Annotated in this window: 83 protein-coding genes and 2 tRNA genes (1 of these 85 cut by a window edge); 32 read left to right on the top strand and 53 right to left on the bottom strand. The window is 60.3% G+C overall.

Going from position 1 to position 95,768, the window contains the following annotated elements; genetic code table 11:
- The 6 genes from BMH52_RS14150 to BMH52_RS14175 form a co-directional block, all read left to right on the top strand.
- Positions 1-472 carry the 3' portion of a sigma 54-interacting transcriptional regulator gene (locus tag BMH52_RS14150; RefSeq protein ID WP_014716443.1) on the top strand. Its footprint begins 455 nt before the window's first position, so 472 of the gene's 927 nt are visible here — the last part of the coding sequence; its start codon lies off the left edge, out of view; the stop codon is at positions 470-472.
- A gap of 106 nt (positions 473-578) precedes the next feature.
- Positions 579-1,361 carry a MetQ/NlpA family ABC transporter substrate-binding protein gene (locus BMH52_RS14155; RefSeq protein WP_003187613.1) on the top strand — a complete coding sequence of 261 codons (783 nt, stop codon included), beginning with the start codon at positions 579-581 and terminating at the stop codon, positions 1,359-1,361.
- 369 nt (positions 1,362-1,730) lie between these two features.
- Positions 1,731-2,396, top strand: coding sequence for an amino acid ABC transporter permease (locus tag BMH52_RS14160; RefSeq protein ID WP_014716444.1), 666 nt, complete (start codon positions 1,731-1,733; stop codon positions 2,394-2,396).
- Positions 2,377-3,036: an amino acid ABC transporter permease gene (locus BMH52_RS14165; RefSeq protein ID WP_072434706.1), complete on the top strand. Its 660-nt coding sequence runs from the start codon at positions 2,377-2,379 to the stop codon at positions 3,034-3,036. Before BMH52_RS14160 ends, BMH52_RS14165 begins: the two co-directional genes overlap by 20 nt.
- The gene (locus BMH52_RS14170; protein ID WP_034125472.1) at positions 3,033-3,809 is read left to right on the top strand and encodes an amino acid ABC transporter ATP-binding protein; all 777 of its coding nucleotides are present in this window, start codon (positions 3,033-3,035) and stop codon (positions 3,807-3,809) included. Before BMH52_RS14165 ends, BMH52_RS14170 begins: the two co-directional genes overlap by 4 nt.
- A complete protein-coding gene (locus BMH52_RS14175) occupies positions 3,806-4,654 on the top strand; it encodes a transporter substrate-binding domain-containing protein (protein WP_020302225.1) in 849 nt (282 codons plus the stop codon). The genes BMH52_RS14170 and BMH52_RS14175 overlap by 4 nt, the downstream gene beginning before the upstream one ends.
- 99 nt (positions 4,655-4,753) lie before the next feature.
- Here the strand turns inward: BMH52_RS14175 and BMH52_RS14180 are convergent, their stop codons facing one another.
- The gene (locus BMH52_RS14180) at positions 4,754-5,914 is read right to left on the bottom strand and encodes an AAA family ATPase (protein ID WP_032901767.1); all 1,161 of its coding nucleotides are present in this window, start codon (positions 5,912-5,914) and stop codon (positions 4,754-4,756) included.
- 121 nt (positions 5,915-6,035) lie between these two features.
- Between BMH52_RS14180 and BMH52_RS14185 the strand changes: the two genes are divergently transcribed.
- The 4 genes from BMH52_RS14185 to BMH52_RS14200 all read left to right on the top strand — a co-directional run bounded on the left by BMH52_RS14185 (position 6,036) and on the right by BMH52_RS14200 (position 13,681).
- Entirely contained in the window at positions 6,036-7,118 is a 1,083-nt protein-coding gene (locus BMH52_RS14185) for an efflux RND transporter periplasmic adaptor subunit (protein WP_038448469.1), read from the top strand.
- A complete protein-coding gene (locus tag BMH52_RS14190; protein WP_072434707.1) occupies positions 7,115-8,185 on the top strand; it encodes an efflux RND transporter periplasmic adaptor subunit in 1,071 nt (356 codons plus the stop codon). Before BMH52_RS14185 ends, BMH52_RS14190 begins: the two co-directional genes overlap by 4 nt.
- Positions 8,182-11,247, top strand: a complete 3,066-nt coding sequence (locus BMH52_RS14195; protein ID WP_073844023.1) for an efflux RND transporter permease subunit — start codon at positions 8,182-8,184, stop codon at positions 11,245-11,247. Before BMH52_RS14190 ends, BMH52_RS14195 begins: the two co-directional genes overlap by 4 nt.
- 244 nt (positions 11,248-11,491) lie before the next feature.
- Entirely contained in the window at positions 11,492-13,681 is a 2,190-nt protein-coding gene (locus tag BMH52_RS14200; protein WP_073844025.1) for a glycoside hydrolase, read from the top strand.
- 109 nt (positions 13,682-13,790) lie between these two features.
- Here the strand turns inward: BMH52_RS14200 and BMH52_RS14205 are convergent, their stop codons facing one another.
- On the bottom strand, positions 13,791-14,417 hold the full coding sequence (locus BMH52_RS14205) for a bifunctional 2-polyprenyl-6-hydroxyphenol methylase/3-demethylubiquinol 3-O-methyltransferase UbiG (protein WP_073844027.1): 627 nt from the start codon (positions 14,415-14,417) through the stop codon (positions 13,791-13,793).
- 398 nt (positions 14,418-14,815) lie between these two features.
- A complete protein-coding gene (locus tag BMH52_RS14210) occupies positions 14,816-16,087 on the bottom strand; it encodes a hypothetical protein (protein ID WP_073844029.1) in 1,272 nt (423 codons plus the stop codon).
- A gap of 263 nt (positions 16,088-16,350) precedes the next feature.
- On the opposite strand from BMH52_RS14210, the gene BMH52_RS14215 reads away from it, so the two are divergent.
- Positions 16,351-17,454: a hypothetical protein gene (locus BMH52_RS14215; RefSeq protein ID WP_072434711.1), complete on the top strand. Its 1,104-nt coding sequence runs from the start codon at positions 16,351-16,353 to the stop codon at positions 17,452-17,454.
- A 2-nt stretch (positions 17,455-17,456) separates the two neighbouring features.
- Here the strand turns inward: BMH52_RS14215 and BMH52_RS14220 are convergent, their stop codons facing one another.
- From BMH52_RS14220 to BMH52_RS14270, 11 genes are all read right to left on the bottom strand, one after another.
- Positions 17,457-18,101, bottom strand: a complete 645-nt coding sequence (locus BMH52_RS14220) for a methionine ABC transporter permease (protein ID WP_003187635.1) — start codon at positions 18,099-18,101, stop codon at positions 17,457-17,459.
- Positions 18,091-19,206: a methionine ABC transporter ATP-binding protein gene (locus BMH52_RS14225; RefSeq protein ID WP_073844032.1), complete on the bottom strand. Its 1,116-nt coding sequence runs from the start codon at positions 19,204-19,206 to the stop codon at positions 18,091-18,093. Before BMH52_RS14225 ends, BMH52_RS14220 begins: the two co-directional genes overlap by 11 nt.
- A complete protein-coding gene (locus BMH52_RS14230) occupies positions 19,203-20,018 on the bottom strand; it encodes a MetQ/NlpA family ABC transporter substrate-binding protein (protein WP_073844036.1) in 816 nt (271 codons plus the stop codon). Before BMH52_RS14230 ends, BMH52_RS14225 begins: the two co-directional genes overlap by 4 nt.
- A 138-nt stretch (positions 20,019-20,156) precedes the next feature.
- A complete protein-coding gene (locus tag BMH52_RS14235; RefSeq protein ID WP_072434713.1) occupies positions 20,157-21,515 on the bottom strand; it encodes an LLM class flavin-dependent oxidoreductase in 1,359 nt (452 codons plus the stop codon).
- A complete protein-coding gene (locus BMH52_RS14240) occupies positions 21,515-22,708 on the bottom strand; it encodes an SfnB family sulfur acquisition oxidoreductase (protein ID WP_073844038.1) in 1,194 nt (397 codons plus the stop codon). The genes BMH52_RS14235 and BMH52_RS14240 overlap by 1 nt, the downstream gene beginning before the upstream one ends.
- A gap of 40 nt (positions 22,709-22,748) precedes the next feature.
- Positions 22,749-23,990 carry an SfnB family sulfur acquisition oxidoreductase gene (locus BMH52_RS14245; protein ID WP_073844040.1) on the bottom strand — a complete coding sequence of 414 codons (1,242 nt, stop codon included), beginning with the start codon at positions 23,988-23,990 and terminating at the stop codon, positions 22,749-22,751.
- A 185-nt stretch (positions 23,991-24,175) separates the two neighbouring features.
- Positions 24,176-24,964 carry a hypothetical protein gene (locus tag BMH52_RS14250; RefSeq protein WP_060767880.1) on the bottom strand — a complete coding sequence of 263 codons (789 nt, stop codon included), beginning with the start codon at positions 24,962-24,964 and terminating at the stop codon, positions 24,176-24,178.
- A 371-nt stretch (positions 24,965-25,335) separates the two neighbouring features.
- Positions 25,336-26,082, bottom strand: coding sequence for an L-cystine ABC transporter ATP-binding protein TcyN (tcyN, locus tag BMH52_RS14255; RefSeq protein ID WP_072434715.1), 747 nt, complete (start codon positions 26,080-26,082; stop codon positions 25,336-25,338).
- A 3-nt stretch (positions 26,083-26,085) separates the two neighbouring features.
- Entirely contained in the window at positions 26,086-26,751 is a 666-nt protein-coding gene (gene tcyL / locus BMH52_RS14260; protein WP_003187646.1) for a cystine ABC transporter permease, read from the bottom strand.
- Positions 26,751-27,545, bottom strand: coding sequence for a cystine ABC transporter substrate-binding protein (gene tcyJ / locus BMH52_RS14265; protein WP_073844042.1), 795 nt, complete (start codon positions 27,543-27,545; stop codon positions 26,751-26,753). Before tcyJ ends, tcyL begins: the two co-directional genes overlap by 1 nt.
- Positions 27,546-27,817: 272 nt before the next feature.
- Positions 27,818-28,813, bottom strand: a complete 996-nt coding sequence (locus BMH52_RS14270) for a D-cysteine desulfhydrase (RefSeq protein ID WP_073844044.1) — start codon at positions 28,811-28,813, stop codon at positions 27,818-27,820.
- 166 nt (positions 28,814-28,979) lie between these two features.
- On the opposite strand from BMH52_RS14270, the gene epsC reads away from it, so the two are divergent.
- The 3 genes from epsC to mgrA all read left to right on the top strand — a co-directional run bounded on the left by epsC (position 28,980) and on the right by mgrA (position 33,432).
- Entirely contained in the window at positions 28,980-29,906 is a 927-nt protein-coding gene (gene epsC / locus BMH52_RS14275; RefSeq protein ID WP_073844047.1) for a serine O-acetyltransferase EpsC, read from the top strand.
- A gap of 399 nt (positions 29,907-30,305) precedes the next feature.
- Positions 30,306-32,267 carry a choline transporter BetT gene (gene betT / locus BMH52_RS14280; protein ID WP_169856569.1) on the top strand — a complete coding sequence of 654 codons (1,962 nt, stop codon included), beginning with the start codon at positions 30,306-30,308 and terminating at the stop codon, positions 32,265-32,267.
- A gap of 127 nt (positions 32,268-32,394) precedes the next feature.
- Positions 32,395-33,432 carry an L-glyceraldehyde 3-phosphate reductase gene (gene mgrA / locus BMH52_RS14285; protein ID WP_073844049.1) on the top strand — a complete coding sequence of 346 codons (1,038 nt, stop codon included), beginning with the start codon at positions 32,395-32,397 and terminating at the stop codon, positions 33,430-33,432.
- A 140-nt stretch (positions 33,433-33,572) separates the two neighbouring features.
- Here the strand turns inward: mgrA and tauD are convergent, their stop codons facing one another.
- From tauD to BMH52_RS14320, 7 genes are all read right to left on the bottom strand, one after another.
- The gene (tauD, locus tag BMH52_RS14290) at positions 33,573-34,409 is read right to left on the bottom strand and encodes a taurine dioxygenase (RefSeq protein ID WP_020302426.1); all 837 of its coding nucleotides are present in this window, start codon (positions 34,407-34,409) and stop codon (positions 33,573-33,575) included.
- A 14-nt stretch (positions 34,410-34,423) separates the two neighbouring features.
- Positions 34,424-35,260: a taurine ABC transporter permease TauC gene (tauC, locus tag BMH52_RS14295; protein ID WP_014716467.1), complete on the bottom strand. Its 837-nt coding sequence runs from the start codon at positions 35,258-35,260 to the stop codon at positions 34,424-34,426.
- Positions 35,257-36,036 (bottom strand): taurine ABC transporter ATP-binding subunit, encoded by a 780-nt coding sequence (tauB, locus tag BMH52_RS14300; protein ID WP_014716468.1) that lies wholly within the window; start codon positions 36,034-36,036, stop codon positions 35,257-35,259. The genes tauC and tauB overlap by 4 nt, the downstream gene beginning before the upstream one ends.
- A 17-nt stretch (positions 36,037-36,053) precedes the next feature.
- Positions 36,054-37,031, bottom strand: coding sequence for a taurine ABC transporter substrate-binding protein (gene tauA / locus BMH52_RS14305; protein WP_073844051.1), 978 nt, complete (start codon positions 37,029-37,031; stop codon positions 36,054-36,056).
- Between the two features lie 244 nt (positions 37,032-37,275).
- Positions 37,276-38,859 (bottom strand): glutamate--cysteine ligase, encoded by a 1,584-nt coding sequence (gene gshA, locus BMH52_RS14310; RefSeq protein WP_073844053.1) that lies wholly within the window; start codon positions 38,857-38,859, stop codon positions 37,276-37,278.
- A 214-nt stretch (positions 38,860-39,073) separates the two neighbouring features.
- Entirely contained in the window at positions 39,074-39,457 is a 384-nt protein-coding gene (locus BMH52_RS14315; protein WP_014716471.1) for a PaaI family thioesterase, read from the bottom strand.
- A complete protein-coding gene (locus BMH52_RS14320) occupies positions 39,457-41,781 on the bottom strand; it encodes a Tex family protein (RefSeq protein ID WP_014716472.1) in 2,325 nt (774 codons plus the stop codon). The genes BMH52_RS14315 and BMH52_RS14320 overlap by 1 nt, the downstream gene beginning before the upstream one ends.
- 357 nt (positions 41,782-42,138) lie before the next feature.
- Between BMH52_RS14320 and ompR the strand changes: the two genes are divergently transcribed.
- Together ompR and BMH52_RS14330 are read left to right on the top strand one after the other, a co-directional pair.
- Positions 42,139-42,879: a two-component system response regulator OmpR gene (ompR, locus tag BMH52_RS14325; protein WP_003187669.1), complete on the top strand. Its 741-nt coding sequence runs from the start codon at positions 42,139-42,141 to the stop codon at positions 42,877-42,879.
- Positions 42,880-42,996: 117 nt separating this feature from the next.
- Positions 42,997-44,310 carry an ATP-binding protein gene (locus tag BMH52_RS14330; RefSeq protein WP_014716473.1) on the top strand — a complete coding sequence of 438 codons (1,314 nt, stop codon included), beginning with the start codon at positions 42,997-42,999 and terminating at the stop codon, positions 44,308-44,310.
- Between the two features lie 141 nt (positions 44,311-44,451).
- Here BMH52_RS14330 and rimK read toward each other — a convergent pair whose 3' ends face one another.
- Genes rimK through BMH52_RS14345 form a run of 3 tightly spaced genes read right to left on the bottom strand, consistent with a single transcriptional unit; the run spans position 44,452 to position 46,629 of the window.
- A complete protein-coding gene (gene rimK / locus BMH52_RS14335; RefSeq protein ID WP_003187674.1) occupies positions 44,452-45,357 on the bottom strand; it encodes a 30S ribosomal protein S6--L-glutamate ligase in 906 nt (301 codons plus the stop codon).
- Entirely contained in the window at positions 45,354-45,803 is a 450-nt protein-coding gene (locus BMH52_RS14340) for an ATP-dependent zinc protease (protein ID WP_169856571.1), read from the bottom strand. Before BMH52_RS14340 ends, rimK begins: the two co-directional genes overlap by 4 nt.
- A gap of 46 nt (positions 45,804-45,849) precedes the next feature.
- Positions 45,850-46,629, bottom strand: coding sequence for an EAL domain-containing protein (locus BMH52_RS14345; protein ID WP_014716474.1), 780 nt, complete (start codon positions 46,627-46,629; stop codon positions 45,850-45,852).
- Between the two features lie 116 nt (positions 46,630-46,745).
- On the opposite strand from BMH52_RS14345, the gene BMH52_RS14350 reads away from it, so the two are divergent.
- The gene (locus BMH52_RS14350) at positions 46,746-47,153 is read left to right on the top strand and encodes an RNA-binding S4 domain-containing protein (RefSeq protein WP_003236026.1); all 408 of its coding nucleotides are present in this window, start codon (positions 46,746-46,748) and stop codon (positions 47,151-47,153) included.
- A 136-nt stretch (positions 47,154-47,289) separates the two neighbouring features.
- On the opposite strand, the gene BMH52_RS14355 is transcribed toward BMH52_RS14350, so the two are convergent.
- A complete protein-coding gene (locus BMH52_RS14355) occupies positions 47,290-48,093 on the bottom strand; it encodes a phosphatase PAP2 family protein (RefSeq protein WP_020302422.1) in 804 nt (267 codons plus the stop codon).
- Between the two features lie 124 nt (positions 48,094-48,217).
- Here BMH52_RS14355 and hslO point away from each other — a divergent pair, with 124 nt between their 5' ends.
- Both hslO and BMH52_RS14365 read left to right on the top strand, forming a co-directional pair.
- Complete coding sequence (gene hslO / locus BMH52_RS14360) at positions 48,218-49,120, top strand: Hsp33 family molecular chaperone HslO (protein ID WP_020302421.1); 903 nt, start codon at positions 48,218-48,220, stop codon at positions 49,118-49,120.
- A gap of 179 nt (positions 49,121-49,299) precedes the next feature.
- Complete coding sequence (locus tag BMH52_RS14365) at positions 49,300-50,841, top strand: phosphoenolpyruvate carboxykinase (RefSeq protein ID WP_005783824.1); 1,542 nt, start codon at positions 49,300-49,302, stop codon at positions 50,839-50,841.
- 59 nt (positions 50,842-50,900) lie between these two features.
- Here BMH52_RS14365 and BMH52_RS14370 read toward each other — a convergent pair whose 3' ends face one another.
- The 4 genes from BMH52_RS14370 to BMH52_RS28515 form a co-directional block, all read right to left on the bottom strand.
- Positions 50,901-51,764 (bottom strand): EamA family transporter, encoded by an 864-nt coding sequence (locus BMH52_RS14370; protein ID WP_014716477.1) that lies wholly within the window; start codon positions 51,762-51,764, stop codon positions 50,901-50,903.
- A 160-nt stretch (positions 51,765-51,924) separates the two neighbouring features.
- Positions 51,925-52,281: a DUF1493 family protein gene (locus tag BMH52_RS29975; protein WP_073844055.1), complete on the bottom strand. Its 357-nt coding sequence runs from the start codon at positions 52,279-52,281 to the stop codon at positions 51,925-51,927.
- A gap of 802 nt (positions 52,282-53,083) precedes the next feature.
- Positions 53,084-53,683 (bottom strand): putative adenosine monophosphate-protein transferase Fic, encoded by a 600-nt coding sequence (locus BMH52_RS14380; protein WP_073844057.1) that lies wholly within the window; start codon positions 53,681-53,683, stop codon positions 53,084-53,086.
- The gene (locus tag BMH52_RS28515; RefSeq protein ID WP_003187692.1) at positions 53,683-53,853 is read right to left on the bottom strand and encodes a YhfG family protein; all 171 of its coding nucleotides are present in this window, start codon (positions 53,851-53,853) and stop codon (positions 53,683-53,685) included. Before BMH52_RS28515 ends, BMH52_RS14380 begins: the two co-directional genes overlap by 1 nt.
- 175 nt (positions 53,854-54,028) lie before the next feature.
- Here BMH52_RS28515 and BMH52_RS14385 point away from each other — a divergent pair, with 175 nt between their 5' ends.
- The 3 genes from BMH52_RS14385 to BMH52_RS14395 all read left to right on the top strand — a co-directional run bounded on the left by BMH52_RS14385 (position 54,029) and on the right by BMH52_RS14395 (position 57,810).
- Positions 54,029-55,204 carry a tetratricopeptide repeat protein gene (locus BMH52_RS14385; protein WP_073844059.1) on the top strand — a complete coding sequence of 392 codons (1,176 nt, stop codon included), beginning with the start codon at positions 54,029-54,031 and terminating at the stop codon, positions 55,202-55,204.
- A gap of 224 nt (positions 55,205-55,428) precedes the next feature.
- Positions 55,429-57,366 (top strand): ATP-dependent DNA helicase RecQ, encoded by a 1,938-nt coding sequence (locus BMH52_RS14390; protein WP_073844061.1) that lies wholly within the window; start codon positions 55,429-55,431, stop codon positions 57,364-57,366.
- Positions 57,367-57,378: 12 nt separating this feature from the next.
- Positions 57,379-57,810 (top strand): thioesterase family protein, encoded by a 432-nt coding sequence (locus BMH52_RS14395; protein WP_003187697.1) that lies wholly within the window; start codon positions 57,379-57,381, stop codon positions 57,808-57,810.
- Between the two features lie 147 nt (positions 57,811-57,957).
- On the opposite strand, the gene BMH52_RS14400 is transcribed toward BMH52_RS14395, so the two are convergent.
- The 3 genes from BMH52_RS14400 to fdhD form a co-directional block, all read right to left on the bottom strand.
- Entirely contained in the window at positions 57,958-58,440 is a 483-nt protein-coding gene (locus tag BMH52_RS14400) for a glycine zipper domain-containing protein (protein WP_014716482.1), read from the bottom strand.
- A 349-nt stretch (positions 58,441-58,789) separates the two neighbouring features.
- Entirely contained in the window at positions 58,790-61,138 is a 2,349-nt protein-coding gene (locus BMH52_RS14405; RefSeq protein WP_073844063.1) for an FdhF/YdeP family oxidoreductase, read from the bottom strand.
- Positions 61,135-61,974, bottom strand: a complete 840-nt coding sequence (gene fdhD, locus BMH52_RS14410; RefSeq protein ID WP_020302412.1) for a formate dehydrogenase accessory sulfurtransferase FdhD — start codon at positions 61,972-61,974, stop codon at positions 61,135-61,137. Before fdhD ends, BMH52_RS14405 begins: the two co-directional genes overlap by 4 nt.
- 242 nt (positions 61,975-62,216) lie before the next feature.
- Here fdhD and lysM point away from each other — a divergent pair, with 242 nt between their 5' ends.
- Positions 62,217-62,657 (top strand): peptidoglycan-binding protein LysM, encoded by a 441-nt coding sequence (lysM, locus tag BMH52_RS14415; protein ID WP_003187704.1) that lies wholly within the window; start codon positions 62,217-62,219, stop codon positions 62,655-62,657.
- Positions 62,658-62,686: 29 nt separating this feature from the next.
- Here lysM and yrfG read toward each other — a convergent pair whose 3' ends face one another.
- Positions 62,687-63,352, bottom strand: coding sequence for a GMP/IMP nucleotidase (yrfG, locus tag BMH52_RS14420; protein ID WP_073844065.1), 666 nt, complete (start codon positions 63,350-63,352; stop codon positions 62,687-62,689).
- 87 nt (positions 63,353-63,439) lie between these two features.
- Between yrfG and nudE the strand changes: the two genes are divergently transcribed.
- On the top strand, positions 63,440-64,006 hold the full coding sequence (gene nudE, locus BMH52_RS14425; protein ID WP_014716485.1) for an ADP compounds hydrolase NudE: 567 nt from the start codon (positions 63,440-63,442) through the stop codon (positions 64,004-64,006).
- Complete coding sequence (gene cysQ, locus BMH52_RS14430) at positions 64,003-64,839, top strand: 3'(2'),5'-bisphosphate nucleotidase CysQ (protein WP_073844067.1); 837 nt, start codon at positions 64,003-64,005, stop codon at positions 64,837-64,839. The genes nudE and cysQ overlap by 4 nt, the downstream gene beginning before the upstream one ends.
- Before the next feature lie 127 nt (positions 64,840-64,966).
- Here cysQ and BMH52_RS14435 read toward each other — a convergent pair whose 3' ends face one another.
- From BMH52_RS14435 to rfbB, 7 genes are read right to left on the bottom strand one after another with little or no spacing between them, the layout of a single operon-like run.
- Positions 64,967-65,422 carry a thioesterase domain-containing protein gene (locus BMH52_RS14435; protein WP_073844090.1) on the bottom strand — a complete coding sequence of 152 codons (456 nt, stop codon included), beginning with the start codon at positions 65,420-65,422 and terminating at the stop codon, positions 64,967-64,969.
- Positions 65,423-65,448: 26 nt separating this feature from the next.
- Entirely contained in the window at positions 65,449-66,834 is a 1,386-nt protein-coding gene (locus BMH52_RS14440; RefSeq protein WP_072434727.1) for a sigma-54 dependent transcriptional regulator, read from the bottom strand.
- Positions 66,831-68,639, bottom strand: a complete 1,809-nt coding sequence (locus BMH52_RS14445; protein ID WP_032901796.1) for an ATP-binding protein — start codon at positions 68,637-68,639, stop codon at positions 66,831-66,833. The genes BMH52_RS14440 and BMH52_RS14445 overlap by 4 nt, the downstream gene beginning before the upstream one ends.
- A gap of 34 nt (positions 68,640-68,673) precedes the next feature.
- Entirely contained in the window at positions 68,674-69,543 is an 870-nt protein-coding gene (rfbD, locus tag BMH52_RS14450; RefSeq protein WP_072434729.1) for a dTDP-4-dehydrorhamnose reductase, read from the bottom strand.
- Positions 69,540-70,085: a dTDP-4-dehydrorhamnose 3,5-epimerase gene (rfbC, locus tag BMH52_RS14455; RefSeq protein ID WP_054922633.1), complete on the bottom strand. Its 546-nt coding sequence runs from the start codon at positions 70,083-70,085 to the stop codon at positions 69,540-69,542. The genes rfbD and rfbC overlap by 4 nt, the downstream gene beginning before the upstream one ends.
- On the bottom strand, positions 70,082-70,957 hold the full coding sequence (gene rfbA, locus BMH52_RS14460) for a glucose-1-phosphate thymidylyltransferase RfbA (protein WP_072434731.1): 876 nt from the start codon (positions 70,955-70,957) through the stop codon (positions 70,082-70,084). Before rfbA ends, rfbC begins: the two co-directional genes overlap by 4 nt.
- A complete protein-coding gene (gene rfbB, locus BMH52_RS14465; protein ID WP_014716493.1) occupies positions 70,954-72,036 on the bottom strand; it encodes a dTDP-glucose 4,6-dehydratase in 1,083 nt (360 codons plus the stop codon). Before rfbB ends, rfbA begins: the two co-directional genes overlap by 4 nt.
- A 151-nt stretch (positions 72,037-72,187) precedes the next feature.
- Here rfbB and BMH52_RS14470 point away from each other — a divergent pair, with 151 nt between their 5' ends.
- From BMH52_RS14470 to BMH52_RS14480, 3 genes are all read left to right on the top strand, one after another.
- A complete protein-coding gene (locus BMH52_RS14470) occupies positions 72,188-75,097 on the top strand; it encodes an aminotransferase (protein WP_073844069.1) in 2,910 nt (969 codons plus the stop codon).
- A 121-nt stretch (positions 75,098-75,218) separates the two neighbouring features.
- A complete protein-coding gene (aguA, locus tag BMH52_RS14475; RefSeq protein WP_060767901.1) occupies positions 75,219-76,325 on the top strand; it encodes an agmatine deiminase in 1,107 nt (368 codons plus the stop codon).
- A 235-nt stretch (positions 76,326-76,560) separates the two neighbouring features.
- On the top strand, positions 76,561-76,776 hold the full coding sequence (locus tag BMH52_RS14480) for a hypothetical protein (protein ID WP_014716496.1): 216 nt from the start codon (positions 76,561-76,563) through the stop codon (positions 76,774-76,776).
- A 317-nt stretch (positions 76,777-77,093) separates the two neighbouring features.
- Here BMH52_RS14480 and BMH52_RS14485 read toward each other — a convergent pair whose 3' ends face one another.
- Positions 77,094-79,169, bottom strand: coding sequence for a TonB-dependent siderophore receptor (locus BMH52_RS14485; RefSeq protein ID WP_073844071.1), 2,076 nt, complete (start codon positions 79,167-79,169; stop codon positions 77,094-77,096).
- Between the two features lie 407 nt (positions 79,170-79,576).
- Here BMH52_RS14485 and BMH52_RS14490 point away from each other — a divergent pair, with 407 nt between their 5' ends.
- Positions 79,577-80,893 carry an OprD family porin gene (locus BMH52_RS14490; protein ID WP_073844073.1) on the top strand — a complete coding sequence of 439 codons (1,317 nt, stop codon included), beginning with the start codon at positions 79,577-79,579 and terminating at the stop codon, positions 80,891-80,893.
- Positions 80,894-80,973: 80 nt separating this feature from the next.
- Here BMH52_RS14490 and BMH52_RS14495 read toward each other — a convergent pair whose 3' ends face one another.
- From BMH52_RS14495 to BMH52_RS14535, 9 genes are all read right to left on the bottom strand, one after another.
- Complete coding sequence (locus BMH52_RS14495; protein WP_032901798.1) at positions 80,974-82,551, bottom strand: M48 family metallopeptidase; 1,578 nt, start codon at positions 82,549-82,551, stop codon at positions 80,974-80,976.
- Positions 82,552-82,564: 13 nt separating this feature from the next.
- Entirely contained in the window at positions 82,565-82,930 is a 366-nt protein-coding gene (locus tag BMH52_RS14500) for a hypothetical protein (RefSeq protein ID WP_014716500.1), read from the bottom strand.
- 16 nt (positions 82,931-82,946) lie between these two features.
- Positions 82,947-84,311, bottom strand: coding sequence for a CHASE2 domain-containing protein (locus BMH52_RS14505; RefSeq protein WP_073844075.1), 1,365 nt, complete (start codon positions 84,309-84,311; stop codon positions 82,947-82,949).
- Between the two features lie 423 nt (positions 84,312-84,734).
- Positions 84,735-84,810, bottom strand: a tRNA-Thr gene (locus tag BMH52_RS14510).
- 501 nt (positions 84,811-85,311) lie between these two features.
- On the bottom strand, positions 85,312-86,499 hold the full coding sequence (locus BMH52_RS14515) for a methyltransferase (RefSeq protein ID WP_073844077.1): 1,188 nt from the start codon (positions 86,497-86,499) through the stop codon (positions 85,312-85,314).
- Positions 86,480-87,169 carry an ABC transporter permease gene (locus BMH52_RS14520; protein ID WP_032803763.1) on the bottom strand — a complete coding sequence of 230 codons (690 nt, stop codon included), beginning with the start codon at positions 87,167-87,169 and terminating at the stop codon, positions 86,480-86,482. The genes BMH52_RS14515 and BMH52_RS14520 overlap by 20 nt, the downstream gene beginning before the upstream one ends.
- Before the next feature lie 38 nt (positions 87,170-87,207).
- Positions 87,208-87,903, bottom strand: a complete 696-nt coding sequence (locus BMH52_RS14525; RefSeq protein WP_005783890.1) for an ABC transporter permease — start codon at positions 87,901-87,903, stop codon at positions 87,208-87,210.
- Positions 87,904-87,977: 74 nt separating this feature from the next.
- Positions 87,978-88,730 carry an ABC transporter substrate-binding protein gene (locus BMH52_RS14530; RefSeq protein ID WP_014716503.1) on the bottom strand — a complete coding sequence of 251 codons (753 nt, stop codon included), beginning with the start codon at positions 88,728-88,730 and terminating at the stop codon, positions 87,978-87,980.
- Positions 88,731-88,743: 13 nt separating this feature from the next.
- Positions 88,744-89,517, bottom strand: a complete 774-nt coding sequence (locus tag BMH52_RS14535) for an ABC transporter ATP-binding protein (protein WP_010213906.1) — start codon at positions 89,515-89,517, stop codon at positions 88,744-88,746.
- Between the two features lie 556 nt (positions 89,518-90,073).
- Between BMH52_RS14535 and gabP the strand changes: the two genes are divergently transcribed.
- Positions 90,074-91,465: a GABA permease gene (gene gabP / locus BMH52_RS14540; protein WP_073844079.1), complete on the top strand. Its 1,392-nt coding sequence runs from the start codon at positions 90,074-90,076 to the stop codon at positions 91,463-91,465.
- A gap of 119 nt (positions 91,466-91,584) precedes the next feature.
- On the opposite strand, the gene BMH52_RS14545 is transcribed toward gabP, so the two are convergent.
- On the bottom strand, positions 91,585-91,998 hold the full coding sequence (locus BMH52_RS14545; RefSeq protein WP_014716505.1) for a hypothetical protein: 414 nt from the start codon (positions 91,996-91,998) through the stop codon (positions 91,585-91,587).
- A 158-nt stretch (positions 91,999-92,156) separates the two neighbouring features.
- Between BMH52_RS14545 and BMH52_RS14550 the strand changes: the two genes are divergently transcribed.
- Both BMH52_RS14550 and BMH52_RS14555 read left to right on the top strand, forming a co-directional pair.
- A complete protein-coding gene (locus tag BMH52_RS14550) occupies positions 92,157-93,122 on the top strand; it encodes an arsenic resistance protein (RefSeq protein WP_014716506.1) in 966 nt (321 codons plus the stop codon).
- A gap of 87 nt (positions 93,123-93,209) precedes the next feature.
- Complete coding sequence (locus BMH52_RS14555; protein ID WP_073844081.1) at positions 93,210-94,817, top strand: glycosyltransferase family 39 protein; 1,608 nt, start codon at positions 93,210-93,212, stop codon at positions 94,815-94,817.
- 36 nt (positions 94,818-94,853) lie between these two features.
- Here BMH52_RS14555 and BMH52_RS14560 read toward each other — a convergent pair whose 3' ends face one another.
- Complete coding sequence (locus BMH52_RS14560) at positions 94,854-95,525, bottom strand: hypothetical protein (RefSeq protein ID WP_073844084.1); 672 nt, start codon at positions 95,523-95,525, stop codon at positions 94,854-94,856.
- 172 nt (positions 95,526-95,697) lie between these two features.
- A tRNA-Phe gene (locus tag BMH52_RS14565) sits at positions 95,698-95,767 on the bottom strand.
- Position 95,768 lies beyond the last annotated feature (1 nt).

Here is a 95,768-nt window from a genome sequence, read left to right on the forward strand (position 1 = left end):
CGGTGCCCACCAGCCCAGCCCGGTGGATGTGCGCCTGGTGGCCGCGACCAGCATCGACCTGGCCCAGGCCGTGGCCGTGGGCAAGTTTCATGAGCGTCTGTTCCATTATTTGAGTGAGGGCCGGTTGGACCTGCCGGCGTTGCGCGAGCGGGTGGGGGATATCTTGTCTCTGGCCGAATATTTCCTCGGCATCTACAGCCAGCGCCTGGACCTTCCGGTGCCACTGATCAGCGACGCCGCCCAGCAGGTGCTGGAACACCACACGTGGCCGGGCAATACGCGAGAATTGGAAAACGTCATTCACTTTGCCTTGCTGGTGAGCAGCGGCGATGAAATCTTGCCCGAGCATTTGAACCTACCGACGGCAGGCTCACCGCTGGAGCAAGTACGACGAATTTTGGCCAGCGCCAGCCCGGCCGAGACGGAATCGGTGCGTAAATTCCTGTATGAACAAAATGGAATATCAACGTGAATAAAAGATATTGTTCGGGAATAAAAAATCTAGGTATTGTCCCTTCCACGCCGCGATAGCACTTCGCTGGCACCTCACATAAAAACGGTCGTTAGAAGGACATTGCATGAAAAAGGTTCTGTTGTTTACCGCTCTGGCGGCTGCCCTGACTGCTGGCTTTGCCCAGGCCAACGAGAAACTGGTGGTGGCCGCTACGCCGATCCCGCACGCCGAAATCCTCGAGCTGATCAAGCCGACCCTGGCCAAGGAAGGTGTGGACCTGCAGATCAAAGTCTTTACCGACTACGTACAGCCGAACGTGCAGGTCGCTGAGAAACGCCTGGACGCCAACTATTTCCAGACCCTGCCGTACCTGGAAAACTTCAACAAGGGCAAGGGCACCAACCTGATTACCGTGGTGGGCGTGCACGTTGAACCCTTCGGCGGCTACTCGAAAAAGATCAAGAAAATCGAAGATCTGAAAGACGGGGCCACCGTGGCTATCCCGAACGAAGGCTCCAACAGCGGCCGCGCTTTGTTGTTGCTGCAAAAGGCTGGTGTGATCACCCTCAAAGACCCGACAAACGCCCTGGCCACGCCGAAAGACATCGCCAGCAACCCGAAGAACCTGAAGTTCAAAGAGCTGGAATCGGCCCTGCTGCCACGGGTGCTGGACCAGGTTGACCTCGACCTGATCAACACCAACTACGCCCTGGAAGCTGGCCTGAACCCGGCCAAGGACGCGCTGATCATCGAAGACGCCAAGTCGCCGTACGTGAATTTCCTGGTGGCGCGCCCGGACAACAAGGACAGCGATGCTATCCAGAAGTTGGCCAAGGCCCTGACCAGCCCGGAAGTCAAAGCTTTCATCGAGAAGAAGTACAACGGCGCGGTGGTGCCAGCGTTCTGATGTAAGCCAAAACCCCCTTCAAGGTTTCAACGCCGACGGCTCCTACAGCGTCGGCGTTTTTTTATCTGAAATACAGTCAAAACTGTGGGAGCTGGCTTGCTCGTTCCCACGCTCCGCGTGGGAACGTCTCCTGTGACGCTCTGCGTCACGACTTTAGAGCGGACGCAGAGCGTCCTGGGCTGCATTCCCACGCAGAGCGTGGGAACGATCGACAGCTCCCACAGAGGTTAGGTTTTTGGGTGATATCAATATGTTATTTCGGTATTTAAACTTTGGTTTTTATACCTTTAAAGTTCGCGCTAGCTGACGTTATCCACGTCGGCACGGACTGCGCTCGCGGCATTACCCATGCGGCGATATGGACTGCACATGACCTTCGATTTCGCTTTTATCCTCAGCACCCTGCCGGCGTTTCTCAAGGCCGTGGGTGTGACGCTGCAAGTCGGCCTGATCGCCATTGCCACGTCCTTGCTGGTGGCGCTGATCAACGCTGCGCTGCTGGTGTTTCGTACGCCTTACCTGTCGCGCCTGGTGGCGCTCTATGTGGAGCTGGCGCGTAACACGCCGCTGTTGATCCAACTGTTCTTCGTCTACTTCGCGCTGCCGGCCCTGGGTTTCAATATTTCCGGGTTCTGGGCGGCGATCATCACCATGACCTTTCTGGGCGGCGCCTACCTCACCGAGGTGCTGCGCGCCGGCGTGGAAGCGGTGCCGCAAGCGCAAATCGAGTCGGGCAAGTCCATTGGCCTGTCCGACTGGCAACTGTTGCGCCATGTGATCCTGCCCCAGGCCGGCATCCTCAGCCTGCCGGCGCTGTTCGCCAACTTCATTTTTCTACTCAAGGAAACCACCGTGGTGTCGGCGGTGGCGGTGCCGGAGATTCTCTATACCACCAAGAGCTATATCGCCCTCTACTATAAAACCTACGAAATGCTCGCCGTGCTGACGCTGATTTGCGTGCTGTTGTTCTTGCCGTTGTCGCTGTTGCTCAGCCGCCTGGAAAGGAGGCTCCAGCATGGCCAGTTCGGGTCTTGAGTTGCTCTGGATGTCGTTGCCGCAACTGGGCAAGGGCGCTGCGCAAACCCTGTCAATTTCGTTTTTGAGCATCGGCTTCAGTACGGTTGGCGGCGTGCTCTACGGCGTGCTGCGCACTTTGAATAACAAGGCGATCAACGGCGTGTTGCGGGTCTACCTGGAACTGTTCCGCGCCATTCCGGTGCTGGTGTGGTTGTACCTGCTGTTTTTTGGCGTGCCGATCTTCTTCGGCCTGAGCATCCCGAGTTTCTGGTGCGCGGTGCTGGTGCTGTCGTTGTGGGGCGCCAGCGAGGTGGGCGAAGTGGTGCGTGGCGCGCTGCATTCGCTGCCCCGTGGCCAACGCGAAGCAGGCTTGTCGATTGGCCTGTCCGACCCACAGTTGTACGGCTACGTACTGCTGCCCCAGGCCCTCAAGCGCATGACGCCGCCGACCATCAACGTGTACACGCGCATCATCAAGACCAGCTCCCTGGCGGTGCTGATCGGCGTGGTGGATGTGATCAAGGTCGGCCAGCAAATCATCGAGCGCACCTATGAGTCGGTATTGATCTACGGCGCGCTGTTCCTGTTTTTCTTCTTTATCTGCTACCCGTTGTCGGCCGCCTCCAAGGTGCTGGAACGGCGCTGGGCCCAAGCATGAGCGCATTGATCGAGTTTCAGGGTTTCAACAAATTCTTCGGCGAGGCGCAGGTGCTCAAGGGCATCGACCTGAGCGTGCAGCGCGGCGAAGTGGTGGTGATCTTAGGCCCCAGCGGCTGTGGCAAAAGCACCTTGTTGCGCTGCCTCAATGGGCTGGAAGTCGCGCACAGCGGCAGCCTGCGCTTTGCCGGCAAAGAGCTGCTGGATAAAACCACCGACTGGCGCCAGGTACGCCAGGACATTGGCATGGTGTTCCAGAGCTACCACCTGTTCCCGCACATGAGCGTGCTCGACAACATCCTGCTCGGCCCGCTGAAAGTGCAAAAGCGCGACCCGCGTGAAGCCCGTGAGCAGGCGGAAAAATTGCTGGAGCGCGTGGGCCTTGCCGACAAGCGCGACGCCTTCCCACGCCAGCTTTCCGGTGGCCAGCAACAACGCATCGCCATCGTCCGCTCGTTGTGCATGAACCCTCAGGTCATGCTGTTTGACGAAGTCACCGCGGCCCTCGACCCGGAGATGGTCAAGGAAGTGCTGGAAGTGATCCAGGACTTGGCCCGCGATGGCATGACCCTGCTGATCGTCACCCACGAAATGGCCTTCGCCCGCGCGGTCGCCGACCGCGTGGTGTTCATGGAGGCCGGTCGCATCCTCGAACACAACACCCCCGAGGCATTCTTTACGAACCCGCAGACCGCACGCGCGCAGCAGTTCCTGGAGAAGTTCTCCTTTGTTTCAACACTGCCCAAAAAGATCAAGGAACTGGAGCTGATATGAAAAAGTTACTGCTGCCACTGTTTGCCGTCGCCTTGCTGGCCGGCTGCGATAAAAAGGCCGAAGAGCCGGTAAAACCTGCGGCTGTGAGCTACATCGACAAAATCAAAGCGCGGGACAAGCTGATTGTCGGCGTGTTTACCGATAAACCGCCATTCGGCTTTGTGGACGAAGCGGGTCGTTATGTCGGCTTCGATACCGACATCGGCCGGCAATTCGCCAAGGACCTGCTGGGCGATGAAAACAAGGTGGAGTTTGTCGCCGTGGAACCGGCCAGCCGCATTCCTTTCCTGCAAAGCGACAAGGTCGACCTGATTCTCGCCAACATGACCGTGACGCCTGAACGCAAGGAAGCAGTGGACTTCACCAACCCCAACCTGAAAGTGGCGGTGCAGGCTCTGGTGCCGAATGACAGCGCCGTCAAAAGCCTGGATGACCTGGCAACCCGCACGACCATCGTCACCACCGGCACCACGGCGGATATCTGGCTGACCAAGAACCATCCGGACTGGAAGCTGCTCAAGTTCGAGAAGAACTCCGAGTCGCTGCAGGCGCTGTCGGCTGGCCGTGGGGATGCCTATGCGCAAGACAACCTGGTGCTGTTCAGTTGGGCCAAGCAGAACCCTGGCTACCGCGTGCTGGAAGAGAAGCTCGGTGATGAAGCACCCATTGCCCCGGCGGTGAAGAAGGGCAATATCGAGCTGCGTGACTGGGTGAACGCTGAGCTGGCGAAGTTGGGGGAGGAGAAATTCCTGCTCAAGCTTTATGACCAATATGTGCGTAAAGAGCTGAGCGATGACACCAAGCCTGAGAGTGTGATTGTTGAAGGCGGTAAGTGGCAGGGCTGAGATAGCTATCGCAGGCAAGCCAGCTCCCACCTTTGAATGTATTCACACATCAAAATGTGGGAGGGGGCTTGCCCCCGGTGAGGCCAGTGCAGTCACCGCCTACTCCGGCCAATGCCAGGCCGGCCCATCCAGCATCCCTTGCCCCACAATCCGCGTTTCCCCCAACACCTTCTCCAACACAATCGAGTTACACCCCTCATCCTGCTGCAACGCCGCAATCAAGCGGCTGGCATGGCTCACCACCCATACCTGGCACTGCTTCGACGCCTGGATAATCAAGCGGGCCAGTGCCGGCAACAGGTCCGGATGCAAGCTGGTCTCCGGCTCGTTCAGCACCATCATGGTCGGTGGCCGAGGGGTCAGCAGCGCGGCGATCAGCAGCAGGTAGCGCAGGGTGCCGTCCGACAGCTCCGCCGCCGACAACGGTCGCAGCAAGCCTTCCTGATAGAACTCGATGGCAAAGCGTCCGCCCTGCAACGGTTCAATGTGCAGACGCGCGCCCGGGAATGCATCGCTCACGGCGCGTTGCAGCGCCTCGGGATCGCCAATCTCGCGGATGGTCTGCAACGCGGCCGCCAGATCGCGGCCGTCGTGGTGCAACACCGGCGTGCGCGTGCCCAACTGTGGCTGGCGCACTGGCGCGTCCACGTCGCTGCGAAAGTGATCGTAAAAGCGCCAGCCACGAATGCTTTCACGCAACAGCAGCACTTCCGGCGAGCCACGCAGGCTGCCGACCTGATCGAACAGGCTGTGGTAGTTCGGTGTGTGATGCGCCAGCACATCCCACGCACGGCCTTCGCGGGCACGCACCATCGGCCCTGAGCGCTGCACCAGCAGGCTGGCCGGACGGTAGACGTGGCCGGCCCAGATGCATTCCTTTTTTACTTCGGGGTCCAGTTTGAAGGCCGAGAGGGTTTTTTCGGGTAAGCCCAAAGAGATCGCGTAGCTGAAATCCTCTGCGGCAAACCCCAGGCGCAGGCGTTTGACGCCCTGGCGCACAGTGGATTCGACCGGTACTTCGCCATTGCGCATGCGCCGGCTGATGGTTTCCGGCCCGGCCCAGAAGGTCGAATCCAGCCCGCCTTCGCGGGCCAGCGCATTGATCACCCCGCCCTGGGCGGTTTCGGCCAATAGGCGCAGGGCGCGATACAGGTTGGATTTGCCGCTGCCATTGGGCCCGGTCACCAGGTTCAGCCGGTCCAGGGGCACCACCAATTTGTTGATCGAGCGGTAATTGGCCACCGCGAGGGTTTTAAGCATGTGTAATTAGTCAGCATGGGAACCATTGGAGTATGGGATCCTCCATGCAGATAAGGAACCCTGATCTAAGCTCACAGTCGCATACACACTTGAACGTCGGCATCACGCAAAAGGAGCCTGCATGGGCGGTCGCACCTCGACATTTATTTTCAGCCTTGGCCTCCTGGCGCTGCTCAGCGGCTGTGGCCAGGACAAAGCCGAGCCCAAGCAGCATTCGCGGGTGTTCGTGCAAACCGTGCAGTCGGCGGATTTTGCCGCGGCGGTGACGCTGACTGGTGATATCCAGGCGCGGGTGCAAACCGATCTGTCCTTTCGCGTGGGCGGCAAAATCATCCAGCGCATGGTCGACGTGGGCGACCGCGTCACGGCCAGGCAAGTACTGGCCAAGCTCGACCCCAAGGACCTGCAAACCAACGTCGATTCGGCCCAGGCCCAGGTTGTGGCCGAGCAGGCGCGGGTCAAGCAGACCGCCGCCGCCTTCGTGCGCCAGGAAAAACTCTTGCCCAAAGGCTATACCAGCCGCAGCGAATACGACGCCGCCCAGGCCGCGCTGCGCAGCAGTCAAAGTGCCCTGGCCGCTGCCCAGGCGCAGTTGGCCAATGCACGCGAACAGTTGGGCTACACCGCGTTGATCGCCGATGCCCCTGGGATCATCACGGCGCGCCAGGCCGAAGTCGGCCAAGTGGTACAAGCCACCGTGCCGATCTTCAGCCTGGCCCGCGATGGCGAGCGTGACGCCGTGTTCAACGTGTATGAGTCCCTGCTGGTGGAGCCGCCCCCCGACGCGCCGATTACGGTGAGCCTGCTGGACAACCCGAGCATCAAGGCCGTGGGCAAAGTCCGCGAAGTCACGCCCGCCGTGGCCGCCAATACCGGCACCGTCCAAGTGAAGATCGCCCTGCAAAGCCTGCCCAAGGGTATGGAGCTGGGGTCGGTGGTGAGTGCCACCGCCAATGGCCCGGCCAAGGCGAGCATCGAGCTGCCTTGGTCGGCCCTGACCAAAGACCTCAGCGAGCCGGCCGTGTGGCTGGTGGACGGTGAAGGCAAGGCGCAGTTGCACAAGGTCACCGTGGCGCGCTACCTCACCGGCAAAGTGATCATCGGCGAGGGTCTCAAAGGCGGTGAAAAAGTCGTGATAGCCGGTGGGCAATTGCTGCACCCCGGCATGGTCGTCGAGATCGCCCAACCCGGAGCGCAGCCATGAAGCAATTGACGCTCATTGTCGCCGCCAGCCTGTTGCTGATGGCCTGCTCCAAGGAAGAGGCACCGCCCGAACCCATACGCCCGGTGCTGTCCATGGAAGTGAGGGCCGAAGACCAGGAAAACCTGGGTCGTTTCGCCGGCACCATCCAGGCCCGCTATGAAAGCAACCTGGGTTTCCGTGTGCCCGGCCGCATCGCCCGTCGCGCCGTGGATGTCGGCGCCGAGGTGGAGAAGGGCGCCTTGCTCGCCGTGCTTGACCCCACCGACCAGCAGAACCAATTACGCGCTGCCCAGGGCGACCTGGCGCGCGTACAGGCGCAGTTCATCAACGCCCAGGCCAACGCTCGGCGGCAACAGGAACTGTTCAACCGTGGCGTCGGCGCCCAGGCTCAGCTGGATGTGGCCCAGACCGACCTGAAAACCACCCAGGCGACCCTTGACCAGGCCCGTGCCTCGGTCAACCAGGCCAAGGACCAACTCAACTACGCCGAACTGCGCACCGACCATGCCGGCATCGTCACTGCCTGGAACGCTGAGGCCGGCCAAGTGGTCAGCGCCGGCCAGCAGGTGGTGACCCTGGCCCGTCCGGACATCAAGGAAGCGGTGATCGACCTGCCCGCCGGCCTGGCTGAACGCTTGCCTGCCGATGTGGTGTTCCTGGTCGCCGGGCAACTGGACCCCAGCGTGCACACCACCGCCGTGGTGCGTGAGATCGAGCCTCAGGCCCAAAGCGCCACGCGCACCCGTCGCGCACGCCTGAGCCTGGCCGAAACCCCGCCCGCGTTCCGCCTGGGCACGGCAATCAGCGTGACGTTGAGCACCGCCATCGCCCCGCGTATCGAACTGCCCCTGAGCGCCTTGCAGGAAGTGGACGGCAAGACCCGTATCTGGCTGCTCGACACCCAGAGCCAGACCGTGCAACCCCGCGAGGTCACGGTTATCAGCCGTGATGCCCGCAGCGCCTTGCTCAATGGCAGCGTCAAACCCGGCGAGCGCATTGTTACCGCCGGCGTGAACAGCCTGAAACCTGGGCAAAAAGTCAAAATCGACGAGGACAGCCCGCGATGAAAGGGAGCTTCAACTTATCCGACTGGGCCCTCAAGCATCAGTCCTTCGTCTGGTACCTGATGTTCGTCGCGCTGCTGATGGGCGTGTTCTCGTACATGAACCTGGGCCGTGAAGAAGACCCGTCGTTCACCATCAAGACCATGGTGATCCAGACCCGCTGGCCGGGCGCGACCCAGGAAGAAACCCTCAAGCAGGTCACCGACCGTATCGAGAAAAAACTCGAGGAACTCGACTCTCTCGACTATGTGAAAAGCTACACCCGGCCCGGCGAGTCCACGGTGTTCGTGTTCCTCAAGGACACCACCAGTGCCAAGGCCATCCCGGAGATCTGGTACCAGGTCCGCAAAAAGATCGATGACATTCGTGGGACCTTCCCCCAGGGCTTGCAGGGGCCATCGTTCAACGATGAGTTCGGTGACGTGTTCGGCTCGGTGTATGCCTTTACCGGCGATGGCCTGTCGATGCGCCAGTTGCGTGACTACGTGGAACAGGTGCGCGCCGAAATCCGCTCGGTGCCAGGGCTGGGCAAGGTCGAGATGATCGGCCAGCAGGACGAAGTGATTTACCTGAATTTCTCCACGCGCAAACTCGCGGCCCTGGGGATTGATCAGCGCCAGGTCGTGCAAAGCCTGCAATCGCAAAACGCCGTGACCCCCGCCGGGGTGATCGAGGCCGGGCCGGAACGCATCTCCGTGCGCACCTCCGGGCAGTTCGCCTCGGAGAAAGACCTGGCCAACGTCAACCTGCGCCTCAATGACCGTTTCTACCGGCTGGCGGATATTGCCGACATCAGCCGTGGTTATGTGGACCCGGCGCGGCCGATGTTTCGCTTCAACGGCAAACCGGCGATTGGCTTGGCCATCGCCATGCAGAAGGGCGGCAATATCCAGTCGTTCGGTAAGGCCCTGCACGGGCGCATGGACGAGCTGACCGCCGACCTGCCGGTGGGCGTCGGCGTGCACAAGGTGTCCGACCAGGCCGAAGTGGTGGAAGAGGCGGTCGGCGGCTTCACCAGCGCATTGTTCGAGGCGGTGATCATCGTGCTGGTGGTGAGCTTTATCAGCCTCGGCATGCGCGCCGGGTTGGTGGTGGCGTGCTCGATTCCGTTGGTGCTGGCGCTGGTATTCGTGTTCATGGAATACAGCGGCATCACCATGCAGCGCGTGTCGCTGGGCGCGTTGATCATCGCCCTCGGCCTGCTGGTGGATGACGCGATGATCACGGTGGAGATGATGATCACGCGCCTGGAAAAAGGCGAAACCAAGGAACAGGCGGCGACTTACGCCTATACCTCCACGGCGTTCCCGATGCTCACCGGCACGCTGGTGACCGTGGCCGGTTTCGTACCGATTGGCCTCAACGCCAGTTCGGCAGGCGAGTACACCTTTACCCTGTTCGCGGTGATTGCCGTGGCGATGCTGGTGTCGTGGGTGGTGGCGGTGCTGTTTGCGCCGGTGATCGGCGTGCATATCCTCAGCGCCAATGTGAAACCGCATAACGCCGAGCCAGGGCGCATTGGCCGTGCCTTCAATGGCGGCATGCTGTGGGCCATGCGCAACCGCTGGTGGGCGATTGGCATCACCGTGGCGCTGTTCGTGGCCTCGGTATTTTCCATGCAATTTGTGCAGAACCAGTTCTTCCCGTCGTCGGACCGTCCGGAAATTCTCGTCGACCTGAACCTGCCGCAAAACGCCTCGATCAACGAGACGCGCAAGGCGGTAGACCGCCTCGAAGCGATCATCAAGGACGACCCGGATATCGCCCGTTGGAGCACCTACATCGGCCAGGGCGCGATTCGTTTCTACCTGCCGCTGGACCAGCAGTTGGAAAACCCCTACTACGCGCAGCTGGTGATTGTGAGCAAGGGCCTGGAAGAGCGTGGCGCTCTGATCGCTCGATTGCAGAAACGCTTGCGCGATGATTTTGTCGGTATCGGCAGCTACGTGCAGCCGCTGGAAATGGGCCCGCCGGTCGGGCGGCCGATCCAGTACCGCGTCTCTGGTAAAGACACCGATCAGGTGCGCAAGCACGCCATTGAACTGGCGACCTTGCTGGATCAGAACACCCACCTGGGCGAGATCATCTACGACTGGAACGAGCCGGGCAAAGTGCTGCGCGTCGACATCGCCCAGGACAAGGTGCGGCAACTGGGGCTTTCGTCGGAAGACGTGGCGCAGTTGATGAACAGCGTGGTCAGCGGCGCGGCGGTGACCCAGGTGCACGACGATATCTACCTGATCAACGTGGTCGGCCGCGCCGAGGACGCCGAGCGCGGTACGCCGGAAACCTTGCAGAACCTGCAGATCGTTACGCCCAATGGCACCTCGATTCCATTGCTGGCCTTTGCCACGGTGCGTTACGAACTGGAGCAGCCGCTGGTGTGGCGTCGTGACCGCAAGCCGACGATTACCATCAAGGCCGCGGTGCGCGATGAGATGCAGCCGACCGACCTGGTCAAGCAGTTGGCGCCGACCATCGAGAAATTCAGCGAAGGCTTGCCGGTGGGCTACAAAGTCGCCACCGGCGGTACCGTGGAAGAAAGTGGCAAGGCCCAGGGCCCGATTGCCAGCGTGGTGCCGTTGATGTTGTTCCTGATGGCCACGTTCCTGATGATTCAGTTGCACAGCGTGCAGAAGATGTTCCTGGTGGCCAGCGTTGCGCCACTGGGGCTGATCGGCGTGGTGCTGGCGTTGATCCCCACGGGCACGCCCATGGGCTTTGTGGCGATCCTGGGGATCCTGGCGCTGATCGGCATCATCATCCGCAACTCGGTGATTCTGGTCACACAGATCCACGAGTACGAAGAGGCCGGCTACACGCCGTGGGACGCGGTGGTGGAAGCGACCGAACACCGGCGTCGGCCGATTCTGCTGACGGCCGCCGCCGCGAGCCTGGGCATGATCCCGATTGCGCGGGAAGTGTTCTGGGGGCCGATGGCCTACGCGATGATTGGCGGGATCATCATTGCGACATTGCTGACGTTGCTGTTTCTGCCGGCGCTGTATGTGGCCTGGTACAAGATCCGCGAGCCGAAACACGAACATCAGCCACAACAGGATTAACACTGAGAGAGGGGGCTGCCAGTTAAGCGCAGACCCCCTGTGGGAGCGGGCTTGCCCGCGAAGGCGGTGTGTCAGTCGCTGCATCTGTGACTGAACTATCGCTTTCGCAGGCAAGCCAGCTCCCACACTTGGATCTTCATTCTGGTTGAAGCTGTGTGAAGTTTCTGAAAAATCCCCATGTCGTCCTGGCTCGCTACTGCATGTTGTACCCTCTGGTCCTCATCCCAAACCCAGGTCGATCCTCATGCAGTGCCTGCGTTTAACCTTGCTGTTTTGCGCGTTGCTCCTTGCACCGTCTGCCTTCGCCGCCACCGTACTGGAAAATGCCTTGTGGCGCGTCGAACTCGACCCCGCCACCCTGGCGCTGCGCGTGACACCCGCAGGCCAGGCTTCGGTGCAGGCATCCAGCGGTGTGGCCTCGCATGCCGTCAGCCAATTGCAGAACACGCCTGACCAAGCCACTTGGCAATGGGACAACGGCGCTTATCGCCTGAGCGCCCGCCTGCAACAGCGTGACCTGGCCCTGACCATCAACGCCCGCGAGCCCGGTGAGCTGGCCCTGCTGCGTCAGCCTGCCGAGGCCATGGGGCGAGGGTTGATCTGGCCCTTGGCCGAGGGGCATTACGTGCCTGCCGGCAATGCCATCTGGAAGACGTTTCTGCTGGAGCGGGGCGAGTTCAATACCACCCAGGACCTGAGCCTGCCGCTGTGGGGCGTGGATCAAGGTGGCTTCACCTTGAGCTGGCTGTTGACCAACCCCTACAACAACCGCCTGCAATGGCAAGCCGACGGCAACGGCCTGGCCCTCTCCGCGGCCCACGAATTCACCTCGCTGGCGCCTGATGCGCCGATGACGCTGCGGCTGTACCTGGGCGATGCCGACCCATTGGCTGGTGCCAAGCGCTACCGCCAGTGGCTGGTGGAGCAGGGCCGCTATGAGCCGTTGGCGGACAAACTGCGGCAAACACCCGAAGCCCAGAAACTGCTGGGCGCCAGCCATGTGTACCTCTGGGACAACGGCCTGCTGGCTTTGGGCGATGTGCGTGATTGGCCAAGACTGATCCAACGGCTGCGCAGCCATGAACTCAAGAGCCTGATGGACAAAGAGAGCGCACAGCTGCTGGCGCAGTCCGCTGCACTGAATCGCTATGAACAAACCGTGCTCCTTCGCGGCCTCAACGCGGCGATCAACACCAAGGCCCGGCAGGCCTGGCAAGTGCAAGAGCCAGACATGACCCGCCTTGCCGCCCGTTATGGTGAGCTGCGCAGTGAACTGGCCGTGGACTTTGCGGGAGCCTTGAGTGACAGCCCGCAGACCTGGGGCAGTAGCACCATTCAAACCCTGCGCGACGCCGGGCTGCAGCGTCTGCTGCTGACCTTGGGCGAAGGTTGGGAGGGTGGGCTATGGCATCCCGAGGCGATTCGCGCGGGGGTGGAAGCCGGTTTTCTGATGGCGCCTTACGACTCCTATGAAACGGCCCTGTCCGCCACGGAAAACCCCGATTGGACCACTGCCCACCTGGGCGCCAAGGCCTACCGCGACTGCGCGATCGTGTTGAAAGACGGCAAGCTGAAAACCGGTTTCCAGAAGTCCGGCCACTACACGGATCCACGTTGTGTGCGGCCGCTGCTGGAGGCACGGGTGAAGGCAGTACACGCGAAGACTGGCTTCAATGCCTGGTTTCTCGATGCCTACGCCACCAGCATGTTGTTCGACAGCTATCGCAGCAACGCCAGCATGACTCAGGCACAAAACGCCGAAGGCAATATCGATGCTTCCCGCTGGATCAACACCGTGTCGAAGCTGGTCACAGGCTCCGAAGACGGCAACGCGATCACTGCCCAAGGCATCCTGTTTGCCCACGGCATGCAGACCCCGGTGATCGGCTGGGGTGACCGCGAGATGACCCAGGACCCGCAGTCGCCGTACTTCGTAGGCAACTGGTACCCCACGGAGCAACCGGCGGTGTTCTTCAAATCAGTGCCGTTGAAGGAGCCGTTTCGCACGCTGTATTTCGAACCGACGATGCGCGTGCCGTTGTATCAGGCGGTGTTCCACGGCTCGGTGATCACCACCCATCATTGGCTGTTCGACAGCCTCAAACTGAGCAATGTGCAGGGCGACAATGAGCTGACCCAACTGCTCTACAACGTGCCGCCGCTGTACCACCTCAGTGCTGCGACGCTCAAGGCGCGGCTGCCGGTTATTCAGCGCCAGGACCGCTTCTTCCGGCCGTTGCACCAGCGCTTGGCGACCCAGGAAATGACGGATTTCCGCTGGCTGACGGTGGACAAGCAGCTGCAGCAAACCACCTTCGCAGACGGGACGCGGCTGGTGGCGAATTTCTCGGCGGTGGATAAACAGGGGTATGCCGGGCGCAGTGTGACGGTGCTTGTGGAGGGGGAGGAGCCGGTGGTGTATCAGGTGAAATAACGTTGCCCGTTACGGCGCCATCGCGGGCAAGCCCGGCTCCCATAAGGGAATGCATTCCAAAGGTGGGAGCTGGCTTGCCTGCGATGAGGCAGGTACAGTCGATGCAGCACTAAATCTTACGCCATACACTCGCCAACCAAGGCTGCTGTTCCCGCGGCAACCCGGCCGGCCGGTAGTAATGCTCCAACTCTTCAAACCCGGCTGCGGTCAGCAAGGCCCGCCAGGCCTGCAGATCGTGATAAGAGCCATACCGCGGCCCATTCCAGCCCTCCTGGTTCTCGCCCCGAGGGTTCGAGCTGAACAGCACGCCCCCAGGCTTCAACGCGCCGTGCAGCTCTTTGAGCACTCGGGGCAACTCCTGCTTGGGAATATGAAACAGCACCGCATTGGCAAACACGCCATCGAAGCGTTCGGCGGGCAGGTCCAGCTTGAGAAAGTCCTGCTGCAGCACCTCACAGCCGCTGTCTTCGCGGGCCATCTGCGCAAAACGTTCGGAGCCATCCAGGCCCACGGCGATATGCCCCATGCGCGTAAACGTCTGCAAATCCCGCCCGGGCCCGCAGCCGAAATCCAGCACGGTAAACGGCGGCGTGCCCTGGATATGCCGCAGCAGCGCGTCGATGTTCTGGCTCACATCGTGATCGCGGGTGCCTTCACGGAAGTCTTCGGCCACCTTGTTGTAATGGCCCAGGGTGGTGGAGGTGATCTGGTTGAGGTCGTCGGGTTCGAGTTTCATAGGGCTATTTCAGTGAGAACACAGCAACTATATCCGATGCCTGGGCCGCTACCACAATCTAGGCTTAACTAATCTTCGTAAATATTGTGCCAATTAGGACCGCCCTTATCACAAGGAAATAGGTAGCAAAATTGTCCTACCACCTTCCGCGTTTCAGGTGGTGGCAAAGGCCAAGGTTCAATTGGAAAAGAGATGGCGGTGGCGTTGTCTAGGACAAGTTCAGAAATTACCTCCCCTGTTATCGATGGGGTGCCTGCAGCGGTACCGCTTATAGCAACACTAAATAACAATGTGACAGACGCAAGGCTGTTCGACGTCATGAGTTTTGACATGATTTTTCCCTGAAGTTATAGGTCGTTGGCATGAAGTGGCGTTTGCTGCCTCAAGTATTAATGCACTCAGGGCAGCTCCACTGCTACCGCATCCATATCCTGGGTGCTGTTGAGGTTTACACCCCCGGCGTAGCTTCCGCTTTGAGAGAAGGTGCTCAGCCAGTTTTTTTTGCCTCCACCAATCGAAGCCAGACAATGGGTCGCCGCAGCGTTTCCACCGGTTGCAGGTGACCAGATACAGCCGGTGAGGTACTGATCAACGTCGCTGTTAAGCGCAACAGTATTGTTATCGGCAATACCGAACGCTTGTGTCGACACGGCTCCCGTCGGGGGCTGAATCAGCTGAATGCCCGCCAACCCTGCTAGGGGAATCCACGTTAAGTCGCCCACTCTACCGGTATCGTCCTGCCGTGATGCCAGCACAATCCCCTTGTTGTTGATTGCGCGTCCGGCATTTTTGGACTTGATAGAAAGGGTCAAGGTCAGAGGCGCTGTCGTCGGTGTCATCCAGGCTGCGGTCCGGACCGGGTTGGTGGCGGTATCGGGATACTCGCAGTAACCTACCGATTGCAGTGTGTTATTGATCCCTTTGACATAGCAACGATTGGCTCCAGTCGCTATGGGTAAAGAGCTTATGGTATAGGTCGTAACGTTAGCCTTAGCTACTTGGGGAATTGTGATGCCGTTGGTTCTGGGACAGTTCATGGCAATGCTGGGGTAGCCATTCGAAAGGCTGTCACTGACGCCCACTGGAACGCATTTATCGTTGTACCCAAGCAGTCCAAGCAGCGAAGAAAATACCCGCTTAGGCGTGTCATCCCCCGCGAGCCATATGACGGTAGATAGCTCCTGATTGCTGCTGATGCTCCATCCAACCATATCCCCGCGTTGATTGGACGCCATGATGATTGTCTTTACGTCCGCGGCACGCAACGGCAGCACTACCCCAGGAAGCGGCTTGAGAGGTGTCGGAGTGTTATTTGGAGTGGTGGCGTTCCAGACCACGGCGGTGTTGACATTGTTTGCGTTCTTGCAGATACCGCCGATCCAGCCGGCGTTCGAGATATTGAGGGCGCGGCAAGGCTGTTCAGCAACCAATGGCTTGAGCGCTACTTGTGAGTTCTCTGTGTTCGTATCTGCTAACCAAGGGACATTGTTGGCGCTGGCACTGGCCGGAGTGCAATTGCCCACAGCGATACCACTGTCGTTGATGCCGGAGGTTTCGCATTGTGCTCCCGCTTCATGCCCTAAGTTGGTGTAGGCGGCAGCGTTGACGGTCAAGCTGACCGCGCTCAGTAACAGGCAACCTGCAAACCCTAAAGAGTGCATTTTCATCATCAGTCCATCCTTGGTGAGAGATTCTGTTTGATTAGATACACGCAGAAAACAATCAACAACTGTCAGAGTTAACAGGTATAGGCGAGTAGTTTCAGCGTTTGCTCCGCACTCGTGACAGGGAACCTCAGGCTCCGTCTGATTCAGTTTAAAGACGTGTATTCGATGTAGTGCACTTCACTGGGTTCGTACTGTGGTATTCCGACATACCGCCCCGCGGGATTGTGGGTAAGATTCGGCCCTAATTCAAAGAGGGTTATCCATCTATGGAAGAGGAAAAACGTTCACCCGTTGGCAACGACACCGCACCGAACAAGGTCGACCAATACGCCACGAGATTGAGCAATGGGCTGTTCTGGCTCAATGAGCGGGCCTGGCCGCTGACGGTGGGGATTCTCTCGGTGGCAGGCTTGTACCTGTACCAGTACATCCAGGTCGAACAGGTACCGCTGAGTATTTTGTCGGCGTCGGCGTTCACTGCCTTGCCGGCGATGTTCGCCATGTTGGTATTTGTGATCGGCATGATGGGCGCGTCGATCCTGATCCCTACCTTCATCTTGTTCACGCGCCTGAACGGCACCGGTGTGCGCCTGAGTGATCAACTCAATCTCAGCCCGCAGTCGCCGCAAGAGACGGCCCAGCACAGGAGGTTACTGGGGCATTGGGCGGCCAGCCTGTTGGTGATGTTTGTGTTCTGGATGTCCGCCGTGTACCTGTCCGTGAACGCCGAAAGTGGGCTTTTGCTGACGCTCAGTTGGATCGTGGCGATCATGGCGGCGGTAGTGGCCTATGTCGGCATCATTATTCGTGCGCGCCCCGCCCATGTTGCTCTGCGTGAGTTGTCCGGCGAGTTCTGGCTGGCCAGTGCTGGCGCTGGGGCCATTCAAATGGTGGTCATTCTAATGGTGACGGTGCCGGTCTCCCGCGCCTTCAGCGAGTACTCCGACAGCGCCGTGTTCTTTGCGCCGTTCATGGCCGCTGAAATGGCTGTGCTGTTCCTGATCCAGGGGAGCGCCGCCTGCCTGGTGGTGCGTATGCGCGTCCAGAAAAACCCGGTGGCGTTCGCCTCGTTGGTGGCCTTTGCGCTCATCGTTTTACTCGGGCTGATCCCGGCGAGTGGGGCCAAGTTGGGCGGCCTGCCGCTGCAAGGATCCGCCTCGGGAGGGCGCGTTTGTACGCTGATGACCTGGACGGCGCAGGCCCAGGTTCCCGGCGCGCTGGTAGACGCCGACAACCCCAAGCGCAGCGTAAAACTGCGAGTGATGGCCGACTCGGATGGCAGCTATATCGTGCGGCCCTGGCAGGCCAAGGAAAAAACCATCACCTTCGTGCCCCGTGCCAGTGTTGCCCAACTGGATGAGTGCCCGTGACGTCAGCGCTTGTTCAACACCCGCGCCAACCTATCCCCACTCAGTTGGATCACCGCCACCAGCACCACAAGCAACACAATCACGGTGAGCATGATCTGCGTATCGAAGCGCTGGTAGCCATAGCGGTAGGCAATATCGCCCAGGCCACCGGCGCCGATTGCTCCGGCCATGGCCGATGAATTGATCATGGTCACCAGGGTGATCGTGAAGCCGCCGACGATGCCGGGCAACGCCTCTGGCAACAGCACATGCCAGATGATGTGCCAGCGGCGGCAACCCATGGCCTGCGCGGCTTCGATCAGGCCATGGTCGACCTCGCGCAGGCTCACTTCAGCGATGCGTGCAAAGAACGGCGTGGCGGCGATGGTCAGCGGTACCACTGCCGCCCAGACGCCATAGGTGGTGCCGACGATCAGGCGCGTGAACGGGATGAGCGCCACCATCAGGATCAGAAACGGAATGGAGCGGAACAGATTCACGAACGCTCCCAGCACGCGGTTTAGCGCCGGTGCCTGGTAGATGCCGCCCTTGTCACTGGTGACCAGGAATACTGCCAGCGGAATGCCCACCAGCAGCGCGATCAGCGATGACACCCCCACCATCAACAAGGTGTCGATGGCGCCCTGCACTAAACGATCAAACCACATAGCCCAGCACCTCCACCTGTTGTGCCCAGTTGGCCGCGCGTTTGCGCAGTTCTTCGGCGTTGTGCGGCGATCCATTCACCGCCAGCAGCAGTTGCCCCAAGGCATGCCCCTGGATGCGTTCCACGCCCCCTTGTAGTAAACGCACACGGCCGCCGAGGGCACTGAACAGTGCCGCGAGGTCTGGCTCCAGGGTGTCGCTGCCGGTGAACTGCAGGCGCAGCACCAGTGCGGCGTCGGCCGAGGCGGGCGTGGGTTGCAGGCGGCGTTGCAACTCTGGCGGCAAGCCGTGTTGCAGCGGTGCGAGCAGGGTCTTGCTGACCTCATGTTGCGGATCGCCAAACACCTGCCACACCGGGCCTTGCTCGACGATACGCCCGTGCTCCAGCACCACTACGCGGTGGCAGATGTCGCGGATCACCGCCATCTCATGGGTGATCAGCACGATGGTCAGGCCCAGGCGCTGGTTGATCTCGCGCAGCAGGCCGAGGATCGACTGGGTAGTTTCCGGGTCGAGGGCCGAGGTGGCTTCGTCGCACAGCAGAATCTGGGGGTCGTGCACCAGCGCGCGGGCGATGCCGACGCGCTGCTTTTGCCCGCCGGACAGCTGCGCCGGGTACGCCTTGTGTTTGTCTTGCAGGCCTACCAGCTCCAGCAGTTCATGCACCTTTCGCGCGCGTTGTGCCTGGGGCACACCGGCGACCTTGAGCGGCAACTCGACGTTCTGCCACACGGTCTTGGCCGACATCAGGTTGAAGTGCTGGAAGATCATGCCGATGCGTCGCCGCAGCGCCACCAGGTGGTCTTCATCGAAGCTCCCGATGTCCACCTGGTCGATCAGCACCCGTCCGCTGCTGGGTTGTTCCAGGCGATTGATAGTGCGGATCAGCGACGACTTGCCGGCGCCGCTGCGGCCGATGATGCCGAACACTTCGCCCCGCTGGATCGCCAGGTCAATGCCTTGCAGCGCATGCACCGTGCCGTCATAGGTTTTGCCCAGGTTGATGAACCGCACATGGGCGTGGTTCAAGTCCGGGTGCAGTTCAGTCTGCTCGGCGTGGCTGGGCGCAGGGGCCAGATCGTGCAATCGGGCGTTGGCGGCACTCATGGTTTAGCTTCCCAGCCAACCTGATAGAGCTTGCCGAGGGACTTGTCCAAAGCCGCACGTACCACCGGCGAGTGCTGGTAGATATCGACGAACTTGATCACCCGTGGGTCGGTTTTGCTCTTGGGCTGGATGACGAACTGAATCACGTATTCCGGATGATCGAGGCCGTCGAACAGCAGTGCCGACTCGGCATCGAAGGTCTTGGACAGGCGGATGTACGCCGGGTAGCCCTGCACCAGATCGGCGTCGTCATAGGCGCGCACCAGTTGCACCGCTTCCACTTGCAGGATCTTGATGTTTTTCGGGTTGGCGATGATGTCTTCTTCTGTGGCCTTGTAGCCCACGCCCGGTTTGAGGGTGATCAGCCCGGCCTTGGCCAGCAGTTGCAGGCCGCGACCGCTGTTGATCGGGTCGTTGGCAATCGCCACGCTGGCGCCTGCGGGCAGCTCGTTAAAGCTGTTGTATTTTTTCGAATACAGCCCGACGTTGTTGATGATGCCCGGCGCGTACGGCACCAGGTCAAACCCGGCGGCGGCCTTGGCGTTTTCCAGGAAGGGGATGTGCTGAAAGTAGTTCACGTCGATATCGCCGGCGGCGAGGCTGACGTTGGGCGCGATCCAGTCGGTGAACTCCACCAGTTCGACCTTCAGGCCCTGCTTGCCGGCCTCTTCTACGGCGGCTTCCAGCGGAATGGCGAAGGCAGCGGTGGTGCCGATTTTCAACGGTGCATCGGCGGCGAATACCGCCGAGCTGAATAAGCCGAAGGCCAGGGCCAGTGCTTTGACTGGGTTGTTTAAGAATGTCTTTTTCATAGTGGTTTTCCAGTCATAAGGTCTTAGGTAGCGAGATCGTTCCCACGCTCCGCGTGGTAATGCAGCCAGGGACGCTCCGCGTCCCCAAAGCGAACGCAGAGCGTCCAAGAGGCATTCCCCCGCGGAGCGTGGGAACGATCAAACAACGTGGCGGTAGGTAGAGCCGGTGTGTTGTTTGGGTAAGCGAGCCGTGTCGTGGAAGACTTTTTCCCGCAGCGTTCCCTGCGCATATTCCGTCTTGTACGAGCCCCGTCGTTGTAACTCCGGTATCACCAGCTCAATGAAATCCACATAGCTCTCCGGCGTCACAATGCGCGTCAGGTTGAAACCATCCAGCCCGGTTTCGCTGATCCAGGATTCCAGCTCATCGGCCACCTGTTCAGGCGAGCCCACCAGGGTGATATAGCGCCCGCCCAAGGCGTGCTGGTCGAGCAATTTGCGCCGGGTCCAGTCGTTGTTCTGCAGGTTCTGGGTGGCCGACTGGATCGCGTTGCTCTTGACGTACTGGATCGGTTCGTCCAACGCGTACTGGGCAAAATCAATCCCGGTCGAGGCCGAGAAGTGCGCCACGCCAGCTTCCGCGCTGGCGTAGCTGAGGTACTCGGCGTGCTTGTTCCAGGCCAACGCTTCAGTGGCGCCCACAATGACGTTCAGGCCCATGAACACCTTGATGTCGTCCGGGTTGCGCCCAGCCTCCACTGCGCTGGCGCGCACCTTGTCCACCTGGCGCTTGGTCGCGGCCTTGTTCTGCCCGCTGATAAACACGCACTCGGCATGCCGCCCGGCGAACAGCAAGCCGCGCTCGGAACTGCCGGCCTGGAACAGCACCGGCGTGCGCTGCGGCGAGGGCTCGCACAGGTGGTAACCCTCCACCTGATAGAACTCGCCGTGGTGTTCTACCTTGTGCACCTTGCCCGGTTGCGCATACACCCGCGCTTGGCGATCGTTGTGCACCGCGTCGTCTTCCCAGCTGCCTTCCCAGAGCTTGTACAACACCTGCAGGTATTCATCGGCCTGGTCGTAGCGCCGGTCATGCTCGACCTGTTCGGTAAGGCCCATGGCCTTGGCGGCGCTGTCGAGGTAGCCGGTGACAATGTTCCAACCCACCCGGCCACGGCTCAGGTGATCCAGCGTCGACATGCGCCGGGCGAACAGGTACGGCGGCTCATAGGTGAGGTTGGCGGTAAGGCCGAAGCCAAGGTGCTGGGTGACGGCGGCCATGGCCGACACCAGCAGCAACGGGTCGTTGACCGGTAACTGGATCGACTCCTGGAGCGGCACGTCGATGGAGTCCTGATACACGTCATACACGCCGACGATATCAGCGATGAACAAACCGTCGAACAACCCGCGCTCCAGGATCTTCGCCAGTTCAGTCCAGTATTCGAGGGTCTTGTACTCGGTCGAGTTGTCCCGTGGATGAGTCCACAAACCGTGATTGATGTGCCCGATGCAGTTCATGTTGAAAGCATTGAGCAGGATCTTTTTTTTGCTCATCAGATGGTCCCCCGCAGCGGCGGGTTTTCATCGTTGAGGTAGTAGTTGCCAACCGCATGGTATTTCCAGCGCACCGGGTCGTGCAGGGTGTGCACCCGGGCGTTGCGCCAGTGGCGGTCCAGGCCGTGTTCGGCCAGGGTCGCCTGGCTGCCGGCCAGTTCGAACAGGGTGCTGCCGGCCGACAGGGAAATCTCGGTGCTCAGGGCGCGTATTTCGGCAACGGCGATGGAGGCTGCGGCGACGGTCTGGGCATTGCTGTCGGCCTGGGCGCGGTCGAGGAATTCACCCGAGCGTTCCAGCAAGGCTTCGGCGGCGTGCAGCCGGCTGCTCAGGTGGCCGAAGCTCTTGAGTGTCAGCGGGTCTTCGGTGGCCTTGTCGTTGCCGGCGTCGATCCATGGGCGGGTCTTGGTGCGCACAAAATGCAAGGCATCCTCAAAGGCCGCGCGGGCGATGCCGGTGTCGATGGCTGCGTGGAGGATCTGCGCCAGCGGGCCGACGGTGGTCGGGCGTTCGAAAGCGCTCTGGAACGGCACCACGTCTTGCGCCGCGACCCACACGTTGTCGAACACTACCGAGCCGCTGCCGGTAGTGCGCTGGCCGAAGCCGCTCCAGTCGTCGATCACCGTCAGTCCCTCGCTGTCACGCGGTACGAAGGCCAGTTGCTGCACGCCATTTGCATCCACCACCGAAGTGGGGATGCGCTGGGCGTAGATCGCGCCGGTGGCGTAGAACTTGCGCCCGTTGATGCGAAAACCGTTGCCGTCGCGGGTGAGGCTGGTAATGCGGTCGTGTGCGGTCTTGGTGCCCAGCTCCGCCAAGGCGTTGCCAAAGCGTTGGCCAGCCAATACCTCGGCGTACAGGCGTTGCTGCTGTTCGGGGCTGCCGTTCACCCGCAGTACTTCGAGGGCATAGAAATGGTTTTGCGGAATCTGGCCCAACGAGCCATCGGCCTGGGCGATCAGTGCGATGACCTTGGCCAGGGTGACGTTGGACACGCCCGCGCCACCGTAGGCCTTGGGCACGCTGATGCCCCACAGGCCGGAGCGGGAAAACCCGTCCAGCTCGGGCAACGGCAGGCGGCGTTCGCGGTCGCGTTGGGCGCTGTCGCGGCGCAAGTCTTCAGCAAGATCGCTGGCGACAATAAGCGCTTGTTCGTCGCTGGTAATGACCGCGACGGGGTGAGAAAGGGTCATGAGTTTCTCCAGAAGCTCGTGGAAAAAGTGTTCTGGTTGGTTAAATCCACGAATGACGAGCCGGCAAGGTGCCGTTGAGCCGATAGGCGCCGATGGCGTGGTACTTCCAGCGCACCGGGTCGTGCAGGGTGTGAACCCGGGCATTGCGCCAGTGACGGTCAAGGTTGAATTCGGCCAGGGTGGCGCGGCTGCCCGCCAGTTCGAAGAGCTTCTCGGTGACTTGTAACGCCACTTCGGTGGTCAGCACCTTGGCTTCGGCCACGGCAATCGAGGCGTGGGCGGCGGATTGCGCGGTGATCGGCGCGGCGCTGACCTGGTCAAGCACCTGGCCTGCCTTGCGCAGCAGGGCTTCGGCGGCGTGCAGTTCGATCTTCAGCTTGCCGATATCGGCGATCACATACAGGTCGTCGCTGGCTCGCTCGACCTTGGCGTCGATCCACGGGCGCGAACGCTCACGCACGAAGGCGATGGCATCGTCGAGGGCGCCCCGGGCGATGCCGGCGTCGATGGCGGCCTGGATCAGTTGCGACACGGCCCCTTGGATATTCGGGCTTTCGCCCAGGCGCCAGTTGTCGATGACCAGGTCCGGGTCCACCGCTACGCGATCAAGCAGCACGGTGCCGCTGGCGGTGGTACGTTGGCCAAAGCCGGACCAGTCATCAACGATGCGCAGCCCTTCGCTGCCGCGACGTACAAAAGCCATGACCTGCTTGCCGTCATCGTTCAGGGCCTTGATTGCCACCCAGTGAGCGAACAGGGCGCCTGTGGAGTAGAACTTCTGGCCGCTGAGCACGTAACCGTCGCCTTCGGCCGTGAGGCGCGCCTTGAGCTCCAGAGTATTTTTGGTGCCGCGTTCCGGGCCGCCGTTGCCGATGCGCCAGCCGTCGAGCACGCTCTGGAACAGCTGCTTTTTCTGACGCTCGGTGGCGGTGCCCTGCAATACGTGCAAGATGCCGAAATGGTTCTGCGGGATCTGCCCGAGTGCCGGGTCGACCGCGCTGATGATCGCGAAGACTTCGGCCAGGGTCACAAACGACACCTGGGGGCCGCCGTATTCGCGGGGAATGGAAATACTGCCCAAGCCGCTGCGGGTGAACTGTTCGAGCTGCGCCCAGGGCAGTTTGCGTTGCTGGTCGCGCTGGGCGGCCTGCGCACGCGCAGCCTGGGCCAGCTCGTGGGCGGCGCTCAGCGCCTGGGCGTCGTTGCGCAGCACCGTGGCGGGCAACAGCAGGGGAGCTACGTCCACATCACTCTGGGGGGATGTTAGAGCCAAGTTAGACATCAGCGCCGCTCCTTGGCTGCACGCAATGCCCTGGCGTTGCGCACCGGGGTAATTCTGACCATACCGACCTCGCATTCAATGAAATAAACAGAAAAATCAGGAATGTCCGGTGGTCCGGTGCATATACCCTAAGCGTGTTAATTATTTAAATAAACTAACTTTTAGGAATATGCATAGAAGGGCTGTCACCCCGGTTCACAGGGTGAACCGAAGCGACGCGGTTGATAGCCTGGCGCGGGCGAGGCTGGGCGGGGCGGTGTGCAGGCGGCGATGCGCAGCGTGCGGGCGGGCGCCCAGCGGGAGTTGTTACCCACGCGATCGAGAATGCAGTAGGTGACCTCCAACCGGCAGTCGTCGCCGGCTTCGACAATCACGTGGGGCGGCACCCACACCTGCACCGCCAGGCCGACGCTTTGAGCCTGAATGCGGGGCAGGTCCAGGCGTACATCGCCCCAGCGCAAGGTGATGGCATCGCCCGTGCTCATGTTCAGGTAAGGCTCGATGGTCAGCGGAATACCGCGCCTTACCTGGCTGCTGTTGACGCCATGGCGGCGGATCGTCTCGGGCAGGTTCACGGGCGCCAGGTTCTGGTTTTCATCGCCGCCTTCAGGGTTCAGGCGCGGCGAAGGCTGACCGCCGGGGTAGTTGGTCTTGACCCGCACCAGGGTCACCGCCGAGCGCATCGGGCCATGGCCGATCTGCAAGACCTGGTAGTGGACGCGTGCCGGTCCGTCCTGCACAAAACTCTGCGGTACGCACAGGTGGGTGCACGTGCCGATCTTGCACGCCGTCACCTTGCGCGAGGCGGCGAAGCAGTTGTTCCAGAAGAGTTCGATCAGGTCGCCTTCTTCCATGCTCGGGTAGGGTGAAATGTCGACTTGCAAGTGGGCGGAGGCCAGGGCGCTGATGCCGTTTCCAATAGCCTGGGGCAGCCTTGGGGCACGGAGCGTGGCCGAGGTTTGAGCGTGTGTCATAAGTAATCTCCTTGGTGCAGCCAGCAGCAATCGTTCCGAAACCTCGACGAACAGGCGCAAGGGGGGTCGAAAGGCACGATTCAGTCAGTAGCCGGGATAGGATCCAATCCTCAAGGCGCTAGATAAGAGGGTTGGCCAGGGAGCGTCAATGGAGGCAAAGGGCTAAACGGTGGGTTTGGCGAGATTCAGACGGGTCTGACGGGGAGGGGGATTTCAAGAGGCAGGCGGCGGGGTCTTTTACGGGGTGAAATGGCGACTCCCTGTAGGGCCTCGCTTATGTGGGAGCTGGCGTGCCTGCGATAGGATCACCCCGGTTGGACTGCTACACCGAGGCGCTTGCATCGCAGGCAAGCCAGCTCCCACACAGAACATCAGTGGGCGAGGAATTTGCTCAGGAACTGCTTGGTACGTTCTTCCCTGGGGTTGGCAAACAGCGCCTTGGCTTCGCCCTGTTCGACGATCACGCCCTTGTCGAAAAAGATCACCCGGTTGGCCACATCACGGGCAAAGCTCATCTCGTGCGTGACGATGACCATGGTGCGGTTTTCTTCGGCCAGGCTGCGAATGGTCGCTAATACTTCACCCACCAGTTCCGGGTCGAGGGCCGAGGTGGGTTCGTCGAACAGGATCACCTCCGGCTCCATGGCCAATGCGCGGGCAATCGCCACACGCTGTTGCTGGCCGCCGGACAGCCGCCGTGGGTAGGACGCTTCCTTGCCTGCCAGGCCGACCCTGGCCAACAGCTTGCGCCCCAGTTCGGCCGCCGCTTCCCGTGGCATCTTCTTGACCACGATGGGGCCTTCGATGACGTTTTCCAGTGCGGTGCGGTGGGGGAACAGGTTGAAGTTCTGGAACACAAAGCCCACATGCTGGCGCAGGCGTCGCACCAGGCCCTGTTGCTGGTTGAGCGGCCTGCTGCTGTCGATCTGGATGTCACCCACCTTGATACGGCCGCTGGTGGGTTCTTCGAGGAAGTTCAGGCAGCGCAGGAAGGTGGTCTTGCCGGAACCACTGGGGCCGATGATGGCGACCACTTCGCCTTCCTTGACCTCCAGGTCGATGCCGTTGAGCACCACCTGACCATTGAATTGTTTGGTCAGTTTTTCAACCACGATCATGCTTCAAGACTCCAGGTCATGCCGGTTGACCCGGTCTTCCAGACGATTTTGCAGATGCGCCAGGATGCTCGCCAGGATCCAGTAGATCAGGGCCGCGGACAGATACATGGTGAAAATTTCGAAGGTACGCGCCGACACCAGTTGGGCCTGGCGGAACAGCTCGGGCACCTGGATGGTGGCGGCCAGCGCCGTGTCCTTGACCAGTGAAATAAAGCTGTTGCCCAAAGGCGGCAACGCCGTGCGCATCGCCTGGGGCAGGATGGCCCGGCGCAACGTCTGCGCACGGGTCATGCCGATACTGGCAGCAGCTTCCCACTGGCCACGCTCGATGGAGGCGATGGCGGCCCGCAGGATTTCACACGCATAGGCAGCCATGTTCAGCGAAAAGCCGATCATGGCAGCAGGGATAGGGTCCAGCTCGATGCCCACTTGCGGCAAGCCGTAGTAGATCAGGAACAGCTGCACCAGCAACGGCGTGCCACGAAAGAACGACACGTAGACCCGGGCCGTCCAACTCAGCAACTTGAAGCGCGAGAGGCGCATCAAGGCCAGGCCGAAGCCCAGCAACAGGCCGAAAAACATCCCGCCGAGGCTGAGGATTACCGTGTAGTACGCGCCCTTGAGCAGAAAGGGCGCGGAGTCCAGCGCGAGTTGGAAACCTGCTTCCATTATTGAGTGACGTCAGCGTTGAAGTACTTCTCGGACAGCGTCTTCAAGGTGCCGTCGGCGCGCAGTTTGTCCAGAGCCTTGTTGACTGCGTCGAGCAATTCAGGCTCGCCTTTGCGCAGGGCGATACCGGATTCCTGACGGGAGAAGGCGTCGCCGGCAGCGGCGGTGTCGGGGGCCTTCTTGGCGTATTCCAGCGCGGCCAGGCGGTCGATCAGGATGGCGTCGATGCGGCCGATGCGCAGGTCCTGGAACTTGGTCGGGTCGTCGTTGTAGGTCTTGATAATAGCTTTAGGCTGGTTGTCCTTGAGCCATTGTTCGTAGTTGGTGCCCAAGCCCACACCCACTTTCTTGCCGGCCAGGTCGTCGGCTTTCTTGATCGAGTCGACGTTCTTTTTCAGCACCAGCGCCTGGATGCCGGACACGGTGTAAGGCTTGGAGAAATCGTATTTTTTCTTACGCTCTTCGGAGATGGTCACCTGGTTGACCACGGCGTCCAGGCGCTTGGATTCCAGCGCGGCAAGGATGCCGTCCCATGGCGTGGCTTGCAGCTTGACCTTGACGCCCAGCTCCTTGGCCAGTGCCTCGGACAATTCCACTTCGAAACCGCTGAGCTTGCCGCTTTCATCGACAAAGCTGAACGGTGGGTAGGTGCCTTCCAGGCCGATCTTGATCTCGCCGGCCTTTTTGATGGTGTTCAACTGCTCGCCGGCAACCGCCTGGCCCAGCCAGCCAGCGCCAAGCGCCAGGCCCAAAGTGCCAACCAACAGCGTGCGACGAAATGCGAAAATAGTCATGGAGAGCCCCTGTGTTTTTATGGTGAGCGAAGCAGGTGACGCGGTAGTCGTATCCTGCCCTAAAGTGCGAAGCGCGTCTTCGCCTTCGGCGCGATGATAAAGCGGGTTTTTAAGTCTTGAAAATAATAAAAATACAATTTAATATTCTTTTTGGAAATATGCGCGGCTTGTGTGGGAGCTGGCTTGCCTGCGATTGCAGTGTGTCAATGCCAAGTTTCTGGCTGACCCACCGCAATCGCAGGCAAGCCAGCTCCCACATCGACCGTATTCAATCAGTTGAAAACTGAGTCATAAGCAAACAATGCCGGCGCGCCACCGGTATGCAGGAAAATGATCGGCCCCTCTTCAAAGCGCTGGTGCCCGATGCCGTCCAGCAAACCGGCCATGGCCTTGCCGGTATACACCGGGTCCAGCAACAGACCTTCCTGGCTGGCCAAAAGTTTGATCGCCGAGAGGGTGCCAGCGTTTGGCTCGCCATAACGCGGCCCGAAATACTCGTCCCACAGGGTGACCTTGAAGGCTTGCGGAATAGCCACGCCGAGCAACTCGGCAGTGCGCTCGGCCAAGCCCTGCACCTTGGGCAATTGCGCTTGCTCGGTACGCGACACCGTGATGCCGATCACCGGCAATTGCGGCAGTGCTTCGCTCAAGGCCAGGGCCAGGCCGCTGTGGGTGCCGGCACTGCCAGAGGCAAGCACCACGGCGGCGAATTCAATGCCGCTGTCTTCAATCTGCGCGGCCAACTCCAGCCCGGCGCGCACGTAGCCCAGCGCGCCGAGTGCATTGGAACCGCCTATAGGCACCAGGTACGGCTTCTTGCCGTTACTGCGCAGGCGGTCGGCGAGGGCGTTGAGTTGGTCGTCGGCGTTGTCGAGGTTTTCCACCAACTCCACTTTGGCGTCGAACAACTCCAGCAGCAGGCGATTGCCGTTGCCCAGGTAGTTGGGGTCGTCGGTGCCGGTAGGATTCTCCAGCAGGGCAACACAGCCGAGGCCGAGCTTGGCAGCCAGCGCGGCGGTCTGGCGCACATGGTTGGACTGGATCGCGCCGGCGGTGACCAAGGTATCGGCGCCCTGGGCGATGGCGTCGGCGGCCAGGTATTCGAGTTTGCGCAGCTTGTTGCCGCCCATGGCCAGCGGCGTGGTGTCATCGCGTTTGACGTAGATGTCCCTGCCCAGCCAAGCCGACAGCCGCTCGAGTTTTTCCAGGGCCGTGGCACTGCCCAGTAGTTCCAGACGGTTAAAACGGTCGAGCTGTTGTTTGATCATGGGTACGCACGGTGGCTGAGTGATGGGGGGACTATAGGCAGGCACTTTTCATCGGGCAACCGTCAATCGCTTATGACGAAAGGTTCTTATGTTCACACCATTGGTTCTTAAGAGCTGCCTGGGTGCATACCGTAAAGTGATGGCCATTTCGTCAGGAGTGAATACCGTGAGTGAGCGTTCCAGTCATTGGCAATTGCAGACCATCGTCAGCCAGCTGCGCGGCGCCCGCGACCAGTGGCGAACGCGCAATGGGCGCTTGAGTGGCGAGCATGGTGGCCGCGAGTTGCCGTCCCGCGAGGCGGTGGCACAGATTCTTGAGGCCTTGTGCGGCGCCCTGTTTCCGATGCGCCTGGGCCCGGCGGACCTGCGCGAAGAAAGCGAAGACTTCTACGTGGGCCACACCCTCGACGTCGCGCTCAACGCCTTGCTCGCCCAGGCGCGCCTGGAGTTACGCTATGCCGCGCGCCAGAGCGGTGAGGACGACAGCGAAGTCAACGCCCACGCCATTCGCCTGATCCAGGATTTCGCCCTGGTGTTGCCATCCTTGCGCAGCCTGCTGGACACCGACGTACTGGCCGCCTACCACGGCGACCCGGCCGCACGCAGTGTGGATGAGGTGCTGTTGTGCTACCCGGGCATCCTGGCGGTGATCCACCATCGCCTGGCCCATCACCTGTACCGTGCCGGCCTGCCGCTGTTGGCGCGGATCAGTGCAGAAATCGCCCACTCGGCCACCGGCATTGATATCCACCCCGGCGCACAGATCGGCCCGAGTTTCTTTATCGATCACGGCACAGGCGTGGTGATTGGCGAGACGGCGATCATCGGCGAGCGCGTGCGCATCTACCAGGCCGTGACACTGGGCGCCAAACGCTTTCCGGCGGATGAAGATGGGCAATTGCAGAAAGGCCACCCGCGTCACCCTATTGTTGAAGATGATGTGGTGATTTACGCCGGGGCGACGATCCTGGGGCGGATCACCATTGGCCAGGGTTCGACCATTGGCGGCAATGTGTGGCTGACCCGCAGCGTGCCGGCCGGGGCGAATATCACCCAGGCGAATTTGCAGCATGATGATGGGGCGCAGAAGTAATACCTGAGCCAAACGCCGGTCAGTGTGGGAGCTGGCTTGCCTGCGATAGCGGTGTATCAGTCAACAGATGGGTGGCTGACCCAGCGCTATCGCAGGCAAGCCAGCTCCCACATTTCGTATGTATTTCACCGTCGGGTTGCTGAACGATTCGTCTCCTCCACGCGTCATACCAATCCCTGAGCTAGTGTAGGAAACACCTACCACTCAGCCTTGCGATTAGTCCCAGACCGCCTATTCATGTTTAACTTGAACGTTCGTTCAAGTTAAACCGGTGGTTCGCTGCCCGCTCACAACAGGAGGCTTACCTTTGCTGAGTCCGTTTTTTACAGCCATATCCCGCAACCTTGAGGTGCATCGTTCATGAGTGCATCGTCCACCCCTTCCAGCGGCATGGTGCGCATGAATGCGCCCGTTTTCTATTTTGCCGCCACCGTCATCCTGCTGTTTGGCATCACGGTCATCGCTATCCCGCAACAGGCCGGTGCCTGGCTGCTGGCGGCGCAAAACTGGGCGGCCAACACGGTCGGCTGGTACTACATGCTGGCGATGACCCTGTATCTGGTCTTCGTGGTGGTCACCGCGCTATCGGGCTACGGCAAGATAAAACTCGGTGCCGACCACGACGAGCCCGAATTCAGTTACCTGTCCTGGGCCGGCATGTTGTTCGCCGCCGGGATCAGCATCACGCTGTTTTTCTTCTGTGTCTCGGAGCCGCTGACGCACCTGGTGCAGCCGCCCCAGGGCGAAGCAATGAACGCCGATGCGGCGCGCCAGGCCATGCAGGTGTTGTTCCTGCACTGGGGCCTGCATGGCTGGGGCGTGTTCGCGTTTGTCGGCATGGCCCTGGCCTATTTCGCCTACCGGCATAACCTGCCGCTGGCATTGCGCTCGGCGCTGTACCCGCTGATCGGCAAGCGCATCAATGGCCCTATCGGTTATGCGGTGGATGGCTTTGGCATCATTGCCACGGTGTTCGGCCTGGGCGCCGACATGGGCTTTGGCGTACTGCACCTCAACTCTGGCCTGGACTACCTGTTTGGCATTGCCCATACCCAGTGGATCCAGGTGGGCCTGATCACCCTGATGATGGGCGCGGCGATCATCGTGGCCGTGGCCGGCGTCGACAAAGGCGTGCGGGTGATGTCCGACATCAACATGCTGCTGGCCTGTGCGCTGCTGCTGTTCGTGTTGTTCGCCGGGCCTACCCAGCACCTGCTCAACACCTTGATCCAGAACATCGGTGACTATCTGGGCGCGTTGCCCACCAAAAGTTTTGATGTGTACGCCTACAACGAGCCGAGCGACTGGCTGGGCGGTTGGACGGTGTTCTACTGGGCCTGGTGGATCGCATGGTCGCCGTTCGTGGGCCTGTTTATCGCGCGCATTTCCCGTGGTCGTACCATCCGCGAATTCGTGTTTGGCGTGCTGCTGATTCCACTGGGCTTCACCCTGGCGTGGATGTCGATCTTCGGTAATAGCGCCATCGACCAGGTGCTCAACCATGGCATGGCTGCACTGGGCCAGTCGGCTATCGATGACCCATCGATGAGCCTCTACCTGCTGCTGGAAACCTACCCGTGGAGCAAGACCGTGATCGCGGTCACGGTGTTCATCAGCTTTGTATTCTTCGTGACCTCGGCTGACTCCGGCACTGTGGTGCTCTCCACCCTCTCGTCCAAAGGCGGCAACGCGGATGAAGACGGGCCGAAGTGGCTGCGTGTGTTCTGGGGCGCGATGACCGCCCTAGTCACCAGTGCGTTGCTGTTCGCTGGCAGTATCGACTCGCTCAAGTCTGCGGTGGTACTGACCTCGCTGCCGTTCTCGCTGATCCTGCTGCTGATGATGTGGGGGCTGCACAAGGCGTTCTACCTGGAGTCGCAAAAGCAGATTGCGCAGTTGCATTCCCTGGCGCCGATATCGGCTTCACGCAAAGGTCGAGGCGGCTGGCGCCAGCGCTTGAGCCAGGCCGTGCATTTTCCGTCGCGTGACGAGGTGTACCGTTTCCTCGACACCACGGTGCGCCCCGCGATTGAAGAAGTGACCGCCGTGTTTGTCGAGAAGGGCCTTACGGTGGTGACCCAGCCCGACCCGTCCAACGACAGCGTCAGCCTCGAAATCGGCCATGGCGAAGAACGTCCGTTCATCTACCAGGTGCAGATGCGTGGCTACTTCACGCCGTCGTTCGCCTTGGGCGGCATCGGTAAGAAAGAGATCAACAACCGCCGCTACTATCGGGCCGAAGTGCACTTGAGTGAGGGCAGCCAGGACTATGACCTGGTGGGCTACACCAAGGAGCAGATCATCAATGACATCCTCGACCAGTACGAGCGCCATCTGCAGTTCTTGCACATGGTGCGCTGATAGCGTTCCTCTCAAGTAGGTCTTTGCTGTAAAAGGAAGAGGCAGACTTAAGCGATTCAGCTGCTTAAAAGGCCCGGGAATATGCCTATTCCCGGGCCTTATTTGCCCTAGATCAAGAGAGGATTCGATGACGTACATTGCTGCCGAAAACCGCTATGAATCTATTCCCTATCGCCGCGTAGGCCGCAGTGGATTGGTGCTACCAGCCCTGTCCCTGGGGTTGTGGCACAACTTTGGCGACAGCACCCCGATCGACACCCAGCGCGCGTTGCTGCGCACGGCGTTCGACCTGGGCATCAACCACTTCGACCTGGCTAACAACTACGGCCCGCCCTATGGCAGCGCCGAGATCAACTTCGGCCGTTTGCTGCGCGAAGACTTCAAGCATTACCGCGACGAATTAATCATTTCCAGCAAAGCCGGTTGGGACATGTGGCCCGGTCCTTACGGCCAGGGTGGTGGTTCGCGCAAATACGTGTTGGCCAGCCTGGACCAGAGCCTGCAACGCCTGGGCGTCGATTATGTGGATATCTTCTATTCGCACCGTTTCGACCCCGATACGCCGCTGGAAGAGACCGCCAGCGCCCTTGCCACCGCCGTGCAGCAAGGCAAGGCGTTGTACATCGGTATCTCGTCTTACTCCGGGGTAAAAACCCGCGAAATAGCGGCGCTGCTCAAAGAGTGGAAAGTGCCGCTGTTGATCCACCAGCCGGCCTATAACCTGCTCAACCGTTGGGTGGAAAAAGACCTGCTGGAGACCACTGAAGAACTCGGCGCCGGGGTGATCGCTTTTACGCCGCTGGCCCAGGGTTTGTTGACCGATAAATACCTTAACGGGGTGCCAGCCGATGCGCGGGTGAACCGTCCGGGTGGTGGCTCGTTGCAGGCCCAGCACCTGTCCGAAGCCAACATCGCCCATGTACGCGGCCTGAATGAAATCGCCAAGCGCCGTGGCCAGAGCCTGGCCCAGTTGGCGTTGGCGTGGACATTACGTGATCCACGGGTAACCAGTGCGCTGATCGGCGCAAGCCGGCCGGAACAGATTATCGAGAACGTCGGGGCGTTGAAGAACTTGAGCTTCAGTGCGCAAGAACTGGCGGAGATTGATCGGTTTGCGCAGGAAGGTGGGATCAACCTGTGGGAAAAACCGTCCACTGCTGAATAACCTTACACCACTGGTTGATCGTTCCCACGCTCTGCGTGGGAATGCAGCCCCGGACGCTCGGCGTCCGCTTTAAAGTCGTGACGCAGAGCGTCACAGGAGGCGTTCCCACGCAGAGCGTGGGAACGATCTGTCGCCAAGCGTTAGAACGGCACATCCCCAAGAATCGTCGCCCGGTGCATCACCCGCCGCTGCGGCCGGTAGTCATCCACGGCGTAATGCTGGGTGACGCGGTTATCCCAGAACGCAACGTCATTTTCCTGCCAGCGCCAGCGGATGGTGAATTCCGGGCGGGTGGCGTGGGCGAACAGCAGCTTGAGAATGGCCTCGCTTTCGGCCGGTTCCAGTTCATTGATTCGGGTGGTGAATCCGTCGCTGACGAACAGCGATTTACGCCCACTCACCGGATGTGTGCGCACGACTGGGTGCGATAGCGGCGGGTTTTTCTTGCGGGTTGCTTCCCAGCGCGCAAGGTCTTCGGCGGTGTTGCCAAAGCGCTCCAGCGGGAACGACTTGGTGAAATCGTGTGTGGCGGTGAGGCCATCGAGCATGCGCTTTAACGGCTCGGACAGTGCCTCATACGCCGCAATGCCACTGGCCCACAATGTATCGCCGCCAAACGCCGGCAGCAGCTTGGCACTGAGCACCGCGCCCAGGGCCGGCGTGGGCAGGAAGGTCACGTCGGTATGCCAAACGGCGTTGTCACGCACGTCGGTGACCGCGGTGTCGAGGATCAGCACTTGCGGCTGTTCCGGCACGTTGGGATAGATCGGATGGATGTGCAGGTCGCCAAAATTGGCCGCGAAGCGTGCCTGTTGCTGCGGGGTGATCGGCTGGTCGCGGAAGAACAGCACCGAATAGTCGAGCAACGCCTGTTCAATGGCGTCGCGCTGTTCAGGGTTCAGCGGCTGGGTGATGTCGACGCCACTGATCTGGGCGCCCAGGGCGGTGCTTAATGGGGTAACGGTCAGGCTGCTCATTGTGGATTCTTCACTCAGTGTGCCTGGCCATGCCAGGGCACTAATTTACGCTGCAGGGCGCGCAGGCCCATTTCCATGGCGAAGGCGATCAGGGCGATCACCAGGATGCCCAGCACCACCACATCGGTGACCAGAAACTGCGCCGCCGACTGCACCATGAAGCCCAGGCCGCTGGTGGCGGCAATCAGCTCGGCGGCGACCAGGGTCGACCAGCCCACACCCAGGCCGATACGCACACCGGTGAGGATGTCGGGCAGGGCGCTGGGCAGGATCACATGGCGAATCAGTTGTGCGCGGGTTGCGCCCAGCGACTGCGCAGCCCTCAGCTTGGCAGGGTCGACGGTGCGCACCCCGGTTGCGGTCGCGATGGCAATCGGGGCGAAAATCGCCAGGTAAATCAGCAGCACCTTGGACAGCTCGCCAATGCCGCACCAGATCACGATCAGCGGCAGGTAGGCCAGCGGCGGAATTGGCCGGTAGAACTCGATCAACGGATCGAAAATGCCTCGGGCAATGCGGTTGGCTCCGATGGCAATCCCCACCGGCACGGCGGTCAGCACCGCAAAGCCCAGGCCCAGGCCGATGCGGCTCAAGCTCGCGCCCAGGTGCTGCCACAAGGTGGAATCCATGTAGCCGGTGGTCGCCAGCAGCCAGCCTTTTTGCAACACTGCCGATGGTGGCGGCAGGAACAGGGGTTCGATCAAACCGGTGGCGGTGACGGCCCACCAGAGGGCGAGCAAGGCCACCAGGGTCAGCACGCTGATCCAGCGCGTGCTCAGGCTGCGGCGTACCGGAATAACGACAGGTGCCACCGCCTTGCTGGCCGTGGCGGGAAGTTCGTAGCTGCTCATGCGTACACCTGCCGTTGGGAGAACACTTTGCCCAGCACATGTTCACGGGTTTCGATAAAGCGCGGGTCGGACTTGATTGCGCGGGCTGATTCACCGGCGGCGTAACGTTGGCCGAAATCCAGCTGCAGGCGTTCGACGATCTGGCCGGGGTTGGGCGCCAGCAGGATCAGGTCCGTGGCCAGAAACACCGCCTCTTCAATGTCATGGGTAATCAGGAATACCGGCTTGGCCGTGCGCCGCCACACTTGCAGCAGCAACTCCTGCATTTGTTCGCGGGTAAAGGCATCCAGCGCGCCGAAGGGTTCGTCCATCAGCAATACGCGAGGGTCGGCCGCCAAGGCGCGGGCCAGGCCGACGCGCTGTTTCTGGCCGCCCGAGAGCTGCCAGATGCGCCGGCTGTCGAAACCGGCCAGGTCCACCAGCGCGAGCATTTCGCGGGCGCGCACTTCGCGCTGCGCCTTGGGCACGCCGGCCAGTTCCAGGCCAAAGGCGACGTTGGCCAGCACGTCCTGCCAGGGCAGCAGGGCGTCGTCCTGGAACACCACGCCGCGCTCGGCGCTGGGACCCTTGACCGGCACGCCATCGAGGGTGATACGCCCGGCAGACGGTTCGACAAAGCCGGCAATCAAGTTCAACAACGACGTCTTGCCACTGCCGGACGGGCCCAGGGCAACCAGCAGTTGCTGGGGCCCAAGCTCCAGTGAAATATCGGACAGTACCGGTTCCGGGGCGCCTGGGTACTGTGCGCTGATGCGCTCCAGTTGTAGCAAGGCCATCGCAGTGAACTCCTGGGTCAGTTGGTAATGAACTTGGCGCTGACGTAAGGGGCGTAGTCGGGCAGCACGGCCTCGACCTTGCCTTGTTCCTTGAGGAACGCAGCGGTGTCGGTGACGGCCTTGGTGGTTGGCGCTCCCAACAGGGTTACCTGGTCGGCGGCCAACGGGTAGACGTTGCCTTGCAGCAGCAACGGGATATCGCTGGCCTTGGCGCCGGAGAGTTTCACCAGTTTGTCGACGTTGCCGGTATCGGCAAGCCAGGCTTGTGGGTCTTTGCGGTAGGCGGCGTAGGCATCCAGAGTGACCTTGGCAAAGGCGGTGACGATCTCTGGGTGCTTCTCGGCAAAATCCTTGCGCACGATCCAGGCATCGAACGTCGGCGCGCCGAACTTGGCCAGTTCGCCGGAGGTGATCAGCACCTTGCCGGTTTCTTTGGCCACGCCCAGGGCCGGGTCCCACACGTAGGTGGCGTCGATATCACCGCGCTTCCAGGCGGCGATGATGGCGGGCGGGGCCAGGTTGAGGATGGTGACTTTGGCCGGGTCGATGTTCCAGTGCTTCAGGGCAGCGAGCAGGCTGTAGTGGCCGGTGGAAACGAAGGGCACAGCGATTTTTTTGCCGATCAGGTCCTGCGGGCTGTTGATCCCCGAGCCGTTACGCGCCACCAAGGCTTCGGCGCCGCCGATCTGGGTGGCGACGAGGAAGGTTTGCACCGGGACTTTGCGGGTTATTGCGGCGGTCAGCGGGCTGGAACCGAGGTAGCCGATTTGCACGTCGCCCGAAGCGATGGCGGCGATGATGTCGGCGCCATTGTCGAATTTGCGCCAGTCGATCTTGGCGTTGGTGGCTTTTTCATAGGCGCCGTCGGCTTGGGCGACTTTGGCCGGGTCCACGGTGGTCTGGTACGCAATGGTCACATCCGCCGCCTGGGCAAACAGGCTGGCACCGGCCAGGGACAATGCGGCCAACAGGCGCAGAGGGGTCAACAGTTTCAAGGGGAAGCTCCTCAATCAGGCGGCCGAGGGTCGGCGTGAGAGGAGACTAAATGATCTAAGAATTCGAAAATAAATAACTTTTTCGAATTAGCTTATGAGGGGAAATGGCGAAGCCTGTTTTCAGGCTGGCAAAAATAATGTGGGCGCTGGCTTGCCTGCGATAGCGGTGTATCTGTCAACAGGTGGGTTGCTGACCCACCGATATCCCAGGCAAGCCAGCTCCCACAGGGGAGCGAGCCTGAGGTTAGTTGCTGATGGCCAGGATGCTTGCCTGGTACGAGCCGACAAACACATCGAAATCGCCCACTTCGTTCTGTTCCAGCTCCGCCTGCTGCGCCAGCGAGGCACGGGCCAGTTCTTCAAAGTGCGCTTGTTCCTCAGGCGCCAAAGGCTCCTTGCGGAAGTACTCGGCATGCACTTCGCTTTGATGCAGAGAGAACTGCGCAAAGCTTTCCTTGCGCTCAGCCATGGCTGCCAACACCTGAGCCGACGGTGTCAGGGACGGGTCCTTGACCTTGGCCAACTGGGCGTCCAGTGCCTCGCTGTGTTCGGTGATGCCGTGGCTCTGATCGAGCAGGGCGGCCAGCGGGCCAATCTTCTCCAGCAACTCGGCCGCCCACTCCTTCATGTCCACCGGCTGGCCGTCACGCTGCAATTGCAGGCCAGGACGGCGACCTTCCTTGACCACGCTGAGGAAGTTGGAGGTGGCGTTGCCGCACTCGTTGTTGGCGAACAGTGGGCTGTCGTTCAGTGCGCAGTACAGCAGGAATGCGTCGAGGAACCGTGATTCCGGCAGATCGATACCCATCGGCAAGAACGGGTTGATGTCCAGGCAGCGTACTTCGATGTACTGGATGCCGCGGGCCATCAACGCCTGGATCGGCCGCTCGCCGGTGTAGGTCACGCGCTTGGGACGGATGTTGGAGTAGTACTCGTTTTCGATCTGCAGGATGTTGGTATTGAGCTGCACCCACTCGCCATCCTTGTGCGTGCCGACTTCAACGTACGGCGCGTAGGGTGTTGCCACCGCTTCGCGCAGGCTGTCGGTGTAGCTGGCCAAGTCGTTGTAGCACGGCGTCAGACCGGCCTGGGCGTTGCTCTGGTAACCCAGGTCGCTCATGCGCAGGCTGGTGGCGTAGGGCAGGTACAGGGTGTCGGCATCCAGGACTTCAAGCTGATGCGAGCGCCCCCGCAGGAAGCCGGCGTCCAGGGCTGGCGAGGCGCCGAACAGGTACATCAACAGCCAGCTGTAGCGACGGAAATTACGGATCAGCGCGATGTAGGCCGTGGACTGATAGTCACGGTCGGTGCCGACAAATCCTTCTGTTTCCTTGAGCAATGGCCACAACTGTTCCGGCAGGGAAAAGTTGTAGTGGATGCCCGCGATGCACTGCATGGTCTTGCCGTAACGCAGGGCCAGGCCCTTGCGGTACACGTACTTGAGCTGGCCGATATTGGAGGTGCCGTAGTAGGCAATCGGAATATCTTCCTCGGCCGGCAACGGGCACGGCATCGAGGGGCTCCACAGGTATTCGCTGCCCAGCTTGGTGTAGGCAAAGCGATGGATCTTGTCCAGGCTGCTCAGGGTATCGGCCGGGTTCGGCAGGGCTGGGGTGATGAACTCCAGCAGCGATTCCGAGTAGTCGGTGGTGATCTGTTCGTTGGTCAACGCGGCGCCCAATGCTTCGGGGTGTGGCGTTTGCGCCAGGCGACCCTCACTGGTGACGCGCAGGCATTCGCGCTCGATGCCGTGCAAGCATTGCTCTAGCAGGGAGAGGTGTTCGCGCTTGCCGAGCAGGGCCAGGCGGCGGTTGAGAAGTTCGCTCAAGTTGGATTCCTTCACGCGTCAGTCGCCCCAATATGGGGGTGGGCAGGACGGTCTACAAGGGTGAAGTGGAAACTGGCGTGATCGCCTGGTTTTGAGTCGATTTGACCCGCTCTGAATTTGCCGACTTCACTCCATGAATTGGGCTACAGCGCAGCGAGAAAATTCCGACGCTGTTATCGCAGCGCCGAAATTAACTCAAATCGGGGGTGGGGAGCTATAGGACAGCGAACGTGCCCTGTGCTTTTGCGACAAGTCTTTCGCCTTGGTACACGTCGGCCTCGACCACCAGGGTGCGGCGACCGGTGTGGATCACCCGGCTGGTGCACAGCACATCACCGTCTTCCACGGCGCGAATATAGTTGATCTTGCATTCGATGGTGGCGCTCTGCTGGTCGAAACCGTGGGCGCTGGAACACGCCAGGCCCATGGTTATATCCACTAGGCTGAAAATCGCCCCGCCATGGAGCTTGCCCGCGCGGTTGCGCAGGTGCGGCTCCAGGGTCAGGGCCACCTCGGCAACGCCCTCTTCCAGGCGTTGCAGGCGGCAGCCGATCAGTTCGCTGAATGCGCTCTGGGTCAAACCGGCCGGAATCTCCATCAACGCTTCTTCAGCTGTTTAGCGTTGGCAAACAGCGACGCCATGGCGTTGTTGCTGGGCGCGGCAGTCGCGGTTTCCTTGCGCGGCGCGTTGTTCTGCGACTGGCGCGGCGCCGAACCGGGGCGAGCACCACGTGCACCGTCGATTTTTTCGCCGGGGGTGTCGCTCATGCGCATCGACAGGCCGACGCGTTTGCGCGGGATGTCGACTTCCATGACCTTGACCTTGACCACGTCACCAGCTTTGACCGCCTCACGTGGGTCCTTGATGAACTTCTCCGAAAGCGCGGAGATGTGCACCAAGCCGTCCTGATGCACGCCGATGTCCACGAATGCGCCGAAGTTGGTCACGTTAGTCACCACGCCTTCGAGGATCATGCCCGGTTGCAGGTCCTTGAGGTCTTCGACGCCGTCCTGGAACTCGGCGGTCTTGAACTCCGGGCGCGGGTCGCGACCCGGTTTCTCCAGTTCTTGCAGGATATCGGTGATAGTCGGCACACCGAAGGTCTCGTCGGTGTACTTCTTGGGGTCCAGGCGCTTGAGGAACGCGGCATCACCGATCAACGAACGGATATCGCGGTCGGTCTCGGCGGCAATGCGTTGCACCAATGGGTAGGCTTCCGGGTGAACCGCAGAGGCGTCCAGCGGGTTGTCACCGTTCATTACGCGTAAGAAACCAGCAGCCTGTTCAAAAGTTTTTTCACCCAGGCGTGCGACTTTTTTCAGTGCAGCACGGGTTTTGAACGCGCCATTTTCGTCGCGATGGCTGACGATGTTCTGCGCCAGGGTGGCGTTGAGGCCGGAGATTCGCGCCAGCAGGGCGACGGACGCGGTGTTCACATCCACGCCCACGGCGTTTACGCAGTCTTCCACCACCGCATCCAGGCCGCGTGCCAGTTTCAGCTGCGACACGTCGTGCTGGTACTGGCCGACGCCGATGGATTTAGGGTCGATCTTCACCAGTTCGGCCAGCGGGTCTTGCAGGCGACGGGCGATGGACACCGCGCCACGGATCGACACATCGAGGTCCGGGAATTCCTTGGAGGCCAGCTCCGACGCCGAGTACACCGAAGCGCCTGCTTCGGAGACCATGACCTTGGTCATCTTCATGGCTGGGTATTTTTTGATCAGCTCGGCGGCCAGCTTGTCGGTTTCGCGGCTGGCGGTGCCGTTGCCGATGGCGATCAGGTCCACCGCATGCTTGGCGCACAGGGCGGCCAGGATCGCGAGGGTCTGGTCCCACTTGTTGTGCGGTACGTGTGGGTACACGGTGGCGTGGTCCAGCAGCTTGCCGGTGGCGTCGACCACCGCGACCTTGCAACCAGTGCGCAGGCCCGGGTCGAGGCCCAGGGTGGCACGCGGGCCGGCCGGTGCGGCCAACAGCAGATCGTGCAGGTTGTGGGCGAACACGTTGATCGCCTCGGTTTCGGCGCCGTCGCGCAGCTCGCCCAGCAGGTCGGTTTCCAGATGGGTGTAAAGCTTGACCTTCCAGGTCCAGCGCACCACTTCGCCGAGCCACTTGTCCGCCGGGCGGTTCTGGTTCTGGATGCCGAATTGTTGACCAATCATGCCTTCGCACGGGTGCATGGTGCCCGGCAACTCGTCACCGACTTTCAACGCGGAGCTGAGAATGCCTTCGTTGCGGCCGCGGAAAATCGCCAGGGCGCGGTGGGACGGCATGCTTTTGAGCGGCTCGTCATGTTCGAAATAGTCGCGGAACTTGGCGCCTTCTTCCTCTTTGCCGGCGATGACGCGGGCGCTGAGGATGGCTTCCTGCTTGAGGTAGGTACGCAGTTTTTCCAGGAGGCTGGCGTTTTCGGCGAAGCGCTCCATCAGGATGTACTTGGCGCCTTCGAGGGCGGCCTTGACGTCGGCGACGCCTTTTTCCGCGTCGATGAAGCGCGCGGCTTCGGTTTCCGGGGTCAACGATGGGTCGTTGAACAAGCCATCGGCCAAATCACCCAGGCCGGCTTCCAGGGCGATCTGGCCCTTTGTACGACGTTTCTGTTTGTACGGCAGGTAAAGGTCTTCGAGGCGGGTTTTGGTGTCGGCGAGCTTGATGTCGCGTTCCAGTTGCGGGGTCAACTTGCCCTGTTCCTCGATGCTGGCGAGAATGCTGATACGCCGTTCGTCGAGTTCTCGCAGGTAGCGCAGGCGCTCTTCCAGGTGACGCAGTTGGGTGTCGTCGAGGCTGCCGGTCACTTCTTTTCGGTAACGGGCGATGAAGGGCACCGTGGAGCCTTCATCCAGTAGAGCGACGGCCGCTTCGACCTGTTGTGGGCGTACACCGAGTTCCTCGGCGATGCGGCTGTTGATGCTGTCCATAAAACCACCTGAAATTCTTAAAATCAGCGCGCCGGCCCGTAAAAACAAGGCTCGGCGAGGCTGGTTGAGCGGCCCGACTGGCGCCGCTGCCTGGGTCAAGAGGCTGGCTATTGACCCTCGAAATCGAAAAAGTCACGACAAGCGGGTAAAAAAAGCCCGGCAGCAAACGGTAACGATCTGACGTTGCCCTGCACGGAGGCGCCGCATTATAACCAGCGTTCCGCCCTTGGGGGCTACTGCGCCGCAGCTTGTAGGGCGCGGGTTCGCTGGCAGTAGATGAAAAATCTGCTAACAATGCACACGGTGCGTATAACGGCAGCTACGCCATAATGCGCGCCGAGATAAGAGGAGCATCCAATGAGCAGCACCGCACAAACTGCTGAAGGCGAAAAAATTCTCATCGTTGATGACGATCCGGGGCTGAGCAGCCTGCTGGAGCGTTTTTTCAACTCCAAGGGCTATCGTGCCCGGGCGGTGCCGAACACCGAGCAGATGGATCGTCTGTTAGGGCGTGAAGTCTTCAACCTGGTCGTACTCGACCTGATGCTGCCCGGCGAAGACGGCCTTACTGCCTGTAAACGCCTGCGCGGTGCTAACAACCAGATCCCGATCATCATGCTCACCGCCAAGGGCGATGAACTGAGCCGTATCAAGGGCCTGGAACTGGGGGCTGATGACTACCTGGCCAAGCCTTTCAACCCCGATGAGCTGATGGCGCGGGTCAAGGCCGTATTGCGTCGCCAGGCACCGGCGGTACCGGGCGCACCGGGCAGCGAAGACGAAAGCGTCACCTTTGGCGATTACGAACTTTCGCTGGCCACCCGTGAGCTCAAGCGCGGTGAAGAAGTGCACATGCTCACCACGGGTGAATTCGCAGTGCTCAAGGCCCTGGTGATGAACGCTCGCCAGCCGCTGACCCGTGACAAACTGATGAACCTGGCCCGTGGCCGGGAATGGGACGCCCTCGAGCGCTCCATCGACGTGCAGATTTCCCGACTGCGCCGGATGATCGAGCCAGACCCGTCCAAGCCGCGGTATATCCAGACGGTGTGGGGTGTGGGTTATGTGTTTGTGCCGGATGGCACCGCAACCAAGTGACCGATGATTTGCAGGGGCGGGTATCCTGGCGTTTGACCCCATGAGGGTCGACGGGATGCCCGGCGTCTGCAATTCTGCGAGCACCGCTCGTTCCTGCAAGGTGTGCAGCTTTCATCTATGAAAACCCCGCTGTGGTTCCCGCAAAGTTTCTTCTCCCGCACCCTCTGGCTGGTGCTTATTGTCGTTCTGTTTTCCAAGGCACTCACGTTGGTTTATCTGCTGATGAACGAAGACGTGCTGGTGGATCGGCAGTACAGCCATGGCGTCGCCCTGACATTGCGTGGTTATTGGGCGGTAGACCCTGAGAACCGCGAAAAGGTAGCCAAGGCATCGACCCTCACTCGAGTTGACGGCGCCGGTGTGCCTGAAGGCGAGCAACATTGGCCCTACAGCGAGATTTACCAGCGCCAGATGCAGGCCGAATTGGGCGCCGATACCGAGGTGCGGCTTCGTATGCATGTTTCGCCTGCGTTGTGGGTGCGAGCGCCAAGCCTGGGGGATGCGTGGATCAAGGTTCCGCTTTATCCGCACCCGCTGCGTGGGCAAAAAATCTGGAACGTGTTGGGTTGGTTCCTGGCCATTGGCTTGCTCTCAACGGCGTCGGCGTGGATCTTCGTCCGCCAGCTCAACCAACCCCTCAAGCGCCTGGTGTTTGCCGCTCGCCAACTGGGCCAGGGGCGTAGTGTGCGCTTGCCGGTCAGCGACACGCCCAGTGAGATGACCGAGGTGTACGGCGCCTTCAACCAGATGGCAGAAGATGTCGAACAGGCCGGGCGCGAACGCGAGTTGATGCTGGCGGGGGTGTCCCATGACTTGCGCACGCCGCTGACGCGATTGCGTTTGTCCCTGGAATTGATGGGTGACCATACCGACCTCACCGATGACATGGTGCGCGACATCGAAGACATGGACGCCATCCTGGACCAGTTCCTGGCGTTCATCCGCGACGGGCGGGATGAGGTGGTCGAGGAGGTCGACCTCACGGAGCTCGTGCGTGAGGTGGTTGCGCCCTATAACCAGAACGGTGAGCAGGTGCGCACGCGCCTGGAGCCGATCCAGCCGTTCGCATTACGCCGGGTGTCGATGAAGCGCCTGCTGAACAACTTGATTGGCAACGCCTTGCACCATGCCGGTTCCGATGTGGAAGTGGCGGCGTACGTTTCTGGCGACAGTGCCGCGCCTTACGTGGTGCTGAGCGTGATGGACCGTGGCACAGGAATCGACCCGGCTGAGCTGGAGGGTATCTTCAACCCCTTCACCCGTGGCGACCGAGCCCGAGGAGGCAAGGGCACCGGGTTGGGGTTGGCGATTGTGCGGCGGATTGCGTCGATGCATGGCGGCAATGTCGAGCTGCGCAACCGGGAAGGCGGCGGGTTGGAGGCGCGGGTGCGGCTGCCGTTGGGGTTGATGCTGCCTAGAGACGCCGTCTAACAAGCAATATGAATGCAAATGTGGGAGCTGGCTTGCCTGCGATGAGGGCGGCACATTCAACATTATTGTTGACTGAGCTATCGCTATCGCAGGCAAGCCAGCTCCCACAGGTGGTTGGCGGCGTGTGACCAATGAGGGCTGTCAGCCCTTTCCCTTGGTCCGAGTCATATTCGGCCCGCCATTCTTTTCCAGATGCTGAATGATGATCCCTGCCACATCCTTACCGGTGGTGGTCTCGATTCCTTCCAGGCCCGGCGATGAGTTTACTTCCATCACCAAGGGGCCATGGTTGGAGCGCAGGATGTCCACACCCGCCACGCTCAGCCCCATCACCTTGGCTGCCCGTAGCGCGGTCATGCGTTCTTCCGGGGTGATCTTGATCAGGCTGGCGCTGCCACCACGGTGAAGGTTGGAGCGGAACTCACCGGGCTTCGCCTGGCGCTTCATCGCCGCAATCACCTTGTCGCCTACCACGAAGCAGCGAATGTCCGCGCCGCCAGCTTCCTTGATGTATTCCTGCACCATGATGTTCTGCTTGAGGCCCATGAACGCCTCAATCACCGACTCCGCTGCCGTTGCTGTTTCACACAGCACCACGCCGATGCCCTGGGTGCCTTCCAGCACCTTGATCACCAGCGGTGCGCCATTGACCATCTCGATCAGGTCGGGAATGTCATCCGGGGAGTGGGCAAAACCGGTGACCGGCAGGCCGATGCCCCGGCGCGACAGCAGTTGCAGGGAGCGCAGCTTGTCCCGCGAGCGTGCAATGGCCACGGATTCATTCAGCGGAAACACCCCCATCATTTCAAACTGGCGCAATACCGCGCAGCCATAGAACGTCACAGAAGCGCCGATACGCGGGATCACTGCATCAAAGCCTTCCAGGGGCTTGCCCCGGTAGTGGATCTGCGGCTTGTGGCTGGCAATGTTCATGTAGGCACGCAACGTGTCGATCACCACCATTTCATGGCCACGTTCAGTGCCGGCCTCGACCAGGCGGCGGGTAGAATACAGACGCGGGTTTCGCGACAGCACAGCAATCTTCATGCAGCACCTGGGGCAGAAATAGTGGAGACCGGGAACACCGGCTTGTCTTGAACGTACTTGAGGCCCGGATTGACCACCAGCTGGCCGTCAATCAGCGCCTTGGAGCCCAGCAGCAGGCGGTAACGCATGGCTTTGCGACAGGCGAGGGTGAACTCCACCCGCCATACCCGATCACCCAGGGCCAGGGTGGTGCTGATCACGTAGCGCACCTGTGCATGGCCGTTGGAGCTCTTGATGGTTTTCATCGTCACCAGGGGCGCTTCACAGCGGCGGTGACGCAGTTGCACCACGCTGCCCAGGTGCGCGGTAAAACGCACCCACTTTTCACCGTCGCGCTCAAAGGGCTCGATATCGGTGGCGTGCAGGCTTGAGGTACTGGCACCGGTGTCGATCTTCGCGCGCAGGCCTGCGACTCCCAAGTCGGGAAGTGCCACCCACTCACGCAGACCCACAACGGTCAAATGGTCAAATGTCTTCAATATGGTTAACCGGTCAATTCGCCCAGGCTTGAGGAGATACCTCAGCCAACGCTTTGAATGCAGGCTTGGCGAACCAGAAGCCCTGCATCAGAAATATTCCGCAGTCGGACAGGAAGTCGCGCTCGCCGGCACTTTCGATGCCTTCGGCGATGACAGTAACCCCCAACTGCTCACAGATTGTGACAATCCCTCGGACGATGACCTGGCGGACACGATCCTGGTCGACATCGCGAATCAGCGCCATGTCGAGCTTGATCAAGTCAGGTTGGAAATCGGCCAGCAGGTTCAGCCCCGAATAGCCCGCGCCGAAATCGTCGATGGCGGTCTTGAAGCCGAATTCGCGGTATTCACGCAGAATATTCGTCAAATGGCGATAGTTATCTACGTGCTCGCTTTCCAGAGTCTCGAAAATCAGCCGGTCCAGCGGGAAATTGTGCGCTCGGGCGGCCTCCAGAGTGCTGCGGATACACAGTTCCGGGCGATATACCGCATTGGGCATGAAGTTGATGGAAAGGTGAGTCTGCATGCCCAGGGCCGCGGCACCGGCGATGGCCTTGGTCCGGCAACGCTGGTCGAAGCGGTAGCGATTGGTTTCGTTGACCTGAGCCAGCACCGACAGCGCGCCTTCTCCCAGGGGACCGCGCACCAAGGCTTCGTTGGCGAAGATCGAATGGTCACGCAGGTCTACGATAGGCTGGTAGGCGAACGCAAAATCGAACCCCAGAGGCTCGCTTTGCTGGCAACCCACGCACCGCTGGTTGGGCGAGGTGAGTGAAAGGGGAAAGTCGGTCACGGCGTATCCTCGCGAAAACAGGGTGCTACCTGGCGTATCTTAGGTGAGCCTTGGGGTTTATGCGTCGAAGGGTTTCAACGGTAAAGTTGCGACATTTTTCAGAGCGAGGAATTCAAGTGGCTCAAAAGCAGGAAGAGGAAGAGAAGGTCCGGCTGGACAAGTGGTTGTGGGCAGCGCGGTTCTATAAGACCCGCGCTCTGGCCAAGGCCGCTATCGAGAGCGGCAAGGTGCATCATCGCGGCGAGCGCTGCAAACCGGGCAAGGAGCCGCGCGTCGGCGACGAGTTTCAGATTCGTACAGGGTTTGATGAAAAAACCATCGTGGTGCAGGCACTTTCCATCGTACGCCGCGGCGCGCCTGAAGCGCAGGCACTGTATGCCGAGACCGAAGCCAGCATCGCTAAGCGCGAAAACGCTGCAGCCATGCGCAAAGCAGGTGCTTCAGGCCTGACCACTGACGGCAAGCCGAGCAAGAAGCAGCGCCGCGATCTATTCAAATTTCGCGGCAGCGGCAATGACGATTGATTGCACGAGTCGCCCATGCACACTCGATCAAATGTGGGAGCGGGCTTGCCCGCGAATACGGTGGGTCAGGCACAGATGCATTGATTGACACCCCGCATTCGCGAGCAAGCCCGCTCCCACTTTTAGCCCTGGGGGGTTACGGAGTTGTGCGCATGACACTCAACCGCCCAATAACGGGCAACTTGCTCAGTAGCCCGAAAAGCGGCGCCGTCATCCGCAACAAAGCGCCCGACACCTTCGCCGCGAACGGCGTGTAATACCCCCAGCCCAACGCCAACAGCGCCAGCAGTACGCCACCGATGTAGTCGTCCTGTCCCCAGTGCGCGCCCGCGACCAGCCGCGGCATCATGAACAGCAGCGCCAGGCCCCAGATCACCAGCACCTGGCCGATGCGCCGGGCGAACACGCTCATGAACATCGCCCAGATCAATAGCACCGAAGCATGGTCGCCGGGGAAGCTCTGGCTCGAGCGGTCCTTCAATTCCCAGGTTTTCTCCAGCCCTGGGAAAAAGTCGCTCATTTGAATCGCGCCGCTGATGACCATCGACGGGCTACTGTGCTGCCAGCCCATGTGCGCCGCGAGTTTGGAGAACAGCATGCGGACAAACAGCAACAGCAGCAGAATGCCGAGGAAGCCAAAAAACGCCTGGCGCACCTGCACGGCCTTGAACACCCAGTCGCCGCGAATCAGCAGTGCCAGCAAAATCACGCCGACCACTGCATCAAACGGCCGCAGGCTGGCCACGGCCCATATATGCAACCAGGTCGAGTTCGTGGCCAATGGGCCATTGAGCAGATGAAACAGCCACTCGTCGAAAATCACACAGAGCATCTGGCCCGTGGGCCACAGCCAAAAACACAGCAGCCCGATAGCGAGTAGATTGCAAAGAGCCCATCGCCGGAGGTTCCAGTTGGCTTGGAACAAACCCGGATTGTTCATAAACTGTCCCTCATCGCTCTATTCAGCTCCTTGAATTCAGGAGAAGTCGCACCAAGATGGTGCTAAAGCGTTTAATTTTATAAACCTTGTAATCATTTTGTCATCACTTCAGATACCCAGACCTATGACTGATCTACCGGATACCGACTTCACCCAACGCTTCATCTTCGATGAGAGCGATGCCCGCGGCGAGATGGTTTCGTTGGAGCTCAGCTATGCCGAAGTCCTTGCCAAACACGCCTATCCGGAGCCGGTCGCGCAATTGCTCGGCGAGTTGATGGCAGCCGCGGCGCTGCTGGTGGGCACCATGAAGTTCGACGGTTTGCTGATCTTGCAGGCTCGTTCCGAAGGGCCAGTGCCCATGTTGATGATCGAGTGCTCGAGCGAGCGCGAGATCCGTGGTCTGGCCCGTTACGAGCCTGACCAGATTGCCGCAGATGCCACCTTGGCCGACCTGATGCCCAATGGCGTCCTGGCACTGACTGTCGACCCGACCGAGGGCCAGCGGTACCAGGGTATTGTCGACCTCGACGGTCAGACCCTGTCGGAATGCTTCACCAACTACTTCGTTATGTCCCAGCAAGTGGGCACCAAGTTCTGGCTTAACGCCGACGGCAAGCGCGCCCGTGGTTTGCTGGTGCAACAACTGCCGGCCGATCGCATCAAGGATGAGGATGATCGTGCCGAAAGCTGGCGGCATATCATCGCCTTGGCCGACACCTTGAAGGCCGAAGAACTGCTGGGCCTGGACAACGAAACCATCCTGCACCGCCTCTACCACGAAGAGGCCGTGCGCCTGTTCGACGCACAGGGCCTGCATTTTCGCTGCAGTTGCTCGCGCGAGCGTTCCGGTAACGCGCTGGTCAGCCTGGGTCTGGAAGATGCGCAAAACCTGGTGGTGGAACATGGCGGCCATATCGAGATCGACTGCCAGTTCTGCAACCAGCGCTACCTGTTCGATGCGGCTGATGTAGCGCAATTGTTCGCTGGAGCAGGCATCGACACCCCTTCCGACACCCGCCACTAAAACGTTTAAGCACAGGTAAATCACCTGACAAACGCCGGATTAGAGGTGTTCTGACGGGAGGGCCCTACTCTTTTTGGGCTTTTCTGGCATAATCCGGCCCACTTTTTTCGCGGTAGTAGTGCGCAACTTTCTACTACAAAACGTTTGGAGCACTCGGCCATAGGCCGACGGGGAACCTCATGACGCAAGCCAATAACGCCGTATACACCGATCTGAGTGTTGACGATCTGGTCAAAGAAGCCCTGCAGCGCGGTGAAGGCGTGCTTGCCGATACTGGCGCGCTGGTCGTAGAAACCGGTCACCGCACCGGTCGTTCGCCGGTTGACCGTTTCATCGTTGAAGAGCCTTCCACCCAGGACGCCATCGCCTGGGGCCCGATCAACCGCAAGTTCCCGGCCGACAAGTTCGATGCCTTGTGGGCTCGCGTCGAGGCCTTCAACAACGCGCAAGAGCATTTCGTTTCCCATGTTCACGTAGGGGCTGCAGAAGACCACTACCTGGCCGTGAAAATGACTACCCAGACTGCCTGGCAGAACCTGTTCGGTCGTTGCCTGTTCATCAACCCGGCCCAGTACAACCCGGCCGGTCGTGAAGAGTGGCAAGTGCTCAACGTGGCCAACTTCGAGTGCGTGCCAGAGCGTGACGGCACTAACTCCGACGGTTGCGTGATCCTCAACTTCGCCCAGAAAAAAGTACTGATTGCCGGCATGCGTTACGCCGGTGAAATGAAAAAAGCCATGTTCTCGGTGCAGAACTTCCTGCTGCCGGCTGCCGACGTGCTGCCGATGCACTGCGCCGCCAACATCGGCGAAGCAGGCGATGTGACCCTGTTCTTCGGCCTGTCCGGCACTGGCAAGACCACTCTGTCCGCCGACGAAAGCCGTTACCTGATCGGTGACGACGAGCACGGCTGGGGCGAAGGCGTGGTGTTCAACATCGAAGGCGGTTGCTATGCCAAGTGCATCGACTTGTCCGAGAAGAACGAGCCGGTTATCTGGAAAGCCATCAAGCATGGCGCGGTGCTGGAAAACGTCGTGATCGACGAGGCCAAGCACGCCGACTACGCCGATGTCAGCCTGACCCAGAACAGCCGTGCCGCCTACCCGCTGGAGCACGTTGCCAAGCGTTCCGAGAAGAACCTGGGCGGCGAGCCAAACGCGGTGATCTTCCTGACTTGCGACCTGACTGGCGTACTGCCGCCTGTGTCGATCCTCAGCGAAGAACAGGCGGCCTACCACTTCCTGTCCGGCTACACCGCTTTGGTGGGTTCGACCGAAATGGGTTCGGGCAGCGGCATCAAGTCGACCTTCTCCACCTGCTTCGGCGCGCCGTTCTTCCCACGTCCGGCTGGCGAATACGCAGAGCTTCTGATCAAGCGCATCCGTGGTTTCGGCTCCAAGGTCTACCTGGTCAACACCGGCTGGACCGGCGGCGGCTACGGCGTTGGTAAACGCTTCAACATCCCGACCACTCGCGGCGTGATTGCAGCGATCCAGAGCGGCGCGTTGATCGGTGCGCAAACCGAACACCTGGACACCATCAACCTCGACGTGCCATTGGCCGTACCGGGCGTTGAAACCGGCCTGTTGAACCCGCGCAACACCTGGGCTGACAAGGCTGCCTACGACGAAGCCGCGAAAGCGCTGGCTGGCCTGTTCATCGAAAACTTCAAGAAGTTTGAAGTCAGCGATGCGATCAAGGCGGCGGGTCCTAAGTTGTAAGACTCGCCGGTTGTAAAAAAGCCGCCTCTTAAGTAGGCGGCTTTTTTATGTGCGAACGATTAGTCGGCCATGTGCAGTACCACTGCACCGACCAGCACCAGGACGACACCTGCCACCTGCACCGCTGACAACCGCTCCTTGAAAAATACAAACCCCAGGATCGCCGCGATCCCTCCAGAGAGCGTACTGATCACCGTCACCACCGACACCGAGCCGGCCATTGCGCCCCACGAAAACGCCGAGAAACCGCCGAGGTTCATCAAGCTCGCTCCGGTCAACGTCGCGCAGTTTTTCAGTGGCGGGATCTTCAGACCATCCTTGATCTTCAGCACCATTACCACCAGCACGCACAGGCCTACCAGGTAACCCAGCCACAACATGGTGATTGGCCCCAGCGCTGGCAGTGTGTAGCGGCCTTGCAGCCAGAAACTGGTGCCGTACAAGGTTGCGGCGAACATGGCGTAGGCAATGGACAGGCGCGGGTTGTTGTGAGGCGTACCGTTGTCCTTGTGAACGCTGGACAGCACAACGCCGATCACGCACAGGGCGATGCAGCCCAGTTGTATCAGGCTGATGTGTTCACCGCTGGCCCAGGAGAGCAGGGTGGTCACCACTCCATAGGACGTCACCAGCGGCGCGACGATGGCTGCTTTGCCCAAGGCAAAGGCTTTGGACAGCGCAAGGGCGCCGGACACCGTCAGCAGAGCGGCGGCGACGCCCAGGAGCCAAACGCTTAACGGTGCATCAAGGGATTTGAAAAGGAAGGCCGGGAAAATGACCAGCAGGAAGGTCATGATCAAAAAACCGAGAGCTTGGCCGAAATACACCGCGCGTTTAACGCCAACGGCGCGGGCGTTGAGGCCCACCAGAAAGTCCGTGCCGCCCCAGAGCAGAGCGGCCAGCAGGCCCATTGTTACGTCCATGTAAGGTCCTTGTTATTTATACGGCTCGTCAGATGAGCGCAGATCCACTGTGGGAGCGGGCTTGCCCGCGAATGCAATGTATCAGTAACGCAAATATTGGCTGACACGCCGTATTCGCGAGCAAGCCCGCTCCCCCATTTTGTGCTCAGTGTTGCTCAGGTCAGCTCAGGTTTTCCAGCGTCTGCGTGTCCCAGCGGTGGGTCTTGATCGCCAGGTAGAGCATGCCGATGGTCAACGGGATCTTGTCACCACGGCCTTTGGCGCGACGCTTCAGGAACACGTCGAACACCGGCGGCTGGAAGTAACGATAAGCGTCGTAGTCGCCCAGGTCGACACCAAAATCCTGCTCCAGCGCCTCCATGAATTGCTTGGCCTCAGCACCATCGCACCCGAGGTCGAAGTTCAGTGAGGTGTGCAAGCCAATGGTCTTTTGTTTTGGCAAGCCGATTTCTTCATGCAGCAATTGCAGGAGCTGCTGCATGACGGGACCTTCGGGGAAGTTGGGAGACAGGTTCATGGTGGGACCAATCATCAAAGGGTGAGTGTTGTTTACCCTGCAATAGATATTCGGGGTGCTCAGCAACCCGATGCCTGTCACAAAGGCGACTATCGGCAGACTTTCAAGCTGTGCCCCTATGATCCAAGACGTGGCATACAACAGAAGTATTGGACCGGTTATCAATAGGCAGAGCCCGAGCCATTTTCTGAGTAGGGGCAACCTTATTGTTCTATCAATTACAGCGGCCAGTATTAAGAAGAGCAGCAAATTGATCCACTGAATGTACTCGTTCATCGCACCAGCCACGCTGGCAATCCCGGTTTGCCAGTACCAAGGCGAATCATCGTGAAGGTGATGCCATAGTGGCTGATGTGTTGAGTCCTTTCGATGGTCACAAAATTATGCCGAGCGCGTTGGGAGAGGGGGCTAGTGTCGTCCAGGCAAAGGGCTTTTCTGTAGAGGGGCAAGACACTGTTTGAAGCAGTTTGGGAAACGGACGACGCTCCGTTTTTTGGTTTCTTACAATGCCTTCCTGCATTTATGACGTGATACCGATTTTGCTGGCTGAACCGAGCAAATGTGGGCGCCGGGTTTGCCCTAAGGCTTTTTGTAGGAGCGAGCTTGCTCGCGAAAAATTCACAGGCACCGCGTTTATCCAGGAAGCACGCGTTACCGTTGACATTTTTCGCGAGCAAGCTTGCTCCTACAGGTTTAGCTGCGGGATGGCTGTTCGGTCGCTGAATTGGCAGCGACGAGCCGAACCTTAAAAGTGAGTTTGTTTTCGAGCCATAAACAGATGGTTTAGGCGTTCGAAGTTCGATCAGGCACTGAGAGGCCTACCGATACACCGCTCAAAAATCGCTTCCAATCCCCGATAGTCACACGCCACCGCATCAATATTCGCGGGTATCCAGGCCGCATGTTTTACCAACCACCAATTCACCGAAAACCCCGCATTCACGATGATCTGTTCAAACAGGATCCGCTGCGCCCGTCCATTTCCCTCGCGGAAGGGATGAATGACATTCAGGTCGCCATAAGCTTCAGCGATTTGACGCACAAGGTCAGCCTGACTCGCACCGACATACCAATTGGCGTCTTGCATATGCCGGACGATTTTTGCCGCTTCTGGTGGAATACGCTCCGGGGTGCAAAACAGCGTGTCGCCTTTCTGGATGTTGACGCTGCGCAGTTCGCCGGCCCAGTCATAAATGTCACCGAACAGGACGCGGTGAATGTGTTGCAGGCGATCAAGGTCGTAGGGCGGCGGAAAGAGTGGCAGGTTGCCTACGGCGATTTCGGATAATTCCCGCTCGGCCTGGTGCAGGCGTGCTTCATCGAGCAAATCGAGGCGGTTGCGCAGGATGCTGCTACCGGGATAGCAGTACGGGTCCTGGCCCACCCCGTATTTGCCGAGCATCAGCGTGAGGTGTTGCGGTACTTGGCAAGGACGGCTTCGCGTGTGGGCAGGGGTTTGTCGACGTCGGTCGGTTGGGTATCGAACCCTTCCAGGCGCAGGCTGGCCAAGTAATTGGAACGGCGGATTTTGTGATAGTGATCCTGTTTTTGCTCAAACGTCAGTTCGCTCATCGCTGCGTCCTCTTGGAAAGCAAGGCTTGATTGTAGCGCAATGCGTAGCTCGGTAGGCGGGATAAAATCCCTGTCACAATCTGTATAAAAAATCTGCCAGCGAGCTCAATTCAGCGTATGTTTCACCGCAAAATCTTGTAGGGCGATTCCGCCCACTACTTAAAGGGAGTTAAGCATGGGTTTGCTTCGTGTCGCCTCGGCGATGTCTTTGTGTGCGGTGGCGTTTTCCGTCCAAGCCGAGCAATTGCCAATTGAGGTGCTCAGCGCGGTGGTCAAGGACCAGAAAATCGCCGATGCCGAAGTGTTGCTGCAACGTAATGGCGCGCAGAACGTGGTGGGCCGCACCAACGCACAAGGACAGGTCACGCTGACCAGTGAAGCGGCTGACGATGCCAGCAACCTGCTGATCATCAAGAAGCCTGGCTATTCCAACCTGGTGGTGAAGTGCCCGTGCAAAGGCATGACCTATGCCATCAGCCCGGTGATGGAAAATCTCGACGGCCTGCGTGTGGTGTTGACCTGGGGCAAGGCTCCGCGCGACCTCGACTCCCATATGATCTTCCCCGGCAATAACATCTTCTTCAACAATAAAAAGGGCACCGACGCCGAACTGGACGTGGATGACACCGACAGCTATGGCCCGGAAACCATCACCCTGCAGAAAAAGCATTACGGCGAAAGCTACGTCTATGCCGTGCACGACTATTCCAACAGCGGCTCTCCCACCTCCAGCGAGTTGTCCGACAGTGAGGCGAAGGTGTTCGTGTACATGGGGCAATCCCTGGTGCGCACTTACTATGTGCCGCAGAACCGCACGGGCAACCTGTGGACCGTGTTCCGCATGACCGGCAGTGGCGACTTCCAGGACATCAACACCTTCACCGGCGTGAGAGTTGGCGCCGAAGATGTACTCAACGAGGTCAAGCCTTTGCTGGACGACAGCGTGGCCGTCACCGCCGTGACAGTGAGCTCGTCGGTACAGGCCGATGCGAAGAAGCTGAACCTCAAGGGCGAAGCGGCCTACCAGGCCGGTAACCTGGACCAGGCCATCGACTTCTTCCGTCAAGCCATCGAGCTGGATAACAGCTTCGGCAAGGCTTACGGCAACCTTGGCCTGGCGTATCAGAAAGCCGGCAATACTGCGGAGTCGATCTGGGCCAACCGCAAGGCTATCGCCCTGGCGACCGGTACCAATGCCGCGACCGTGCGTGCCGGTGCCTACTACAACATTGCACGCATCTACGAAGCGGCTGGGCAGTTCCCGGATGCGTTGCGTCATTACCAGTTGGCCAAGGAGCAAAAGGCCAACCCGGTGTATGACACGGCGATCGAGCGGGTGCAGAACCGCTGATTCAGCTGTAGCTCGGTTGTGAAATGTGGGAGAGGGCTTGCCAGCTCCCACATTTGTATCTGCTGCTTCCTGTTACGTTCTCAGAAAAGTCCCACTTCGGCCCTGAGCCATCCCTCCCCCTGTGTATCATCCTGTCTCTTTTTTCCTTGCGACCTTTCTCGATTCGCTGGGATTCCCGGGCTATGTTTTTGAGCCAACTCAGCGGTCAATGGAGTGACAGCCTTATGCACGACACCCTCCAGCAGGTCTTTGGTTACCCACACTTTCGCTTGGGCCAGGAAGAGACGGTCAGCGCCGTGCTGGCTGGGCGATCTGCCGCCGCCATTTTCCCTACGGGCTCGGGCAAATCCTTGTGTTACCAGTTGTCGGCCGTGTTGCTGCCGCACCTGACGTTGGTGGTGTCGCCTTTGCTGGCGTTGATGCAGGACCAATTGGGTTTCCTGCAGCGCCATGGCATTTCGGCGGGCAGTATCGACTCGGCCCAGAGCCGTGATGAGGCCAATGATGTAATGGCCCGTGCGCGGTCGGGCGAGCTCAAGATTCTGATGATTTCCGTGGAGCGTTTGAAGAACGAGCGTTTCCGTAATTTCCTGAACAGCGTGCAGATCTCGTTGCTGGTGGTAGACGAGGCGCACTGTATCTCCGAATGGGGCCACAACTTCCGTCCGGATTATTTGAAGCTGCCGGACTACCAGCGCCAGTTCAACATCCCTCAGGCGCTGTTGCTGACGGCCACGGCCACGCCCAAGGTGATCGCTGACATGCAGGCCAAGTTCGCCATTGCTGCCGAAGATGTAGTGACCACGGGCTTCTATCGGCCCAACCTCAACCTGCTGGTGGAACCCGTCAGCGGCCATGACAAACGCCGCAGGCTGGTGGAGTGGATGAAAGCGCGGGCCAACCAGCCGAGTATCGTCTACGTCACCTTGCAGAAAACCGCCGAGCAGATTGCCGAGCATCTGAACCGCCACGGTATTCAGGCCGAGGCTTATCACGCGGGGCTGCCCCATGAAAAACGCGAAGGTATCCAGCAGCGTTTCATGGGCGGGCGTTCCAATTGCATTGTCGCAACTATCGCGTTTGGCATGGGCATCGACAAGAGTGACATCCGCAATGTCGTGCACTTCGACCTGCCCAAGTCCATCGAGAACTACAGCCAGGAAATCGGCCGCGCAGGGCGTGACGGGCAGCCGTCCGATTGCCTGGTGTTGGCCAACCGCGACAGCCTCAATGTGCTGGAAAACTTCGTGTACGGTGATACGCCGGAGCAGGACGGCATTTTTCGCGTATTGGAGGAGTTGCAGTCCGCGCGTAGTGAAGGGCAGTGGGAGTTCCTGCTCAGGTCGCTGTCGGACCACAGCAATATTCGCGAGCTGCCGCTCAAGACGCTCTTGGTGCAGTTGGAGCTCAAGGGCGTGATCGCGCCGCGCTATGCGTTTTATGCGCAATACCGTTTCAAATACCTGATCGAACCCGAAGCCTTGCTGGCGCGTTTTTCCGGCGAGCGGCAGCAGTTTGTCGCGGCGATCATCCAGGTGTGCAAGCGCGCTAAAACCTGGGCGACGGTCGATTTCGATGCGCTTTATCAACAGCACAATGCCGAGCGTAGCCGGGTGGTGAAGGCACTGGATTATTTTCAGGAGCAGGGCCTGATCGAGCTCGAAAGCAAGCAGATGACTGAGGTCTACAGTTTGCTCGACACCCATTTCGACCCGCACGCGTTAAGCGCCGAGTTATACACAGGCTTCAAGCAGCATGAGGTGACGGAGGTCGCGCGGATTCACGCCATGCTCGACCTGTTCGCCACCGACCACTGCCTGGGGCAGCGTCTGGCGCACTACTTTGGTGATGATAATGCACCCCAGCGTTGCGGGCATTGTTCGGTATGCCACGGCCAGGTCGCCCATCTGCCGGCGCCGCCGAGCCTGCCGCCGCTTGTGGATAAAAACTTCATGGGGCTGTGCGGTGATTTTATCCACAGGCATCATGAGCACACGGGGCACTTGCCGAATGCGGAGCGTTTGACGCGTTTCCTTGGCGGTATCAGCGTACCGTTGTTTACCAAGTTGAAGGCGCGGGGCATTCCCGGTTTTGCTGCGCTGGAAGACTACCCCTACGCCGAGGTGCGCGACTGGGCCCATGCTCAATTGGATCAACTTTGATGAGACTTGCCGATGCCTGACTCAACGCCTGTGCGCGACGACTACCGCCACTTCCAACCGATCACCACGCGTTGGCACGACAACGATGCCTACGGCCATGTGAATAACGTCACCTACTACAGCTTCTTCGACACAGCCGTTAATACCTACCTGATCGAACAGGGCGGGCTGGATATTCATGACGGTGAGGTGGTGGGGTTTGTGGTGAGTTCGGCCTGCGATTACTTCGCCTCGATTGCTTTTCCCGAGCGCATTGAAATCGGCCTGCGGGTAGGCAAGCTGGGCAATAGTTCGGTGCAGTATGAGCTGGCAGTATTCAAGGCGGGCGAGCAGGAGGCGTGTGCGGCGGGGCGCTTTGTCCATGTGTTTGTGGACCGAGCCTCGAACCAGCCAGTGCCGATTCCGGGAATGTTGCGCGAAGCGATGCAGCGGCTGCTGGTTTGACGCACCTATAAGCAAAGCATCCCAAATGTAGGAGCCGGGCTTGCCCGCGATGGCGCAGTATCAGGCAGTACGTCTAAAACCTGATTCACTGCTATCGCGGGCAAGCCCGGCTCCCACATCGGATGTGTTCGTCAGAGCGCGGGTTTATCAGTCGCGATAACGGTGCTTGTTCTTGCGATGCCCATAGGCATGGCCTCGACCTGGGTGGCCATCGCGGTAGTAGCGACGATCGTCACGGTCGCGATCGCGGTAATGGCGGTTGTCGCGATCACTTTCGTTACCCATGTAGTTGCCTAGCGCGCCGCCCGCGCCACCGCCGGCCGCGGAGCCGATCAGTGCGCCGGTGCTGCCGCCGACGCTGCGGCCCACGACGTTACCGCCGGCTGCGCCCAATGCGCCACCAATGGCGGCTTCGCCACGGCTGCGTTTGTCGGCGCCGACTGCACTACCGCCTGCGCCGCCGAGGGCCGCGCCGATGGTCGAACCGGTGTTGCCGCCCAGCTGCTGGCCGACAACGGAACCTAGAACCCCACCCAATGCGCCGCCTACACCGGCTTCGGTGGTGCCGCCTGCCATGGCTGCGCCACTGACCAGGCCAAGGGACAACAAGAGAATCGAGGAGAACTTCATTCAGGGAAACCTCAAGGGATGACGGCGCGATCCTGAGGTTGTATCGAGGCGCTGACAATCGAAATCCGACCGGCGGCAGAGGTTGTATACAATTTGCTAAGTTACTGTTTTGTATGGGGAACTTAAGTCGTTTTTACGGGTCTTTAGCTACTTCGGAACGGCCGCTTTTATGCAAAAGCGGCCTTTTTTTGTGCCTGCCGAATGTGTGGTGCTTGTGCTGGCCTCTTCGCGGGCAAGCCCGCTCCCACATCAGATCGGTCCACACAGTCTCAATGGTGAACCCATCCCAGTGTGGGAGCGGGCTTGCCCGCGAAAGCGTTAGTTCAAGCAACACATATCTCGGATCGAGTCAGGCCGAGCGCGCCATGATCAACCCACTGTCACTCGCCGCTTCCAAGCGAATCGCAACAAACTTGGACGTTGGCGTATGGCTACCGTCGCCAGTGCTTTCCAACGGCACCAACGGGTTCACTTCGGGGTAGTAAGCCGCCGCCTGCCCCGCCGGAATATCAAATGCCAGCAACGTAAAGCCCTTCACGCGGCGCTCACGACCGTCTTCCCACAGCGACACGATGTCTGCCTTCTGCCCCGGCTTGAAGCCCAGGCGGATGATGTCGGCTTCGTTGACGAACAGCACGTCACGTTGGCCTTTGACCCCGCGATAACGGTCGTCCAGGCCGTAGATGGTGGTGTTGTACTGATCATGGGAGCGCATTGACTGCATGATCAGGTCCGGCACTCGGCCCGTGGCGCGGGTGCGCTCATGGATCAGGTCTTTGGGCAAGATGTTGGGGCGGAAGTTGGCGCGACCTGAGGGGGTGTTCCAGCGGCGGGCGCCGGCGGAGTTGCCCAGATAGAAGCCGCCTGGATGTTTGATCTTCTCGTTGAAGTCCTTGAAGCCTGGGATGGTGTCGGCGATCAGGTCGCGGATGCGCCCGTAGTCGGCCACCAGCCAGTTCCAATCCACGGGCTTGCTGCCCAGGGTAGCGGCAGCAATGCCCGCCAGGATCGCCGGCTCGGACTTCATCAGTTTCGACAGCGGTTGCAGTTGGCCGTTGGAGCCGTGGACCATGCTGAACGAGTCTTCCACCGTCACCGCTTGCGGGCCGTCGGCCTGGATGTCTATGTCGGTGCGGCCCAGGCACGGCAAGATCAACGCATCTTTACCGTGCATCAGGTGGCTGCGGTTGAGCTTGGTGCTGATCTGCACGGTCAGGTCGCAATTTCGCAGCGCTTCAAAGGTGCGCGTGCTGTCTGGCGTGGCTTGGGCAAAGTTGCCGCCCAGGCCGATAAAGACTTTGGAGCGGCCTTCAAGCATGGCGTGAATTGCTTCCACCACGTTATGGCCATTGTCGCGCGGCACCTGGAACTGGAAACGACGCTCCAGCGCGTCCAGAAACGCCACCGGTGGGCGTTCGTTGATGCCCATGGTGCGGTCGCCCTGTACGTTACTGTGGCCACGCACCGGGCACAGCCCGGCACCTGGGCGGCCGATATTGCCGCGCAGCAGCATCAGGTTGGCGATTTCCTGGATAGTCGGCACCGAGTGGCGGTGCTGGGTAATCCCCATCGCCCAGCACATGATTACATTCTTGCCTTTGGCGTACATGCGTGCCGCTTGCTCAATCTCCACCAGGGTCAGGCCGGACTGCTCAACGATCTCCTCCCACGAGGTGTCGTCGATCTGACCCAGGTATTCCAGGACGTTGGCAGTGTGCTCGTTGAGGAAGTCGTGGTCGAACACCGCTTCCTTGCCTTCGGCCAGGGCTTGGCGTTCCCACAGCAGCAGGAACTTGGCCATGCCACGCAAGATAGCCATATCGCCACCCAGCGCCGGGCGGAAGTAGGCGGTGTTGGTCGGCTTGTCGCCGTTGGTGAGCATTTCCAGCGGATGTTGCGGGTGCTGGAAGCGCTCCAGGCCGCGCTCTTTCAGCGGGTTGATACACACCACCTGAGCGCCGCGTTTCACCGCTTCGCGTAGCGGCTCGAGCATGCGTGGGTGGTTGGTGCCGGGGTTCTGGCCCCAGACGAAAATGGCATCGGCATGTTCGAAGTCATCAAAGGTCACAGTGCCTTTGCCCACGCCGACACTCTGCGCCAGGGCTACGCCGCTGGCTTCGTGGCACATGTTCGAGCAGTCTGGGAAGTTGTTGGTGCCAAAGGCGCGTACGAACAACTGGTACAGGTAGGCGGCTTCGTTGCTGGCGCGGCCCGAGGTGTAGAACTCGGCCATGTTCGGGCTGGGCAGTGCGTTGAGGTGCTTGCCGACCAAGTCGAAGGCGGCTTCCCAACTGATGGGCGTGTAGCGATCGGTCTCGGCGTCATAGCGCATCGGCTCGGTCAGGCGGCCCTGGTATTCCAGCCAATAGTCGCTTTGCTCCAGCAACGCTGTGACGCTGTGCTTGGCGAAGAATGCCGCATCGACGCGGCGCTTGGTGGCTTCCCAGTTGACCGCCTTGGCGCCGTTTTCGCAGAACTTGACCATGCCGCTTTCCGGCGAGTCGCCCCAGGCGCAGCCCGGGCAGTCGAAGCCGCCGTTCTGATTGGTCTTGAGCATCATGCGCAGGTTTTTCAGGGCGTTGTCACTGGTCAGCCAGGCTTGCGCCACACTGATCAGAGCGCCCCAGCCACCGGCTGGGCCTTTATAGGGCTTGTAGCGTGGGGTTGGGGTCTGGTCGGCTTGGTGGTGAAGGCTCATGGCTGGTGCTCCATCGCAGGGCTATAGACCCGTGGCGCGCTTTTTTGCGGCAGGTGGATGAGGTTGAGGTTGTGCCGGCGCGCCCATTGCAAGGCCAGGCCGGTAGGCGACGACAGGCTGACCAGGGTCTGGATGCCCGCGCGCAAGACTTTCTGAATCAATTCGAGGCTGCAGCGGCTGGTAACAATCGCCAGGCCGCCGTCGGTCGGAATCTTTTGGCGGATCAACGCACCAATCAACTTATCCAGGGCGTTATGCCGGCCGATGTCTTCGCGACCCATCAGCAATTCACCCTGGCTGTCCATAAAAATCGCCGCATGCACGGCGCCGCTGTGCTGGCCCAGGGGTTGGAATGCGCTGATACGCTGGCGCAGGCCATCTAGCCACTGCGCGGGCGGCAAGGGTGCGCCGGGCAGTACCTGAAGGTCGGGCAATGCTTGTTCTACCGCTTCCACGCCACATAGACCGCAGCCGCTGGTGCCTGCCAATTGGCGGCGTTGCTGCTTGAGGTTCCAGAACGCACGGCTGGAAACCTGTACCTGAGCGTACTGGGCTGCGCCTGAACCGCTGATTTTCAGGTCATAAATGTCGTTAACGTCGGTGATAATGCCGCTGCCGAGGCTGAAACCTACAATGAAGTCTTCCAGGTCCGTAGGCGTCACCAGCATCACCGCCTGGCTGATATCGTTGTAGGCAATCGCCAACGCCACTTCTTCGGCCAGCGCAGTGCTGGCGACTTCCGTGTGTTCAAGATTGCAATAGTGATAGCTCTGGCTAGCGACGGGCGCGGTCGATTCGAGAGCGGGCGCCGCGCAGTGAGGGCGCTTGGCGTTCATGGGGCAGTACCACCGGCGGATTGATCAGTGTTTAGACTAGGCGCGACAAAGGGTCACGTCTAATCGCCAGTATTGATCTATTGATAGAGGGCGTCGATCAAGGTTCACCTGCGTTTGCGTCGGGCTTATTCCAGGCAGGGGTGAGTTGGATACTTTTGAGTCTTTAGCCAGTCTGGAACCCAAGTCGGCAGGACTGGTCTAGTCTTGGGCATCTGGAAATTAAATCCCAAGGAGAGCGCACCATGAGTATTTTTAGCTTTATCAAAGAAGCCGGCGAAAAGATTGTCGACCTATTGACGCCGGGTAATGCGAACGCGAGTGAGCAGTTGAAGGAGCATGTGAGCAAGGTGGGCCTGGGTAATCCAAACGTGCAGACCACGGTGGATGGCGACAAGGTCACGGTGACCGGTGAAGTGGCCACGCAGGAAGAGAAAGAGAAGATCCTGTTGGCGCTGGGTAACATTGCCGGCGTGGCAAGTGTGGATGACCAGATCACTGTTACTGGCCCTGCGGTTACCGCTGCTCGCTTCGTCGTAGTGAAAAAGGGCGATACCCTCAGCGCGATTTCCCTGGCGGTGTACGGTAATGCCAACCAGTACAACAAGATTTTCGAGGCTAACAAGCCGCTGCTGTCGCACCCGGACAAGATCTACCCCGGCCAGACACTGCGCATCCCTGAGTAATACGCAGGGCAAAATGAGGAAGCTCGCTCCTACATAAGCCCGGCAATGAGTTCTCGATAATCCCCGACGGCTGCAAATTCTGCGGTGTCCTTTGGTCCTTTCTTGCTATCAGGCTCTTTCACTGCCAGCAAATGACCGACCCCGAAATCCCGGGCGCTGCGCAAGATCGGCAAAGTGTCATCTATAAACAGGCTACGGGCCGGGTCAAAGTGGATATCCGCTTGCAAGGCTTGCCAGAATTGCGGGTTTTCCTTGGGAAAACCGTAGTCGTGAGAGCTGATCAAACGCTCGAAATACGGCGCCAGTTCAATGCGTTCCAACTTCAATGACAGCGAATCACGATGAGCGTTGGTGATCATGATCACGCGCTTGCCGGCCTGTTTGATCGCCGCCAGGAACGTATCGGCATCCGGACGCAGGGCGATCAGGTGGGCGGTTTCCAGCTTGAGTTCGCGCACCGGGATCTTGAGCTCGGCGCTCCAGAAATCCAGGCAATACCATTGCAACTGTCCGGCGTTACGCTCAAACAGCGGTTGCAGCTCCATCTCCGCCATGGCCTGGCTCACACCGTGCAGTTCGGCGTAGCGCTGGGGCAGGTGCTCCATCCAGAAGTGGTTATCGTAATGCAGGTCGAGCAGGGTGCCGTCCATGTCCAGCAGGACGGTGTCGATGGCGTGCCAGGGCAGAGAGGGCATGGTGGGGTCTCATGTAAGTAAAAATATCCGACACAGACAATCGGAAAAGCCACGGTATAGTAACCCGATCACGCCAAGGAGCCGTTTATGCGCCAGAAACCCACTGTCCTCGCCCGCGAAATAGTCGCCAGTAGCCGTTTGTTCCGCGTGGAGGAAGTGCAATTGCGCTTTTCCAATGGCGTTGAGCGGACCTATGAGCGTCTTGTCGGGCGTGGCACGGGCTATGGCGCCGTGATGATTGTGGCGATGATCGATGAAGATCATGCAGTGCTGGTGGAAGAATACTGCGGCGGCACTGACGAATATGAATTGTCGTTGCCCAAAGGCCTGATCGAGCCCGGCGAAGACGTGCTTGCAGCGGCAGACCGCGAACTCAAGGAAGAGGCCGGCTACGGTGCACGGCAGTTGGAGCACATCACCGAGCTGTCATTGTCGCCCGGCTATATGAGCCAGAAGATCCAGGTGGTGTTGGCTACCGATCTCTACGAAGAGCGCCTTGAAGGTGATGAGCCCGAACCGATGCGGGTAGACCGGGTCAACCTGCGTGAGCTGTCGGCGTTGGCGCAAAACGAGCAATTCAGCGAAGGTCGCGCCCTGGCGGCGCTGTATCTGGTGAGAGACCTGTTGACCCAGCGTGGAGCGTTCACCGCATGAGCGAACTGTTTTTAGGCCACCCGTTTATCGCCCCGGTCATTGAACTGGCTCGGCAGGCGGGTGAAGCCATCCTGCCGTACTGGCGTGCCGAGGTAGCCGTGATGTCCAAGGCGGATGATTCTCCCGTGACGGCTGCTGACCTGGCTGCCCACCATCTGATTCTCGCTGGCCTCACCGCGCTGGACCCAAGCATTCCAGTACTGTCTGAAGAGGACGCCGATATCGATCAGAGCGTGCGTGCCGGCTGGCAGCGTTGGTGGTTGGTGGACCCTCTGGATGGCACCAAGGAATTCATTTCTGGCAGTGAAGAATTCACCGTCAATATTGCATTGATCGAACAGGGCCGTGTGGTGTTCGGCGTGGTGTCGATACCGACCACTGGCCGTTGCTACTTCGGCGGCGCGGGCCTGGGGGCTTGGCGTTCGGACGTCAATGCCGCGCCCAAGCAGATTCAAGTGCGCCAGGCCAGGGCTGCGGGCGAAGCCTTTACCGTGGTGGCCAGCCGTCGTCATACCAGCCCTGAGCAGGAGCGTCTGTTAGATGGTTTGAGCGAGGGCTTGGGCGAGTTGAAACTGGCGAATATCGGCAGCTCGTTGAAGTTTTGTTTGCTGGCTGAGGGCAGTGCCGATTGTTATCCGCGCCTGGCGCCGACGTCGCAGTGGGATACCGCAGCGGCCCAGGGTGTATTGGAAGGGGCGGGGGGCGAAGTGCTGGAGTTGGATGGCAAGCCGTTCAGCTACCCGGCGCGGGAGTCGTTGCTGAACCCGTTCTTTCTGGCATTGCCAGCCAAGGCCGCCTGGCGTGATCGGCTGCTGACCCTGGCCAGATCTTAAGATCACTGCAGAGCAAAATGTGGGAGCGGGCTTGCCCGCGATGGCGGAGTGTCAGTCGTACAGGTATTGGCTGACCCACCGCTATCGCAGGCAAGCCAGCTCCCACATTTGTTTTATGTAATGGCTGCTAGCGGTGCAAGACGTACTGGCCGGTAAAGACGACGGCACGCTCTGCACTGCCTTCATTCACAATCCACGTCTGCAGCGCCAACCGCGCCCGCCCATAGCGCTGATAGGTCGCCATAAAGCGCTTCCAAATCTTTTCATCCGGCGCCGCGCAAATGGCTGTCGCGTCCTGAGTCACCGGCAGCGGGTAGCTGATCTGCCCTTCCTGAATCACGATGTGCCCGTCTTCAATCCCGGCTTCACGCAGCTTCAGGTGCAGCCAACCCCAACCCGCCAGCACGGCGCCGCAGTAGAGGCTGCCGCCAAACATGGTGCTCTTGTGGTTGATATTGGCTTGCAGGGGCAGGTGCAGTTGCAGCTGGTCCTGTTGCCAGTCGAGCACCCTGAGGCCCATTTCCCGGGTGAGTGGGATGTCATGGTGAAGGATGGATTCCAGGTAACGGCTATCGCGGCTCATGGCGGCCTCTTCGTAGGTGGACGATGTCATTCGTCATCGGCGCTCTGGCTGGCACTGTCGGCGAAGTTCAGGCCGTGTTTGCGCAGTTTGTCGTGCAAGGTTTTGCGCGGCACGCCCAGGGCTTCGGCGAGGCTGCGCACGGAGCTGTGGGGGCGGGTCAGTTCGGCGGCGATCAGGCTTTTTTCGAACTGTTCGACTTGCTCGCTCAGGCCTCCGGGCGTGGAGGTCAGCACGCCGGCGGCGGGATGGTCCTGGGCGTTATCCAGGGCCAACTCCAGGCCGAGGGCGAAACGCTCCGCGGCGTTTTGCAGTTCCCGCACATTGCCCGGCCAGCTGTGGCGCAGCAACAGCGCGCGCTGGCCCGGTTGCAGTTCGTGCAAGGGCAGGCCGTGGCGGCTGCTGGCCTCGTCGGCGAAGTGCTGGAACAGCATCAGCGCATCTTCACCCCGTTCCCGTAGCGGGGGAATGCGCAGCGGCGCCACATTGAGGCGGTAATACAAGTCGGCACGGAAACGGCCCTGATCGGCGGCCAGGCGCAGGTCTTCCTTGGTGGCGGCGATAATGCGGATATCCAGCGGGATCAGCTGATTGCCACCCAGGCGCTCCACGACACGCTCCTGTAAAAGGCGCAGCAACTTGACCTGTACATCCAGGCTCATGCTTTCGATTTCATCGAGGAACAGCGTGCCGCCATTAGCGAACTCGAACTTGCCGATGCGGCGCTTTTGCGCGCCGGTAAACGCGCCCGGTTCATGGCCGAATAGTTCGCTTTCCACGACCGATTCCGCCAGTGCTCCGGCGTTAATCGCCACAAACGGGCCGCTGCGTCGGCTTGAGAGGTCGTGCAGGGCGCGGGCGACGACCTCCTTGCCTGCCCCGGTTTCGCCGAGGATCAGCACATCGGCCTTGGTCGCGGCCAGTGCACCGATTTGCTCGCGCAGGCGCAACATCTGTGGCGAGTGCCCTACCAGGCGCGTACTGAGTTGCTGGCGGTCGCTGAGAGCCAGGCGCAGGCTGCGGTTGTCCAGTACCAGCCGGCGCAGGGCCAGGGCACGGCGCACGCTGTCGAGCAGCGCGTCGCTGGCGAAGGGTTTTTCCAGGAAGTCATAGGCGCCGGCACGCATGGCTTGCACCGCCAGCGGTACGTCGCCGTGGCCGGTGATCAGCAGCACCGGCAGGTCGGGGTCCTGGCCGTGCAGTTCGGCCAACAGTTCCAGGCCGTCCATACCGGGCATGCGGATGTCGCTGACCACCACGCCCGGCCAGTCTCGGGACAGACGTGCGGTGAGCCCGTTGGCTTCTCCCAGGGGCAGGACGTTCAGGCCGGCCAAGTCTAAGGTCTGGCACAGGGCCTGACGCAGGTGTGGATCGTCGTCGATCAATACCACCTGAATCGAGTTGTCGATACTCATACACTGCGGTCCTCGGACGGTTGCAGACTGACGCCCGGCGAGCCGGCACGTAATTTCAAGGTTAACAGCGCGCCGCCTTCCTTGTGGTTGGCGAACAACAGTTCGCCGCCAAAGGCGCGCATCAGCGTGTCGCAGATCGCCAGGCCCAGGCCCAGGCCCTGGGTGCGCGTCTTGGTGGTGTAGAACGGCTCGCTGGCGCGGCCCAGGGCTTCCATGCAAAAGCCCGGGCCGTTGTCGCGAATATACAAGTTGACGCCATGGGGCGTGGTTTCGGCACTCAGCCAGAGTTTGCGTGGCGGGCCTTTTTCGGTGAGAGCGTCCAAGGCATTGGCCAGCAGGTTACCCAGCACCTGGCGCAGGCGGGTTTCACCAGCCTGCACCCACAGGGTTGCCTCTGGCAGGTCGCGGATCAACTCCACCTCCATCGAACGCCGACGCTTGGCCAGCAATGCCAGGGCGTCGTCCAGCGCCGGTTGCAAAGCCACGCTCTCCGGCGCATGCCGGTCGCGACGGGCGAATGCACGCAGGTGGGCGATAATCGAAGCCATGCGCCCGGTCAATTCGCTGATCAGCTTGAGGTTGCCACGGGCATCGTTGGTGCGCTCATGGTCGAGCAGGATCTCGGCGTTTTCGGCATAGCTGCGAATCGCCGCCAGTGGCTGATTCAGTTCATGGCTGATACTCGCCGACATGGTGCCCAGCGCCGACAGTTTACCGGCCTGGACCAAGTCGTCCTGAGCGCGCACCAGTTCTTGCTGGGCATGCTCGCGCTCCAGCACTTCCTGTTTAAGGCGCCGGTTAAGGCCCTCCAGGTCACTGGTACGCTCGGCCACGCGCATTTCCAACTCGCGGCGGGCCTTGGCTTCGAAGGCGATGCGTTCCAGATAGTGCCGGCGGCGCTGCATCAGCAACCCCAGCAACAGCATCAGCACCAACAACGTGGCGCCGCCCACGGCAACGACCGTGCGCACCGGGCGGTTGATCAGCGAGCGCGGCGCGAGGATTTCCACGTTCCAGCCGGTCTCTGCGATGGCTGTGGATTGGCGCAGCCAAGCGCTGCTGCTGAGGCTCAGTGGCTGCGGGTCGCGGGTGGGGTAGGGCTGGATAGCAATGATGGCCTGGCGTTCTTCGGCGGTCAGTGGCCGCGTGGCGCGGAATCGCCATTGCGGGCGCGAAGTGAGGATCACCACGCCGTTGTGGTCGGTGACCAACAGTTGTTCGGGGGTATTGCCCCACAGGCTTTCAGTGTGGTCCAGGTCGACCTTCACCACCAGCACCCCGATGATAGTATCGCCGTCACGTACCGCTGCTGCGAAGAAGTAGCCGCGCTTGGCCGAGGTGGTGCCCAGGCCGAAGAACCGGCCGAGGCGCCCGGCCATGGCTTCGCTGAAATACGGACGGAAGGAAAAGTTGCGCCCGACAAAGCTGTCTTGTTTGTCCCAGTTGGACGCGGCGAGGGTCTTGCCGGTGGTGTCCATCAGATACATCACCTCTACCCCGGCCTGGGCGGCGACATCCTTGAGCAACTGGTTGGCGCTGACCAGGTGGGTGCTGACATGGGGAGCGTCCAATGCAGTACGCAGGGCCGGTAAGTCACCGAGGATCTGCGGCAGTATTTCGTAGCGGTGCAGGGTGCCCAGCAAGTTGGCGACGTAGAGGTCGAGGGTCTGGCGATTTTGCCCGGCCAGTTCGCTGCGGTAATAGCGCTCGGCCAAATGCTCCAGCGGCCACAACAGCGGTGCCAGGCACAGAGCCAGCAGGGCTAGGCTGCGCCAGCGGGGTCTTCGCGCAAGGGGTGGGGTCATGGAAGTCGCGCCTGTGAGTACAGGCGCATTATGCCTAGTGCTGCTGTGCAAGACACTCGTGCAATGCGTCTTGCCATTGTGGCTGGCTGACGTGCCATTGCTGTTGCAGGCGCGTGCAGTCCAGGCGCGAGTTCAGCGGGCGCTTGGCGGGGGTCGGGTAGGCGCTGGAAGGAATCGGTTCCAGCTCGGCGCAGGCCTTGCCTTCGGCGCGCAGTTGCTCGCCAATCGCCGCGGCAAAACCGAACCACGAGGTTTCACCCTGGGCAGTGAGGTGGTAAACACCCCAATCCCCTGCCTTACCGGCCTGCCACTGCTCGATCAGCACGCGGGTGCTGTTGGCGATAGTCCCGGCCCAGGTCGGCGCACCGATCTGGTCGGCAACGATGCGCATCTGCGCTTTTTCCTGCAGCAGGCGTTGCATGGTCAGCAGGAAATTCTTGCCATGGCCCGAATAGACCCAGCTGGTACGCAAGATCAGGTACTGGCCGCCAACAGCCGCAATCGCCTGCTCACCCGCCAGCTTGCTCTGGCCGTAGACACCCAATGGGTTCGGCGTGTCGCTTTCGGTGTACGGGGCAGGTTTGGTGCCGTCGAACACGTAGTCGGTCGAGTAGTGAATCAGCGGGATGCCCAGGGCCTTGGCTTCTTCGGCGAGGATGCCGGGGGCGATGGCATTGATGGCGAACGCAGCGTCCGGTTCGCTCTCGGCCGGATCGACGGCGGTGTGGGCCGCCGCGTTGATGATCAGGCCGGGGCGATGGGCGCGCACTTGTTGGCGGATAAGGTCTGCGTTTGCCAGATCAAGCTGGTCGCGGCCCAGGACGATGAGTTCGCCCAAGCCCTGGAGCCGCTGTTGCAGCTCCTGGGAGACTTGGCCGTGTTGGCCGGTGATGAGGATTTTCATGGGAACAGGTCAGCTTCCATCAGCAGTTTGCCGACCTGATCCTTGGCGGAGAGTTGCGGCGGTTCGGCCAGCTCCCAGTCGATTGCCAGCGTCGGGTCATTCCAGAGAATGCTGCGCTCGGCGCTTGGCTGGTAGTAGTCGGTGGTTTTGTACAGGAACTCTGCGTACTCACTCAACACCACGAAACCATGGGCGAAGCCTTCCGGCACCCAGAGTTGGCGATGGTTCTGTGCCGACAAACGGACACCCACCCACTGGCCAAAGTTGGGTGAGCTGCGACGGATGTCGACCGCCACATCCAACACTTCACCGTAGGTGACACGCACCAGCTTGCCTTGAGTGTGTTCAAGCTGATAGTGCAAACCTCGCAGCACGCCTTTTTGCGAGCGTGAGTGATTATCCTGCACGAAATTACGCTTGAGCCCGGTGGCCGTTTCAAAGGCGCGCGCATTGAAACTTTCGTAGAAGAAACCGCGTTCGTCGCCGAATACCTTTGGCTCGAGGATCAGTACGCCAGGTAGTGTGGTTTCAACTACATTCACTGGGTCTCTCCGGCAAGCGAGTAGAGGTATTGGCCGTAGCCGGTCTTGCCAAAGTACTTGGCACGTTCCAGCAGATAGTCACGATCGATCCAGCCGTTTTCGTAGGCGATTTCTTCCAGGCAGGCCACTTTCAAGCCCTGGCGGTGCTCGATGGTCTGAACGTAGGTCGAGGCTTCCAACAGGCTGTCATGGGTGCCGGTGTCGAGCCAGGCGAAACCACGACCGAAGCGTTCAACGTGCAGATCGCCACGCTGGAGGTAGGCATTGTTGACGTCGGTGATCTCCAACTCGCCGCGTGGCGACGGCTTGACCGCCTTGGCGATCTTGATCACGTCGTTGTCGTAAAAGTACAGGCCGGTCACGGCGTAGTGGGACTTAGGCTTAGCCGGTTTTTCTTCGATGGACAGGGCGCGGCCTTCACTATCGAAGTCAATTACACCGAAACGCTCAGGGTCTTTGACCCAGTAACCGAACACGGTAGCGCCTGAGGGGCGTTCCGCCGCAGTGCGCAGCTGCTCGCCGAAATGCTGGCCGTGGAAGATATTGTCCCCCAGGATCAAGCACACAGGGTCATCGCCAATGAACTCTTCGCCGATGATAAACGCCTGGGCCAAGCCATCCGGCGAAGGCTGCTCCGCGTAGGTGAAGCGCACGCCGAATTGGCTGCCATCGCCCAGCAGGTTCTGGTATTGCGGCAAGTCCACTGGTGTGGAGATCACCAGGATGTCCTTGATTCCCGCCAGCATCAGTACCGAGATCGGGTAGTAGATCATCGGCTTGTCATATACCGGCAACAACTGTTTGGACACGCCCAGGGTAATGGGATGCAAACGGGTGCCGGAACCGCCGGCCAATACAATTCCCTTCATCATGCGATCAAATCCTTCACGTCAGTATTGCCCAGTCGTTCACCTTGATAACTGCCGTCCTGGACCCTGCGGCACCATTCCAGGTTATCGAGGTACCACTGCACGGTTTTGCGCAGGCCGGTCTCGAAGGTTTCTTCCGGGACCCAGCCCAGTTCGCGTTCGATTTTGCTGGCGTCAATGGCATAGCGTTGGTCGTGGCCTGGGCGATCCTTGACGAAGGTGATCAGGTCAGTGAATTTCTCCACGCCGGCTGGGCGTTGCGGCGCCAGTTCTTCCAGCAGGGCGCAGATGCCGCGTACCACGTCGATGTTCTTCTGTTCGTTGTGGCCGCCAATATTGTAGGTTTCGCCCACAACCCCAGTGGTGACCACTGTGAGCAGCGCACGGGCGTGATCCTCGACGAACAGCCAGTCACGCACCTGCAGACCATCGCCATACACCGGCAGTGGCTTGCCCGCCAGGGCATTGAGAATCACCAGCGGGATCAATTTTTCGGGGAAGTGGAACGGCCCGTAATTGTTCGAGCAGTTGGTCAACAGCACCGGCAGGCCATAGGTGCGCTGCCAGGCGCGTACCAGGTGGTCGGACGCCGCCTTGCTCGCGGAATAAGGCGAGCTGGGGGCGTAAGGCGTGGTTTCGGTGAAGAGGTCGTCCACGCCATGCAGGTCGCCATACACCTCATCAGTGGAGATGTGGTGGAAACGGAACGCGCTTTTTGCCGGCTCTGCCAGCTTCTGCCAATAGGCGCGCGTGGCTTCCAGCAGGCTGTAGGTGCCCACGATGTTGGTCTGGATAAAATCCGACGGGCCGTCAATGGAACGGTCGACATGGGACTCGGCCGCCAAGTGCATGATCGCATCGGGTTCGAAGCGTGCGAGCACGGCGCTGACGGTGGCCTGGTCGATGATATCGGCCTGGACAAACTCATAGCGGCTGTTGGACGCGATGCTGGTCAGCGACTCGAGGTTGCCGGCGTAAGTCAGCTTGTCCAGGTTGAGCACTTCATGCTCAGTGTGTTGAATCAAGTGCCGGATCAGGGCCGAGCCAATAAATCCGGCACCGCCGGTGATGAGAATGCGCATGTCGAGGGCCTTTTCCTTAGACGGACACTGGGCGAAAGTAGCATAGCTTGAGTTGTGAATCGGGCTGGCGCAAGCACCGTGAGCAGAAGGGGTTGATTAACGCCACAGAACAATGGCGATATAGACGCCTGAAAAAACAAAGGTCGTCACAATGTCGTTAGCCACGTTGACCCACCGAGCCAGCTTGCCTTGCCCACAAGTAACCCCCGAGCAGGCAGCACACCTGCTCGAGCGACATTATGGAATGACGGGCAAATTACGCTCATTGGGCAGTCAACAAGACCTCAACTATAGAGTTGACAGCACTCGGGGCCGCTTTGTTCTGAAGATCTGCCGAGGTGACTACGCCGCGGTTGAACTCCAGGCCCAGCATGCGGCCCTCAACAGCCTGGGCACGCATCCCGGCCTGCGCGTGCCCAAGGTCATCCCGACCGTGGAGGGCGAGGATCTACTGACGGTCAACGTCGATGGCCAAACCCTGCACCTGCGGCTATTGGGCTACATCGACGGCCAGCCCTTGACGCATTTACCCCACCTGAGCCGCACCGTGATCGAAGGCTTTGGTGAGCTGTGCGGGCAGATGAGCCTCGCGCTGGCAGATTTCGAGCACCCTGGCCTTGCGCGCACCCTGCAATGGGACCCGCGCCACGCGCAGGCATTGATCAACCACCTGCTGGCAACCTTGCCCGACCTGCCGCAGCGTGCTGCTTTGGAGCAGGTGGCCAGGCAGGTCGAGGCGCATGTCCAGCCGTTGGCGGCACACCTGCCGTGGCAAGCGGTGCACATGGATATCACCGATGACAATGTGGTGTGGCAGCGTGATGCCCAGCGGCACTGGCGTATACAAGGCGTGATCGATTTTGGCGATCTGGTGCGTACCTGGCGAGTTGCCGACCTGTCGGTGACCTGCGCGGCGCTGTTGCACCATGCCGACGGTGATCCGTTTGCCCTCTTGCCGGCGATCCAGGCCTGCCACGCTGTCACGCCGTTGCAGCGCGAAGAGTTAGTGGTGCTGTGGCCGCTGATCGTAGCCCGCGCGGCAGTGTTGGTGCTCAGCAGTGAGCAGCAGCAAGGCCTGGACCCGGATAACGTTTATCTAAAGAAAAACGCCGAACACGAGTGGGAAATCTTCCATATCGCCACGTCGGTGCCCTTTGAACTCATGCAAGCGGCGATTCTGCGCAGCGTCGGTGAAACATTACCGCCCGTCGCCAACCAAGACTTCGCGCCTTTATTGCCAGGCTTGGTGGGGCGCGAGTTCGCGCTGATCGACCTGGGCGTACTCAGCCCGCATTTCGAGGCTGGCAATTGGGAGACTCCCGGCATCGATCGGCGCTTGCTGGATCAAGCGGCGACGGTGCATGGGCTGGCGGCCAGTCGTTATGGGCAATACCGCTTGTCGCGCACCCGCCCCGACAGTGCCCTAGAGCCCGAGACATTACCCCTGCATGTCGAACTGCACCTGCCTCACGGCACGGTTCTGGAAGCACCCTTTGCGGGAACGCTGCGCGAAGGTGCCGACGGCTTGCTGTGCTTGCACGACAGTGAGCTGAGCCTGCGCCTGTGGGGCGTGCGAACATCACTCAAGCCCGGCGCAACGCTGGTCAAAGGGCAGGTGCTGGGCGAGGTGCAGGCGCCGTTGACTGTGCAGTTATGCCGCGCCGACCTTGAGCCGCCGCTGTTCTGCACACCTTCCCGGGCGTTGGCGTGGCAGGCGTTGTGCCCGTCACCCTCGGCGCTGTTGGGCCTGGCCTGTGATGCTGAGCCGGAACTGGACCCGCAGGCCCTGCTGGCCCGGCGGGATGCCAGCTTTGCCCGCTCCCAGAAGCACTACTACGCCGACCCGCCGCGTATCGAGCGCGGCTGGCGCAACCACCTGATTGATATGCAGGGCCGATCCTACCTCGACATGCTCAACAACGTGGCCGTGCTGGGGCATGGCCACCCGCGCATGGCTGAAGTGGCGGCACGGCAATGGTCGTTGCTCAACACCAACTCGCGCTTTCACTATGCGGCAATTGCCGAGTTCTCCGAGCGCCTGCTGGCGTTGGCGCCACAGGGCATGGACCGGGTGTTCCTGGTCAACAGCGGCACGGAGGCCAATGACCTGGCGATTCGTTTGGCCTGGGCCTACAGCGGCGGGCGCGACATGCTCAGCGTGCTGGAGGCCTACCACGGCTGGTCGGTGGCGGCGGATGCCGTGTCCACCTCGATTGCCGATAACCCCCAGGCCTTGAGCAGCCGCCCGGATTGGGTACACCCGGTGACCGCGCCCAATACTTACCGCGGTGAATTCCGCGGGCCGGACAGCGCGCCGGACTATGTACGAAGTGTTGAGCATAACCTCGCGAAAATCGCCGCGAGCCAGCGTCAATTGGCCGGGTTTATCTGTGAACCGGTGTACGGCAACGCCGGTGGCATCTCCCTGCCAGCGGGTTACCTGCAACAGGTGTATGGCTTGGTGCGTGCCCAGGGGGGCGTGTGCATCGCCGATGAAGTGCAGGTGGGTTACGGCCGCATGGGGCATTTCTTCTGGGGGTTTGAACAGCAGGGTGTGGTGCCTGACATCATTACCATGGCCAAGGGCATGGGCAACGGCCAGCCGTTGGGCGCAGTGATTACCCGCCGAGAGATTGCCGAGGCGCTGGAGGCCGAGGGTTACTTCTTCTCGTCATCGGGAGGCAGCCCGGTCAGTTGCCGGATCGGCATGGCAGTGCTGGACGTGATGGAAGAGGAAAAGCTGTGGGAAAACGCCCAAGTGGTAGGCGGGCATTTCAAGGCACGACTGGAGGAATTGATTGATCGCCATCCACTCGTCGGTGCCGTGCACGGTTCGGGCTTCTATCTGGGCCTTGAACTGGTGCGTGATCGCCACACCCTGGAACCTGCGACGGCAGAAACCGCCTTGTTGTGTGATCGCCTGCGGGAGCTGGGGATTTTCATGCAACCTACCGGGGATTATCTGAATATCCTCAAAATCAAGCCGCCAATGGTGACGTCCAGGCGCAGCGTGGACTTCTTTGTGGACATGCTGTCCAAAGTGCTGGATGAACAACTGTGATTTATCGATTGTTATCGGCTATTTTTTGCAGACCCGAGCACCTATCATGTTTTTAGTCTGTTAAAGCCGATTTTTATCCATTATAAAGTTGCCCTTCACCCCATTCGGAGCCCTGATCGCCATGACCACCTTGCACAGCACACCTCGCGCCGATGGCTTTCATATGCCTGCCGAATGGGCGCCCCAGACCCAGACCTGGATGATCTGGCCCGAGCGCCCAGACAACTGGCGCCTGGGCGGTAAGCCAGCGCAGGCGGCCCATGTGGCGGTGGCCAAGGCTATCGCACGTTTTGAGCCGGTGACCGTCGCGGTCTCCGCCAGCCAGTACGAAAACGCCCGTGCCCGCCTGGACGTACCCAATATCCGCCTGGTGGAAATGTCCAATGACGACGCGTGGGTTCGCGACACCGGCCCGACTTTCGTGATCAACGGCAGTGGTGAAGTACGGGGTGTGAACTGGGACTTCAACGCCTGGGGTGGTTTTGACGGCGGCCTGTATTCGCCGTGGAACCGCGATTCCCAAGTGGGAGGCAAGATCCTCGAGATGGAGCGCGCACCGCGTTACCGCACTGAAGGCTTTGTGCTTGAAGGCGGTTCGATTCATGTCGACGGCGAAGGCACCCTGATCACCACCGAAGAATGCCTGTTGAACCGCAACCGCAACCCACACCTTGATCGTGCGGCTATTGAGGCGGTGCTCAGCGATAACCTGGCTGTGGATAAGATCATCTGGTTGCCGGATGGCCTGTTCAACGACGAAACCGACGGCCATGTGGATAACTTCTGCTGCTACGTGCGCCCGGGCGAAGTGTTGCTGGCCTGGACCGATGACCCGCAAGACCCGAACTACCCACGCTGCCACGCTGCCATGGACGTGCTGCAAAGCAGCACCGATGCCCAGGGCCGCTCGTTCATCGTGCATAAAATGCCGATCCCGGGTCCGCTGTATGCCACTGAGGAGGAATGCGCCGGGGTAGACCTGGTTGAGGGCAGCCAGGAGCGTAATCCGACCGTGCGGTTGGCCGGTTCCTATGTCAACTTCCTGATCGTCAACGGCGGCATCATCGCGCCGAGCTTCGATGATCCGATGGACGACCAGGCCAAGCAGATCCTGCAGAACCTCTTCCCACAGCATGAAGTGGTGATGGTGCCGGGCCGCGAACTGTTACTGGGTGGGGGCAATATCCATTGCCTGACCCAACAGCAGCCAGCCCCGCAACGAAAGTGAGTGCAGTTGTAACAGCGCCTTGATGGCGTGCGAGCACCGCGCCTTTGCAGTACTCCCCGCAAGCCCGCGACCCAGCTCGGTCGCGGGCTTTTTCATGCCTGTATCCGGGTGAACACGGCACATTGGCATAGCTCTTGTATCGCTGTGGTTACAGTGGCCCAAGGGGGATGACCGCGTAGTTCTGTCACAAACCTTGAGTAAGTTAGCCGCTCACGCAGCAGGAGAGAGCGCTGAAATGAATGCCGATGTCCACCTGATGAACACGCGTACGTTCCACCCTTTGCGGGTCGACGGTGACGCCATCCATGCGTTGGCCCTTTGGTTGAAGGCGAACGGCTCGCGACAGGCCAGACAAGCGTCTGACTTGCGCAGTGTGATGAGTGAGCGCTACCCGTTGGGGTTGTTCACGGAGGATGAAGTGCAGGCGTTGTGCGAGGTAATGAGCAACTAAAGAACACCTGAAACCAACTGTGGGAGCTGGCTTGCCTGCGATGGCGGTGGCTCAGTTGAAGATTGGGTGACTGGCACACCGCTTTCGCGGGCAAGCCCGCTCCCACAGGGATCTGCGCCAGGCGCTGATGTTGTGGGCACTACCTAACCAGTGTGGGAGCTGGCTTGCCTGCGATGGCGGTGGCTCAGTTGAAGATTGGGTGACTGGCACACCGCTTTCGCGGGCAAGCCCGCTCCCACAGGGATCTGCGCCAGGCGCTGATGTTGTGGGCAATGCCTAACCAGTGTGGGGGCTGGCTTTGTTTCACATGAGGCGTGTCAGAAGCTGTAGGTACCGGTGACCACCAGGCTTCGCGGCTCCCCCGGTTGAATCTGCGCCGCACTGGTCGCCGAGGCGTAGTAGTTTTTGTCGGCAATATTGTTCAGCGCCGCCCTCACGTCCCACTCTTTCTGACGGAACCCGGCCAGCGCGTCCCAGCGGCCATAACCCGGCAACATCACGGTGTTGAGGTTGTCGGCATATCGATCACCCACCAGGGTCAAACCGGTTTCCGCGTACCAGCCCATCTGCGGTTTCCAGGTGATGAACAGGCTGGCGTTGCGCTTGGCCACGTCGCTGATTCGTTTGCCTTCAAAGCCATTGTTGTCCTTCTCGACCTTGGCGTCCTGCAGGCCCACGCCGCCGCGCACATACCAGTTGTCGACGATCTTGCCGGTGGCGGTCAGCTCCACGCCGCGTGAGCGTTGCTCGCCAGTGAGCAGCGTAATGGTGCGGTCCAGCGGGTCGCTGGTGCGGCGGTTGTAGAGTTCCAGTTCGTACACGGCCAGGGTGGTGCTCAGGCGTTCGTCGAACCAGTCGCTCTTCACGCCGATTTCCTTTTGCTTGGTCAGCTCCGGGCTCAGGTCGTTGGCGTTGCCGGTGGCGTTCGGCGTGATGCCGATCAGGCCGCCGCCGGCTGGTGTGAAGGTCTTGCTCCACGAAGCATAGAACGAGTGGTGTTCCAGGGGCGTCCACACCAGGCCGACCCGCGGGCTGGTGCTGTGGCTTTTCACGTTCTGTTGGATGTCGAGCAGCTTGTTGGTGGTGTCCACTTCGAAACGGTCGTAACGCAGCCCGCCCAGCAGTTGCCACTGGTCGTTCAGGCGCAGTTGGTCCTGCACATACAGGGCGCGGCTTTCGACTTCGGTGTGGTTGTTACTCGACAGTCGCATGCTCCCGGTGTGGCTCAGGCGGCGATTGGGTTGGTTGAGGTCCAGGCTCGGCACTGTTCTGCCATCCCGAGCGGAGTACAGCTTCGGATCGCGGCGCTGGCTGCCCAGCTCAATACCGGTGAGCAGGCGGTGTTCCAGGCCAAAGGTGTCGAAACCGCCTTCCAGCTCCAGGTTGTTGAACACGTTGCGGGTGGTCAGGTCCTGCTGCCAGTGTTGGCGGGTGACGCTGTTGGTTTTCGGGTCATAGCCGGTCTGGTAGGTATTGTCGAAATCACTGTCGAGCTTGAACACGCCGAGGGTGTGGCGCAGTTGCCAGTCGGCGTTGAGCTCGTAGGCGAGTTTGGAACGCAGGGACTGGGATTTATCGTCGATGTAATCGCCGTGATCAAAGTAAGTGGTGCTGCGGCTCACATCCGCCGGGCGCCCGTTGACGCCCGGAATGCCACGGTCTGGGGTGCGGTTGTAACGGCTGTATTCGTATTGCACCAGCCAGTTCAGCTCTGGAGTGAGCTGCCAGCTCATTGACGGCGCGAACAACTGGCGGTTGCCGCTGACGCCATCGCGAAAGCTGTTGTTATCCTGGTTGCCCATGTTCAGGCGCAGGCTGATGTTGTCGGTGGGGTCGGTGCTCAGGTCGGCATACAGGCTGCGCAAATCGTTGCTGCCGCCTTGGGCTTCGATGCTGGATTTTTGCCCTGGGGTTGGCATTTTGCTCACCCGGTTGACGATGCCGCCCTGGCCGCCTCGCCCGTAAAGCACCGCAGCCGGCCCCTTGAGTACTTCGATACGCTCGATGTTATGCAGGTCGCGCACGTACTGGCTGTCGTCGCGAATGCCATCCAGATAGAAGTCATTGCTGGCGTCGAAACCACGTATGCGCAGGCTGTCGAAGCGTGTATCGGCGCCGCTGCTGACGTTGGGGATACCGCTCAACGCCTGGCCCAGCTCGTTGGTGCCATAGGAGCGCAGGCTTTCGGTTTTGACTGAGTCGATCGCCTGGGGCACATAGCGAACAGCCGTCGCGGTGCGTGTGGCGGTGCTGGTCTCCTTGACCCGTGGGTCGTCTTCGTCTGCTTCCACACTGATCGAGGTTTCAGGCAAGACCGTGGCCGCACCGGCAAAACCGGCAGACAGCAGAACAGAGAGCCCAAGGGAGAGGGGCGTCAGGCGAGGGGCAGGCATGGGAGCGTATCCAAATGACGTGGCAGGAAAATTGTGCGCGAATGGTAATGCTTTGCATTTGCGCGTGTTATCTATTCCCTAACGTCCGCTCTGTCGGATTTGTTACTTAATGTGTTTCGAGGGGGATTCAAGGCGCTTTTCAGGCTTTCATCCCTGCGCCTCCGCTCGCCGCTTAGACGAATATCGCCTAAATACAGACGATTCACGAAATTGACACATAGTTCAACGCCCGCATAGGATTGCGCCCAACGCCTGTGGCTAACCACCATGACTAATCCAATAAAAAAGGCCTGCGGCAGTTCAGTCGTCCGCGGGCCTTCTTTTTGCCGGCAAAGTCGACACCAGAAAAAGCAATAGGAGCCTGGTGTCACAGCGCGTACTCAACCCGTAATAAGGAATATAAGAAAATGTTGAAGCAACGGATGAGTCTGATCGCTCTGGGGATTTTGAGCGCATCGACAGCAATGGCAAACGACCAGGAGCAATCCAAGGGTTTCGTTGAAGACAGCCACCTGAACATCGCAGCACGTAACGCCTACATCAGCCGTGACTACAAAAACGGCAAGCAGGACAAAGCTGAATGGGGCCAAGGCTTCATCGGCAAGTTCGAGTCCGGCTTCACCCAAGGCACCGTGGGTGTGGGTGTGGATGTGATTGGCCAATACGCTATCCGCCTGGACGGTGGTAAAGGTCGCGCTGGCGCCGGCGGTATCGACTTCTTCAAGCAGGGCAACGGCACTCTTGATGACAACGGCAAGCCAAACCCAGGCTCGGCACCGCACGACCTGGCCAAAGGCGGCGCTGCCGTTAAGTTCCGCGTTTCCAACACTGTACTCAAGTACGGTGATCAGTTCCCGGCTGTGCCTGTGCTGCAGTACGACAACTCTCGCCTGTTGTCGGAAACCTACACCGGTACTTCGATCGTCTCTAAAGAAATCGCCGGTCTGCAATTGGACGCGGGTCATTTCACTAAAGAAGCGCGCAAGAGCATGGAAGGCACCGACAGCGGCCGCCTGAAAAGCATCGACTATATCGGTGGTAGCTACAAATTCACCGAGAGCCTGTCGGCTGCCCTTTACGCCTCCGACATGCAGGACGTGTTGAAGAAGCAATACGTCAACGTCAACTACGTGCTGGCCTTGCCGCAGCAGCAGTCGCTGACGTTTGACTTCAATGGCTACAAGACCAAGCTGGATCGCAGCTTCGCCTTGGAAAACCAAAAAGACGCTGACGCGCGCGACAACAAGATCTGGAGCCTGGGCGCCACGTGGGCCGTTGGCGCGCACAGCTTCACCATCGCTCACCAGCGCAGCACCGGTGACACTGGCTACCTGTACGGCGGCTACCGCAACGCCGGCGGTATCGGCGACGGCGGCAATACCATCTTGCTGGCCAACTCCTACTGGTCCGACTTCAACGGCAAGGACGAGCGCTCCTGGCAAGCAGGTTACGGCATCGACTTCGCCACCTTCGGCGTACCGGGCCTGACCTACAACATTGCCTACGTGCGCGGTACCAACATCGACGACGGTACCAACCGTGGCGATGGTACCGAGCGTGAAATCTGGAACCAGTTCAAGTACGTGGTACAGAGCGGCCCAGCCAAAGACCTGAGCCTGCGTGCTCGTGCCTCGTGGTTGCGCGTTTCCAACAACGCCAGCGAGTACAACGTAGGCGGTAACGAAATCCGTCTGTTCGCCGACTACCCGATCAACGTTTTCTAATTGATCGAATGTCGTGCCTGATGCCAGGCCATAAAAAACCCCGACTGGTTCGGGGTTTTTTTATGCCTGGAGGCTGCTACCTAGGCCTTGGCTGGCGCGAGTTTCTTGCAGTTTTCCTTGCGTGTCGGGTACTGCTCGCACTTGCGCAACACCGTTTGCACCTGCTGCGCATTCTGCAGTTGCTGGTTGGCCAGCAGCTTTTCGGTAATAAACAGTTCCTCCGAGCCCAGGTTGCGTTCTGCCTTGTCGATCATCGCCAGTGCCGATTGCCCGTCACCGCGTTTGAGGTGGTAGCTGATCATCAAGTCATAGGTGGAAGGCCCGGCCAGGGACCAGTCCTTGATCGCCTGCAACTCTTTCACCGCTTCGCTGTTTTTGCCTTGGGCCAGGCGCACGGTATAGGCAGTGCGCCGAATGCTCGGCTGGTCTTTTACCGGCGAAGCCAGGGCCTTGCGGATGAAAGCGTCAGCGTCTGGCACCTTGTTTTTCTCCAGGGCATCAATCGCGAAGTATGCGTCTTTATAGCCCTGCAAAGCCTTCGCGACCTGGGGCGTGCTCTTCATTTTCGCCCAGCTTTGCGGGTTGACCCGGGCGCGGCGTTCCTGGCGATATTCGCGTTGCAAGTACTGGCGCAGTTCGGTATCGCGGTCCATGGCCGACATATGTGAGCGGTTGAAATATTGGCTGGTCGCGGTGAGGCCGGTGGTCAAGCCATCCTTGACCAGCACGTCCAGCTCTTTGGTGAACTGGTTGAGATTGAACTGCTGCAGCGAATCCTGCATGGCATTCTTGCGCGCGGTGAGGAACCCCGTGAGCAAGGGTTTCTGCTTGCCCTGGAAGTCGTTGAGGCGCTCCAGGCTATGGGTGGCGGCTCGCGGCGCGTAACCGGCGCGGATCATCAAGTCGGTGCCCAGCAAGTCGGCCTGGTCTTCCTGGCTGCGGCCCCAGGCGGTGCTCCATACCTGATCGGAAAAGGTATTGGCCAGGGCGGTGTACAGCACGGTATTACCGATGGTCTTCTGGGTGCCGGCCGGGTCTTTACTGAACAGTTTCATCGTACCGGAGCTGCGGTCCACGCCCGTATCGGCAGCCATGGTGGCCAAGGCGACCGTGGAGGCCACGGTGGTGAACATGTCTTTCTGCTGCTGGAAAGCGGCCATGCGGTCATGGTGATGCAGCAATACGTGGCTCATTTCATGGCCAAGCATCGCGGCGATTTCATCTTCACTGGCGACGTTGTCCAGCATGCCCAGCGGCACGAACAGATTGCCGTAAGGGTCTGCCGACGGCCCGAAGCCATAGCTGTCGGTGATCTTCACCTGCAGCGGCGGCAACTCCCCCGGCCAGCCTTTGGACAAGCGCGTGACAATGCCCTGCAGGTAGGCTTGCAGCATGGGGATATCCACCAGGTTCTGCTGGCGCGCTTCAGCGGCCGGCACCGCACGCCCGTCGTAGCTCAGGCGCTGTTTGCTCTGACGTTGTGGGTCGAGCTTGTAATACTGGCGTACGTCGCTGTTGTCCACGTAGTGGCCCTGAACCCGGGACTGGGTCGAGGGCCCCACCAGGTTCAGAAATGCCTGGTCTGCGCCTTTCAAGGTGGCGCAACCACTGAGCACCGAACTGGCCAACAGGCTGGCTGCTACTAGATATCCCTTCACCGCAACGCTCCTTTTATTGATTGCAGCCGGCACCAAAACCGATGGTGGAGTTGTTGCGGCTGTCCTTGGCCTGGCTTTTGGTCAGGCCCTGGCAGGGCAGGTCCACGACGTTCAGCGGTGGCTCGATGCGCAGGTCCATGGTGTCCAGCCACACCTTCTGGCCTGCCAGTTCTACCTGCACCAGGTCCAGCGCCTGGTTGTACTGCAACACCGGCAGGGGCTGGGTGGGCGCGTCCTTTTTCGCCAGCTCACGTTGTTGCTTGCCTTGCTCGTCCAGTACGGTCACCGGGTCGGCGAGGAACGCCTTGATACTGTGGGTTTCTGCCCAGGCGCCCTGGGTGAAGAGGGCGGCGAGCAAGACAATGAGGCTTCTGTTCATCCTTGGTTTCCTTGAGTCAGATAGCAGAGCGGTGCACTCGGCGATCGCGGTCGAAGAAGGCTTCGATCCGCTCGCTGAACAGCACCAACGACAGCAACACAATGCCCAGCACGTTGACCGGGGTGATGTCATTGAGGCTCAGCAACACACTGACCCCCGCCAACATCGACATCACCAACAGCCACGACGGGCATGGCGAGGTAAAAAACCAGATTTCCTGGCGACGCCACCGGCTCCAGGGGCGATGGCCCGCCAGGCGACGTGCGTGCAGCGCCTTGAGCACGGCGATCAACGCCAGCAGCCCGAGCTCCAGCAGGTCCAGCCAATTGAACGGCAGGTGGGGGAAATTGGCCGGTTCATGGTCGTAGTCCATGCCCGTATTGATCAGGTTGTCCAGCGCCATGGCGTGCAGGTAAACGCCGGGGAGTTGGCCGTGCACCGGCGACTCCACCAAGTCCCCTGTCGAGGCGATATTGGCGCCCACCAACACCAGGCGGTCGCGCAGCAATTCGGCGACCAGTGCCTGGTCGTCGGGGTCGCTGACCTCCAGGTCACTGGCCGACAACGTCAGCGTATAAGGGCAGCGCGCCTGGGCCGAGTCATCGAGTTTCCAGAACACCGCCTGGAAGAACTGCGCCACCCCATCCAGCAAAAAATGCCGCGCGGGCGCGCAGTGGCGGATATCGGCGATACGCGCCTGCTCGGGCGCCAGCTTCAGCCCCCATTGCACGGCGATGGGCTGGCGCTGCGCAGCGGCTTGCACATCCACCGGTGGCGTTTTGCAGTGCTGCGTGGCGCAGAACACCCGGTACAGCGACATGGCAGGAGTTTCCATCAGCCCTGCCTGCGTGCGCATCGCCAGTGGGTACTTATCGTCCACCCCTTCCCACACCACCAACGCCGGCTGGCTCACCTGCATAAACGGCGCCAGCGTATTGGCCTGGCCCGCCTCCCCGCGCGCCAAACCGGTGTTGGCCAGCCACAGCGGGATGCCCTGGCGTTGATAACGCTCAAACACATTCGCCAGTAACTGACTGCCCCGCGTCGGGTCGCCGAACGAGTGGTCGTGGCTATAAAGCAAATCCACGAACACCGCCTGGGGCTTGTACGCCAGCAAGCGCTTGAACAACTTGCTCTGCTCGCCATACGGCATGGGCCACGAACTGTTATTGCGTATCAGGTAGGCATCATCAATCAACACCACCGCCACCCGCTGCTGCCCAAGGCTCGGGTAGTGACTGGCGAACATGCGATTGAGCCACTGCGCCGACGCCTTGTCGCTGGAACTGGCCAGGCCGAAAGGATCAAGAATCGCCAGCAACACGATGATGACCGCCAGCCAATAGCGGCGGTATTTGAATAGCGGGGGTTTGGACAACATCCATGTCTCGATAAAAACGCAAGCAAGGCGGGGTTTTTAACGGAGTGGGGAGGGGGTGTCAATTGGAAAAGTGGCTAAGTGCCATATCGCGATGGGCGCATGGATCGTCATTCGTAAAAAAGCCCGGGCGTGTCCAGGCCGGGGGTTTATTCCGTGGGCTTCGGGGATGCGGAAACAACAAAGCCCCCACATTTCTGTGGAGGCTTTGTTTTGTATGGTGCGGCAGGCGTTGTCGGTAAGGGGAGCCGTTGTGCGAGCCATAAGGGTACTTTCCAATATCGAATTGGTAGGTATCCTTAAATGTACCCTTATTAGCGCTGGCTACCCCCGGAATCCGACGGAACGCCAAAACGAAAAAACCCGCCAGAAGGCGGGTTTTTCGGGGGTTCCAGAGATTTTGAAAGCTTTCTATGGAACCTTGAATGGTGCCGGCACCAGGAGTCGAACCCGGGACCTACTGATTACAAGTCAGTTGCTCTACCAACTGAGCTATACCGGCGTGTTAGGGCGACGATTATAGCGATTGGAAAGGTTCTGTAAACCCCTGAATTCTGACTATTTTTGCAAAGTCGGAGGTTTCTCGCGATTAGGGCGTTTTCCCCGTGTCTTCACAGGTTGAAGAGCGCGTGCAAAGTACGGGTCCAACTCCATGCAGTAGACGAGATCGATAGGGTTCAAGCATCCCTTGGACAGACCCCCTCGTAACCTGATGCACATCGGGCTTTACCCCTTGCCAAACGCGCCAAACAGCCCGCACAAAGAGCCCGTTATGCGTCTGGCGCCAGATGCTTATGCACAATCGGTTGGTAACGGTTGTCCCGAAACAGCCATTTTGTGCAGCAGTTCTCAACACGCTGCAACTGCCTGTTTTGTGTGCATTTTATTTTGTGAACAAAAAATAACCAGGCCGGCTTTGGGTGTGAAGTGCCTATATCTAGGGCCTCTGCAAACTATTCATCAACAGAGTTATCCACAAGGCGCTTGTAGGATTTTTTGCCCTTTATTCGCGCTCGGCCAGCACCATCAGGTTGCGAGGGGTCAACGATGGTTCGCAGAAGCTGCCGACCTCGACGTTGTAGCCCTGTTCCACCATGAACAGTGCCCGGTCCAATACCAACCATAGTTCCAATGGGCGTCGAAACAAGCCTCTCACTAACTCAAGGTTGCGCACTTCGGCCAGGCGCTGCCAGCCGTGGGCTTCCAGCGTCGTCCAATCCTGTTCACCTGTGGATAAGCCCTTGAGGCTCGCCAGTTCCTGGCAGTAGTCGGCAAAGGATTTATCCAGCCAACTGGCGGGCAGGGAGGGTGTCGGCAGGTAGTCGTCGCAGCCGCGCACTTGCCGCTGTAGTTGGTCAAAGCCCAGGCGCCTGGCCATGGAGGTGTCTCGTTGTTGGCGTACACGGTTGCCGGCGGTGACGGTTTCGCTCAGGGGCAGGCTCAGGTCATCCATCGACAGTTGCAGCAGTGAGGCGCGCCCGGCGGCGGAGACGGCCTGATAACGGTCGGCGGTGATGCGGTTGTAGCAGCAGGGCGCCAGGGCCAGTTGTTTGCAGCCGGCGGCGCTGGCCAATTGCAGCAGGCGCACATGCAGGTCGCCGCAGGCATGCAGGGCGACCGGTGTGTGTTCGGGCTGGATCGCGACATCCGCCATGACGTCTTGGAGGTGATGGGTTGCGGGGAGGTCGTGGCGATCACTCAAGGCTTGGCCGGAGGCGATGAGGGCGGGGTCGTACTCCAGGCAGGTCAGTTGTTGACCGGGTTGCAGCAGGCGACGGCCGAGGTGGCCTTTGCCGGCGCACCAGTCCAGCCAGTGGGCAGGCGTTTGGGCAAAAGTCAGCGCGGCGCCGAAGGCTTCGATCTGTTGCCATTTGCGCCCGGGCACGTCGACATTCAGGCGATGGCGAGCGGGCTCCAGGGTGTGCGTGGGTAACTTATCCACAGCGCCGAGACGCAGCGCGTGAGCGGCCAGCTGTGGAAACGGTGCGGGCGCGGGCAGGTCGTGGGGTTGGTTATGACTGGCTTCAGCTTCGGCCAGCGAGCGCTGACGCAACCACCGGGATAATTCCGGATGCTCGGTTTCCCAGGGCAACTGCAACTGGGTAAAGGGCCGTGGTCGCCACAGCCCTTGGTGCTCGATCAGGAATGCATCCAGTGCCTGGAAGCGTGCCTCAACGTCCTTGGCACGCATCGACGCGCAGCCATTTTTCCAGCAGTTTGAAGCCGCGCACCAGCACGTAGGCCATCAGCAGGTAGAACAACCCCGCAGCGAAGAAAATCTCGACCGGCAGGTAGGTGCGGGCAATGATGGTGCGCGCCATGCCGGTCAGTTCCAGCAGGGTCACGGTGCTGGCCAGGGCGCTGGCTTTGAGCATCAGGATCACTTCATTGCTGTAGGCCGGCAGGCCGATGCGCGAGGCGCGAGGCAGAATGATGTAGAACAGCGTCTTGGGCTTGGACATGCCCAGGGCCCGCGCCGCTTCGATTTCTCCCGGCGGGATGGCCTGGATCGCACCGCGCAGGATCTCGGCAATGTAGGCGGCGGTGTGCAGGGTCATGGTGGCGGTGGCGCACCAGAACGGGTCGCGCAGGTACGGCCACATAAAGCTGTTGCGCACGGCGTCGAACTGCGCAAGGCCGTAATACACCAGGAACAACTGCACCAGCAGCGGCGTGCCACGGAAGAAGAAAATGTAGCCGTAGGGCAGGGCGCTCACGTACCAGCGGCGCGAAGAGCGGGCGATGCCCAGAGGGATCGCCAGCAGCAGGCCGGCGATCACGGCGATTGCCACCAGCTCCAGGGTCAAGGTTGCGCCCTGGGCCAACTTCGGCAGCCACTTGATGATCACGGCCCAGTTCAGGCCCAGGTCAAAGTGCGATAGCCAGCTGTAGTCGCCGCTCATTGGGTGCTCCTTGCAAAGCCGCGGGCGGCGCGTTTTTCCAGGAAGTGCATGCTGGTCATCGCCAGTACGGTCAGGCCCAGGTACATGAACGCCGCGACCATGAAGAAGGTGAAGGGTTGCTTGGTCACGGTCACGCCGATCTGCGCGTGGCGCATGATTTCTTCCAGGCCGATCACCGACACCAGCGCGGTGTCTTTCATCAGGATCATGAACAGGTTACCCAGGCCCGGCAGGGCGATACGCCACATTTGCGGCATGATCAGCCGGGTGAAAATCCGAAACTTCGACAGCCCCAACGCCACACCGGCTTCGCGGTGGCCCTTGGGAATGGCGAGGATCGCGCCGCGGAACACTTCCGTTGCGTAGGCGCCGAAGCACAGGCCCAGGGCGATGACGCCGGCGGCGAAGGCGCTCAGGGACAAGTCTGGGTTGCCGAAGAACTCACCCAGGGCACGCATCAGATTGACGGTGCCGAAGTAAATCAGCAGCACCCACAGTAATTCGGGAATACCGCGAACGATGGTCGAATACGCACCGCCCAGCCATTGCAGCGGCTTGTACGGCGAAGTCTTGGCCAAGGCGCCGGCAAGGCCGAGCACCAGCCCCAGGCACAGGGCCGTGAGCGCCAGTTTGACGGTCATCAGCGCGCCGGCGGCGAGCGCCGGGCCGAATCCGTAGAGATCGAAATTCATGGTGTTTTCATATCGCGGCAGGCATTGCTAAAAGCCAGCGCGCTCGCAGGAGCGCGCCGGGCAGGCCGTTCAGATCATTCGATGCTGAACGGGAAGTACTTGTCGTTGATCTTTTTGTAGGTGCCGTCTGCCTTGATCTCTGCCAGGGCTTTGTTCAGGCGCTCGCGCAGCGGGTCGCCCTTGCGTACGGCGATACCGATCTTGTCGCTTTCTACCACCGGGTCGCCTTTGAATTCATAGGCCGAACCGTCTTTGCTCTTGAGCCATTCGTACTGCACGTACTTGTCAGCCAGGATGCCGTCGAGGCGACCGGAGGTCAGGTCGAGGTAGGCGTTTTCCTGTGTGTCGTAGAGCTTGGCTTCGGTGTCCGGCAGCTTGTCTTCCAGGTAGGTACCGGCCAGTGTTGCGCGCTGTGCACCGATCACCTTGCCTTTGAGGTAAGTGGCGTCGGTCTTGAAATCCGCAGTGGCTTTGGGCGCAATGAACTGCAGCTTGTTGGAGTAGTACGGGTCGGTGAAGTCCACCGCCTGCTTGCGCTCGTCGGTGATCGACAGCGAGGACACCAGGAAGTCGAACTTCTTGGCGTTCAGGGCCGGGATGATGCCGTCCCAGTCGGACACATACACTTCGCACTTTTCGACTTTCATCTTGGCGCACAGGGCGTCGCCGATGTCCTTGTCGAAGCCGACAACGTTACCGCTGGCGTCTTTATTGTTGAACGGCGGGTAGGCCGCTTCGATCCCCATTTTCAAGGTTTCTGCCATGGCCGTGGCGCTGAACGCCATCGAGACGGCCGCGGCCAGAAGGAATTTCTTATAGGTCTGCATGCATGTTGCTCCGTTAGCGGTTGCTGGACATGAATTGTTTGCAGCGCGCCGAAAGCGGGTTTTCAAACACCTGCTGTGGCGATCCTTGCTCTTCGACCAGGCCCTGGTGCAAAAACACCACTTCGCTGGATACCTGACGGGCGAAACCCATTTCGTGGGTGACCAGCAGCATGGTGCGGCCTTCTTCGGCCAGTGCGCGGATCACATTAAGTACTTCCTGAACCATTTCCGGGTCAAGCGCCGACGTCGGCTCATCGAACAGGATGACTTTAGGTTGCATCGCCAGGGTGCGGGCAATCGCCGCCCGCTGTTGCTGGCCGCCGGAGAGTTGCGCAGGGTAAGCGTGGCGCTTGTCGGCAATACCGACCTTGGCCAGCAGGGCCTCGGCCACTTCTATGGCTTCTGCCTTGCTTTGGCCGAGCACGCGACGAGGGGCCTCGATGATGTTGTCGAGGATGCTCATGTGCGGCCACAGGTTAAAGTTTTGAAACACAAACCCGATTTCGCTGCGCAGGCGGTTGATCTGCTTGCCGTCGGCGGCCATCAGTTCGCCGTTTTTCGCGGCCTTGAGCTTGAGTTCTTCGCCGGCCACCAGGATCTGGCCCTGGTGCGGGTTTTCCAGCAGGTTGATGCAGCGCAGGAAGGTGGACTTGCCGGAACCGGAGGAACCCAGGATCGAGATCACATCGCCGTCGCGAGCGGTCAGCGAGATACCCTTGAGTACCTCAAGCTCACCATAGCGTTTGTGCAAGTTGCGGATTTCAAGCGCGGGCGTGGCCTCGGCCATGTGCGGTCCTCATTGTGTTCGTTGCGATCTTCGCTGTTGGGCCGCCTTCCTGGCGAGGCGCCAAGCTAGCATAGCGTTTGGATGACAGCCAACAGCGCTGCGGACGGTTAACCGATGGTCTGCGGCAGGGTGTCGCATCGGCGCAGTAGCGTGTCGCGCCATCAACAACCTACAGACGTTTGAACCGGAAAGATCCACAGGCTTCGCGTAAAAAAGGGCGCGATGGTGCCAGCTTTGGCCGGGTGTTGGAAGGGTTAACCGGGCAAACGGTCCATATCAGCCCGTTTATGGGGCGTCACGTACTTTTTGTGTGTGTTTTTGGTGCGTCGGATTTGGCTGGAAGGTGAGTCGCACGGTAACGCTATAGCGGAATGCCATGATTCTCAACGACTTGCGAGTGCTGACGAATTGTCCTACAGCCCGCGTCAACTGCGGCTCTGTTACATTTTGGCGCAAATCTTGCGTAAAAAATAAAGAACGCCCTGTTGGATTCTTTTCACGAGAAAGGCTGCAGGCCGGGCGAACCGTTTTCGCAATTCCTCGCAAAGGTGTGTCAATGAGTAGTACGCAAAGCTCCAATGACCTCGAACAGGGGCTCAAACCGCGGCACGTCACCATGCTGTCGATTGCCGGCGTCATCGGCGCCGGTTTGTTTGTCGGCTCCGGCCATGCGATCGCTGCTGCCGGCCCGGCTGTACTGTTGGCCTATGCAGCCGCCGGTACACTGGTGGTCTTGGTAATGCGCATGCTGGCCGAGATGGCCGTTGCGTCACCCGATACCGGTTCGTTCTCTACCTATGCCGACCGGGCAATCGGCCACTGGGCCGGTTTCACCATTGGCTGGCTCTACTGGTGGTTCTGGGTGCTGGTGATTCCGTTGGAGGCCAACGCAGCGGCGACCATCCTGCACGCCTGGTTCCCCGACGTGGCGATTTGGGCGTTTACCCTAATCATTACGTTGTTGCTGACTGCAACCAACCTGTTCAGTGTGAAGAACTACGGTGAGTTCGAGTTCTGGTTTGCGCTGATCAAAGTCGTTGCGATCGTCGGCTTTGTGATCCTCGGCCTGGCCGCGATCTTCGGCTTCTTGCCCGCCAGCCAGGTCAGCGGTGTTTCGCACTTGTTCGATACCCAAGGGTTCATGCCCAACGGCATGGGCGCGGTGTTGGCGGCGATCCTGACCACCATGTTCTCGTTCATGGGCACTGAGATTGTCACCATTGCTGCCGCCGAATCGAAGAACCCTGGCCAGCAAATCACCAAGGCCACCAATTCGGTGATCTGGCGGATTGGTTTGTTCTACCTGTTGTCGATCTTCATCGTGGTCTCCCTGGTGCCTTGGAACGATCCGACCTTGGCTGCCGTAGGTTCCTACCAGACTGTGCTGGAACGCATGGGCATTCCGAACGCCAAGCTGATTGTCGACCTGGTGGTGCTGGTTGCCGTGACCAGTTGCCTCAACTCGGCGCTGTACACCGCGTCGCGCATGCTGTTCTCCCTGGGCCGTCGCGGTGACGCACCGGCCGTGGCCAAGCGTACCAACAAGAGCGGCACGCCTTACTGGGCAGTGTTGCTGTCTACCGGCGCTGCGTTCCTGGCGGTATTTGCCAACTATGTCGCCCCGGCGGCCGTGTTCGAATTCCTGCTGGCCAGCTCCGGCGCCATTGCGTTGCTGGTGTACTTGGTGATTGCCGTGTCGCAACTGCGCATGCGTCAGAAGCGTGCGGCGGCGGGCGAGAAGATCGTGTTCAAGATGTGGTTGTTTCCTGGCCTGACGTACGCGGTGATGGTGTTTATCGTCGGTACGTTGACCATCATGCTGTTCCAGGAAGCGCACCGGGTCGAGATCATCGCCACCGGGATTCTGAGCTTGCTGGTGGTGTTGGCGGGGTTGGTGGTGGCGAGCCGTCGCAAGGCTCAAAGAGTGGGGGCTGCGGCGCTTAACTGATACGCCGCTATTCAAACTGTGGGAGCGGGCTTGCTCGCGAATGCGTTAGACCAGTCAATAATTGAGTGACTGTCAGAATGCATTCGCGAGCAAGCCCGCTCCCACATTTTTATTTTGCGTCAGTCGGGGGCGTTGGCCAGCGCCTGGGACGCCGCCACGTAGTCGGCCTGGAACTGCGGCGACTCAATCCACGCCAATGCGGCGGCTTCATCATCGCTGTCCGTCGCCCACTGCCGATACTCGATCAGCGCCGCCAGGATAAAGTCGGTCGCTTCCTCTTCGCCTTCCTGCTCCAGCACCAACGCCAGCAACGGGTGCGCCAGGAACACCGCACACAGCGCCTGCTGGCTGATCTCGCCGGCGGTACGCATTTCGACGAACAGTTCAGTCAAATCCACCGACTCAAGGTCGATGCGGCTGTCGTCGCCAGCAAAAGCATCCGGCTTGTGCGCCACGGCGCGCTGGGTGCGGTTTTGCTTGGCCTTGGCTTTTGCCCGGTGGGCGCGTTTTTGCTGCTTGTTTGGCGAGGCCATGGGCTCGACGTCCTTGGGGTCTGGGTCTAGAGGGTGTATTGAAGCGCAGGTTGGGGTAAATCCCAAGGGTTTCTGGGGCGGCAATGATTGCTGTAGTGCTCGACCTTATCTGCGCGGGTACTTAGGCTGACAGTCTATGGATCCACCAGAGCCCGCCCATGACCCGTGACACCCTGGAACACCATCAGGTCCCGATCTACTTCGTTGCCGTCTTTGCGGCCGTCACGTTTGGCCTGCTCTGGCCCTTGTCGGCGCAGGGCCTCAGCCTTTGGGTGACCCCTGCCATCGCCGTGCTGATGTATGCGATGTTTTTGCAGATACCCTTTCTTGAACTGCGCCAAGGCTTGGGCAACAAGCGCTTCATGGGGGCCTTGCTGGTGGCCAATTTCATCCTGGTGCCTTTACTGGTGTGGGGGTTGACCCGCGGCCTGGTGGAGCGCCCGGCGTTGCTGGGGGGCGCTCTGCTGGTGTTGCTGACGCCCTGTATCGACTACGTGGTGGTGTTTACCCATATCGGCAAGGGCGACTCGCGGTCGATGCTGGCGGCAACCCCGCTGCTGCTGTTGCTGCAACTGCTGCTGTTGCCGGTATACCTGGGGCTGATGTTGGGCGAGCAATCGGCCGTGGTGGTGGCTGCGAGGCCGTTTGTCGAGGCGTTCTTGGGGCTGATTGTGGTGCCGATGCTTCTGGCGGTTTTGACCAGCACTCTTGCGCGGCGGTCGAGCATAATCAGTCATTGGAACAGTGCCTGGGCGTGGTTGCCGGTGCCGGCGATGGCGTTGGTGCTGTTTGTCGTGCTCGCTTCGCACATCACGGCGGTAATGCAGGATATCAATGTGTTGCTGCCAGTTATTCCGGTCTACGTGGCCTTTGTGTTGCTGGCGCCGTTGATGGGCATTGGGGCTGCACGCCTGTTCGCACTGCCAGCTTTGACGGCGCGGGCGGTAACGTTCAGTGCGTCGACCCGTAATTCGCTGGTGGTTTTACCGTTGGCGCTGGCCCTGCCGGAGGATGTGCGCGGCTTGGCCGCAGCGGTGGTGGTCCTGCAGACCCTGATCGAGTTGGTTGCCGAGTTGGCCTACGTTCGCCTGATCCCGGCAGTGGTGTGGCCCTCCAGTCGGTAACCGCGTGAATGTTCAGGTCTGTTCAGGCGCCATTCAGGGGCGCGTTCGGCACCATACGCCAGCGCTTCCCACCTGACAGGTCACCCGATGGATCACCGCAACCGTTTTCGCCTGGAGTCACTGGGTATTTTCCTGGTCGCTCTCTTGTTGTTCACAGTAGGCATCTGGGATCAGCAGCCCCAGGGTTTTGACGGGCGGTGGGCGCTTTTCCTGCAGGAAATGTATCGCCATGGCGCGAGTCTTTTCCCCACCACCTACGGCCAGCCCTATGCGGATTACCCAGGCACCGCGACCTTCTTCAGTTATCTATTCGCCCGCTTGTTCGACGCGCCGAACCACTTGGCGAATGTGCTGCCCACGGCGCTCGCCTCGGCGGGTGTGATCGCGCTGATGTATCGTCTGCTGGCACCCTACAGCCGTGCCTGGTCGCTGCTGACGATGCTGCTCACGCTGCTCACCGCCCAGTTGCTCGAAAAGTCGCGCTCGGTGTGCCTGGACCAGATGGTCGCATTGTTATGCGTGGGCAGTTTCTATCTGCTGCACACCGGCGAACGCCTCGGGTCACGGCTGAGGCAACTGGCGGTGTTCCCGTTGTTCATCCTGGGTTTCGCCATACGTGGGCCGCTGGGGTTGATTGAAGTCTGCGGGGTGGTGTGTGTGTATTGGGCGTTGGGCAAACCGGGGGTGCGTGTCCGGCAGATCCTGATCCACGGCGTTGTCGGCCTGGTGTTGCTCGCCGCGTGCTGGTGGTTATTGATGAAGCTTGCGCGGTTCAGTGGTGGCAATGCGTTTGCCGATGAAGTCTTCAAGATGCAAGTCGGTGGGCGTCTGGATGAGTCGGGTGAGCCGTTTTACTTTTACTTCCAACTGAGCTTGTACCGCTACTTCCCGGTGGTTCCGCTGGCGTTTGCGACCCTGTTTGCGTTGCGCCATCGCTGGCCCGAGCGTTGGGGCAATGAGCACATGCAATTGCTGGTGCGGTTCGGGGGCTGCGGCTTGATGATTCTGCTCGGCCTGTCGGTACCGCACTTCAAGCGCGCTTATTACATTCTGCCGATGGTGCCGATGTTTGCGGCTGTCGCTGCCTACGGGCTGCTGCATGCGCAAGGCTGGCTGGTGGGCGTGCGTCGTGGCTACGAATGGCTGGTCGCGGCGCTGCCGGCGTTGTGCGTGGTTGTGTTGTTTGTGTGTCGACACGCCTGGCACAAGCAGGGCTACTGGCCGGAGATTTCCTTGCCGTTGATGATCGGCGTGCTGGTGGTGCTGCAAGCCGCAGCGTTGATTGCCTGGCAGCGAGCATGGCGGTTGGTGTGGCTCAGTCTGATCGCCCTGGCGGCGCAATGGCTGTTGCTGGTGACGGTGATAGAGCCGGCCAAGGACCTGCAATTCGATACTCGGCGGTTTGTCAGCCAGGTGGAGGCGTTGCGCCAGGCGCAGCCGGGCCCTTTGGTATTTGTCGACCTGGCACGGGATACCTGGGCGGTGCGCTACATGATGAACCTGGATCACGATGAACAGCCGCTGTTTGTCGGGCGACACGAGCTTGAGAAATTGGCGGCGCTGCCCCGGCCCTCGTGGGTGATCGTGTCGCGCAAGGAGACCGCGCTGTTGAAGGGGTCGCCGGTGGAGCACTTGGCGCCGAGCTATCAAGGGCGCTTGAATGACAACCCATTGATGGTGTTTTTGCTCAGGTAAGAAGGCCCTTGAGCCAAGGGCCTGCCGAGCAGCTGATTACTTGCAACGGAAGCCTTCAGGCATCGTGACCGTATAGTTGCGCTGCACGCGGTCCTGGAAATTCAGATTCTGCAAACCCTGCTGTACCAGGAAGGCTTCGACCTTGGCGGCTTGGCAGTCGTCGTTATAGGACGACGCCCGTAGCAGGTAGACAGCGCGCCTGCTCACTTCATCACGAGCGGTGACCCGGAAGGTGGTGAGCGTGGTGTAGCCGGTGCGCTCCGAGGTCCCTACCGGGCCGTAGGAGGTGTTCGGGGTGCTGGTGCAGGTCAGTTGGTCGGTCTTTTTCTTGTTCTTCTTGCATTGGGTGGTGGTGCTGTTTGCCACTTGCCCGTATTCGGTGGCGGTGTAGCGATACGTCACCTGCTTGCTGTCGACATCCAGGGTAACGGTCATTTTGATCGGTGCATGGTTCTTGGGCAGCGTGGTGTCGGTGAAGACATTGCGAAAGCCCTGGTCCTGCATGGCGCGGACCATGTCACGCAAGTAGTAGCGGGCGTTGAGCGAGTTTTCATCACTGCCGCCAGTGGAGGTCACCAGCACGGTTGCCTGTCGGTCGAAGTGATAGTCGGGATCAGGCGTCGCGTTGATCGCTACGTCCAGCTGCGTGGCACACCCACTGAGCAGGGCGGCCAGTATGAATAGGGTGCAAAGCAAGAAGCGGGTCATGAAAAAACCTTACAACTGAGATTTGGGTAAAGGCTGAACGATTGAGTCCAGCCAAAAATAACCCTCAATCGTCTTCCTGCGACATCGTGTCCGTAAATGCGTGAGTCGTATTAAATCGCAGGCAATAAAAAACCCCAAGGAACACATTGTTCCTTGGGGTTTCTCGGTATTTTGGTGCCCAGAGACGGAATCGAACCGCCGACACGGGGATTTTCAATCCCCTGCTCTACCGACTGAGCTATC

This window comes from Pseudomonas sp. BTN1, assembly GCF_001907715.1.
Classification (GTDB): Bacteria; Pseudomonadota; Gammaproteobacteria; order Pseudomonadales; family Pseudomonadaceae; genus Aquipseudomonas; species Aquipseudomonas paracarnis.

Coding starts and splice junctions, on each gene's coding strand:
- BMH52_RS14445 (WP_032901796.1), bottom strand. CDS start 68,639: ATGACCCCACCCCTTGCGCGAAGACCCCGCTGGCGCAGCCTAGCCCTG.
- tcyL (WP_003187646.1), bottom strand. CDS start 26,751: ATGGAAGCAGGTTTCCAACTCGCGCTGGACTCCGCGCCCTTTCTGCTC.
- BMH52_RS14505 (WP_073844075.1), bottom strand. CDS start 84,311: ATGTTGTCCAAACCCCCGCTATTCAAATACCGCCGCTATTGGCTGGCG.
- rfbA (WP_072434731.1), bottom strand. CDS start 70,957: ATGATGAAGGGAATTGTATTGGCCGGCGGTTCCGGCACCCGTTTGCAT.
- BMH52_RS14220 (WP_003187635.1), bottom strand. CDS start 18,101: ATGTGGTTTGATCGTTTAGTGCAGGGCGCCATCGACACCTTGTTGATG.
- BMH52_RS14240 (WP_073844038.1), bottom strand. CDS start 22,708: ATGACCCTTTCTCACCCCGTCGCGGTCATTACCAGCGACGAACAAGCG.
- BMH52_RS14515 (WP_073844077.1), bottom strand. CDS start 86,499: ATGCGTGCCAAGGACGTTGAGGCACGCTTCCAGGCACTGGATGCATTC.
- BMH52_RS14190 (WP_072434707.1), top strand. CDS start 7,115: ATGAAGCAATTGACGCTCATTGTCGCCGCCAGCCTGTTGCTGATGGCC.
- BMH52_RS14470 (WP_073844069.1), top strand. CDS start 72,188: ATGTCGTTAGCCACGTTGACCCACCGAGCCAGCTTGCCTTGCCCACAA.
- mgrA (WP_073844049.1), top strand. CDS start 32,395: ATGACGTACATTGCTGCCGAAAACCGCTATGAATCTATTCCCTATCGC.
- BMH52_RS14400 (WP_014716482.1), bottom strand. CDS start 58,440: ATGAAGTTCTCCTCGATTCTCTTGTTGTCCCTTGGCCTGGTCAGTGGC.
- rfbD (WP_072434729.1), bottom strand. CDS start 69,543: ATGAAAATCCTCATCACCGGCCAACACGGCCAAGTCTCCCAGGAGCTG.
- BMH52_RS14370 (WP_014716477.1), bottom strand. CDS start 51,764: ATGGACGTAACAATGGGCCTGCTGGCCGCTCTGCTCTGGGGCGGCACG.
- yrfG (WP_073844065.1), bottom strand. CDS start 63,352: ATGCCCTCTCTGCCCTGGCACGCCATCGACACCGTCCTGCTGGACATG.
- tauD (WP_020302426.1), bottom strand. CDS start 34,409: ATGAGCAGCCTGACCGTTACCCCATTAAGCACCGCCCTGGGCGCCCAG.
- BMH52_RS14225 (WP_073844032.1), bottom strand. CDS start 19,206: ATGAGTGCCGCCAACGCCCGATTGCACGATCTGGCCCCTGCGCCCAGC.
- BMH52_RS14480 (WP_014716496.1), top strand. CDS start 76,561: ATGAATGCCGATGTCCACCTGATGAACACGCGTACGTTCCACCCTTTG.
- BMH52_RS14355 (WP_020302422.1), bottom strand. CDS start 48,093: ATGAACAATCCGGGTTTGTTCCAAGCCAACTGGAACCTCCGGCGATGG.
- BMH52_RS14170 (WP_034125472.1), top strand. CDS start 3,033: ATGAGCGCATTGATCGAGTTTCAGGGTTTCAACAAATTCTTCGGCGAG.
- BMH52_RS14535 (WP_010213906.1), bottom strand. CDS start 89,517: ATGGCCGAGGCCACGCCCGCGCTTGAAATCCGCAACTTGCACAAACGC.
- cysQ (WP_073844067.1), top strand. CDS start 64,003: ATGAGCGAACTGTTTTTAGGCCACCCGTTTATCGCCCCGGTCATTGAA.
- BMH52_RS14380 (WP_073844057.1), bottom strand. CDS start 53,683: ATGCTCGGCAAATACGGGGTGGGCCAGGACCCGTACTGCTATCCCGGT.
- BMH52_RS14210 (WP_073844029.1), bottom strand. CDS start 16,087: ATGATGAAAATGCACTCTTTAGGGTTTGCAGGTTGCCTGTTACTGAGC.
- BMH52_RS14320 (WP_014716472.1), bottom strand. CDS start 41,781: ATGGACAGCATCAACAGCCGCATCGCCGAGGAACTCGGTGTACGCCCA.
- BMH52_RS14245 (WP_073844040.1), bottom strand. CDS start 23,990: ATGTCTAACTTGGCTCTAACATCCCCCCAGAGTGATGTGGACGTAGCT.
- BMH52_RS14235 (WP_072434713.1), bottom strand. CDS start 21,515: ATGAGCAAAAAAAAGATCCTGCTCAATGCTTTCAACATGAACTGCATC.
- BMH52_RS14365 (WP_005783824.1), top strand. CDS start 49,300: ATGACGCAAGCCAATAACGCCGTATACACCGATCTGAGTGTTGACGAT.
- BMH52_RS14525 (WP_005783890.1), bottom strand. CDS start 87,903: ATGAATTTCGATCTCTACGGATTCGGCCCGGCGCTCGCCGCCGGCGCG.
- BMH52_RS14550 (WP_014716506.1), top strand. CDS start 92,157: ATGACCCGTGACACCCTGGAACACCATCAGGTCCCGATCTACTTCGTT.
- tauB (WP_014716468.1), bottom strand. CDS start 36,036: ATGGCCTTGCTACAACTGGAGCGCATCAGCGCACAGTACCCAGGCGCC.
- BMH52_RS14405 (WP_073844063.1), bottom strand. CDS start 61,138: ATGAGCCTTCACCACCAAGCCGACCAGACCCCAACCCCACGCTACAAG.
- BMH52_RS14560 (WP_073844084.1), bottom strand. CDS start 95,525: ATGACCCGCTTCTTGCTTTGCACCCTATTCATACTGGCCGCCCTGCTC.
- tcyN (WP_072434715.1), bottom strand. CDS start 26,082: ATGATCGTGGTTGAAAAACTGACCAAACAATTCAATGGTCAGGTGGTG.
- BMH52_RS14250 (WP_060767880.1), bottom strand. CDS start 24,964: ATGACACACGCTCAAACCTCGGCCACGCTCCGTGCCCCAAGGCTGCCC.
- nudE (WP_014716485.1), top strand. CDS start 63,440: ATGCGCCAGAAACCCACTGTCCTCGCCCGCGAAATAGTCGCCAGTAGC.
- BMH52_RS14230 (WP_073844036.1), bottom strand. CDS start 20,018: ATGAAAAAGACATTCTTAAACAACCCAGTCAAAGCACTGGCCCTGGCC.
- BMH52_RS14435 (WP_073844090.1), bottom strand. CDS start 65,422: ATGAGCCGCGATAGCCGTTACCTGGAATCCATCCTTCACCATGACATC.
- hslO (WP_020302421.1), top strand. CDS start 48,218: ATGACTGATCTACCGGATACCGACTTCACCCAACGCTTCATCTTCGAT.
- BMH52_RS14200 (WP_073844025.1), top strand. CDS start 11,492: ATGCAGTGCCTGCGTTTAACCTTGCTGTTTTGCGCGTTGCTCCTTGCA.
- tcyJ (WP_073844042.1), bottom strand. CDS start 27,545: ATGACTATTTTCGCATTTCGTCGCACGCTGTTGGTTGGCACTTTGGGC.
- lysM (WP_003187704.1), top strand. CDS start 62,217: ATGAGTATTTTTAGCTTTATCAAAGAAGCCGGCGAAAAGATTGTCGAC.
- BMH52_RS14155 (WP_003187613.1), top strand. CDS start 579: ATGAAAAAGGTTCTGTTGTTTACCGCTCTGGCGGCTGCCCTGACTGCT.
- betT (WP_169856569.1), top strand. CDS start 30,306: ATGAATGCGCCCGTTTTCTATTTTGCCGCCACCGTCATCCTGCTGTTT.
- rfbB (WP_014716493.1), bottom strand. CDS start 72,036: ATGCGCATTCTCATCACCGGCGGTGCCGGATTTATTGGCTCGGCCCTG.
- BMH52_RS14545 (WP_014716505.1), bottom strand. CDS start 91,998: ATGGCCTCGCCAAACAAGCAGCAAAAACGCGCCCACCGGGCAAAAGCC.
- BMH52_RS14205 (WP_073844027.1), bottom strand. CDS start 14,417: ATGAAACTCGAACCCGACGACCTCAACCAGATCACCTCCACCACCCTG.
- BMH52_RS14440 (WP_072434727.1), bottom strand. CDS start 66,834: ATGAGTATCGACAACTCGATTCAGGTGGTATTGATCGACGACGATCCA.
- BMH52_RS14175 (WP_020302225.1), top strand. CDS start 3,806: ATGAAAAAGTTACTGCTGCCACTGTTTGCCGTCGCCTTGCTGGCCGGC.
- BMH52_RS14195 (WP_073844023.1), top strand. CDS start 8,182: ATGAAAGGGAGCTTCAACTTATCCGACTGGGCCCTCAAGCATCAGTCC.
- fdhD (WP_020302412.1), bottom strand. CDS start 61,974: ATGAACGCCAAGCGCCCTCACTGCGCGGCGCCCGCTCTCGAATCGACC.
- BMH52_RS14270 (WP_073844044.1), bottom strand. CDS start 28,813: ATGATCAAACAACAGCTCGACCGTTTTAACCGTCTGGAACTACTGGGC.
- BMH52_RS29975 (WP_073844055.1), bottom strand. CDS start 52,281: ATGAACCTGTCTCCCAACTTCCCCGAAGGTCCCGTCATGCAGCAGCTC.
- BMH52_RS14485 (WP_073844071.1), bottom strand. CDS start 79,169: ATGCCTGCCCCTCGCCTGACGCCCCTCTCCCTTGGGCTCTCTGTTCTG.
- BMH52_RS14215 (WP_072434711.1), top strand. CDS start 16,351: ATGGAAGAGGAAAAACGTTCACCCGTTGGCAACGACACCGCACCGAAC.
- BMH52_RS14530 (WP_014716503.1), bottom strand. CDS start 88,730: ATGCAGACCTATAAGAAATTCCTTCTGGCCGCGGCCGTCTCGATGGCG.
- BMH52_RS14165 (WP_072434706.1), top strand. CDS start 2,377: ATGGCCAGTTCGGGTCTTGAGTTGCTCTGGATGTCGTTGCCGCAACTG.
- BMH52_RS14315 (WP_014716471.1), bottom strand. CDS start 39,457: ATGGAGATTCCGGCCGGTTTGACCCAGAGCGCATTCAGCGAACTGATC.
- BMH52_RS14185 (WP_038448469.1), top strand. CDS start 6,036: ATGGGCGGTCGCACCTCGACATTTATTTTCAGCCTTGGCCTCCTGGCG.
- BMH52_RS14500 (WP_014716500.1), bottom strand. CDS start 82,930: ATGAACAGAAGCCTCATTGTCTTGCTCGCCGCCCTCTTCACCCAGGGC.
- BMH52_RS14390 (WP_073844061.1), top strand. CDS start 55,429: ATGCACGACACCCTCCAGCAGGTCTTTGGTTACCCACACTTTCGCTTG.
- BMH52_RS14555 (WP_073844081.1), top strand. CDS start 93,210: ATGGATCACCGCAACCGTTTTCGCCTGGAGTCACTGGGTATTTTCCTG.
- BMH52_RS28515 (WP_003187692.1), bottom strand. CDS start 53,853: ATGAGCGAACTGACGTTTGAGCAAAAACAGGATCACTATCACAAAATC.
- BMH52_RS14180 (WP_032901767.1), bottom strand. CDS start 5,914: ATGCTTAAAACCCTCGCGGTGGCCAATTACCGCTCGATCAACAAATTG.
- gabP (WP_073844079.1), top strand. CDS start 90,074: ATGAGTAGTACGCAAAGCTCCAATGACCTCGAACAGGGGCTCAAACCG.
- tauC (WP_014716467.1), bottom strand. CDS start 35,260: ATGAGCAGCTACGAACTTCCCGCCACGGCCAGCAAGGCGGTGGCACCT.
- ompR (WP_003187669.1), top strand. CDS start 42,139: ATGAGCAGCACCGCACAAACTGCTGAAGGCGAAAAAATTCTCATCGTT.
- BMH52_RS14490 (WP_073844073.1), top strand. CDS start 79,577: ATGTTGAAGCAACGGATGAGTCTGATCGCTCTGGGGATTTTGAGCGCA.
- BMH52_RS14395 (WP_003187697.1), top strand. CDS start 57,379: ATGCCTGACTCAACGCCTGTGCGCGACGACTACCGCCACTTCCAACCG.
- BMH52_RS14385 (WP_073844059.1), top strand. CDS start 54,029: ATGGGTTTGCTTCGTGTCGCCTCGGCGATGTCTTTGTGTGCGGTGGCG.
- aguA (WP_060767901.1), top strand. CDS start 75,219: ATGACCACCTTGCACAGCACACCTCGCGCCGATGGCTTTCATATGCCT.
- rimK (WP_003187674.1), bottom strand. CDS start 45,357: ATGAAGATTGCTGTGCTGTCGCGAAACCCGCGTCTGTATTCTACCCGC.
- BMH52_RS14160 (WP_014716444.1), top strand. CDS start 1,731: ATGACCTTCGATTTCGCTTTTATCCTCAGCACCCTGCCGGCGTTTCTC.
- BMH52_RS14330 (WP_014716473.1), top strand. CDS start 42,997: ATGAAAACCCCGCTGTGGTTCCCGCAAAGTTTCTTCTCCCGCACCCTC.